Here is a 112,564-nt window from a genome sequence, read left to right on the forward strand (position 1 = left end):
TCAAGACTGCTCTGGACGGCGGTCTGGATGGCGCTATCAACTATTGGCATTTCATGGCCAAGATGGAAGCGGCCGGCATGCGCCGCCTGATCTCAGTAGCAGAGGCCGCGAAAACGCTGGGCCTGAATCCCGAAACGCCGTTGTTGGGATATGTGGTGAAGGGCGAGATGTTGCGCCGCCAGCCGGATCTGGTCAACGGCCTGGCCACGGCTTCCCGCAGTGCGAAGGACCTGCTGGCGCAGAACGACGCGGAGTGGGATCGCCTGCGGCCACGCATGAAAGCAAAATCGGCTGAACAGTTCAAAGCGCTAAAAGCCGGCTTTCGCGCCGGCATTCCGGCGCCTGGCCCGGTGGATGAGGATTCGGCTGCGGCGCTGCTGGCTTTGATGTCACGCCTGGGCGGCAGCGACCTGGTGGGCTTGGCGAACGATCTTCCCGAGGGACTCTTTGTCAAAACCGGAAGCTGACAGGCGCCAGCCTTGGATTCCCCTTCTATCGCTGGCCGGGCTGCTGGCAGGCTGGTCGGTTCTCGCGGTCCTCGGCAACGACGCCGAGGTGCTGCCGGCACCCTGGCAGGTCGCTCCGCTTATCGTCAGTGAAACTCTGTCCGGCGAATTGCCGCGTCACCTGGGCGCCACTCTGGTGCGGGTTGCGCTCGCCTTTGTCCTGGCGATGTCCATCGGCCTCGCCATCGGCCTCCTTATGGGGCGCAGCCGCCGCGCCGACCACTGGCTTGATCCTTGGCTGGTTGTATTCCTGAACCTGCCGGCTCTGGTGACCATCGTTCTTTGTTACCTCTGGATCGGCTTGACAGAAGCCGCCGCCATTCTGGCTGTCGCCATCAACAAGATCCCCACTGTCGTGGTCACCATCCGCGAAGGTGCACGGGCCCTCGACAACCAGTTGGAGGACATGGCCAAGATTTTTCGAATGGGCCGAGGCGCCCATCTGCGGCACGTGGTGGCACCGCAACTCGCGCCCTTTATCGCCTCCGCCGGGCGCTCCGGAATCTCATTGATCTGGAAGATCGTGCTGGTCGTGGAGTTTCTCGGCCGAGCCAATGGTATCGGCTTTCAGATACACCTCTACTTCCAGCTTTTCGACGTCGCCATGATCCTTGCTTATGCGATCAGCTTCATCGCCGTCATGCTGGCCATCGAGTCCTTCGTACTGCAGCCCTGGGAAGCGCGGGCAACACGCTGGCGGCGCGCATGATCGCCGTCGCCATCAACGGCAAGCACTACCACGGCATCAGCGTCCTGGGTTCTATCGCTTTTGAGCTTCAGGAGAATCAGACCCTCGCCGTCACCGGACCTTCGGGTATCGGCAAGACGACCCTGTTGCGCATCATCGCCGGGCTCGATCCGGACTTCGAAGGTACGGTCAGCCGGCCCGAGCGCATTGCAATGGTCTTTCAGGAACCGACCTTGCTGCCCTGGCGTACGGCCCGCGACAACATCTGCCTCACCACCGGTGCCAGCTCGGGACAAGCGGACGCCGCGCTTGCGGAGGTCGGCTTGGAAGGCCTCGGCGACCGCTTCCCGCCGCAGCTTTCCCTGGGCCAGCAACGCCGTCTGGGGCTTGCGCGCGCCTTTGCTGCCGGGCCCGACCTGCTGCTGATGGATGAACCCTTCGTTTCGCTGGATGCCGCACAGGCAGAGGAAATGCTGGCACTGACAGAGCGGCTTCTCGCCGCCCGCAGCGTCGCGACCGTCTTTGTCACCCATGCGTTGCCGGAGGCCGAACGCCTCGCGGACCGCATCGTGCGTTTGGAAGGAAGGCCGGCAGTCTTCGCGCCTGACGGTTAAAAAAGAAGCTGGTACTTCCAATTGTCGGCATCGGGTGTGACCTCGTCCAGGTCATAGTCCGAAGCCTGCAGCCGTCTGGCGACCTTCAGCCCGGCCGCCGCAGCCCGGTCCACATAGGCCCGGCCCAGCGCGATATCCTGATCGACGCCGCGCCCGCGCAGGAGGTCGAGGCCGTAGTTGAACTGCCCGACCGCATCACCGGCATCAGCCGCCCTACGATCCCATTCGGCGGCTGCTACCGGGTCTTCCGGCCCGCCAAGACCGTTATCGTCCAACTGAGACATCCAGGTCATGGCGCCGGTGTAGCCGGCCTCCGCACAGCGTTCGAAAAGCTGCCGCGCCAGCGCGTGACGGCCGGACTTGGTGATGAAGTAGCCCTGGGCACAGGTCATCATATCGACCTCTCCGCGAATGGCCTTCTGCATGACGCTGTTCAAGGATAGTTCTTCGGGATTAAGGGTGCCGCCGTCATCGGCTCCCGCAACGCCCGGCAAAACCAGAAGACATCCCAGAAAAAGCAGCTTTCGCATGGTTCCCGGCTCCATTTGGGTGGCGAACCATAGCAGACTGGACCGATCCTGGCGACTTCCGGGATCTAACCTTTTCGTCGCATGAAGCCGCGGGACGGGTCGTAGCCCCAGAGCGCCAGGGCCATGAAGACCGCCAGCGCCAGCGCAGTCCAGAAAAGTGCCATGAAATTCACCTGCCCGTAGAGGGCAAAGCGGATCAGTTCCACTGCGTGAGTAAAGGGGTTCACGGCGCAGATGTCATGGAGCAATTCCGAACTCTCAGCCATCCTCCAGAGCGGATAGAGGGCGGAGGAGAGAAAGAACATCGGGAAGATGACAAAGTTCATCACCCCGGCAAAGTTCTCAAGCTGGCGGATGATCGAGGAAAGCGCGAGGCCGAGCGCCCCGAGCGTCAGGCCGCTTATGACCAGCGCCGGCAGAACCAGCAGATAGCCCTCCCAAGGCAGCACGATGCCGAAGACTGCGGCAATTGCGAGAAAGGCATAGACCTGAAAGATCGAGATCGCCACACCGGCCATGAGCTTCGACAACAAGAGCCACCAGCGCGGCAGCGGGCTGGTCAAGATCAGGCGCATGGAACCCATCTCGCGGTCGTAGACCAGGCTGAGTGACGTCTGCATGCCGTTGAAGAGCTGGATCATGCCGCAAAGCCCCGGCACGATGTAGACCTCGTAGGTGATGTAAGTCTCGTAGGGCGGCGTAATCGAAAGGCCGAGGGCGGCGCGAAATCCGGCGGCGAACACCAGCAACCAGACCAGTGGGCGCACCAGAGCGGCGACGAAGCGGCCGCGCTGACCAATAAAGCGCAAGGTTTCGCGTTCCAGGATCGCGAGCAGGCTGATCAGGTAGGCGCTCATGCCGGTGTTGCCGCGGTCATGGCCAGGAACGCCTCGGCGAGCGGTCGGTCGCCTGCCACCTCGCCGGCGCCGGCATCCGCCAGTACCCGCCCCTGATGCAGCACGACAAGCTGGTCTCCCGCCTCCACTTCATCGACCAAATGGGTCGCCCAGAGCACGGTCAGCCCGTCGTCGCGGCACAGCCGGTGGACATGGTCGGTGATCGCCTTGCGGCTCGCCGCGTCGAGACCGACCGTCGGCTCGTCCAGAAGCACGACCTCCGGGTCGTGAATCAGCATCCGGGCAATTTCGGTGCGCCGCCGGTGGCCGCCATTCAGCTCCCGCACCCGTTCCTTAGCGCGTTCACCCATGTCAAGGCGCTGAAGCGCGGCGTCGATTCGCCGCGCGGCGTCCTGCCCGGTGAGGCCGTGCAGCGCGGCAAAGTAGGTAAGGTTGCGCTGCACCGTGAGTTCCAGGTCCAGCGTCGGCTGTTGAAACACCACACCGATCCGGGCCAGAGCAGACCGGGGATTTGCCGCTAGATCGATACCGGCGATCCTGATGCTGCCGCTGCGGCCGACGAAAAGCCGGGTCATGAGGGCAAAGAGCGTCGATTTGCCCGCCCCGTTTGGGCCTAACAGCGCACAGAAACGTCCCCGATCCACGCTGAAACTGACATCGTCGAGCGCGGTTTTGCTTCCATAGGCGTAACTGACCCCCGATAGCGCCAGCCCGCCGGCTGCGCTTTCGGTCACTGAATGACGATTTCCACCCTCTGGTTCTCGCCCGTTGAGCCGGGAATTTTCAGCTCGTAGCGGCCCGGCTTGATGGCGACAAAGCCGATCTCCATGGTGCCGGCTTCGTCGAACTCCACGCTGTCGAGACCGAGTGGGCGTATCTCCAGACCTTCGATAACGATTTCGTCGATCCAGATCGCCCGGAAGAACTCCGGTCCGGCCAAGGCCAGTTCGGCGGAGCCATCGGCTTCGATCTCAATCTCGTAGTAAGTGCCGGATTTCAGCATCAGCGGCGCTGCCGCGATGGGCTCGCCGGCGGCCAGTGTAAGGCTCGGCAGATCCGCCTTGTTGGAGCCGGACAGCAGGCCCGCGAGGCCGAAGCGGTTGCCTTCACCGCCATGCTGATCTGCCTGCGCGGCAAACGGCAAGGCAACCACCATGGCCAGCGCCACCAGAAATCCTCTCATATCACTTCCTCCCTCATGGTCTTGCGGCCGCGCCCCAGGGAAAGCGACCGACTTTTATGGTTTTTATGGCTTCCAGTGCCGCGACATCGATCACGGTAACATCGCCTGAAACGCCGTTGGTGGTGAAAAGTAGGGTCTTGTCCGGCGAGAAATCCATATGCCAGACCCTGCGGCCTACCAGAATGTAGTCTTCGACCTCGTAGGTCTCCGCATTGACCACGGCAACGTGGTTCGACGGTCCCAAGGCAATGAAAACCCGCTTTTCGTCTTCCGTGAATTCAAAGCCGACCGGCTGCACCCTGTCGGCATGCACGCCTTGCACTTCAAAGCGGATCTTGGCGACCTCGGCCTGGTCTTCCACCTTGAACACCGTAACCGTGCCGCCGATTTCCGAGCTGACCCAGAGTTCGCTGCCGCCCTTGGTGAACTCGGCATGACGCGGACGGGAGTCGACCAGGGAGTTGGCGAAGATCGACTGGCTCTCCGTGTCGATCCAGTGGGCCATGTTCGTTGTCTCAGAGGTCGTGATAACGATCTTGCCGTCCGGCGAGACGGCCATTCCCTCCGGCTCGATCCCGACATCAATCTGGGCGATCACCTTGCGGGTTTCTGTATCCACCACAGTCGTGATCGCATCATCCTCATTGGCGATGTAAAGGTGGCGGTCGTTGGGGTGCAGAACGAACTGCTCCGGATCCTCACCCGAGGGCAGATTGTGAAGGATCTCACCTGTCTCCGGGTCCATCACTTGCACCGTATCGCTGTCCGACGCGCAGATATAGAGCCGGCTGTAGTCCTTGGAAAAGGTTATTCCGCGCGGCCTTTCCCCTGTGGGAATGGTACGGACGACTTCCAGGGTCTCGACGTCGATGACACTGATCGTATCGTCCTTTTCGTTGCTGACCCAGATCTCTGCGGCGGAGACGGGCGCGACAAAAGCAAGCGACATCAGAACCAGGGCAAGACTTCTCATCAGCTTTACTCCTAAAAGGCCCGGCAAGCGGATTCCGGTTCATCAAGACCCAGGGTATCCAGTTCGCTGCGCTGATGGAGGAAACCCTCCAGCGGCGCCAAAGCAACCAGTGCCCGGGGGTGAACCAGCGGCACGGGCTGACGCAGTTGGCCGTTCCAACCGCGATAACTCATGGGGCGACCCTTGAATCCGGCCAGCTCGAAAGCATCGGAAAGGATGTAGGCACGCAGCACCGCCGGATCTGCCGAACCGGTGCGGGTCACCGCTTCACCGATGCTGCGCAGCGCCGCCCAGGCGGCATAGTCTTTCGACAACATCCTGCGCCCGGCCAGATCTGCAAAACGGCTTTGCAACTGCGCCGCCCCCCACTGCTCTACGACACCGGACCAGGCGCGCGGCGCCACCCCCTCGGAACCGGCGACAGGCCGTGGCTCCCAAGTGTTGTAAAGCAGATAGCGCCCAAAATCACCGAGCTCGTCTGCAACGACCAGGACGTCATAATCCTCCAGTGCCTGGGTAAAGAGCGGCACCTCCTGAGCCGCATTGCGGCGCATATCGGCGTCGAAGACCCAAGCCTTTTCATCGGCGATGCGCAGTCCAAACTTGCCCGCCGAAGCCCGCAGCGCCTCCGCGAAGGCCGCATCATCCGGATGCACGCCTTCGATCAACGCCCAGTCCGTCCAGCGCTTCTTGGACATGAACTGGGCCAGCGCATCGGCGCGCATGGCGTAGCTGGTGATGCTGTGAAGAAGGTTCGCGCGGCAGTCGGCCGCACGCAGCCGGGTCGCTTGTTCCGAGGTGTTGAAGATCAAGGCATCGGCCGCCTCCGGCAGATCAGCAAGCGCCAGTAGGGCCTCCGCCGGTGCTTTAACGACCAGCAGAGTGGTTTCACTCAATGCTTGCCGTGCCGCCACAAGAAAGTCTTCGCCGCTGCCAGCGCTGTGGACCGTCAGGGCATAGTTATGGCCGAGGAAGCGGCCGGTCGTGGCATTGTCTTCAAGACCGAGTTCGGCACCGGCCCGACCGAGGTCATCCGGCAGGGGGTCGAGGTTGGAGAGTGTCGGTGGCGGATCGATTTGCTGCTCAACGAAGGCAATGCGAACCTCGACCTGCGCCAGAGCTGTAGACGCTATGGTCACTGCCGCGACAAACATCAAAACCGCAGAGAGGCTTAACGCCCTTATCATTGATTTCCTCCCATGACACCGCGACGTTATCAGCAGCGCGCCCGCCATCGTATAGGACGATCGTACAACACACGAAACGGCATAAACCGAAAGTCCAATATGTCGCGCTGCGGCGGCTATGCTAGGAATCCGGAAAGACAAGAATGCTCAGGGAACAAAAAACATGCTTTCGACGCCTTCCAGGCACTGGTGCCGCGGCATATTTCTCGGGCTCGCGACCCTGGCCACCGCCACGCTGGTCCATGCTCATGGCGACGTGGCCCCTCAGCCGGTAAACACGGAGGCGCTGCCTGACGTCGGTGAGGAATGGCTGACCGAGAACCCCTATCGCGGTGTCGACGAGGCCGTCTGGCAGACAGCCGTCGACATCGGCGCTTCCGGTTATAACCAGAACTGCGCCCGCTGCCATGGCTTGGAAGCGATTTCCGGCGGCCTGGCGCCGGACCTGCGCTTCCTTGAGGCGGAGGAGTACGGCGACGAGTGGTATGTCGAGCGCTTTCGCAGCGGCTATACCCAGAACGGCATCACGAAGATGCCGGCCTTCGGCGATCTGCTCGGACAAAAGGCGGCCTGGGCAATTCGCACTTACCTGGAGACACGGCCGGACGAGGGTGCTCTCGATGACTTCAGTCCACGCCTGAAGGAAATCCGCGATGAACTGCAAGGCTGGGCGGCATCATCCGACCCGGACCCCGATGCTGTCGATGCGGTGCGCGAGGAGCTCTCGACGATCGCCGCTGAGGTTACCACCGGCTCCGGTGCGCCGATTGCCGACAGCGTTGCTTTTCGGGCCGCCCGGTTACTCGACGGGTCGGCGGAAAGCCTCAAGATCGCGGCAGATACACTGACCATCGGCCTGTCCGCCGCGCAGTAAATGCGCAGGACCGCCCTTCAAATCGGTGCCGCGGCGCTGATCTTTCTAACCTCGGCAGCAAGCGCCTACGCACGCTGCGAGAACTACACGCCGGGCCCGAAGCCGCAGAACACAGGCCGTGACATCGTCGGCAAGGATCTTGACCAGATCCTGGACCGTGGTTTCATTGAGTTTGCGGTGTATGAGGAATTCCCGCCCTATTCCTGGGAAGAGGGTGGAAAGGCACGCGGTGTTGATGTCGAACTGGGGCGGATGATCGCCGAGGACCTGGGCGTTGAAGCGCGTTTCAATTTCGTCGCCGCGTCAGAGACCGTCGATGCTGATCTGCGCAACTATGTCTGGAAAGGGCCGCTGATCGGCGGGCGGGTCAGCAATGTGATGCTGCATGTGCCGTACAACTCCGATCTCGCCTGCCGCAATGAACTGGTGGTCCTCAACGGCCAGTACTTCAACGAAAAGATCGCGATCGCCTATCGTCGGGATGCCTACCCGGAAGACCCGCCCGTCCCCGCCTACTTTCGCTTCGACACGGTTGGCGTCGAGAACGACACCATCGCCGACTTCTATCTTTCCAGCTTTGCCCAGGGCCAGATGCAGGCGAACATCCGGCGCTACAGCACGCCGCAGGAGGCCATGGCTGCGCTTGCGGCTGGCGAGGTGAAGGCGGTGATGGGGGCGAAATCGCAACTGGAGTACGGTCTGACGTCGGCGCTCGACCTTCACATGCCGCCTCTGCTGGGTTTCTCAACCAGCGAATGGACTCTGGGGGTGGCGGTGCACCATGCCTACCGTCCTTTGTCATACGCTGTGGATGACGCTATCCGGGCGGTAGTGGAAAACGGGCGCCTGCAACAGGTTTTCCAGGACTACGGCCTTTCATTCACACCGGCCAAGTGGTGAAGACTCCCCGCTTCACGTCATGTCGGTAACGGTGCCGTCGCGGCCAACAAGAACAATCCGCCGCAAGGCCGGCGTTGATTGAAAGACTGACCTTATCGCCGCTGCATCGAGCAGCGTGAAGGCGGTCGAATATCCATCGGCCTCTGCGGCGGTCTTCGCCTCGACGCTTACCGTGGACCAAGGCGCTGTCTGCCGCGGCCGGCGTGGATTTAGAATGTGGCCAGGCCCCTCTTCTCCGAAAAGCAATGCCGAAGGGCTGGAAGTGGCAAGAGCCCCGCGTTCCAGGCGCCGCTTGGCAACCAGACCAAAGGCAGGGTCGGCAACGCCAATCTGCCAGCCGCCGTCTCCGGCCCGGAACTCGCCGATGTTGACCAAGGTTTCGGAAAACCCAAAACCGCGGAGCAGGTTGCTCACCCGGTCCGTCGCAAAACCCTGGGCGATGCCATTGAAGGTCATGGCCATTCCGGGATGGCGAAAAGCGACGGAACGGTCGTCGAAGGTCAGGCCGGACCATCCGATGCGGGAGAGTGCCGCCGCTACCGCCGCCCCGCCCGCGCGATCGGCCAGCGCCCGCCACAACGGCTGAATCGTCGGGTCGAACAGGCCGTCGGTGGCGCTGTGGATCTCGTCGGCCAACCGCAGGAGAGCGACAAAATCGGCCGCCGGTGCGTCGAGCCTGCCGCTGCGGTTCAGGCGCACAAGATCCGACTCTGGGTCATAGAGGCTGAAGAGGCGTTCCAGGTCCCGCAGACTCTGCTTGGCGGCCCGAAGTGCCAAGCCGGCCGCCCGCTTCGGGCCTAACAGGGTTATCTCGGCCTCCGCCCCCAGGGCGAGACCGCGCCAACGTGTGGTCGGTTGAGCGGCTGCCGGCCCGGCCGCCAGTCCCAGTGTCGCGGTAATGGCCAGAAACCGCCGGCGCGAGAAACCCGATCCGGTCATGCCGCGCTCCGCTTACGGCTGGCCAGGACCAGCGGCACGCACTGAGTTTGATCGTCATAGATCTGCACGCAGTCGAGACACTGAAAGCATTCTGTGTAGTCGATCTTCCCGGTCTCGGCGATGGCGCCGTACTTGCAACGCACCTTGCAGAGCTGACAGGGGCTGCCGCATTCCTCACGCCTGGCGATCCAGTCGCGGCCCCGCAGCCAGCCCCCGATGGCCATTACTGCCCCAAGGGGGCAGACATATCGGCAGAAACCTTTGAACAGGAAGAGACCCAGCACCAGCCAAGCCGCAGCATAGGCGACATAGTACCACTCGCGCAGGAAATAGACGGTGATCGCGGTCTTGAAGGGTTCCACCTCAGCGAAGGTGTCGATCATCGAAGGTGCCAAGAAGACTGAGGCCACAAGTCCCGCCAAAAGAACATACTTCACACGCTTTAGGCGCTTGTCCCACTTCGCACTCGGCTCGATCTGACGCAGGCCGAGCCGGATGCCGATGTGGTGAGTGAATTCCTGCAAAGCCCCGAAGGGGCAGAGCCAACCGCAAAACAGGCCGCGGCCCCAAAGCACGAAACTGATGATCACCACTCCCCAGATGACCAGCGAGAAAGGATCGAAAAGCAGGAAGGCGAAGCTGCCGCCGTCGAAGAGCGTACGCAGAACGCCCAGCACGGTGACGATCGAGAGTTGACCTTGCCCCCACCATCCGATGAAGCCGGTGACAAAGGCCAGGATGGCGAGCCGAACGGCGGTGAAGCTTCTCATGCCCGCCAGGGTGTTCATCCTCAGGCCAAGCAGGGCGACCAGCGCCAGCAGGAAAACCGTGACGACCATCAGATCGGCGGCCCTGTTGCGCACCGCTTCCAGCCAGGGCGGTATCCGCTCGATCGCGCCCGGGCGCAGGAAAAAGCGCTCATCGGTGCTGTGGACTGCAGAAAGCGTCACCGTGCTCGTCTGCGGCTGAAACGAGCCGTGCTCGCGGACCGCCAGCACATTCAAGGTCCAATCCCGGGTCGGGTCGAAGCCGAGGCGACGGTCGGTGCGCAGGATCATGGCGACCCCCTCCGGAACGCCGGCCTGGAGTTCGACAAAGAGATCGGCATCACGCAGGGCCACCGGCAGGCCGTCCTGTTCGGCCGACAGCCAGTCCGGACTGGTGTTGCGCACAAAATCTTCCGATACAAGGCCGTGACGGCCGGCATCGATCACAAGAATGGGCTCGTCGTTTTCGGAGATCGTCAGGAATTCCTGCAGCTCGTCGAAAGTGTCTTCGGCGAGAACCGCCCGCGCGATGGCCTTGGGCCCCAAGTCGACAATCCAGAGATCGAGATAGGCTCCCTCCAGGTCTTCCAGGGCCTCCGGGTCGTCGTCTTCCCAGAGTGTGCCTTGGAAAGCCTGCTGAACTTCCGCATTGGTAACCAGGTGCCGTGTCGCCAGGCCTTGCTCGACCAGGTCGGTCCAAACGAGGTCTTCGTCATAGTCGCGGTTGGGATGCGCCGGCGGTCCACCGGCAAGGCCCTGCATCTTCTCGCGCGCGACCGCGAGGGTTGCTGCCAGGATGCTTTCATGTGCGATCCGCACGCTGGCCGTCGCCTTGGTGACGCCATCGAGATAGACCAGGGAAGATGCCCCGTCACCTTTGCCATAAGGCACACCCACCACGAGGGTCGAGGAGATCGAGTGGCCGCGGTACTGCTCAAAAAACTTGTGAAACGGTGCCTGACCGAGCCCCGAGACGAAAATCGGTTCGTTGTGTTCAATCAGACGCACATTCAAGAAGCGCCCTTCCAGATCAAGCATGACCAGCGCATTGATCGGCGCCCCCGAGAATCCGGGGAGAGGCGCAAGCGGTTGGGTCTCAAAGACGTAGCCAGCCGCCGCACCACCGGAATTCAGCAGTGTCCAGACTCCCTCTTCGTTCACCGCTTCGCCCAGAGAAAAAGGCGGCATGATAAGGGCCGCCAGCGCATCCTGCTCCAAGGCCCTGGCGCTCCCGCCCAGGGAAAGCGCCGCCGTCAGAACCGCTAGAGCAAGCCAGCAAAGGCCCAGTTGCCGTCGATAGAACCGTCCCATGCTGCAAGTCTAGGCGTAGCCTGGATCAGCGAATATCCTACGAAGGTCGCAGAACGGCGGCCATCGCCCGGTCAATGAGGAAACACAACTCCGGCCAATGCCCAATGCGGGCTAGACGTGAACCAGCTTGAAGGGTAATGAACAGAAAGCGCCTGTTTTCGGGTGTTTTGGAGTGATCACCCAACTACGGCGAGCGGGCTCAAAAACTGTTCTGTGAGACCGTCTTGAGCCGTTACCGGCACAGCCGGTCTACAGACAAATGACACCAGGACTGAAGCGGAACCTTATGGCAGTCGCCACGAAACTCAGTGCAAGAAGGCTGACTCTGGATCCGCTGACGGCCGACGATCTGGAAGATGTCTTTCAGATTGCCAGAGAACGCGAGAGCATCGAGGACTTTCAGCATGCAGCCGACAGCTCCGAAGAGGTTCGGGCCTGGCTTGCACCAAGCCTGGAAAACCCCCTGAATCTGGTCTGGGTGATAAGAAAAGGCGGCAAAGCGATTGGACTCTTCGATCTTTGTTTCGAAGCGGAGTATTCGGACGTGAAAGACCACGTTTGCCGCGTCGGGTATTTCGTCGATCACCGTGAGCAACGGCAGGGTTTTGCGACCGAGGCTTTGGCCGCCGTGACGGCGTGGGTTTTCGATGAAACCGACACGGTCAGGATCGAAGCCGGTGTCACCCTGCGCAATGAGGCTTCATCGCGAACGCTCGAGAAGGTCGGATTTGTCCGCGAGAAGGTGGTCGAGGCCAATTGGACCTGGCGCGGCGCGGTCTACGACAGCGCCTATTATTACTTGAGCAAAGATCTTTACCGGTCGTAAGGGCAAGAGCCCGATCTAGGTTCCTGCGATCCGTTTCATTTTCTTTCGCTGACTGGACGGCTTTAGCTCCCTTCGCGCCGGCGAAATGACGGTACCCTTGATTGCGCCCGAAGCAGCAGCCTTCAGCAGTCGGCGGAAGGTCGGGCATTCCATATGACTGGGGGCCGGACAGGCAGCCGCGTGGCGCAGACTGTCACGCAGGGCGCCGAGCTTGCGGATCGCCTGATCCAGTTCATCCGCTTTTTCCGTGAGCAGCTGCCGGTCGATCTGCGGCTGCCCGTCTGGCGCGAACATGGCGGCGATCTCCCCCAGCGAGAATCCGGAGGCGCGGCCCAGCGCAATCAATGCCAAGCGTTCCAGCACGTCCGGATCGAACAGGCGGCGCAGGCCGCGCCGGCCGACCGAGGTGATCAGGCCCCTCTCCTCATAATATCTGAGGGTCGAAGCCGGCACTGCGGCGCGCTTCGCCACTTCTGCAATATCAAGCTCTTTCATGCCCTTGACCTCAAGTCGACTTGAAGTGGCAGTCTGCGGTCAGCTCTTCTGAATTGCAAGCTGAAGGAGACTGTCATGGACGACAAGCAAGAGGTCGGTAGCCCGCAAGGCAGATTGTGGAACGGCCCCAAAGGCCAGGTCTGGGTCGAACTACAGAGCCTGCTCGATCAGGTGTTCAAGCCGCTTGAGGATCTGCTTATGGAGGGGGTGCAGGCAGGGATGCCTGACAGACTGCTGGACGTTGGCTGCGGGACCGGCAGCACGACGCTGGCTGCCGCGCAGATACTGGGCAGGCGGCAGCGCTGCATCGGGATCGATATCTCAGAGCCCATGATCGCGGCGGCGCAGTCCCGCGCCCGGCAACAGAACTCAAGCGCAGCCTTCGTCTGTGCGGATGCGCAGCGGCACATCTTTGATCCTGCCGGCTTCGACGCGATTATCTCGCGGATCGGCGTGATGTTCTTTGACGACCCGCCCGGCGCCTTTGCGAACCTGCGGCGGGCCGCCAGGGAAGATGCAACACTGTCCTTTGTCGCCTGGCGTTCTCCGGCGGAGAATCCCTTCATGACGGCGGCGGAGCGGGCGACAGCCGCGCTCTTGCCTGATCTCCCACCCCGTCAGCCTGGCGCGCCGGGGCAGTTTGCCTTCGCGGAAGAGCCCCATATCCGCAACGTCTTGGCGCCGAGCGGTTGGGACCGGGTCGAAGTGCGTTCGGTCGACCTGCCCTGCCGTCTGCCGGAAAAAGATCTGATTCTCTTGATAACGCGGATGGGTCCGCTTGGTGGCTTGCTGCAAGAGGCCGACATCGACGACCGCGCCCGGGTCATCGAGACGGCCCGGGCGGCTTTCGACTCTTACGTCAGGGGAACGGAGGTTCATTTCACATCGGCCTGCTGGCTGGTGACGGCGCGGGCGTCCGCGGGATCGGCCTCTGCGGCGGGTGGCAGCGATGCCTGACATACTGGGTTATCTGCTTTTCAGTGCTTTGGTGGGGGGCATTGCAACGGGGTTCATGGACCTCTGGGCATTTGCCAGGCTCAGGCTGCTGAACAGCCCCTCGCTTGACTACGGTCTGGTGGGTCGTTGGTTGGGATACGTCTTTCGAGGGCGGTTCTTCCACGACCCCATCAACGCTTCGCCTCCGTTGCCGGGTGAGCGCCTGATCGGCTGGACCGCCCACTATCTGATCGGTATCGCCTTCGCCGCGCTCCTCCTTGCGATTTGGGGCACCGATTGGCTTGATGAGCCGACACTTGGCCCCGCGCTGATGGTGGGCCTTGGCAGCGTGGCGGCGCCTTTCTTGGTGATGCAGCCCGGCATGGGCGCCGGTGTCGCCGCCTGCCGCACACCGGAGCCTGGTGTTGCGAGGCGACGCAGTCTGGTCACTCACGCCGTCTTTGGCCTTGGGCTCTACATCGGCGGCTGGATCACGCATTTGCTCGCTTGGTGATGGGTCAGCCTGGCGCTAGGCCGCCAGGACCGCCTTGAATGACCGTGCCGCTGCCTCACGGTCGCCCTGCAGCAACCCGGCCACCGTGGCAAGGGCGCTCCTCCGCGCGGCGGCGTTCCAGAGATACCACGCCAGCAGATAGATGATGACACCTGCGGGTATCAGGATCACAAGCTGTGTCGCCGCCGGCAGTATCCGGTTGAACCATGCCTGCAATGCGATCAGGAGGGCTGCCATTGCCAGCGCCGGCACAGCCGCGTGGAACAGAACAGACAACTGCCGAAGCGGCGGGAAGCCCGTCTGCCTGTGAACATAGAAAGCGGAGATCGGCCACTGAAGCCACTGGCGCAACGCCAGCGCCGCGGCGATACCGAACAGGCCAAACGGAAGGCCGATGAGGCAGGCTGTCACCCCGATGGCGATGGCCATGATATGCATGCGACTGATGTCGCCCAGGGCACCGAAGGCCGTGAGGATCGATGTCGAAAACCCGGTGACAGGCGCGCGCAGTGCCGCCAGGGCAAGAATCTGCATCACCACTGCGGTGGGTTCCCAACCCGCGCCGAGCATGATCGGGAACAGCAGAGGGGCAATGATGACGGCGCCGAGCAAGGCCGGCCAAAAGGTCCAGGTGGAAATGCGGATCACCGATGTGATCAGCTTCTCCAAGGCCTCGGGGTCGGACCGCAGGCGTGACGCAGCCGGGAAGCTGACAGCCGATACCGGTCCCGTCAGCAAGCCGTTCAGTTGTCCGAGAAAACGGCGCGCGACCGCGAAGTATCCCAGGGCTTCAGTGCCGAGGAAATATCCGATGAAGCCGCGCGGCAGTGCCTCGACGGAGAGGTAGCGCAATCCGCTGTTTTCAATGCGTCGAATGCCGAAGCGCGCCAGTTCAGCGAAGCCCTGGCGCGAGAAACGCCGGCCCGGCAGCCAGCCCGCGGCGACGTGACTTAGCACCAGCAGCGTTGTCCGACGGCTCACCTCCATCCAAAACAGGCTCCAGATTCCATAGCCGTTGAGGGCCAGGACAATCCCGACGCAGAGCGCGATTACACGGGCTGCGGCGGCATTCTTGGCGAGCGCAGAAAACCGCAGCGCGCGAACCAGAAGCTGATTGGGAACGCTGGTTGCGGCTGTCAGAACCGGCAGAACCGCCATGGCGGGAAGAATACTCGCAAGTCGCGGCGTTTCAAAAACGCCGGCCGCGAGACCGCCGACCACAAGAAGACAGAGCGCGGTAGCCAGACCGGCCGCTACAATCGCCAGATGGATGGCTGTCTTCTGTCCTTCGCCGAGGTCTTCCTTTTGCACGATTCCGTCGGCGGCATGGCTACCGACGAAGACTTCCATGAAGTTTGCGAAAAGGAGGCCGAGTGCAAAGACGCCATAGGTTTCCGGCCCCAGGATCCGTACAAGGATGACGAGACCGACCAGCCCAAAGACCAATTGAAAGAACTGGCCAAGGGAAGCCCAGAGAGTCTGGCCGATCAGCTTTCGGGCCCGGGCCATTTCTCAGCCTGTCAGTTCCGGGGCGCGGCAGTGGTCAGGCCGTTTGATTGCCGACGGGCGAGCCGTGCGCTCCAGAGATCGATCAACCGCGTCAGCAGATCGACGCCGATTTTCTGCGCGGTGTAGCTGTGCCGGATAAGGGGCATCTGGCGCAGCACCGGTTTGGCGATGCCCTCTGCATGACGCCAATGCAACATGCCCCGGCGCTTTTCAAAATAGGGGTCGGTGTAAAGCGACCACTTTCTCTGGAAATGATCCAGGCTTTCCTGTTGCCAGACCGGTGACCAGCGCAGAGCGAAATAGGGCCAATCCTCCCGCGTCAGCGGCCTGTCCCGGCTGGGGAAAAGATAGGTGACGACCGATGTCGGTTCGAACATCACGCGCCCTCCCCCCGTCCAGACCGTCATGCAGAAGTCGATGTGCTCTTTTGTGGCAAGGAGGTTTTCGTCGAGCGCCCCGAAGCGCGCAAAGGCGTCCCGGCGGACCAGCGCGCAATGGAACTCACAGCACTGCGTTTCGCCGCATTGGAGGCTGACATCGGCGACCTTCCGGCCCTGGAGGAGATGGACGTCGGTGATCCGCCGCTGATCGGGGGTACTCGCCAGAAAAGTCTGGAGGTTCTCGGCAAACTCGCCGCCGGCCTGATGAATCTCGTCGTGAAGAGGCAGGCGTTGACAGGTCAAGGGCGCTACGACATCTGCGCGGGTTTCATCGGCGCAGGCGATCAGGGCCTGCAGCCAACCCGGCGACACGATCACGTCATTGTCGACAAAGACCACGTAGTTGGTTTTCGCCTGGCGTTGACCCAGGTTCCGGGCCTGATTGGGGATCAGATAGTCTTCGTAGCGCCGGTAACGGAAGTGATTCTCCGCGCAGATTATCTCGACTTCGGCAGCGATGCTTTTTGGGCTGGCGCCATCTATGTAGATCAGCTCATAGGGCTCTTCAGTATGCTCCACGATGCTTCGCAATGACTCCACGGCGACACCGAAGCGTTCTCGTGGCGTCACCACGATGGTGGCTTTTGCACCTGGTGGTTGCTGGATGGATGACATCTCGGCGTTACTCCGCACTCTATGAGCTCAAACGGGTGGTGCCGCTGGGACGGCGGTATCCGGTCTTTGTCTCTCACCCGCGGCAAGCGCCTGGGCATAAACCGCGAGCAGTCTGTCCGTGACGACTTCGATGCCGTAGCTCTTTTCGACGCGCCGACGGGCGCGCTGAGTCAGCGCCGGCCACGCCACCTCGGCGGCCAGCAGGCGTTGTAGCGCGGCGGCGAGGTCGACGGGATTATCCTCACGGGCGAGAACGCCGGTGACCCCCTCTTCCACGAGCTCGGGGATTCCACCATGCCTGGTCGCGCAGGTCGGGACACCGATGGCCATGGCTTCCTTGATCGTATTGACGGGCGCGTCCGTGCCGCCGGTGGCACTGGTCATGGACGCGGCGATAAAGATGTGACTCTTTTCAAGCAGTGCCCGGATGTCACTGTGCGGCCTGGCGCCGAGGAAGCGCACCCGATCCTCCAGACCGTATTCTCGCACCTGGGACTCCAGTTCTTCCCGTTGTTCGCCCTCGCCCACGATATCGAGGCGCAGGTTCCGGCCTTCCGCAACGAGGTGGTGAAGGGCTTCGATCACCCTGTGGATGCCTTTTCGGGGTGTCAGGCGTCCAACGGTCAGGCAGCGCACCTGGCCGCCGCCCACCGTAAGCGGTAGACGATAAGGAAAGCCCTGAAGATCAATGCCGGAGCCGACGACATCAATCTTGTCCGCAGGACAACCAAGGCCAATGGCGCGCTCCTTGAAGAACGCACAATTGGCGACGAAACGGTCTGCCCTTGTCCAGAGATAGTCGTAAACCGTCGGCCCGAACGACTGAACCACTTCGGAGATATCGTAACCGCGAAAGTGAACCACGAGGCGGCCCTTCAGCAGGCCGGCATCGCGGTGTTTGAGAACGTACTCGGCAAGGGTCGCGAACTGGCAATGCAGAATGTCGTAACTACCGCGCCTTGCGAAGACCTGTGCCTGATAGAGTGCCGTCAAGTCCGACCACCCGCGGCGGTATGTCAAAGGCTTCCAAAGCGGCAATGAGGCAACGCCGCGTTGTTTGGCAAGCGCCGCTGCGGCCGCCGGCATCGCCTTTACTCTGTCACCGAGACTCTCTGGCCACGTGGCATTCTGAAACCGCTTCTGCAGGCGGGCTTGCACATTGGCGTCCGAGGAGAATCCCGTGGGCGTCACGTTCGACAACCCGAAGACATCGACGTCGTGGCCGCGCTCGATCAGCGATGCAGCGGAAAGGGCGATGAAAGGTTCCGAAAGCATCGGAAAAGCATTCGTGAAAAAAGCCACTTGCAAAGGCGCTTGGCTCCACTGCTTGAGTGCCTATGACTGAGCATCCGCTGGTTCTCATCCAGCGGCAGTTCAAGATATCACCCAGCCAATTCGACACCACCGCTCATCGCGGGCGACACATAGAGGTCACAACCTGAGGGACAGCGATTGGGTAGGAAGCGGTAGGTCTTTGCGAAGGTGATGGGGTTCCTTGTCGGGGAGTGTTTTGCTGCCATACCCCGGTGTGTGTTCTGCCCCTCCGCTTGGAGCAATGACCGCTGTCGACGTCTGCAAAATGTGCTTTCGAAGGAACCATAAGAGAAACCGCATGGAGACTCTTTTCTCAAGGCCAGCGCTTTCGTATCGGCATCGATGGCCACCGGGATTTGAATGACGCATGGAACGATCTAGCCGCGATCTTTCCACCACAGCAATCGTACCGACGTTCAACAGAGCCCCTCTTGTTGCTGAGTGCCTAAAGGCAATCCTCGGCCAGTCGCTGCCGCCGGCGCAGATTATCGTCGTCGACGACGGCTCTGAGGATCATACGGCGGAAACACTGCGTCGCTTTGAGAGCCGCATAGAAGTAATCAAAATGCCTAACCGAGGAAAATCGGCGGGCGTCAATCTCGCCCTTTCCAGGGCCAGCCATCCGCTGATCTGGATTGTCGACGATGACGATATCGTCCTGCCCGAGGCCCTGGCTATTTTGACGGGGCTGATCCGGTCCGAACCCGATGCCGGCTTCGCCTATGGTCGCTACCACCGATTTGCTGTGGATGAGGAAAGCCGTGATCGGCGCATTTTCGACACAGGCTATTGGCGGCGATGTTCGCCCGGGGATTTCCTAACCGCGACCCTCGAAGACATGTTCGTGCACCAACCCGGGATGTTGGTCTGGCGGGACTGCTACGACCGGGCCGGCCCCTACGACGAAAGCCTGCCGCGATCACAGGATTACGACATGCTTATCCGGCTCGCGAGGATCACAAGGCCGGTCTCGACCGAGGCCGCTGTCTTCCTTCAGCGGCAGCACGAAGGGGACCGCGGTCCGGCATCGCAGCGGTTCGGCGCCGATGAGCGGATGAGCCGTTGGATGGAAGCGGACAGAACGATCCTGCAGCGTTGTTATGCGGAGTTGGAGCTCTCCGAGTATCTGCCTGATGGGCATTGTAAAAATCCACAGCATCAACGGCAGGCGCTCCTGCAGCGCGGCACCATCATGGCCCGTAAGAAGCTCTGGAATCTTGCGCTGCAGGACTTCGAGGCTGCTTCGGATCTTGGCGGTGCAATGCTTTCCGAAGCGGAAGACCGCATTCTCAAGCGCGCTGTCCTCTCAAAATATGGCTGTGATGAATTGTTCCAGGATCAGCGGATTTCCCAAAGCATCATCGGCCTTGGCAAGCGTTCCGAAACCGGCCGCCAGATCGCCCGGGCCCTGTCGCGCGGCCTGATGCGGCGGACAAAGGAACAATTGAGGGCGGCGCGGCCGCTGAAGGCTGGGCGCTATGCGGGTTTGACACTTTCCTGGATGCTGGGAAGTCCGCGAACGATCCGCTCGACGACCTCTCCAAACCATGGCTCGGGCGTGCCCTGAAGGCGCCTCACCCCTCGCCCAGCAGAGCCCGGGCGGTATCGGAGTCGGTCACCAGATCGGTGAAATAGCCACGTTCGATCAGGGCGCGCAGGACCGGGACCTTGGTGGGGCCACCGGAAATCATGACCCGGCGCGGGATCTTGATGAAATCGCTGGGCGGAAAACCGAGAACCCGTCGATTGATCGGATGGTCGAGAATCTCGGCCTGGGCATCGAGATAGTAGCCGAGGAAGTTGCCGATGGCGCCGGCCTTCGAAACCTCTTCGAATTCGGCTTCGTTGACGAAACCCATAAGGCGGATGGTGCTGGAATCCAGGCCGCCGACGCTGGCGAGGCCGAGATCGGCGGACTGGGTTTTCAGGAAAACCTCACGCATCATCGGCTGCTGCAGAATGGTGTTCCGGCTTTCCTCGCTGTCGCAGACGATGGGCCCCGGCAGATAGTAGCACTCGGCGTGAAGCCGGGCCGCCAGGTCCGTGGTCGCCTCGTAGGCATCGACGGAGGAGCGCCGGGTCAATGAGCCGAGCATGGAGACGACGGCGGCATCCTGCAGCGGCTTCTCCTCGGTGGCCTGCGCCAGCGCTTTCAGCGTAATGCCCCAGGCGATCCCGATGGTCATGCCGTCTTCGTAGAGCGGCGAGACCGACCCAGCCGCCGCCCGCCCCAGAACCTCGGCCAGCTGCGACTCGTCGGCGGCATCGCCAATCACGACTTCGACGAGATTCAGACCAAAGGTTTCCGCCAGGCGTTGCTCCAGGGAAACGTTCTCAGCCAGCTTGGAGTGGATCGTGACCCGCACGATGCCGCGGCGGCGGGCCTCGGCCAGCAGCCGGTTGACGCGGACTCTGTTGATTCCCAGCGTCTCGGCGATTTCCTGCTGCGTGCGGCCCAGCATGTAGTAATGCCAGCAGATGCGAACCGCCAACTGTTCGGGCCAGCTCTCCCGCTGTGGGTCGTCGCCAAGTTTCAGGATGTCGGGGGTCGCCCGGGCCATGGGTCGTGCCTTGTGAATTCTCAGCTTGTGAGCATTAGCATGAACAAATGATATTGCACGAAAAAAAATGTTATGCGACCTTAAGAGCATAAGAACGAACAGGCTGGCCGCGAGACTAAAACCACAGTTATTCGCGGGACTCCGGCCGCTGGGGAGGATCGTGGTGCTTTCAGGGCTGCGGCCGTTTGACCGGCCGGCGTCTTCGATGATGAGACTTCAGGCGGCGACCGCCGGATGATGACCTCTGCGCTGAAACGCCTGCGTTTCACGATGACGCGCCTGCGTTTCATAGTCTCCGACCATCCGCTGCCCTGGCTGCTGCCGCTGATCGTCATCCTGGTCGTCTTCGCGCTCTATCCGTTTTTCTACAACATCTATTTGTCGTTTCACGAGTTTGCGCCGCGCAAACGGGCCTTGGTCCCCGTGGGTTTCGACAACTGGCAGCAGCTCTTCGCCGATCCGCGGATGTGGAGCGCCTTTTACGTCACGCTGTTCTACACCGGCGTCTGCCTGACGATCCAATTGGTGCTCGGCATGGCGATTGCCCTGCTGATCGATTCAGACGACCGCGGCTTCGGGTTCTTGCGCGCGGTGATGACGCTGACCCTGGTCATTCCTCCGGCGATCACCGGGATGATGTTTCTGCTGATGCAGGATTCGCAGTTCGGACTGATCAGTTGGACCTTGCAGTCTCTCGGTTTGCTCAGTCCAGCGACGCCGATCCTGGCGACCCCGTCACTGGCGATCTGGGGTGTAATCCTGGCCGATGTCTGGCAGTGGACACCTTTCATGGTGCTGATCTTCATTGCCGGGCTGCGGTCCCTGCCCCGCGATCCTTTTGAATCGGCCATGATCGACGGCGCGTCCGCGTGGCAGATCTTTTATCGCATCACCCTGCCGATGATGAGCAAGGTCATCGCTATTGCGGTGCTGATCCGCGGCATCGACCTGTTTCGCATGTTCGACTACGTCTACGTCATGACCTCGGGCGGGCCCGGCACCGCGACCTATACCCTCAGCCTCTATGCCTGGGAGCAGACCTTCAGCTTTCTGAAATGGGGCTATGGCGCCACTCTCAGCCTGCTGGCCCTCTTCGTCATTCTGATCGCGGCGAACATCTTCGTCGTCGTCTTCAAGGTCAGGTGGTAGGTCATGGTACTGACCCCGGCCCAACGTCTTCTCAGAGCGATTGCCGCTTGGGCGGTGGTTCTGCTCTTCGCCTTTCCGATCTACTACTGGATTACGGTTTCACTGAAGCTGGGGCGCGACATCTTCGCCATTCCGCCCAAGATCTTCAATTTCGAGGCTTCCGCGAAGTCTTATGAAGAGGTTTTCGGGATCTCATTGGGTTTCGAGCAAGGTATCGCCGTCCTGCCCGGCGGTGGCGACTTTTACATGGCGCCGAGCCTGATGGACTCGATCATCATCGCCGTCTGTTCGACAGCGCTTGCAGTCGTGATCGCAACCCTCGCCGCCTATGCTCTCTCGCGCATGCGTTTTCGCGGGCAACATCATTTCGTTTTCTGGATCCTTTCGACCCGGATGATGCCGCCGGTCGCCGTCGCCATTCCGATGTTCTTCATCTACAAGGACTTCGGTCTGCTCAATACCTATAGCGGCGTGGTCCTGGTGCACGCGCTGATGAACATGCCTTTGGCAGTGCTGCTGCTGAAGAGTTTCTTCGACGACATCCCGAAGGAGATTGATGAAGCCGCCCTAATCGACGGCGCTTCGCGCTTCCTGGTGTTTCGCAAGCTGGTGCTGCCCATGGCCATGGGCGGAATCGCGGCCACGGCGGTGCTCTGTTTCATCTTCTCCTGGACCGAGTTTCTCTTTGCTTTGACCCTGACACAGACGGGGTTGAAGACCGTACCGGTCGTCTCCTCGACCTTTGTCACTTCGACCGGGACCGCCTGGGGCAACATGGCTGCCCTCGGCACGGCGGCAATGCTGCCCGCCTTCGTTTTCATTCTGCTCGTGCAAAAGAACTTGGTGCGCGGCTTAACCCTTGGATCGGTGAAACAGTGAAGCAGAAAGCAGTACTTACGAGAACAGTATCGACGCCTGCAAAACAGAACGCGGTCCGTTCGGACCGGCAATAAGGGAGGAAATGCGATGAGAGATTCTGATCGAAAGTTGTATCTTGCCTCTGTCACGGACCGCTATGTCCGCGGCGAACTGTCCCGACGTAACTTCCTGCGCGACGCGAGTAAGCTAGGCCTTGGCGCCGGGGCCCTCGGCCTCACTGCCAGCATACCCTTCGGCGCCCGCGGAGGCCTCTTCAACACCGCAGCGGCGGCTGAGATCGTGCCGGATGCCGACATGATGGCCTGGCTGAAGGACGTCGCGAAACCCTTTGCCGGACAAACCATCCGGCTGGCGACGGAGTCCACCCCGCCGTCAAACGCGATCAATCAGCACTTGAAGCCGTTCTTCGAGGAAGCCACGGGGATCAACGTCGAGATCGAGGTTCTGCCCCTGGAGCAGGTGTTGCAGAAGCTGACACTGGACGTCGCCTCGGGCCTTGGTACCTATGATCTCTACTACCTCGACCAGAGCTGGATGGCGAGCTTCTCCGGTGACGTGATCGACCCGCGTGAGAAGTATGCTGCCAACAGCGCCCTGGCGATGCCGAACTACAACTTCGATGACTTCCTGGTGCCTTTGGTCGATGGTATCTCGATGTACGAGGACACCATGGTCGGCGTGCCCTATGACATCCCGATCTTCATCTACATGTACCGCAAGGATGTTTATGACGAGTTGGGCCTGAAGGTCGCAACGACCATGGACGAGTTCCTGGCCAATGCCCAGGCGATCCAGAAGGCCAAAGGCCCTGACATCTACGGCACCACCGGCCAAATGAAGTCGGGGCACTACAGTCTCGAATGCGACTGGACGGCGTGGCTCTGGGGACATGGCGGGTCCATCTTCGGGCCGGACAGCAAGTTCAGCGGCAATGATGATGCCGGCCTTGAGGCCATGGAGTACTGGGTGAAGCTGAAGGAGAACATGCCACCGGGCGTGACCTCCTGGACCTGGGACGGCCAGGGTCAGTCGGTCGGCCAGGGTATTGCCGGGCAGGTTCTGAGCTGGGGTGAGTTCTTCCCCTCCTGGGACAATCCGGAGTCATCCCGGGTGTCCGGGCTCATGGAAGCAGCGGTGCCGCCGGCGCCGAATGCGCTTCGCACGGTGGAGCAAACCGGCTTCGGCGAAATCCCCGGCGTTGGCCATCAGGGCGGCTCCTCCCTGGCGGTGTCGAAGTACTCGAAGAGTGAGGACGCCGCCTGGCTCTTCGCCCAGTGGGCCACTTCGGCGGACACCCAGGTCTTCATCACGACGCTTGGCGGCGGCACCGGCCCGACCCGCACCAGCGTCTACGATGATGCCCGGGTGAAAGCCAATGCCAAGCCGGGTATCCCGGGCACCACCCGGCATCTGGACGTGGTGCGCGACACCATCGACAACCACATGGGCTCTGAACCGGATCTGCCGGAATGGGCGGAGCTTGCCAATGACACTATCCCTGTTGAACTTGGCCGTTTCTTTGCCGGCGAATACGACAGTCCGAAGGCGGCAATGGATTCCATTGCCGACAAGGTCGACAAGATCGTAGCGGGCTAAGGCAGGGTGCGGCGGTGGGCTGCGGGGTTCCGCAGTCCACCTCCCTTTTTTTGCGGTTTAGCTAGGTAACTTATTTACAAGCTCATGGACTCTTCGCGCGATCTTGTTGTCGGGATCGATTCCTCGACCCAAAGCACGAAGGCCATCGCCTGGACCCGCGATGGCCGGGCCGAGGCGGAGGGCCGCGCGCCTTTAGATCTGTCCAATCCAAAGCTCTACCATTTCGAACAGGACCCCGAGAGCTGGTGGACCGCCTGTGTCGCCGCCTTGAAGGAATTGCTTTCGAAAGTCTCCCCGGATCGGATCGCCGGGATCGCGATCTCCAACCAGCGGGAAACCGTTGCCTTTCTCGATGAACATGGGCAGCCGCTGCGTCCGGGCATTCTCTGGCTCGATGAACGCGCGCGCCAGGAGGTCGAGGACCTCAGCGCCAAGTTGGGCGCCGAGACCATTCACCGGATTACCGGGCGGTATCCCGATATCACGCCCTGCGTCTACAGTTATCTCTGGATCAAGCGGCATGAGCCGGAGGTTTTTGCCAAGACCGCCTGCTTCGCCGACGTGCAAGCCTTCTTGGTGAATCGGCTCTGCGGCGCGTTCAAAACCGGTTGGATTTCCGCCGATCCCATGGGCCTCTTCGACCTGCAGGCCAAGCAGTGGTCGCCGGAGATCCTCGCGGCCCTCGGGCTCGAAGCATCGCAGATGCCTGCGGCGCATCCGCCGGGCACGCATCTCGGCGATATCAGCGATCAAGCCGCGACTGAAACCGGATTGCGGGCGGGCACGCCCCTCTTCGCCGCCGGCGGTGACGGACAATTGGCCGGGTTGGGCACCAACTGCACCAGCCCCGGGCGGGCTTACATCAACTTGGGGACCGCGGTGGTCTCCGGTGTTTGGTCACCGACCTATGCCTACGACAAGGCTTGGCGCACAGAGATCGCCGCCCAGGGCGACGGCTATATCCTCGAAAACTGTCTGCGGTCGGGCGCCTTTCTGATCAATTGGTTCGTTGACAGCTTTACGGCCGGCGGCCGCGAGGACCCGTCGATTTTTGCAAAGCTCGAGGAAGCGGCGGCGGCAATCCCCCGCGGCTGCGACGGCCTGATGGCCCTGCCCTATTGGTCGGGGGTGATGGACCCGCATTGGGACACGGCGGCCCGCGGTTGCCTGATCGGCTTCGGCGGTGGCCATGGCCAAGCCCATGTCTACCGCGCCCTGATCGAGGGCATGACCCTGGATCAGGTGATGCGCAGTGAACTGATGGAGCAAAACGCGGGCCTGGAAATCACCGAGTTCCTGGCCATCGGCGGCGGAGCGGCCAGTCCGCTCTGGCGGCAAATGCTGGCGGATGCTTCCGGGAAGGCGGTGCTGATCTCCGACACGGTCGAGGCCTCGGCCCTAGGTGCCGGCATGATCGCTGCCTTCGGGGCCGGATGGTATGCCTCCATCGTCGAGGCGGCCGGGGCGATGGCCGGGGCCACCAAGGTGATCGAACCAGACGAGGAAAGTGGAAAGGAATACCGGGAATTGCTTGAAATCTATACCGGACTTTATGGCGCAACGGCAGAGACCAATCGGAAACTCGTCGCCTTTGCTTCGCGGGGCGCTGAAGCATGACCGCTGCTGCTTCTCAACACGGAAAGTCCTATGGCGGCGTCATCGACGAACTGGTCGCCGGGGAATGGATCGATCCGCAAACCAAGGCGCCGGTCCAACTGCCGATCGAGAATATCGTCATCGAGGCCTCGCTGGACGGTGAGGAAGCGGACCTTATTGCGCCTCTGCATCGCGGCAAATCCCTGTTGGTGGTCTGTGATGAGATCACCCGCGATGTTTTGGGGGAGCGACTCTTCCGCGCCCTCAAGCCGCTTGGGCAGGTGGAGGAGTTCATCTGGAAGAAACCGCGCTGCAGCGATGAGGGCGTCGCCGAGCTCATGGCCGAAACCCGCGGGCATGAGGCGTTGATCGCCGTGGGTTCCGGCACCGTCAGCGACAGCGTCAAGTATGCGACCTTTCAGGACGGCCGAGAATACTCGGTGTTTCCCACCTCGCCGATGAACGCTTACACCACACCGACGGCCTCGGTCTCTTCCGCCGGCATGAAAAAATCCATCACCTGCCATTCGGCCAAGGGCGTTTTCTTCGATCTGGAAATCCTTGCCGGTTGCCCAAAGCGTTTGATCCGGGCCGCTTTCGCCGATGTGGTTTGCCGTACCACGGCACAGGTCGACTGGCTGATGTCCCACCTGCTTTTCGATACCGTTTACACACCCACGCCCTACACTCTTCTGGCCTATGACGAAGAGGGCCTCTTGGACCACGCCGGGCAACTGACCTCAGGCAGCATTGACTCCTTGGCCATGTTGACCCGTATCTCAACGATTATGGGCCTGGGGACGATCTTCACCGGCACCACCCATTCCGGCAGCATGGCCGAGCACATGATCTCCCACTGCATCGATATGTTTGCGGGCGCCGATCATCCGGGCACTTCCCACGGGGAGCAGGTCGGCGTTACCACCCTCACCCTCTCTGCGCTGCAGAACCAGATCCTGGGTGCTGCGTCGCCGCCGGAGATCAGACCCACCGAGATTCCGGAGACGCGGCTGAAGCAGCGCTACGGGTCCGACATGGCGGCCTTGATGGTCGAGCAGACTGGGAAGAAGGCCGTTGACGGCGCGGCGGCGGAGCGTCTTAACCGGCGGCTTGCCGACGATTGGGATGGCTTCGCCGCGCCGCTGCGCGAAGCGATGCTGCCGTTGGCGCGCCTGGAGGGACCCATGGCGGCTGCCGGCTGTCAGTTGAATGCGGCCGACTTGGGCCTGGATCCGGAGTTCTACCGGCAGATCATCAGTGACGGCCGCTTCACCCGCGACCGCTTCACCGCCCTCGACCTGGCTGACGACAGCGGCCTGCTTTCACCTTTCGTCTCGGCCCACTGCTGAAGAACAAGAACAACGGAACACGCATATGGCTTCGGTCGAATACGAAAAAGTCGGAAAGAGCTTCGGCGCGGTAAAGGTGATGGAGGATATCTCCTTCACCATCAGCGACCAGAAGTTCGTCGTGCTGCTGGGACCCTCCGGCTGCGGCAAAACCACTTTGCTGCGCATGACCGCTGGCCTGGAGACCATCTCCGACGGCGAAATCCGCATCGGCGGCAAGCTGATGAACAAGGTTCATCCCCGCGATCGCGACATCGCCATGGTGTTTCAGAACTATGCGCTCTATCCGACCCTGAAGGTCTTCGACAACATCGCCTTCAGTCTGCAGGTGCGTGGCCAGTCCAAGGATGAGATCAAGAAGCAGGTCGACTGGGCGGCGGACCTTTTGAACCTGACACCTTATCTCGGCCGCTATCCCAAGGAACTGTCCGGCGGGCAGCGCCAGCGTGTCGCCATGGGACGAGCCTTGGTACGCCATCCCCAGGTCTTTCTCTTCGACGAACCTCTTTCGAACCTCGACGCAAAGCTGCGCGGCCAGATGCGCTATGAGATCCGGCGTCTTCACAACCGCCTGCAGACGACGACCATCTATGTCACCCATGATCAGATCGAGGCCATGACCATGGCCGATGAAATCGTCGTCATGCGCGACGGCGAGATCGAGCAGATCGGCACGCCGGAAGAGATCTACGACCGCCCGGCCAACTGCTTCGTCGCCGATTTCATCGGCTCCCCCTCCATCAATTTCCTTCAGGGGGACATCCAGAACGTGGCCGGCACGCCGGCGTTTCATAGCGGCAGCATGGTCTTGCCGCTGCCGACAGAGACCGTCATACGGACGGGCCAAAAGGTCACCTGCGGCCTTCGTCCGGTCGACATTGCCGTTGGGCAGGAGGGCCCGGTAAAGGCCGAAGTCATTCTGGTAGAGAGTACCGGCGCCGAGTCCCACCTGCTCCTGGCGATTGACGGGCAGGAGATCCGGGCGGTGGCTCAAGGCCGTTTTCGCGCCAAGCCGGGGGATACCTGTGCACTCAGCATCGATCCGGCAACCCTCCATCTCTTTGACGCAAGCAGCGAGCAGCGGATCAACTGATGGCCAGACTCCTCATCCTGGGCGCCGGCGTGATGGGCAGCGCCATTGCCGTTCCCGCCGCCGACAACGGCCACGAAGTTGCCTTGGTGGGTACCCACCTGGACGCAGATATCATTGCTGCCTTAAAGGCGGACCGCGGTGGGCATCCCAGATTGAAAGCGCCAATACCGGAGACGATCAAGCCCCTGGAAATCGAGGCGCTTACCTCTGCCGAGTTCCAGTCCGCCGACCTGGTGATCATCGGCGTCTCCAGTCCGGGGATTGACTGGGCAATCGACAAGCTGCTTAGCCATATGCCCGAACCGCGGCCTATCGCATTGGTGACCAAGGGCTTGCAGCCATGGCACGGCGGTCTGCGCTCCTTCGCCGAAAGCGTTGCGGCGGCGCTGGCCGAGCGAGGCGTCACCCAGCAGATGGTCATGGGCATCGGCGGCCCCTGTATCGCCAAAGAACTGGCGGACCGGCAACCCACCGCCGTTGTCTTCGCCGGTCAGGACCAAGCCGTCCTGCGCCGCATCAGGGAGATGATGCAGACCGACTACTACCGCGTTGCGCTGAGCGACGATCTGGACGGTGTGGAGATCTGTGCGGCCTTGAAGAATTTCCTGGCGATTGCCGTCAGCGCCATGTGGACGCGGTATAAGGAGATCAATCCGCAACCGAACAAGCCCAAGGCGATGAACCCCGGCGCCGCGGCCTTCAGCCAGGCGGTGCGGGAAATGGCGGGCCTGGCGCGATGGTTCGGCGGCCGTCCGGACACCGCCTACGGATTGGCCGGGCTCGGCGATCTCAACGTCACCGTTGGCGGCGGGCGCAACAGCCGGCTCGGTTTCCTGCTTGGTGAGGACATGGCGCTGAAGGCGGCTCTTGAAGGGCCGTTGGCCGGTGAGACGGTCGAGGGCGCGGACACCTGTCTTGCCCTGGCAAGCCCCGTCGAGAAAGCCTTCTTCGCCGGCCAACTGGACCCGCAGGACTATCCCATTACCCGGGCGTTGATCGCCACCATACGGGACGGGAAACCGCTGTCCATCGACTTTCCGGCAATCGATTTCGCCTGAGCAATCATTTGAAAGGCCAAGATCATGACGAGCGAAGAGAGCCCAAAGATATCCGTCGGCCTGGGTTGCGACCACCTGGGTCTGGCCATGAAGAACGATCTGAAGGACCATCTTACGGCGCAGGGCTTCGCGGTTACCGATATCGGTGTCGATGACGAGGCACCGGTCGACTACCCGGACATCGGTGCTGAACTCGCGCGCCGTCTCGCTGACGGCGCCTTCGAGCGCGGCATTCTGGTCTGCGGCACGGGGGCCGGCATGGCGATTGCCGCCAACAAGGTGCCGGGCGTGCGCGCGGTCTGTGTCATGGACCCCTACACCGCCGAACGGGCGATCGCGTCGAACAATGCGCAGGTGATCACCTTCGGCGCCCAGATCATCGGCCCTTCCGTGGCGCGCATGCTGACCGACATCTATCTCAGCAACGACTTTCAGGGTGGCCGCTCGGCGCCGAAGGTGGCAAAACTGGAAGCGCTCGACCGCTAGGATCTGTCTTGCTCCCGCCCCCCTGCTATATCGGTATCGACCTCGGCACCTCCGGTGTGCGGGCGGTGATGACCCGTGGCGAGGATGAAATCGTTGCGCAGGTGCAAGCGCCTCTTCCTGCGCCTGAAGGAAAGGACGGCGAGCGGCGGCAGGATGCGGCCCTTTGGTGGGAAGCGGTTGACCGTGTTCTCTTGGCGCTTGGGCAACAGGCAGCCCTTGAGACGGTGATCGGCCTCTGCGTTGACGGTACCTCCGGTACGATTCTGCTCTGCGACTCAGGTTTCCGGGTTCTGGCGCCTGCCCGCATGTACAATGATCGCTCCGCCGTTGCCGCAGGCCGTCGGATCGATGCCGTTGCGCCTGAAGACAGTATGGCCCGCGGCACTGGTGGCTCCCTCGCCCGCTTAATGGCTCTGCTTGAGGAGGTCGGGCATGCCAACCCCGCTTTCGCTCTTCATCAAGCAGACTGGATCGCGGCACGGCTTACCGGCCATTTCGGTAGCAGTGATCACAACAACTGCCTGAAGCTCGGCTACGAGGTGGGCGCCGAGCGCTGGCCGGATTGGATGAGCGCGTTCGATTTCGATCTATCCCTTCTGCCCGAGGTAGCCGCACCCGGCAAACCGCTCGCGCCGCTGCTTCCGGAGATGGCGCAGCGCTACGGGCTGCCGCCGGATTGTCAGGTGCTGCATGGAACCACCGACGGCAATGCGGCTTTCCTCGCCGCCGGTGCCTTCGAGCCAGGTAACGCTGTCACCTCCCTCGGCACGACCCTCACTCTGAAGCTTGTCTCCGAGAATCCGGTTTTTGCGCCGGGTTACGGTGTTTACAGTCACAAGCTGCTCGGCCATTGGCTGGCCGGTGGGGCCAGCAACAGTGGTGGCGCAGCCATCGCCAGCCACTTCTCTTTGGCTGACCTAGAGCGCCTGACACCCAGCCTGAGGCCGGAGACACCGACCGGCCTGGACTATTACCCCCTGCCCGCGCCGGGCGAGCGTTTTCCGGTCGCCGATCCTGAACTGACACCGAAGGTCTCGCCACGGCCGGACGATGATGCCGCCTTTCTGCAGGGGCTCTTGGAAGGCATTGCCCATATTGAGCGGGACGCCTATGCGCGTCTGGCGGCGCTCGGCGCCACGCCGGTGCGCCAGGTGACGACAGTCGGCGGCGGCGCCGCAAACGATGCCTGGACCAGAATCCGCGAGCGGGTGCTCGGCGTGCCAGTTACGAGAGCGGCCAATCCCGAGGCAGCCTTCGGCACGGCACGTCTGGCGCGCCTCGGCCTGGAAAGAGGCTGAGCCGGGAGATACCCTGGCCCGGCGGTTCAGTCCAAGCCCATGCAGTTGGCATAATACGTCACGGTAGCAGGCCAGTCGGAGAAGATGCCTTCGATGCCAACGTCCTGCGCCAGAACGTGAAGCAGCTCGAACATGGCGCCATCAGAGTCCGTGACCTCTTTGATCGACTGATAGTACCAGCCGCCACCGGCACCGAGAGGGCCAGAGCGCTCCAAGGTCCAGGTGATGATGTTCAGACCCGCCTTCTTCGCTTCTTTTGTATAAGCTGATGGAACAATCCGGCCGTCCTTCACGGTCACAAGCATCCACATCGGCGGCGCGATGTAGTTGACGCCCATCCCCTTCAAGCTCTCCATGCTCGGCTCGAAGGTGGCCGGCTTCATGGGATCGAAACCATCGACGTTGTAACGACTGTCCAAAAAAACCGCCTGTTTGCCGAACTCCGGCTCGTTCTCGATCCAATAGAGCACATCGTCCAGATTGAAGGATTGCGCCCAGACGTCAGACGGCGGAATACCCGCTGCCTTGTATTCATCGATCAGCTTTTGGGCATAGTCTTCCTGGCTGAAACCCTCAAAGGGCATCTCAACAGACGGCGATTTCAATTCGGGCGTGAACTTCGCACCCAGATCACGAAACAGGGCGATGGATTCCGCATGGGTCATCAGCCTGCCGGCGCTCGCGGCATAGAGATCGGTGCGCCAGCTCGCGGTGCCGTTCACGTAATCATCGACGGTCCGGGCTTTCTTGTCGGCGGCATCCATCTTGCCGTCCAGGGTTCGGAACTCCGCCAAGGTGATATCGCTCGCTCGGCACTCCGCTGTCGCATTGTTGTCTCCGGATGCCGGCGAAAAGCCGGCGGTACACTTGGACGCCAGGGGCGATTTCAGGATGTTGGTCGTCGTGTGCAGGTCGTTTTGGGCGTGACGGCAAACCAGCTCCTTGTCCTTGGTAAAGGTAACGTCGCACTCCAGAATACCCGCCCCCATGCGTGCCGCTGCCGTATAGGACTCGACTGTGTGCTCCGGAAACATCAAAGGCGCGCCGCGGTGCCCGATCGAGAAGAGCTTGCGCTCCATCGGTTGCCCCGAACAAGCCAGCAGTTGTGATTTCAGGGCTCCCTCCTCCATCTGATCGACGAGGAAAAGTGGCCGCGGCCCCAGGTCTGCATCGGCGGCGATGACTGGAGCGGCTGTAACCATGCAGGCCAGTGCAAGGAATGCCGACTTAACGTACTTCATAATCCGGGCTCCGATTCACTACAGTCAGAAAAGAACAGTTGGGCAAGGAAGCGTGATCCCTATGTGACGTAAGCGTGACTCTGGGATGAAAAGGCCGGCCGCAAATTTCACTGGGAACGCAAGCACCGGTCTCTGGACTGTTGCCGCTTCTCAAGTACATTTTCTATACTGACGGCGAAGAGTGTCGAAAGCAAATTCAGCCGCCAGTGTGGGGCAGCGGCTGACCATGTTCGGGGGAATGAATGGAGGGCGACCAGACAATGGTTGTCAGCGATCAGCGGCTGGCAGCCTTGTTGCAGTACTGGCGAAACCTGAAAAGCAAGGGGCGGCTGCCGTCGCGCAAGGCGCTCGACCTGACAGCGATCTCCAGTGAGATTGTGCCTCACTTCTTTGTTTACGATGTCAGCCGCGATCCCCTGGACTATCGAATGCGCCTTGCCGGGTCGATGCTCTGCGCCACCGTCGGCTACGAAATGCGCGGCAGGACTTTCGATGAGATTCATCCGGCGGATCAGGCCGCGGCGATCCGGGAGGAGTTCGACGGAGTCGTTCACAGCGGCCGGCCACACTATGCCGAACGCTCGGCGCAGTGGTTGCCCGAGAGGGAACTCGCTTACCGCCGGTTGTTGCTGCCTTTCGCCGAGGATGGTGTTACGGTCGACAGCCTTGCTGGCGCTTCATTGTTTGAGCTGGAACAAGCACCGCTCTTCTAGCGCTATCCTTTGGAGCCGATGTTCCGGCGTTATTCCGCCGCGGCAATTTTGGCGTGCTTTTCCCTTGCCGCCGCTTCCTTCTGTGCCTTGGCAACCGCTGCCTGCGCCGCATCGGTGTGGGCGAACATCTCCAGAGACTCGTCTTCGCCGTGGTCGGTCACCGGCGTCAATGCCAGATCGGTGTAGTGTTTGTTGGCCGGATCGAGCTTGACCCGCTGGCATTTGATCCAGAGCGTGATGGCAAAGCCAGCGAAGGGAATGTAGGTGCTCAGAGCTTCCCAGACGCGGCGGGGATAAAACAGCAAGGGCGATTCCACCGGCAAGCCTGAACGCCGCTGGGTACGCACCTTGCGCCGGAAGTAACCACCCTGAAGAGGATGAACCTTTTCGTAACGGATTGAACCGGCGAACTGAAGCGCATGCGCCCAGATCCGCTCCGGCTTGTTGCCGCTGACCACCATCCGTTTCATCAGGGTTTCGAGATGATCGTCTGAATAATACAGGTCCCAGGCTTTGTTATAGATGCCCTGCCACTCGTCCTTTGTCATAAGGGAATGGCCAGTGCAGACATGCTCCAGATCATAGATGTTCATGTCGGGGTCCATGGGGACGCCGCGCTTGTGCAGATTCTGGTGATCTTCTGAGCCCGGCAGCGGTGTCAGGCAGAAGAACTCCAGGATATCGATGGGCAGCTCGCGCTTGATGACCTCGATGTCGTGAACGATCTTTTCCGGTGTGTCAGCGGGGAAGCCGAGGATGTAGCCCGCATAGGTAAGGATCTGATGGTTGCGCCATTCCTGCAGCATCAGCCGGTACTCGGTGATGCGGTTCTGGCGTTTCTTGGCTGCCATCAGGTTGTCGGGATTGATGTTTTCGAGGCCGATGAAGACCCGGGCCACCCCTGCCCGCTTGGCTTTCGCCACGAAGTTTTTGATCTTGTGGCAGAGGGTATCGACCTGAATGATGATCGAGAACGGCAGGCCGGTCTCCTCCTTCAGATCGCCGAGACGGTCGAAAATCGCTTCCCAGTTCTTGTTTCGGGCGAAGTTATCGTCGGTGATGAAGAACCTGTTTATCCCCTGCTCGATGTTGGCGCGCACGAGCCGCTCGACGTCATCGGCCTCGCGGAAGCGCGACTTGCGGCCTTGGACATTGATGATGGTGCAGAAGCTGCACTGGAACGGGCAGCCGCGGCCGGCGTCGAAACAGGCGACCGAGCCGCCATAGCGCCGGACCATGGACTCCGGCAGATAGGGGGTCGGCTGGTTGTCGATCCCCGGCAGGTCGTTCATGTAGTTGTAGATCGGCTTCAAGTCGCGGTTCAGCGCATCCTGATAGAAAAGGTGCAGGCGCCCCTCCCCCTCGCCCGCATAGAGCGAGATGCCGAGGTCCAGCGCTTCCTGAAGATCTGGCGGAAGTTCCGGCAACATGGAGAGACAGCCACTGGGATGAAATCCGCCGATGGCGACCTGCAGGCCGGCTGCGCGGAACTGACGGGCCATATCCATGGCGCGTGGAAACTGATTCGATTGAACGCCGACCAGGCAGACGATGCCTTTCACATCCGGCGCCGTCATGCGTTTGATAATGGCCTTGATCGGGATGATGGTGTTGGTTTCGTCGTAGGCGTTGAGTTCGATGTCAACGTCTTCGCCGAGCAACTTGCGGTCAATGACATCCAGGGTGATGCCGTAGAGGCTGGAGAGGGTATTTGAGGGGACCCAGGCTTTAGCCCACTGGATGACGTAACCGTCATCGTCGTAGTGCGATGGCTTGATCAGCTCGATACAAAAGCGCTGCTTGCGGCCATTGGCGGGCATTTTGACCCCTCCGAACCCCCATTTGCTCTATAACTACCGCATATTGACTAGAAAATATACCGGTAAGCGCCGAGCGAAGGAGGCGTCGGGGGTTAAAGCGTCACCCTGAAACGCAAAAAAGGGGTACGTGTAACCGTTTTGGCCTGATTCCATGCGTAGGCGAAGAAATGGGATGCTGCCGGACCCGGTCACCGGACCCGGCAGCGCCTGGTCGGCTTTACTTGACCGTGATGGTGATTCGCTCCGACATGACTGGCGGGTTATGGGGAATGTGGCTCCAGTCCGCCAAAACCAACTGGAGGACATGGGTGCCGGCCGGCAGCTCGATGGTGGTTTCTGTCTGGCCGCCGCCAAAGTGGATATGTTGATCGTCTGCAGGAATAGGCTCGTTGAGTTCCTCACCCTCGATCGCTTCGTTGATGATCAGGTGATGATGGCCGGTCTTCGGCTTGTCATCTACACCGGCAGGCGCCACGCCCATGCCGGAAAGCCCGAAGCGTATGGTGACGGGTGAAGCGACAGTCTGGCCGTCTTCCAGGCCGATGAAATAGACTTTGGCGCCCGGCGGAGACGGGGTTTCGCCGGCAAGGGCGGCACTGGCCGCCAAAATTACGCTCGCGGCGGCGATCACAGGAATGCGCATGGAACTCTCTCCCTTATCAATTTAGATTCCATGACCGGGTTGGCCATGAATTGACCTTTGAAACACCTTTGAGCCGGAATTTATTCGCTTGATCGGGAAAAAAGCTGCAAGAGCACGACTGGCGCAGGAGATTCAGCAACTCCACGCGCGGCTCTGGCGATACTGTCTCGCGCTCACGGGAGAGCGGGCATCGGCAGAAGATCTCTGTCAAAGTGCCTGCCTGCGTGCTCTTGAGAAGTCAGATCAGTTTCAAGCTGGAAGCACTTTTGATCGCTGGATATTCCGGATAGCCAGGAACCTTTGGTTCAACCAACTGCGCGCCGAGAAGGTACGCCGCGGTGGCGGTCTGGTGGCAAGCGAGGACATTGCCGCTCCGGAAAGTAATTCAGATGCAGAGACGAATATTTTTCATGCCGAAGTGTTAAGAGCGGTGATGGCTTTGCCGGAGGCGCAAAGGATTACCGTCTTCCTGGTGTATGTGGAAGGGTTCTCCTACAAGGAGGCTGCAGAGCACCTCCAGATTCCAATCGGTACGGTGATGAGCAGGCTTGCCGCGGCGCGGAGCAAACTGGCAGCGCTTGCCCCCCACAAGGATGCGGCCGCCCGGCGCAGCGTTTAGGCGAGAGATGGCATCGGACAGAACAGGCGCAATGGACGTCAGCAATGAAGAACTGGTCGGCTATCTTGACGGCGAACTCGCCGCCGAGCGAAGCGAGACCATACGCATCGCCTTGGAGGCCGACCCCGCGCTGCGCACGCGCCTGGATGCGCTGAAGATGGATACCCCAGCGGTTCGCGCAGCCTTTGATGACCTGTTGAATCATGCACCGGCCGGAACCTTTGGCGAGGCCACGCCGGCGCCGTCTCGCGCGATTGGCCGCCGCTCGGCTCTTATCGCAGCGAGTTTGCTGGGCGCCGTTGCACTGGGGTTTGCTGCCGGCCGATTCTCACCATCGACCGAAACCGAAGACTGGCGTATGGCGGTGGCGGAATACCAATTGCTCTACCGCAGCGACACACTCTCTCATCTGGTCAGGCAGCCGGGCGAACTGGAACGCGAGCGTGCCCGGGTCGTTGCCAAGCTGGGGCTCGACATTCCGGGCTCAACCTTAATGAACCTGGAGGGGTTGAGTTATCGCCGGGCTCAGCTGCTGGGTTTCGAAGACGTGCCCCTGGTGCAGTTCGCCTATCTCGACGACGATGAACAACCTCTCGCCTTCTGTGTGGTTCCGACCACAGCAGCGGATCGCCAGGTCGAAAGCCAGAATCTCAAGGGGCTTGCCGCGGCCTCCTGGGTCTCGCAGGGCTACGCATTCCTGGTCATCGGCGATATCGCACCGGACCACGTCCGCAGAACGGCGGACACACTTGCCGGTGCGATCGGCAAAGGGGCCTGACGGCGATCAGATCTCGGTAAGCGGTCCGTAGGCCTCCGGCCGGCGGTCGCGGAAGAACTGCCAGAGGTTTCGCACCTCCCGCACCATGTCCATGTCCATGTCGGCGGTGACCAATTCGTCGTCGTCTTCACTGGCCTCGACGAGGAACTCACCGCGTGGATTGACGACATAGCTGGAGCCGTAGAATTTGCCGATATCCCAGGGCGCTTCGGTGCCGACCCGGTTGATGGCCCCGATGTAGCAGCCGTTGGCGACGGCCGAGGCCGGCTGCTCCAGCTTCCAGAGATACTGGCTGAGCCCAGCTACGGTCGCCGAGGGATTGACGATGTATTCCGCCCCGCTGAGTGCCAGGGCCCGCCAGCCTTCTGGGAAATGCCGGTCGTAACAGATGTAGACCCCCAGCTTGCAATAGGCAGTCTGGAACATCGGCCAGCCGGAGTTGCCGGGCTTGAAAAAGAACTTCTCGTAGAACCCGGCGACCTGCGGAATGTGAGACTTGCGGTACTTGCCGAGATACTTGCCGTCGGCATCGATCACGGCGGCAGTATTGTAATAGACGCCCGTGATATCCTCCTCGTAGATCGGCACCACGATCACCATGGAGTGCTTCTTGGCGTACTCCTGCATCAGCCGCACCGTCGGCCCGTCGGGGATCTTCTCTGCTGCCGCATACCACTTGGCATCCTGACTGGGACAGAAATAGGGCTGGTTGAAGACTTCCTGCATGCAGAGGACCTGCACACCCTTTTTGCTAGCCTCGTCGATCAGCGGCAGATGCGCTTCGTTCATCTTGTCGCGGATCGCCTCCGGGCTGTCGCCGGTATCCGCTTTCAACGCCATTTGAATGAGGCCGGCACGCACGTTTGCCATCGATTTGAGCTCCCCTGTTTTCATGCTGCTTTTGACGACAGACGGCACTGCAACCGCAGATCATCAGGCTTGACCAATTGGTCAGGAAGTTTAACGCGCGGCGATTCACTGGCAAGGAGATTGTTCGTGCTAAGCCAGAGAAGAAAAGGGCTTGGCCGGCAAAAGCGGACTCGCATCGCAGGGCAACATGGTGCAAAATTGACCAAATGGACAGCTTTCTGTTCGCTCACGAAGCAGCCGGAATGCGGGTCCAACAGGGAAACAAGAAAGAGCCGCAGGCAGAGCAAAATGCCGCCGCGCGGCCCAATGTGGCAACAAGCCCGGCAAGGGAACAGCCCGCGGGGCAACAGGAGGACGATCCATTATGGCGATCTTGATCAAAGGCGGCACCGTGGTCACGGCAGACCATTCGTTCAGGGCTGATGTCTTGACCGAGGCGGACAAGATCGTGGCGGTCGGCGAAAATCTCGAAGCTTCCGGCGGCGCCGAGGTGATCGACGCCGGCGGGGCCTACGTCCTGCCGGGTGGTATCGATCCCCATACCCACATGGAACTGCCGTTCATGGGGACGGTGGCTTCGGAGGATTTCTTCTCCGGCACCACGGCGGGCATGGTGGGCGGCACCACCATGATCATCGATTTCGTGATCCCCAGCCCTCAGCAGGATGTGCTGGAAGCCTACCACACCTGGCGCGGCTGGGCGGAGAAAGCCGCTGGCGACTATTCCTTTCATGTGGCCATTACCTGGTGGGACGAGACGGTGAAGGAGGCCATGGGGACCCTGACCCGCGATCACGGCGTGAACTCCTTCAAGCACTTCATGGCCTACAAAGGCGCAATCATGTGCGATGACGAGGTTCTGGTGAATTCCTTCACCCGGGCGCGGGAACTGGGCGCCATCTGTACGGTTCATGCCGAAAACGGCGAGCTTGTGTTCCATCTGCAAAACGAAATCTTGAAGAGCGGCATCACCGGGCCGGAAGGGCATCCCCTCTCCCGCCCGCCGGAGGTTGAAGGCGAAGCGGCAAACCGCGCCATCCGCGTTGCCCAGGTGCTCGACGTACCGCTTTACATCGTTCACAACTCCTGCATCGAATCGCTCCAGGCGATCACCCGGGCGCGCAACGAGGGCCAAAGGGTTTTCGGCGAGGTGCTGGCCGGGCATCTGCTGGTGAACGACGAGGTCTACCGGGACCCGGACTGGGACACCGCTGCCGCCCATGTAATGAGCCCGCCGTTCCGGCCCAAAGAGCACCAAGAGGCCCTATGGCGCGGGCTGCAGGCCGGGATGCTGCAGACCACCGCAACCGACCATTGCTGCTTCTGTGCACCGCAAAAGCGCATGGGCCACAACAACTTCACCCAGATTCCCAACGGCACCGGCGGGGTCGAGGACCGGATGCACGTGCTCTGGCATCATGGCGTGAATTCCGGGCGCCTGACCATGAACGAGTTCGTGGCGATTACCTCCACCAACGCCGCCAAGATCTTCAATATCTATCCGCGTAAGGGTTCGATCTCCGTCGGCGCCGATGCCGATATCGCGATTTGGGACCCGGAGAAGGAACGCACCATCTCCAAGGATACGCACCACCAAAACGTGGACTTCAACATCTTCGAGGGGATGACCGTCAAAGGCATCAACACGGTCACCATCAGTCAAGGCAAGGTGGTCTATCAGGACGGCGACGTCCGCACCGAAAGAGGTGTGGGGCGCTACGTCGACCGACCGACCTTCGCGCCTTACTACGATGCGGTAAACCGTCAACGTGCGGCTCATGCGCCGACGGCGGTGAACCGTATGTAACCTTTCCGGTGGATCAGGCCGGATTGCAGTCAACACACTAAAAAGACAGGGGAGCTTGGGGTATGACGTCTCTGAAAAAGGGGAATGGGAAGCTATGGGAAAGTCTGGGTCGCCGGGGAGTCCTGCGGGCCGGGGCTTTCGCGATTGCGGCAATGACAGCTTTTGGTCTCTCAACGACCAATGCCCAGGCCGAAAAACTGAAGGTGGCGGGCATCTATACCGTGCCTATTCAGCAGAAGTGGGTCGGTACCCTTCACCGCGCCCTCACCGCCGCCAAGGAACGCGGTGATATCGAATACAACTTCTCAGAGAAGGTCGCCAACACCGACTATGTCCGGGTGATGCGCGAGTACGCCGAGAGCGATGTCGATCTTGTGGTCGGCGAAGCCTTTGGGATCAGCCGCGAGGCCCGCAAGGTCGCCGACGATTATCCGGAAATCGCCTTCCTGATGGGTGATCCCGGTGGTCCTCACGGCGAGAACTTCTCGGTCTTCGACAACTGGATCCACGAACCCTGCTATCTGATGGGCGTGGTCGCCGGCACCATGACCAATACCAACAAGATCGGCATGGTCGGCGGCTTCCCGATCGGTGAAGTCAATCGCCTGTTCCATGCTTTCATGGAAGGCGCGCGCTCGGTCAATCCGGACGTGGAATTCAAGGTCTCCTTCATTGGCTCCTGGTATGACCCGCCCAAGGCCAAGGAATTCGCCTTCGCCCAGGTCGAGTCCGGCGTTGACGTACTCTATGCCGAGCGCGCCGGTGTCGTGGATGCGGCGCGGGAGAAGGGCATCATTGCCTTCGGCAACGTCAACGACATGAACAAGGCTGAGAACGGCACCGACGTGGTCGTCGCCTCCGCCCTCTGGCACATGGAGCCGGCCATCGACTATGCCATCGGCCAGGTGAAGGCCGGGACCTTTACGGCGGAGAACTATAAGGAATGGACGATGATGAAGGCCGGCGGCGCTTCGCTCTCGCCCTTCTATGAGTTCGCGGACAAGATCCCGGCGGAAACCAAGGCTAAGGTCGAGACCCTGGCACAGCAGATCAAAGCCGGGGACTTCGTCGTTCAGACCAACGACGAAGAGCCGAAGTCGACGTTCTGATCTGACGCTCCCAGACGGCGGAGTGGCAGCCATATAGGCGCCGCTCCGCCGGGACTGGCTGTATTCTTGTTTTGGGGGACTTGGGAATGCCGGAGGCGCAACAGCCTGCCGCAGTCGAAGCCGCTGCTCAGCCGGTGCTGCGGCTGTCCGGCGTTACCAAGCGTTTCGGCGCGCTGACCGCAAACAACGCCATTTCCCTGGACTTGCAAGGCGGCGAGATTCTGGCCTTGCTGGGCGAGAACGGCGCCGGCAAGACCACCCTGATGAGCATCCTCTTCGGCCACTACGTCGCCGATGACGGCGAGATTGCGGCCTTCGGCGCCCCCCTGCCCGCCGGCTCGCCCAAGGCGGCCATCGCCGCCGGGATCGGCATGGTGCATCAGCATTTCACGCTGGGCGAGAATCTTTCGGTTCTGGACAACATCGTCCTCGGCACCGAGCCGCTCTGGGCCTTGGGCCAGAACAGAGATAACGCAAAGCAGAAAGTCAACGAACTGGCCGGACGTTTCGGACTCGATATCGACCCGCAGCGCCTGATCCGTGATCTCTCTGTCGGCGAACGCCAAAGGGTAGAGATCCTGAAAGCACTCTACCGCGGCGCCCGCATCCTGATCCTCGACGAACCGACGGCTGTCCTGACACCGCAGGAAGTCGAAAGCTTCTTTGCCACCCTGAAGGCGATGGTGGCCGACGGGCTGTCCATCATTTTCATCTCCCACAAGCTGAACGAGGTCATGGCCATTGCCGACCGGGTGGCGGTGTTGCGCCAAGGCAGTCTTGTGGCCGATTTCCCTATTGCAGAAGCAAGCCGGGAGAGTTTGGCGGAAGCCATGGTCGGCCGTGCCGTGGAACTGCCGGAACGCGAGACGCAACCGGCGGGCGACACGGTCCTCAATCTGCAGGACGTCAGCCTGCGCGACAGCGCCGGTAAAACCTTACTGGACAATGTCAGCCTGACCCTTAAGGCGGGCGAAGTGCTGGGTATCGCCGGCGTTTCGGGCAACGGACAAGGACCCTTGGCCGATCTGCTGTCGGGTTTGGCAGCACCTGACGCGGGCGCGCTTCAGGTTCTGGGGGATAGGGTCACGAAGGTATCGCCCGCCGCAATGCTGAACCGCGGGATCGGCCGGGTGCCGGAAGATCGCCACGCAACCGGCGTCATCGGCGACTTTTCGGTGGAGGAGAACCTCGTTCTCGAAGTCTACGGCGACAGCCGCTTTTCCCGCTTTGGCTTCCTGAAAGGCGCGGCGCTGCGGCGCAATGCCGAAACCCTGATCGAGGATTTCGATATCCGCGGCGCCGACCCGCAGACTACCACCAGCAGCCTTTCCGGCGGCAACATGCAGAAGGTCATCCTGGCCCGTGTTCTGACGGAAAAACCCCGTGTGATCCTGGCCAACCAGCCGACCCGCGGTCTGGACGTCGGAGCGGCGGCGACCGTGCAACGCCTGCTTTTCGCGGCCTGCGCCGAGGGGGCCGGTGTCATCCTGATTTCCGAGGATCTGGAAGAGCTTTTGCAGATGTCCGACCGTGTCGCCGTGCTCTACCAGGGAAGGCTGAGCGATTCCATGGCCGTCGAGGAGGCAGATCTGAGGACTCTCGGTCTGATGATGGCGGGGCATGGCCCGGGAGAGGTTGGCGATGCGCCTTGAGCCCCGCAGCCACGTGCCGCTCTGGCTGAACTTCGCCGCCCCGCTCTCGGCCATCGCCCTGGCGTTTCTGCTCTGCGCCCTGCTGATCGTTTGGGCCGGGGCACCGGTGCTCGCGGCTTACGGCGCGTTGCTGAACGGCGCCTTCGGATCGGTCTTTGCCCTCAGCGAGACCCTGACCCGCGCAGCACCTCTGATCTTCACCGGCCTTGCCGCCGCCGTCGCTTTCCGCGCAAAGCTCTGGAACATCGGTGGCGAAGGTCAACTCTATGCCGGGGCCCTGGCGGCAACCTACGTCGGCACCGGGCTTGTCGAGTTGCCGCCTTTCCTGATGATCCCCTTTCTGTTCCTGGTCGGCGCCCTTGCCGGTGGCCTGCTGCTGCTGCTGCCGGTGATCCTGAAACTGAAACTGCGGGTCGACGAGGTCGTCACCACGCTGCTCTTGAACTTCGTCGTTCTGCTCTTCGCCAACTATCTGCTTTTCGGCCCTTGGAAAGACCCTCTGGCCATGGGCTGGCCTCAGGCGGCGCCGATCATCGACGAAGGGGTCCTTTCGCCGCTCATTGCCCGCACCCGTCTCCATTCAGGGCTGATTTGGGCTGTTTTCTTTGCAGTTTGCGCCTGGGCTTTCATACGATACTCGAAGTGGGGATTCGAGATTCGCGCCGTCGGCAACAACCCCACCGCCGCCGGTTTCGCCGGAATCCCTCTGGGAGCAACCGTCCTGCGCACCGCGTTGCTGTCCGGCGGCCTGGCGGGGATGGCCGGGGTCTGCGAACTGGCCGGTCTGAAAGGCTACCTCACCCTCGATCTGTCGCCGGGCTTTGGATACACCGGCATCGCTGTGGCCATGCTGGCGGGGCTGCACCCCCTCGGCGTTATCGCCTCGGCGATCTTCATCGCCGCGATCTACAACGGCGCCGATGCCATGAGCCGGGCCATGTCGATCTCCAACTACCTCGCCGATGTGATGACCGCCACGGCGCTGCTGCTGGTCTTGGCGTCCGTGCTCTTCGTCCGCTACCAACCGAGATTGCGGTAGATGGATATCCTCGAGATCTTTGTTTCCCTTGGCTTCTGGGCCGCCCTGGTGCGCATGGCCACGCCGTTGATCTTCGGCACCCTGGGTGAGCTGATCTGCGAGCGCGCCGGGGTGCTGAACCTGGGGATCGAAGGCATCATGACCATGGGCGCCATGGTCGCCTGGATGTGGGTCTATCAGGGCGGTGATCTCTGGACGGCGGTGCTGGTAGCCGCCGTCTTTGGCGCCCTCTTCGGCCTGCTGCACTCGGGCTTCAGCGTCTATCTCGGCGTTTCCCAGCATGTGACCGGCATCGGCATCACCCTGCTGGCCTCGGCCCTCAGCTATTTCGCTTTCCGTATGCTGCTGCCCGATGTCACCACGCCGCCGAAGATCGATCCCTTCAAGCCCTATCCCATTCCCGGCCTCTCCGAGCTGCCGTTTCTGGGTGAGGTGCTGTTCACCCAGAGCCCTCTCACCTATCTGGCCTTCCTGCTGGTGCCGATGGTGGGCTACGGGCTCTACCGCACGCCCCTCGGCCTTGCGCTGCGTATGGTGGGCGAAAACCCCATGGCGGTGGAGGCCCAGGGCATCGATGTGCACCGCCTGCGTACTGCGGCGGTGATGCTGGGCAGCGCCTTTATGGCGGTCGGCGGCGCCTTCCTCACCATCTCGGTCTTTGACGCCTTCTACATCGGCATGATCAACGGCCGCGGCTGGATCTGTGTCGCCCTGGTGATCTTTGCCTCCTGGCGGCCGGGCAAAGCGCTGCTCGGCGCCCTGCTGTTCGCCGCCTTCGAGGCCCTGCAGATCCGGGTGCAGCAGTCCGCCTCGGCCTTCATCCCCTATCAATTCTTCCTCATGATGCCTTATGTTCTCAGCATCCTGGCGATGATCGTCATGTCGCGGCGGGCGGCCTATCCCAAGGCCCTGCTGGTGCCCTTCCGCAAGGGCGAGCGCTAGGGTGGATTCATCCTTCGAGACGCCGCTCCCGCGGCTCCTCAGGATGAGGTAAGAAAAGAGCCTCACCCTGAGGAGGACCGCAGGTCCGTCTCGAAGGGCGAGGCGAAGTCTGGAGGCAAGATGCTCGATCTCATTGTCCGCAACGCCAACCTGCCGACCGGTGACACCGGGCAGGATATTGCGGTGAAGGACGGCCTGATCGCCGAAGTCGCGCCCGGCATCGATGCCGAGGCGGCGGAAACCATCGACGCCGCCGGCCATCTCGTGACACCGCCCTTCGTCGACAGCCACTTCCACATGGATGCCACCCTCAGCCTCGGCCTGCCGCGCCTGAACGAGAGCGGCACGCTGCTGGAAGGCATCGCGCTTTGGGGTGAATTGAAACCGCATCTGACGGTGGACGCGCTGAAGGAACGGGCCCTGGCGCTCTGCCGCTGGTCCATCGCCAAGGGCACACTTGCGATCCGCAGCCATGTCGACATCTGCGACGATCGGCTGCTCGCCGTGGAGGCGCTGCTGGAAGTGCGCGAGACCGTCAAAGACCATATCGACCTGCAGCTCGTCGCCTTTCCACAAGACGGTTATCTGCGCTCGCCGACCGCCAGGGAGAACTTGAAGCGCGCGCTCGATAAGGGCGTCGATGTCGTCGGTGGAATCCCGCATTTCGAACGCACCATGGCCGAGGGGGCGGAATCCGTGCGCCTGCTCTGCGAGGTGGCGGCAGAGCGTGGCCTGATGGTCGATATGCACTGCGACGAGACAGACGACCCGCTTTCACGCCACATCGAGAGCCTGTCTTACCAGACCCAGCGCCTGGGGCTGCAGGGACGGGTCACGGGCTCTCACCTCACCTCCATGCACTCCATGGACAACTACTACGTCTCCAAGCTCTTACCGCTGATGGCCGAGGCTGGCGTCCACGCCGTCGCCAATCCGCTGATCAACATCACGATACAGGGGCGCCACGACAGCTATCCCAAGCGCCGCGGCATGACCCGGGTGAAGGAGCTGCTGGCCCAGGGCATCAACGTCTCTTTCGGCCACGACTGCGTCATGGACCCCTGGTATCCCTTGGGCAGCCACGACATGATGGAAGTTGCCCATATGGGCCTCCATGTCGCCCAGATGACGGGTGTCGAAGAACAGAAGGCCTGCTTCGCCGCCGTCACTGCAAATGGCGCCAAGACCCTGGCTTTGGAAGGTTATGGGCTGTCGCCGGGCTGCAAGGCCGACATGGTGATCCTGCAGGCCGGTGATGTGCTGGAGGCGCTGCGCCTGCGCCCGGCACGCCTCACCGTCATCCGCCGCGGCCGGATCATCGCTGAAACCCCGCCGGTGGAATCCCGGTTGAAGGTGCTGGGCAATGAGGCTATCGATTTCATGAAGAAATAACCTCCCGAGGAAATCCCTTGCCCCAACTCGATCTCGCCTTTGCCCGTTCGCACTTCCCTGCTTTTTCCGAACCCTCCCTGAAAGACTGGGCGTTCTTTGAGAATGCCGGGGGGTCCTATGCCTGCGGGCCGGTCATCGACCGCCTCACACGCTTCTATCGCGAGACCAAGGTGCAGCCCTATGGTCCCTTCCCCGCTTCGGAAAAGGCGGGAAAGGAAATGGATGAGGCCCGCACGCGATTGGCCGGCTATCTGAATGTGGCGGAGGACGAGTTGCACTTCGGGCCCTCGACGACGCAGAACACCTATGTCTTGGCCCAGGCCTTTCGCGGCAGTCTGCAGGAAGGTGACGAAATCATCGTCACCAACCAGGATCACGAGGCCAATTCCGGCGCCTGGCGGCGCCTTGCGGACAGCGGCATCGTTGTCCGCGAGTGGCAGGTCGACCCGGAAAGCGGGCAGCTCGACCCGGCGGACCTTGACGATCTGCTGAGCGAGAAAACCCGGCTCGTCGCCTTCCCGCACTGCTCCAACATCGTCGGGCATGTGAACCCGGTGGCCGAAATCGCCGCCAAGGCCCATGCCGCCGGGGCGGTGGTGGTGGTCGATGGTGTTTCCTATGCGCCCCATGGCTTCCCGGACATTCAGGCCCTGGATGCCGACATCTACCTCTTCTCGCTCTACAAAACCTATGGGCCGCATCAGGGGCTGATGACCGTAAAGCGGGCGCTGGCCGAGCACCTGGAAAACCAGGGCCATTTCTTCAACGCCGGCAACATCCTGAAGAAGCTCACGCCGGCGGGCCCGGACCATGCACAGATTGCCGCCTCCGCCGGTATCGCCGATTACTTTGACGCCCTCCACGATCACCATTTTGCTGATGGAGACGACATCGACCCGGCAGAGCGCGGCCGCCGGGTCCATGCTTTACTGGAAGGCCAGGAGAAAACGCTGCTCGCGCCATTGCTGGACTATCTCCGGCAGCGCAACGACATCCGCATCATGGGGCCGAGCGATCCCGCCGTGCGCGCACCGACCGTTGCAATCCACACGAAGAACAAGCCGGCCCCCGAAGTTGTTGAGGGCCTGCGCAAGCACCGCATTGCCGCCTGCGTCAGCAACTTCTACGCCTACCGTCTGGTGGAAGCCATGGGCGTCGCGCCGGACCCCGGCGTGCTGCGCCTCTCCTTCGTCCACTACACCAGCCCGGAGGAGATTGACCGGCTGATCAAGGCAATGGACGCTTCTCTCTAAGGTGATCTAACGCGATCTCTGGAAGCACGCGGGTGGCAGTCGGCATTTTTCCGTAGATTGATCACTGGCTTTCTCCATCGGTTGAATTGCGCCTGTGAACCAAAAACCGCGGCGCGGCGACCAATCGTTGGCGCTGACCAACTCTGGCGCCTCAACTTGTGGAGAATTCAAAGATGAATCTGTGGAATTTATTCGCCGCCGCCGTGGTTTGTGCGCTGCTTGCACTCTCTCATGGCGCTCATGCTGAGCGGCCTGACGCCGCAACCATTGTTCAACCGCAAGAAGCAGCCGCAGCTCTGCCCGAACAGGCGAGAGAGCCTGCCGCACTCACAGTCGCCCAGGTTCAGCAGCTCAAGAAGAGAATTCTTACCGACCCGCCGCCGCCCAGGGGACCTGGGTCCTTCAAGGCTACCCCAGGTGGCGAACAGGCCTTTGAGGCTTGTTGCGAGTCTTGTCCCGCAGGCGGTTGCACGGGCTGCAACTCCTATCCCAATACGCCTCACCTGAGCTGCGGCAGTGGTCTCATCAAGGCCAACTGCCAGGTCGTTGATGACACCGTCACCTGCGTCAAGGACGACGGCTAAAGGCATCCCGCTACCATCGATGAGGATCGTTCCATGACTTTTCGAATCTGTTTTTGCGTCGCTGCCCTTGGCATGGTGCTGATGGCGGCTGATGTAACCCAGGCACAACAGCGCGGCACGGACTTGAGAGTCGTGCCGCCGCCGGGGGAAGTGGAGTTTCCGGCTTGCTGCGATTCCTGTGGCGAGAACGGCTGCACCGGCTGCAATTCCGGACCGGAAGGGCTTACCTGCGGGTCGGGTCTGATCAAGGCTGAGTGCTCAATCAGCAACAATAAAGTCTCTTGCGAAGAAGACACCTCTTCGTCGCCTTTGCAATCACGGCCGAAAAAGCTCAAGGCTCTGCAGTGATGGGACTTCAATAAAAAAGGGGGAGCGTCGAAACGCTCCCTCCTCCACCCCCCGGAGTGAATGGCTTACATTCCCGAAGCTTTCTCCCAGACCGCGTGGGTCCAAGCTCCCTCCGGCTTTTTGGTGATGACCGGGGTCGACGCATTCGCGAGAAGCGTATCGACCGTGCGGTCATAGTCCGCTGGCTCCAGATAACCGAGGCCCTTGCTGGAGCCTTCCAGCAGCTTGGCGATCTCGCCCATCATCCGGCGCTGGTGCTTTTCGGTCTGCGCACCGGTTTCGTCGTTTTCGAGAACGATATCCGCCGCCTCGTTGACGTTGTTCTTGGCGTACTCCCAGCCCTTCAGGGAAGCGGCGACGAAGCGCGCCATCTTGTCGACGAAGGCCGCATCGTTCAGGTTCTCTTCCATGACGTAGAGACCATCTTCCAGTGTGGCAACGCCCTGATCTTCGTACTTGTAGACGATCAGATCATCCGCTGTCAGGCCCGCATCGATGATCTGCCAGTACTCGTTATAGGTCATGGTGGAGACGCAGTCGGCCTGCTTCTGCAGGATCGGATCGACATTGAACCCCTGCTTCAGGACCGTCACGCCATCATCCCCGCCTTCCGTCGGCAGGCCGAGCTTGGCCATCCAGGAAAGGAAGGGATACTCGTTGCCGAAGAACCAGACCCCCAGGGTGCGCCCCTTGAAGTCGGCCGGCGAGGTGATGCCGCTGTCCTTGCGGCAAGTCAGCATCATGCCGGACTTCTTGAAGACCTGGGCGATGTTGACCAGAGCTACGCCCTTTTCCCGTGATGCCAAAGCCGAGGGCATCCAGTCGATGACCACGTCGGCACCGCCGCCGGCGATCACCTGCGGCGGAGACACATCGGGGCCGCCCGGCTTGATGGTGACGTCGAGTCCGGCTTCCTCATAGAAACCCTTGTCCTGGGCCACGAAGTAGCCGGCGAACTGGGCCTGGGTCACCCACTTCAGTTGCAGCGTCACCTTGTCCGCGGCGCTGGCCGTGCCTGCGGAGAGCAGCAGTCCCGCCCCTGCCGCCAGCGAAATCAGTTTTCTCATCTTGCCTCTCCTCTTCATTGAGATTTGTATTTTTCTTGAGATTTCCTCACCAACTCGGCTTCCAGTCGTTTGTTTTTGTTTCCTTATCGATAGGACGGATGCCAGAAGGTCGTGGCCCGCTCCGCCAATGCCAACAGCCCGTAGAACAACGAACCAGCGACCGCGGCGACGGCGATGGTGGCCCAGACCATCTCCACGTTCATGCGGCCGATTTCGGTCGAGATGCGGAAACCCATGCCGACGATCGGTGTTCCGAAGAATTCGGCCACGATTGCCCCGATCAGCGCAAGCGTAGAGTTGATCTTCAAGGCGTTGAAAATGAACGGCAGGGCGTTGGGCAACCGCACCCGCACCAGGGTCTGCAGATAGCTGGCGCCGTAGGAGCGCATGAGATCGCGTTCCATCGCCTGGGTCGCGTGGAGCCCCGCGATGGTATTCACCAGCATGGGAAAGAAGGTCATGATGACAATGACGGCGGCCTTGGACTGCCAGTCGAAACCGAACCACATGACCATGATCGGCGCGACGCCGACGATGGGCAAGGCGGAGACGAAGTTGCCGAGCGGCAGCAGACCGCGTTGCAGGAACGGCACCCGGTCGACCAGCACGGCGACCAGGAAACCGCTGCCGCAACCCATGGCAAAACCGGTGAGCACCGATTTCACAAAAGTCTGATAGAAGTCCGCCTGTAGGGTGTCGGTCGAGGCCATGAAGACCTCGGCGATCCGTTCCGGCGACGGCAGCAGCACCGAAGGCACGCCAAAGCCGGTGACGCCGACCTGCCAGAGATAGATCAGCCAGGCGCCGAAGAGACCGGGCACGAGCAAGGCAGCAAACCCTTTGCTCTCTTCTTTCCCTGCGGCTTCGGACAGCATGGAAAGGGTTCGCCAGACAAGAAAACCGAGCCCGAAGACAAAGACCCAAAGACCAGGCCCGCCGGTGCCTACCGGAGCCTGCGGCCCCAAGTCGTTGAGTTGGCGATCGATCGCCACCAGCGGCAACCAGCCGCCTGCAAGGCAGGCCGACAGCAGAAAAACCCCGACCCAAAGGCCGCGCGGGGCGATGAAGGCCTGGACGGCGGCGGCCAAGGTCACGATCCCGAACACAAGCAGCAGGGTTGGAGCGGATACCCAGGAAACAGCGTTCCCGGCGCTGTCCTGGCCAATAGGAAAGACCAGGGCAATCACGAAGAACAGGAATGCCAGGAGACTTGACCGCTCCTGGGTCCAAGCGGTTCCGAATCTCGTCATGGCCGTGCTCCCGAGCGGCGCAGCACCAGCTTCTCGACCCCGCCCATGGCGGCGACCAGCATCCCCGCCATGGCGGCTGCAGTCAGGAGCGCCGCCCAGATCTGCACCGTCTGGCCGTAGTAGCTGCCGACCAGCAGGCGCGCGCCGATGCCGGCCTGGGCGCCGGTCGGCAGCTCGCCGACGATGGCGCCGACCAGGGAGATGGCGATGGCCACTTTCAGACTGGCGAAGAGGAAAGGCACCGACGAGGGCCAGCGCAGTTGCCAGAAGACCTGCGCCTTGCTGGCGCTGTAGGTGCGCATCAGATCCATCTGTAAGGGATCAGGGGAGCGCAGGCCTTTCACCATGCCGATGGCCACGGGGAAGAAGCAGAGATACATGGAGATCAGGGCCTTGGGTACCAGACCGGTAAAGCCGATGTTCCCCAGCACCACGATGATCATAGGCGCGATGGCCAGGATGGGAATGGTCTGAGAGGCGATGATCCAGGGCAGCAGCGACCGGTCGAGGGTGTTCACATGAACGATGCCGACGGCCAGGACGATGCCCAGCAGGGTACCCATCGCAAAGCCCAGGAGCGTCGAGGAGAGCGTCACCCAGCCGTGGTAGATCAGGCTGCGCTTTGAGGTGACCTTGCGCTGAAGGATCGACTTATTCAGTTCCTCGGCCACCTGATGGGGCGCCGGCAGGATCGGCCGCTCCATGGCCATGGCATCCCCGGCGAGGCGGGAGATCGACCAGTCCTCTCCCCCCCGTTCGTAGCGGTCGATCAGCAGGGGCGCGTTCAGCCAGACCGTGCCGAGATACCAGAGCAGAAATATCGCTACACAAACGACAGTCAGCGGACCCGTACGGCCGGCAAAAGCCCGGGAAAGCAACCCGGGTGTGGATTGGGAAGGCCCGGTGAGAGCCTCAGTCGTCATAGCTGTGCCCGGCTCTGAGGCCTTCGCGGACCCGGTGGGCGATCTCGGCGAATTCATTGCTTTCGCGGCTATCCAGACTGCGGTCGGGCGGCAGGTTGCAGTCGATGATGTCGATGATGCGCCCCGGACGCGGCGACATGACAACGATCTTCGAAGAGAGGAAGACCGCCTCGGGGATCGAGTGGGTGACGAAAACCACCGTTTTTCCGGTGCGCTCCCAAAGGCGCAGGAGCTGCTCGTTCAGATGGTCGCGGGTGATCTCGTCCAAGGCGCCGAAGGGCTCGTCCATCAGCAGCAGTTCGGGCTCGAAGGAGAGCGCCCGGGCGATGGAAACCCGCTGCTGCATGCCGCCGGAAAGCTGCCAGGGGAACTTCTTCTCAAACCCGCCAAGGTTCACCAGATCGAGGTAACGGGCCGCCCGCTCCTGCCGCTCGGCAGAACTCATGCCCATGATCTCCAGGGGCAGCATGACGTTGCGCTCCACCGTGCGCCAGGGGTAGAGCGCCGGGGCCTGGAAGACATAGCCGTAGGCCCGGTCCCGGCGCGCTTCTTCCGGTGAAACGCCGTTCACGCTGATGGCGCCGGCGGTCTGATGCTCCAGATCGGCGATGACGCGCAACAGCGTGGTTTTGCCGCAGCCCGACGGGCCGATGAAGGAAACGAAATCCCCGGCGTTTATGGTGAGATTGACCTCGGAAAGCGCGTAGACCGGGGCATCGGCGGTCTGAAAGGTGAGCGAGAGATTCTCGACCTTGATGACCGGCCTGGCCTCTTCAGCCGCCGTTTCCATTTCCCCCTGCTGCATCACCGCCTCTAACGCCATCCCCGCTATCCCCCGCTTTGCCGGAGCTTGGCGCCATTCCTGCCTGTCTGACCGGAAAGGTCAAGCACTAGCCCGCTCCAACATGGCATGGAGCAGCACATTGCAGCCGGCCGCCAGATCCGCCGGTGTTGCGCTTTCCGCCTCGTTGTGGCTGACACCGTCCTCGCAGGGCACGAAAATCATGGCGGTGGGCGCCACCCGGCTGATGTAGCAGGCGTCGTGGCCGGCGCCGGAGATGATGTCCATGTTGCCGTAGCCGGCGGCTCCGGCGGCGTTCTTCACCGCTGAGACACAGTCGGGATCGAACTTGATCGGCGGGGAGTACCAGATGTTCTCCAGTTCGGCTTCGATGCCCACGGGGTCGCAGATCTGCGCGCAGGCCTCCCGCAGTTCTTTCTCCATCTGGCTGAGCGTTTCGTCATCGGGATGGCGCAGATCGATGGTCATGAAGACCGAACCGGGAATCGTGTTTCGCGAGTTCGGGCTGACCTGCATCATGCCGACGGTCGTGACCGCGTGGGGCGCATGGGCCAGGGCAATGTCGTTGATCGCCGTCACCAGCTTGGAAGCCGCAACCAGGGCGTCTTTCCGGCGGTTCATCGGTGTCGTTCCGGCGTGGGACTCCGACCCCGTCAGGGTCGCCTCAAACCAGCGCTGCCCCTGGGCGCCGGTCACGACGCCAATAGTCTTCTCTTCCGCTTCCAGGATCGGGCCCTGTTCGATGTGGGCCTCGAAGAAGGCGCGGATCGGATGTTCGCCCGGCGTTTCGTCGCCCTTGTAGCCGATGCGCTCCAGTTCCTCGCCAATGGTCTTGCCCTCGACATCTGCCCGGGAATGCCCGTATTCCAGGTCGAAGACACCGGCGAAGACGCCGGAAGCCACCATGGCCGGGGCGAAACGCGACCCCTCTTCATTGGTCCAGACCGAAACCTCGACGGGCGCGGTGGTCTCGATATCGTTGTCGTTCAGGGTGCGGATCACTTCCAGGCCGGCCAAGACCCCGAAGACCCCGTCGAATTTGCCGCCGGTGGGCTGGGTGTCGAGGTGGCTGCCGGTGGTGACCGGGGCCATGGAGGGATCGGTTCCCGGACGCCGCGCAAAGATGTTTCCCATCTTGTCGACGGTGATCGAACAGCCGGCTTCCTGGCACCAGCGCACGAAAAGATCCCTGCCCTCGCGGTCGAAATCGCTGAGGGCAAGGCGGCAGTTACCACCGGCGACGCCCGGCCCGATCTTGGCCATTTCCATCAGAGTGTCCCAAAGACGGTCCTGATTGACTGTCAGATTCTTCAGCGTCATCGATGGTTCCCCTTATTCCGCAGCGTTCTTGTTCATCGGATTGCGCGGGTCCTGTGTCCAGTTCATGTAGTCCTTGCCGTTGTCGACCTCGACCATGGTGATGCAGTCCTCCACCGGGCAGACATGCATGCAGAGGTTACAGCCCACGCATTCAGCGTCGATCACCTCGTAACGCCGGTCGCCGCCGTATCTCTGGGCGGCGATCGCCTGATGGGAGGTGTCTTCGCAGGCAATATGGCATAACCCGCATTTGATGCAGAGATCCTGGTCGATCTTTGCGACGGTCTCGAAGTTCATGTCGAGATACTGCCAGTCGGTGACATTGGGCACGGCAGCCCCCCGAAAATCCTCCAGGGTCTTGTGGCCCTTGCCGTCCATCCAGTAGCCGAGGCCGTCGACCATATCTTCGACGATCTTGAAGCCCTTGTGCATGGCTGCCGTGCAGACCTGAACCGAACCCGCACCCAGGCTCATAAACTCGGCGGCGTCGCGCCAGTCGCTGATGCCGCCGATCCCGGAGATCGGCAACCCGGCGCACTCCGGGTCGCGCGCGATTTCCGCCACCATATGCATAGCAATGGGTTTTACCGCCGGACCGCAGTAACCGCCGTGGCTGCCCTTGCCGGCCACCGTCGGGGTCGGCGCCATAACATCCAGGTCGACGGACATGATGGAGTTGATGGTGTTGATCAGGGAAACGGCATCAGCGCCCCCGGCCTTGGCCGCGCGCGCCGGGCCCAGCACGTTCGTCACATTGGGCGTCAGCTTTACGAAGACCGGCATGCGGCTGTGCTTCTTGCACCAGCGGGTGACCATTTCGATGTATTCCGGAACCTGCCCGACGGCTGCGCCCATGCCGCGCTCCGACATGCCGTGGGGGCATCCGAAGTTCAACTCCACCGCATCGGCCTCGGTGTCTTCGACGGCCTTTAGGATGCTGCGCCAGTTTTCTTCCTCGCAGGGCACCATCAAGGAGACGACCATGGCACGGTCGGGCCAGTCGCGCTTCACCTGTTTGATTTCCCGCAGGTTCACCTCCAACGGCCGGTCGGTAATCAGCTCGATGTTGTTGAAGCCCGCCATGCGGGTGCCGTTATAGGTCATCGCCCCGTAGCGCGACGAGACGTTCACGATCGGCGGATCTTCGCCCAAGGTCTTCCAGACCACGCCGCCCCAGCCGGCCTTGAAGGCGCGGACGACGTTGTACTCCTTGTCGGTCGGCGGCGCCGAGGCCAGCCAGTAGGGATTGGGCGACTTCACACCGGCGATATCGCAACGAAGGTCAGCCATTTTGTCTCTCCCGTACCGAGTTCTTTCGCTCTGCGTCTTCTAGCCGCGCAGATAGCGGTTGATGGATTCTGCCGCCAGCTTGCCGTCCTGGACCGCGGCGACGGTCAGGTCCTCGCTGACGGACACACAGTCGCCGCCGGCCCAGACGTCAGGCAACGAAGACTGTCGTTCGTCGTTCACGGCAATGCAGGCGCAGTCCATCTCCAACAATTCCGATCCGCCATTCGCTTGCGGCAACGGCAGCATGGTCTGGCCGATGGCCTTGAAGACCATATCGGCAGCTATGCTGAAAGCATCCCCTGTGCCCGAGAGGCGTCCATTGCCGTCGAGTTGGGTGTATTCGAAGACGACATCTGTGATTCGGCCGCGCGCCCCCCGCAACTCCCGCGGCTGCGCCCAGTGCTTGATCTTCACGCCGTTGACCTGGGCGAACTCCTGTTCGTGACCGGTCGCCGACATGGCATCCGCGCCGCGCCGGTAGACCAGAGTGACATCCTCCGCGCCGAGACGTTTGGTCTGCACGGCGATATCTATGGCCGTGTTGCCGCCGCCGATAACCACCACCTTGCGCCCGACCGGCAGGGACTTCAGGTCGTCGCTCTGCCGCAGTTCGGCGATAAAGTCGACGGCGTTATAGACACCGTCCAGGTCTTCGCCTTCCAGCCCCAGGGCGCGCACACCGCCCTGCCCCATACCCAGAAAGACCGCATCATAGTCGCGGCGCAGATCGGCCAGAGAGAAGTTCTGGCCGAGTGCCTGATCGTTGCGGATCTCGATGCCGCCGATCTCCAGGATGAAGTCGACCTCCCGCCGGGCGAACTCGTCCGGCACCTTGTAAGCCGCGATGCCGTATTCGTTAAGGCCGCCGGCCTTGGGCTTGGCTTCCAGCACCACGACATCATGCCCATGCATGGCGAGACGATGGGCGCAGGAAAGCCCCGCCGGGCCCGCGCCGACGACAGCGATTTTCTTGCCGCTGGCTTCGGCACGGTTGAAGGGATGCACGCCCTCGTCCATCAGGGCGTCGGTTGCGTAGCGTTGCAGCAGGCCGATCTGCACCGGCTTGTGCTCTTGGGTGTTGCGCACACAGGCTTCCTGGCAGAGCACCTCGGTCGGGCAGACCCGCGCACAGGCGCCGCCCATGATGTTCTCATCCAGAATGTCCTGCGCCGCACCGCGCACATTGTCAGTGGAGATTTTGCGGATGAAGCTGGGAATGTCGATGCCCGTCGGGCAAGCCTCGATACAGGGCGCGTCGTAGCAGAAATAGCAGCGGCTCGCCTCGACCAGAGCCGCCTTGCGGTCCAGCGGCGGATGCACGTCGTCGAAATTTTCCGCATAGGCGGAATCGGGCAGACGCCCGGCCGCGATGTCCGGTTGGTTATCCATCCTGATCTCCCCGATCATATGACTGCTTACGCTCTTTCGGCGCCTTGCTTATTCGTCGTATAAGACTGTAGCCTTACCTTGACCAAGCGGTCAAATAATTTTGACCAACTGGTCAGGTTTTGCCAGTTGGTCAGGTTCCGAAAGACAGATGCCTCGGCGCAAAGACGAGCCGACAGAAGGTGATGCAGGTTCATGTCCGAAACCGCAGCAAAAGAAGGCCCCGCTAGAGAGGCCGAGAAAGAGGAAACGGGTCCGGGGCACATTCGCCAGCGCAACAGGACGCTCATCCTGACGGCGGCGGAGGAGATTTTCGCCGAGCAGGGGTATCGCGGTGCAACGACAGCCGCTATCGCCGAGCGTGCCGGTCTGCCGAAAGCCAACGTCCACTATTACTTCGGCACCAAGGAAGCGCTCTACCGGGCGGTGCTCGACGACATTCTGACTCTTTGGCTTGGCGAGCTCGACCGTCTCACCGAAGACAGCAATCCCGCGGATGCCCTGGCCGACTACATCCGCGCCAAGATCGTCCACTCCCGCGAGCGCCCCCTCGCCTCCCGCGTCTATGCCAACGAGATGATCCGCGGCGCCAAGCACACCCGCGATTTCCTGAAACAGGACCTGAAGAGCCTAGTGAAGACCAAGTCCCGAGTTCTGGAAAGCTGGGTGGCCCAGGGCAAGATGGAGCCGGTTGATCCTGTGCACCTGTTCTCTATCATCTGGGCGGCAACGCAGCACTATGCCGACTTTGAAGTCCAGGTCAGCGCCCTGGTCGGCCGCCGCCAGATGACGGCCAAGGACTATGACGAGGCGGCGGAGACCATAGTGCGTATGGTTCTGCGTGGCTGCGGCCTCAACTATGGGAAGGGCTGAAAATGACCGGTCGCTTGGTCGTTAAAGTCGGCGCCAGCCGGGCGGAATGGTGGCGTGAAACTCTGCAGAGTCTGCTCCCGGAATTCGAGTGCCGGGACTGGGACGATGCCGGCGACAAGGCCACGGTCGACTACGCCGTGGTCTGGAGACCGCCGGCCGGCGGCCTAAAGACCTTTCCGAACCTGAAGTGCATTGTCTCCATGGGTGCAGGCATCGATCATGTGCTGGTCGATCCGGAACTGCCCAAGCATCTGCCGATCATCCGCACCGTCGGCGACGACCTGCGCCAGCGCATGCGCGAGTACGTGGCGCTGCATGTGCTGCGTTTTCACCGTCGCCTGCCGGACATCATGGCGGCGCAGCAGCGCAAGGAATGGGATCAGGTCATCACGCCCCCGGCGCCGGAGCGCCGCGTTGCCGTGCTCGGCCTCGGCAACATGGGGGCCGAGGTGGCGCACACCCTGGCCGGTCTGGGGTTCGACGTGCACGGCTGGTCACGCAGCCCCAAGACGCTGGAGGGCATCACATGCCATCACGGCGATGCCGGTCTGTCTGAGCTGCTGCCTCTGTCCGAGATTCTGGTCTGCCTGCTTCCCCTTACCCCGGCGACGACAGGAATTCTTAGTAAGGATCTCTTCGCGCAATTGCCCGAGGGCGCCTGCGTGATCAATGTCGGGCGCGGCGGACACTTGGTCGAGGAAGACCTGATCCCGGCCCTGGACAGCGGCCATCTGGGCGGTGCGACGCTGGACGTGCTGCATGAAGAACCGGCGCCGGAGGGCCATCCCTTCTGGACCCATCCGAAAATCCTGCTCACGCCACACATCGCCAGCCTCATCGATCCGGAGGCCGGCGCCAAGGTGATCGCCGAGAACATCCGCCGCTTCGATGCCGGCGAAGAGGTTCCGGCCCTGGTCGATCTCGCCCAGGGCTACTAAGCGTCTCTGACAGCTGGACAAAATAGGTAAGTCCAAGGTGAACCTTCCCGTTGATCCGACGACGTACTATCTTAGTGACGTTGGAGACAGGGTCGGATCGGGGAAAGCGTGCGGGGATTCCGGGTATTTGCATTGACTGTTGCCGCCATGCCCTTGGTTTTGTTGACCTTGGGAATGCCGGCGGCTGCGCAGGCGGAAACGCCGAAAGGCGCTTCGCTGGTTATCGAGGCAGCAAGCGGTGAAGTGATTTCCGCTGAAAACGCCACCCATCCCTGGCATCCGGCCTCTCTCACCAAGATGATGACCGCCTATATGGTCTTCGACGCCCTGGCCGACGGGCGGCTCAAGCTCGACCAGAAGGTTCCGGTTTCCAGACATGCGGCAGCCCAACCGCCGACCAAGCTGGGCCTGGGGCGCGGCAAGGAAGTTCCGGTCAAGGTGTTACTGGAGGCCCTCATCGTGCGCTCGGCCAACGATGCCGCGGTGGTGCTGGCCGAAGCGGTCGCTGGGGACGAAACCGTCTTCGCCGCGGCAATGACCCGCAAGGCCCGGGCGCTGGGCATGTACGCCAGCCGCTTCATGAATGCATCGGGCCTGCCCGACCCCGACCAGGTGGTCACCGCGCGCGACATGGCGATCCTCGCCCGCGCCCTGATGAACGACTTCCCGGAGCGCTTCGCCCTCTTCGGTAAGACCCAGTTCGTCCTCGGTGGCCGTGTAAGGCCGACGACAAACGGCTGGATGGCCGGCTACAGCGGCGCGGATGGCATGAAAACCGGCTTCACCTGCGGGTCCGGCTACAACCTTGTCGGCACGGTAGAGCGTGATGGCCGCCGCCTCATCGCCGTCGTCCTCGGCGGCAAGACCAGCGGTGCCCGCAATGCGCGCATGACCAGGTTGATGAACGCGGCTTTTGCCGAACCCGTAACGCCCACGGAATCCAGCTTGCAGATGCGCGCTCTGCCGAAGGTCGCCAATGCGACCGCTCCCTATGTGCTGCCCGCCGGACAATGCGCCGTGGCCCCTGCGGTCGGCACCGCCGCAACCGACCGCAAGCTGCCGGGCTGGGGGCTCGTTCTCGGCTCCTTCGCCAGCAAGGCTGAGGCACAGGCGGTCATCAAGGGCCACCAGAAGTCCTTGACGGATGTCACCAAGCGGGGCCGAGCGGCGGTGGTGGCGAAGCTGCGCCATGACCCGCAACTCTACACCGCTCTGTTGGTCGACCTGGACCAGCAAGCCGCGGGCCAGGCCTGCAAGCATCTCTGGTCGCTCGGCAGCTACTGCCTCACCGTGCCGCCCAAGCTGCTGAACAATCCGGACACCCTTTGGCGTTAGCTGCCGCGCCAAACATTTCGTAACATTGCCAAAGTGATGGCACCTCTTTAGCATCCATGGCGAGGGCCTCAGGCGCACGGCGGAAAACACAAGAACCGTTCCTGTTCGGTCCCCCCTTGTTCCAAAAAAGTGTTCATCTCAGAACCCGAAACCCGAGGCAAAGCCTCGGCTCTTCATCTCAAGCGGGAGGAAAACCATGCGGATGTTTCGTACCAGCGGTGTGATTGCGGCAACGGCGGCGGCGGTCTTGCTTTCAACCGGCGCGGCCATGGCGGCCTGCGACTGGAAGCCCGAGCGGCCGGTCAGCTATGTCGTGCCCTGGGGCGCCGGCGGCGGCACCGACGCCAACTCGCGCATGCTAGCCAGCATGCTGGAGAAACACTTCGGCGTGCCCTTCAACGTCGTCAACCGCACCGGCGGTAACGGCGTGGTCGGCCACAGCGCCATCGCCAATGCGGAGCCCGACGGCTACACCATCGGCGCGGCGACGGTGGAGATCACCACCATGCATCACGCCGGCCTCACCGAACTGAACCACACGGACATCACGCCGATCGCCCTGGTCGACATCGTGCCGTCCAGCGTCCTGGTCGCCAAGGATTCCAAGTTCAACAGCCTCAACGACCTCATCACCTATGCCAAGGCCAATCCCGGAGAGTTGACCGGCTCCGGCACCGCCCAGGGCGGCATCTGGCACCTGGCCCTGGCCGGGATGCTGCAGTCCGAAGGCCTGGACCCTGCCGCCATCCGTTGGGTGCCCTCCAACGGCGCGGCAGCGGCCATGCAGGAACTAGTTGCCGGTGGCGTCGACGTCGCCACCCCTGCCCTTTCCGAGGGCAAGGCCCTGGTCGAGTCGGGCGAGTTGAAGGCGCTGGCCTACATGCATGACGAGCGTATGTCCGCCCTGCCCGACGTTCCGACGACCAAGGAACTCTTGCCGTCGAAGTGGACTCTTGCGGCCTTCATCACCGTTAGCGGCCCCAAGGGCCTGCCGGAGGAGATTGCCTGCAGCTATGAAAAGGCCGCCTTGGAGGCCTTCGGGCAGCAGGATTGGGCCGACTTCAAGGCCTCCCGCGGCGCAGAGGTCGTCATGATGGGCAGCGAGGATCTCGCCTCCATGATGCAGGTGACCTCGGACAACCTGGGCGCCACCATGAAGGCCATCGGCCTCGCTCAGTAACGCATAGCCTTGCACGGCGGTCCCGTTGTCGGCGGGGCCGCCGTTCTCTCCCCAGCGGCCGGACGCGAGCCGGCGGCGCGAGGAACTCTCAATGAAACTCGGCGATCTTCCGCTCGGGCTTCTGGCTTGCCTGTTCGGTTTGGCGGTCATCTTCGAAGCTGCACGTTTTCCGGTCATGGCGGGTATGGCCTACGGACCGGAGTTCTTTCCGACCATCATCGGTGCGGGCTTTTGCATTTGCGGGCTGTTTCTGGTCAGCGGTGATCTGCGCTCCCGCCTGACCGGCAATCGCCCGGCGCTGTTTGCTTTGGAACCCGCATTGCACAGCGGCAAGGCGCTTCTGCGGGCTTTTGCGGTACTCATCTCCGTGGTGCTCTTTGTCCTGCTGGTCAAGCCGCTTGGCTTCCTGCTGACCCTAAGCTTGTTAATGCTTTTCTTGTTGCGCAGTCTCGCCGCCGGCTGGCGTGTCAGTCTCGCTCTTGCCGTCTTGCTGCCTTTCGCGCTGCATCTTTGCTTCACCGGATTGCTGCGGGTGCCCCTGCCCCGCGGTGTCATCGAATCCCTGTTGTTTTAGACCGATACGATGCCGGAGACGCTTGCCACCGCCCTTGCTTCTGTCCTCACTCTTGAAGTCCTGCTGACCATCTTTCTGTCGGCGCTCTACGGGCTCTTTGTCGGCTCGATACCCGGCCTGACCGCGACCATGTCGGTGGCTCTGCTGGTGCCCATCACGTTTTTCCTGGACCCGGTACCCGCGGTGGCGGCGATCGTCACCACCACGGCCACTGCCATCTTTGCCGGTGACATACCCGGCGCCCTGCTGCGCATCCCAGGTACTCCGGCGTCTGCGGCCTACGTGGATGAGGCCTTTGCGCTGACGCAGAAGGGAGAAAGCGAAAAGGGCCTTGGCACCAGTTTGGTGACAGCCGTTATCGGCGGCGTCATCGGCGTGTTGCTGCTGACCCTGTTTGCCAGTCAGCTCGCCAGCATCGCCGTCCGGTTTTCATCCATGGAATACTTCTGGCTCGGGTGCCTGGGTCTCAGTGCTGCGGTCGCGGTGGCCGGCAAATCGGTCTTGCGTTCCGCCCTCTCCCTGCTGATCGGCCTGATGATCTCCACCGTCGGCATCGACATCGCCACCGGCCATCCGCGCTTTACCTTCGGCGCCATCGACCTGCTGGACGGGGTTTCCTTCATCCCGGCGATGATCGGCATGTTCGCGCTCAGCCAGGTACTGCGTACCGTGACCACGGATCTGCAGACGGAGACGGTCATCACCAAGATCGGCTCCTTGTCGCGTTTCATGGTCGCGACGGTGCGGCGTTTCTGGCTGAACATTCTGCGCTCCAGCCTGCTCGGCAACGTACTGGGCGCCCTCCCCGGCGCCGGCGCCGACATTGCCGCCTGGATCTGTTACAGCCTTTCCAAACGTTTCTCCAAGACACCGGAGAAGTTCGGTAAGGGTTATGAAGAAGGCGTTGCCGATGCCGGCGCAGCCAACAACTCAGCGGTGGCCGGCGCCTGGGTTCCGGCGCTGGTGTTCGGCATTCCCGGCGATTCCGTGACCGCCATCGGCATCGGCGTTCTGATGCTGAAAGGCATCACCCCCAGCCCCCGCGTGTTCCAGACCGATGGCGATCTGGTCTACGCCATCTTCTTCGCCTTCATCATCGCCAACCTCATCATGCTGCCCTTCGGCATGCTTGCGATCCGCTCGGCCCGTCGTGTGCTGGCAATCCCCAAGCGTGTTCTGATGCCTTTGATCCTGGCCTTCAGCATTCTCGGCGCCTATGCCGTCGACAATACGACCTTCTCCATCTGGATTATGTTGGTTCTTGGCCTGCTGGCCTATTTCATGGAGAGCAACGACATCCCCATCGCCCCGGCGATTCTCGGGATCGTCCTCGGCAAGGTGATCGAAAAGAATTTCCTGATCACCATGATCAAGACCCAGGGCGACCTTCTTGGGTTTTTTGAGCGCCCCATCGCCGCCGGTCTCGGCGTGGCGACGATTGCCCTTTGGCTCTATCTCTGTTTCAGTCCGCTGCTTCGGAAATGGCACGGAAAAGCATCATAAAAACAACGTTAAAGAGGGAATGTCTCATGAACAATCTGAAGAAGCGTGTGCTGGAGAAAGCCCCCACATATGGCGCCTGGTTGCAGTTTGCCTCGGCCAACGTCGCAGAGGCCGTGGCCGCCTCCGGCATACCCCTGGTCCTGATCGACAACGAACATGCCGGCGCCTCGCTTGAAACCACCCTGGCCATGATGCGCGCGGCGGAAGCAAACGGCGGTGAAGTCATCATCCGCGTTCCTTCCAGCGATCCGATCTATCTGAAACGAATCATGGAGCTTGGGCCCAGCGGCCTTCTTGTGCCGCAGGTCGACACGGCGGAGGAAGCTGCTGCCGCAGTTTCTGCCTGCCTCTATCCGCCGCACGGCCGCCGCGGCTTTGCCCGCTTGGTGCGCGCTTCGCGATACGGCCAGGTTGCCGACTACGCCAAGGAGACCCACAAGGATTTTACCCTCATGGTGCAGATCGAGACCGGAGAGGCGGTTGCCAATGCGGAAGCGATCGCCTCCGTCGACGGTGTCGATATGCTGTTCATCGGCCCCTATGACCTCTCCGGCGCCATCGACGAGTTGGGCGCGACCGGCAGCCCGGTGGTCCAGGACGCCATTGCCAGAGTCGAAGCGGTGGCAAAGGCGACAAACACGGCCCTGGGGACGGTCCCGAGGGCAAATGCCGACGCGAAGGCGCTCTTCGAGATGGGCTATACGCTGGTCATGGGCATATCCGATACCGGCGCGCTGCGTGCCGGACTTGCCGGAGAACTGGCATCAATTCCGGACTCTGCCCGTCTGATCAAAGCCGACTGAGCGAAGCGTCAGCGTTTACTGGCCTGTTCTTCAGGGCGCTGATAAGCCGGATGGCTTTGGCAGTTGCCCTTCGCGTCACACTCGATCCAGGAGCCGTTGGCTTTGGCACAGCCGTAGCCGCCGAACCCGTAAACCCCGTAAGAGGAATCGCCTTCGCCTTGACAGTTCACCTCGACCTGCACCCGCGTAACCGTTAGCTTTTTCGCTCCGGCGATAGGCACAAGCGACTCGGCTGCCATGGCAGGGGCAACGGTGCATACGGCCAAGGCGACAGAGGCGGCGAACAACAGATTTCGATGGACGCTCATTTTGGCATTCTCCGATTTGTCGCGGCTGCGAATCTGATCCCGGCGACCGCCAAGGCCCGAAGCACTACGGTAAATGTTTACAGGTCCGGCGTTTCAGCCTTTGCTCACGACACCGGGGTTCTGGTTTCATTTGTCCCGGAAAGGCGACTGTACGGTTTCAGGCTGCCTCAGGCCCAGGTCCGTCCGGTTAGGTGGCGGGCCGATTGGAAGGTTACGTTTGATGAGTATGACGGAAAGAGAGAAGGCCCTGGCGGGGCTGCCCTACAACATTCTCGATGAGGAACTGCTGGGTATCCGGGCAGGTGTCCGCCAGGCGCTTCATGTCCACAACCACTCTGTTCCCCTGGATGAGGAAGGTGTCACCCCGGCCTTGCGGGAGGCACTGGGCGCTGTCGGTAAGAACGTCTTCATCGAAACACCCTTCCACTGCGCTTACGGCGTGAATCTCTTCCTGGGCGACGATGTCTATATCAACAGCGGCTGCGCGATCCTGGACTGCGGCCGGGTGGAAATCGGCGACAAGACCATGCTGGGACCGGCAGTGCAGATCTACACGGCAATCCATCCGCTCGATCCGGTGGAACGCGCCAAGGGCACGGAATCCACGGCGGCGATCACCCTCGGCCACAATGTCTGGATAGGGGGCGCCGCGGTGCTCTGTCCTGGCGTGACTATCGGTGACAACGCCGTCGTTGGCGCAGGTGCAGTGGTGGTGAAGGACGTACCGCCGAGTGTCGTTGTCGTCGGCAACCCGGCGACGGTGATCAGGAGGATCGCGGTAGACGATGACACCTGACGAACTGGCAACACGCCATCCAAGACTGTACCACGTGAGCGAGCCGGGGGCGCATGAGAGCATTCGACAGCACGGATTGCTTTCCACAAATGCTATCCTGGATCTTTTTGAGGTCGAGACGCAGGAGCGTCAGCGGCTTACGACCGCCCGAAGGGCAACGGCGGTGCCTCTCAAGCATCCCCTCTATGGCACGATGATTCTGAATGACAACTTGCCTCTAAGTGAAAAGGCGCTTGAAAACTGTCTTGATGATGGCCTCACCCCTTCCGACTGGCTGCGGACCCTGAACAGCAGGGTTTTCTTCTGGGTAGACGAGGCCGGCCTTCAACGTTTGCTGGGCGCCAAAATGAACCGGGGCGACAAAGAGAGGTTTTGGTGTTCGACACGCTTCTCGTCGCTCAGGCTCACATGGACACGCTCTGCCTTAGCCCGATCAACTCGGGCGCCACAATTCGAAAACCCGCGCGGCGTGGGCTTACCACCTTCACACCTGCAAGAGACCACAGCTATGCGCAGTGGCGCCGGCTGCGCGGTAAGTCGGACAAGATTGTCGAAGTCACTGTCGATCACGCGATACCACGTGCCAGGGAGTTCCTGGTCGACGTCCAGCTCAGATCGTAGCCTGAAGCAGTCTGTCCAAAAATGCGGCTTTAATGGTTTGGAGGAATGCTGATGAACGAGAGACTCGAAACCGGCGCCTGCTTTTGCGGTGCGATTACCGCGGAACTGCGCGGTGAACCGCTTTCGGTGGTCTACGATCACGACGATGATTGCCGCCGCGCCGTCGGTAGCCCGCTCACGATCTGGATCGGTTATCCCTCCGGGCAGGTCAGCTTTACCGGCGGCGCTCCCAAGACCTTCTCAAAGACCCCAGGCGTGGAACGCAGCTTCTGCGGTGACTGTGGAACGACCATCGCTTATCGCGATGCGGGTATCCCCGGCGAGACACACATCTGCATCGGCTTCATGGACAACCCCGAACGGTTCCCGCCACAGGGCCACGCATTCTGGCGCCTGAAGCTGCCCTGGATCGAAATGACCGACAGCCTGCCACGGATTGAGGGGACATCGCGAGAGCGGGACCCCGCGATTGGCGATCCCGTCCTCCGGAAGTGCGGCTAGCGCGCTTGCGGCGCCCTAGAACGATACGCAGTTGGCGCTGTCGACACGCATGACGCTTTCCTGGTCGAAGCGGTCTTTGTAGGCGGCGCGGATATCTTCGATCTTCGCTTCTGATTCATCCGAGGGAAAGTAGAGGATGACCAGGACGATAGAGCCTTCCTTGGCAATTTCGCCCGTGCTGTTGCGCCATTGGCCGTAACCACGCAGCACCGTGAGGCCGTCGGGAAAGCGCGGCGTCACCTCCTCGTCCAGAAAGTTGCCCCAGGCATCGTCGCTTACCGTCGAGCCGTCCTTCTGGGTCGTGCCGAAATAAAGCTCTAACCGGGCCATGGAAAGATAGTCGGTCTGGCAGGTCGGCAGCGCAACCTGCGCGGCGGTCGGACCAGAGGCGCCAACCAGGCCGCCGGCAACAACAGCCGCCAGCAGCGCGGCGGCGAAAAGGCGCGAGAATGTCATCGAAGCTGTCTCCCAAGATACCCGGATAACCTAGATCGGATCATGTTTTGACGGAACCACTTTGTGGTTGCGCCAAAACATGTGAATCCGATCGACATCAAACAGGTAGAGCAGATTCACCGGGTTGATGGATCGCTTTCAGCGATTCATCAAACCCGGATCTGCTCTAAGAGCCAACTATAGACCGATCCCGCGCCGCGGGTCCAAGAACTACATCAGCCGCGCGGTGCCGGAGACCCGGATCGAGCTGCCCGGCTCGGCCGGGATCTCGGCGGTCAGGCGCGACTTCATGCCCATGTCCTCGCCCTGGACAATTTCAATGCGGCCCCCGTGCGGCCACCCGATATCGCGCAGATAACCGGCCAGAGCGGCCGCTGCGGCGCCGGTTGCCGGGTCTTCGAGAACCCCGCCGGACGCAAAGGGATTGCGGGCGTGGAAACGCTGTTCGGTCTCCGCATAGACCAGCGCAATGGTTACCAGTCCGGCGGCATTCATCAGGCCGCGCCCGGCGTCGAGGTCATAGAACATCGCCGCCAGTCTGGCGCGATCCTTCAGGGCCAGCACCAGGTGGGTCGCTCCCCCCTCGGCAAATCCCGGCGGGATGCGTGGATCCAGGTCCTTTACGGTAAGGCCAAAAAGCGCCAGTGTCTTCTCCACGAGTTCCGCCTTCGCAGGCGCGCTTCGGGTTGGCGGCGACTGCAGGGCGGCCGCAATGGTGTTTCCGTCGCGCCGGCCTTCGACCGTGATCTCTGCGGCGTTCAGCACCAGCGGATAGACCCCGTCCCCATTCTGCAGGGCAAGCGCAGCGCCGAGCGCAATTGTGGCGTGACCACAAAAAGGCACTTCGGACTCCGGCGAGAAATAGCGCACCCGCCAACCGTCGCCTTCTCTTGCGGCAAAAGCCGTTTCGGAAAACCCGACCTCTGCGGCGATACGCTGCACTTTGGCAACCTCCGGAAGGCTCTCGCCGATCACGACGCCGGCGGGATTACCGCCATTGTCACCATCCGAAAACGCCGCAATGCGAAGGATTTCCATAAGCCTTTTCCTCTTTCCGAAACGAGCCGCCCGCCGCCTGCGCGGGCGACGCTGCAGTCACCGGACTCTAACCCCGGTCAGCCCGGCTTTACAGAAAACGACAAAGGTGATTTGCTTTCTTGATCGATGTTTTAAAGGGAAAAAGCAGTGAAATCTTTAAAAAGCAAGTCATCTACCCTCGATGACATCGACAAGAAGCTGGTTGATGCTTTGGCTGAGAACGCCCGCAGTTCCATGCGCGACCTGGCCGCGCTGGTCGGTATGTCAGCGCCCAGTGTGACCGAGCGGGTCCGCCGCCTGGAGGACGTCGGCATCATCCGCGCTTTCACTCTGGATCTTGACGCTCAAGCGCTCGGTTATGCGCTGCAGGCCATCGTCCGGGTCAAGCCTCTGCCCGGGCAGCTCAAGAGAGTGGAACGCCTGATCCAGGCGATCCCCGAGTGCATCGAATGCGACAAGGTGACCGGCGAGGATTGTTTCATTGCCCGCTTCTGCGTGCCAGAGATTGCCAGTCTGGACGGCTTGCTGGAGGGGTTGGAGGAACGCGCCGAGACGAACACCGCCATCGTGAAAACATCACCCGTGCCGCGACGCTTGCCGCCGCTGGTCCGATAGTTTCAAAGGCCCCTATTCCCACCCAAACGATTGGATGTTGCTCTCTATGCAAGCCTTGCTGCTGGAAGACAGTCTAACACTGCGTCTTCGAGACTTTGATGACCCCGTTGCAGGTCCAGGAGAAGTGGTTATCGATGTTGCGGTCGCGGGCATCGGCGGTAGTGAGTATCTGGGGTATCGCAACCCCGGACTACGCCCTCTCCCGAACATTATGGGGCATGGTATTGCAGGGGTGGCGCCGGATGGCGGCCGTGTCGCCGTGAATCCCTTGCGCAGCTGTGGGGCCTGCGCCTTCTGCAGGAGGGGGCAAGCACAACTCTGTGACTCCTGGTCTCTGATCGGTGTCCAGTCGCCGGGGGGCTTCGCCCAAAAGCTCGCGGTACCCGAAGACTCTCTCGTGGCCTTGCCCGACAGCATTACGTGGGACCAGGCCTCCTTCATCGAACCCTTTGCCAACGCCGTTAACGCCTGGGATCTCGCGCAGGCGGATCCCTCCGCGGCCATCGCGGTCCTTGGAGCGGGAAGTCTTGGCCTGGGTGTAGTGGCGAGTGCGTCAGCGGCAGGCTGCAAGATCATCCAAGTCAGCGACAATTCTGCACCCCGTCTAGCCGCAGCGGCAACGCTGGGTGCGGAGGCGATATCAAAACAGATGACCGACACCTACGACATCGTCTTCGATACGGTAGGTTCGGCGGAGTCCCGCTAAGCTGCCGCTGCGCTGACCGCGAAGGGCGGCCGCTGCATTTTCATGGGCTTCGCCACACCAACAAGCGATATTGACTTTGCAGAACTGATCCGTGGCCAGAAGCAGTTCATCGGTGCTTTCGTCTACTCTGCCACGCAATTCGAGCGTGCTATTGCGCTCGCAGGCAAAACCCAGAGCATTTGGGTGCAGAACCTGTCATTTACAGACGTCGAGCCCCTGCTAAAGCAGTATCTCGAGAACGATTTCTCGACGGTCAAAGGCGCTTTGCGCCCCAACGGACATCAGTAACCATCCGGCCCAGCTATCAGTTAAGGCGGGGTGAAGCTGCGGCCAGAAATGCCGCGATACTGAGAAGGATCAGGGCCACACCACCCGCAATGAAAGACGCACCGATGGAATAGAGTTCGGCCACGGCCGCACCGATGAAGGGGGCGACCAGCATGACCGAGACCGTCACCGCTTCGCAGGTCGAGGCGACACGGCCGATGCGCGACGGGTCTGATTCCCGTTGGATAATCGTCTTGAAGGGGACCACCACCGCCGCCGTCGCCGCGCCGAGCAGGGCAAACAGGAAAACATAGACCGTCCAAGGCAGTGACTGACCCGCCGTCGGCGCCAAACCCAGAAAAACGGCGATCGGACCGGATATCAGGTAGCCCGCCCCCATCAGGACAAAAGGCCTGCGTTCGCCGGACCATGCCCCCAGCACTAGCGAAGCTAACACGCCGCCACCGCCTGCCGCAGCTATGGCAAGGCCGAAGACGGCCTGATCATAATCCAGCGCCCGGGTCAGAAGCGGAATCAGGGAGTCGTAGAGAAACAGAAAGAAATACCCCATCGCCATGAGCAGGAGGCCGATCAGCAAAGCGGGCTTGCGGCGGAATTCGGCCAAACCCTCCCTGACGTCTGTGAAGAGTGATTTTTCGGCGGAGCGTGGCGTTGTAGAGCGCAGGCGATTCCCAAGGCCGAGCAGGATACCGGCAGCCAGGAGGGAGACGCCGGCGTTGGCCAGAAAGATATTCTGCGGCGACAGAAACAAAAGCAGCAGCCCGCCGAGTGCCGGCCCCGCCACCTTTGAGGCCTGGTTGATCGCATGACTGATGCCATTGACCGCCATAAGGTCATGGGTCGGCACCAGGATCTGAATTGCCGCCTGTTTGGCGGGGGCAAAGAAGGCATCGGCCGTGCTGCGCAGAAACACGATCACCAGCAGGATGGCGGCATCGGGGGCGAATGCGGCAGTAAAGGTCGCGAGGGCACGCCCGAGATTGCTCAACACCATCACCCGTTTCAGGTCGGTCCGGTCGATGATCGCGCCGGCCAAAGGACCGATGAGTACATAAGGCAGTGCCATGGCGGCGGCCAGCAAGGCGAAGGCCGTCGGACCCACATTCCAGGTGAAGGCCAGTAGAGCGCCGACGGCGACGAAGTCCAGCCAGTCGGCGAAGTCGGCCGGAAGCTGCGCGCCCAGCAAGCGGGATACCCCGGGATGAGCAACTGCCGATGAGAGACTTCCCGACTTCGCCATAGAGGGTTACACCTGGGTTTGTCGTCTAGGCACGTACGCCGATAGTCTCACCGCCCCCTGTGCCAATCTCGAAGGGATTTGATGTCGCCGCGCCTGCCACCGGTGAAGACTTGTCGGCCATGCCCCAGCAGTTGCCTTTGCCGTCCCGCAACACACCGGAAGGGCAGGAATAGAGTTTGGGAAAGACCATGTACTGGGCAACTTCCAGATCGAAAGTCTTTGCCAGTTCGGCCAGTGCCGCCTCCCCCATTGCCGGATCAGCCCGCACGGAGCCCCGCGCCGAGGCGTCGATGCGCGGCGTGTGGAAGGCTTCCTCAAGGCTCATCCCATAATCCAACAGCAGGGCCGTAATCTGTGCCGTACAGGGCACGATGTGGTTGGCGCCGGAGGCCCCGACGGCGAACAGCGCGTCGCCGTCGCGGGTCGCAATCGTCGGGCACATGTTGGACGAATTGATGCGCTTGCCGCCCGCCATGGAAACCGGGTTGCCGGGTCTGGGGTCGAAGTAGGCGATCGAATTGTTCATCAGGATACCGGTCTCCGGCAGGACCACGCCACTGCCGAAGCGGTTCAGCAATGTATAGGTCAAGGCCACCATGTTCCCCTCGCCGTCCACCGCCGACATGTGAGAAGTGCAGCCCGCCTGTTGATCCAAGCCGACCTTCTTCTTGTGGGTGGCAAAGGCTTCGTCGAGTCCGCGGGCATAGGCGGTCCAGGTTTCTGGTCCGACCTTTGCCCCCGGCGTCAGGTTTGCCTCGACATAGGACAGCATGTCGAGTAACCGCGGGCCGCCTGAGGCTTCGCCGGCCGTATGGATATCGGCGCCGCGGTGCCGGCCGCTGAGGGGTTCATGCTCCTCGACGGTGTAGGCCGCCAGATCCCCGGCCGTGATGCGTGAACCGCCGGCCTGCAGATCCGCAGCGATCTTCCTGGCCAAATCGCCGCGATAGAAGCTTGCCGGTCCCTCTTCCGCCAAGGTCTTCAAAGTGGCCGTCAGCGCCGGCAGAGGCCGATAGGTCTCCGGCAGCGGCGGTATGCCCTCCGGCAGATAGATGGCCGAGGCCGCCGGATCGCGGCGGATCAGATCCATGGCCAGGCCGATCTGCAAGGTCGTGTGCCAGTCGACCGACAGGCCGCGTTCGGCCAAGGCAATCGTCGGTGCGAGCACTTCAGCCCAAGTCAGTTTGCCGCAGTCGTCGAGCGCTTTGGAAAGCCCGGCCACGGCCCCAGGCAGGGTGATCGCGCCATAACCGCGCACATTCGCCTGATCTTTCACCCCGGGATAGCCCATCAGAGAATCAGGTTCCTCGGGATCGAGCGGATAATCGTTCTGATCAATTCCCTGCGGCAGAACGCCCTGGAAGTTGTAGACGCGGGCCTTCTTTTCCCGCGCCGACCAGAACAGCAGAAAGCCGCTGCCGCCCAGACCGCACATCCAGGGCTCCACCACGTTCAGCGCCATAGCGCAGGCAACCGCCGCGTCCACTGCATTGCCGCCCTTGGCCAGCATCGCCGCACCGGCTTGGGCGGCCTGCCAGTGCTGCGCCGCCACTGTGCCGTCTGTTGAGGATACCGCAGCCTTGCGGACCTGCCATTGTTCGACGTTTTCGTTCACGCGCGCTACTCTCCTGTGCTTGAGGTCGGCCCTGTACTTGAGGTGGGCGGTGCCGGGGAACCGAGGGAGATAGAGGGTGAGCTATATCATCAAAGACATGCCGCGTCAGGTCGATCCGGCGCTCGTGGAGAAGGCAGGGCGCGCCGAGACAGCCACCATCGGGCATCGCCGCCACATGGGCTTCGCCGACAAGGCCATCCAATGCGTGCTTCCCGGACGGCGTATTGCAGGCACGGCGGTGACCCTTGCGTTGCCGGGCCAGGATTCCACCTTGCTGCATCACATCATCGCGTCCCTCCGTCCCGGCGACGTGCTTGTGATCGACCGGCTCGGCGATCACAAACATGCATGCCTCGGCGGCGGCGTGGCAGCGGCGATCAAGGCCAGTGGTTGTCTGGCCGTGATCATCGACGGGCCCTGCACAGACCTGCCGGAAATCGAAGACCTGGACCTGCCGGTCTGGTGCCGCGGCGTCGCGCCGATCACAACCCGGCTCTATGACATCGGCGGCAGCTTCAACGTTCCGGTCTGCTGCGGCGGTGCAGTGGTCAATCCTGGCGATCTGATACTGGCGGATTTCAGCGGCGCCCTGGTCATGCCGACGCCGGAGGCCGAAGCCGACATAGACTGGGCGCTCGGCAAGCAGGAAGCCGAGCCCGAAGGACACAAGCGCCTCTTGGCCGGCGAGAAACTGGGCGAGCGAACCGGCGCCAGCGCCATGGTCCGTGCCAAACTCTGACTGTCTATGTGGCCTTCAGTTCGACGCGTCTAGCGAAGCAAGCCCTCTTTTTCTGCCGGAGCGCTGGATTACCATGAAGCCGGCAGCAACGATCATGATCATGCCGACGAGGGTAGGACCGTCGGGCAGATCCGAAAACAAGGCAGCCCCCCAGAAGATGGCAAACAACAGATAACTGTAGTCGAAGGTTGCGACAGTCGCCGGCGGGGCGGATTGATAGGCTTTTGCGGCCGCCGCGCTGGCCGCTACCAGCAAGATCGCGAGGGCGGCAAGAACAGCCCAGTCCCAAGTGGCCATGGACACCCAAGGCCCCAGCAGAAAAGGATTGGCTACGACGCGCCATGACGCAAGTTCCAGCCAGCTAATCCCCACGCTTCCGGCGATGCCGAACAGCATCAGCAGGCCGCAAAGCCAGAGCGAAAGAACGAAGGGGTTCTCGTCCGAGCACTTGCCGCGTGTAATGATCATGGCGAGTGCGTAGAAGGCCGCAGAGAGGATGGGAAACAGCGTCGCGTAGGAGAAAGCGTCGCTTCCCGGGCGCACGATCACAAGGACCCCGAAGAAACCGAGGCCGATGGCTGCGCCGCGCCATCGCCCGACCGCCTCCCCAAGGAGCAGCGCGGAAAACAGCGTGACAAACAGGGGCGCAGTGTAAAGCGCCGCTGCGGCAACCGGCAGACTGAGATTGGGCAGTGCGAAGTAAAACAAAATCCACATCAAAACCAGAAGCAGAGAACGCAGAAAGACCCAACCGGCGTTTTCCGCCATCACGGTCAGCGGCTGCCCTAAAATGCGCAGAACCAACAGGCAGAGCGGGATCGCGAACAAAGAGCGGACAATGAAGACCTGCCAAAGGGATAACTCGGCACTGATCCATTTAACCAGTGCATCGCCAAACGACAGCATGAATACCGAAGCAACGATCATGCTGATTCCAATCAGCACGGAATCCGGACGGTCCGCATTCGATGGGTTCATGGTTTGTCGCCTTGTTCTGAAATTCGCCGTTCCAGTAAAGAATGAAGGCTGCTAAACTATTATTTCAAATGAGTTCTCCTCTTTTTTGCATTACGCAAGATTATGAATAAACTCGGCAAATCCCTCCCGCCCCTGGCCAGCCTTCTGCCTTTCGAGGCGGCCGCCAGGCTGAGGAGTTTCACGCTGGCGGCCGAAGAACTGCATGTGACCCAGGCGGCGGTCAGCCGCCAGATACGGGCGCTGGAAGACGACCTTGGGGTTCGGTTGTTCGAGCGCCGGCAAAGGGCCGTGTTTTTGACTCCGGCAGGTGAAGATTTCAGCCGCAGCGTCTCCGCCGGCCTTCAGGGCATCGCGGCCGGTGCCGGCGAAATCCGTGGTAACCGGCGCAGCGGTGAAGTGATTCTTTTTGCGGAGCTTTGCTATGCCTTCTACTGGCTGATGCCGCGCCTTTCTGACTTCAACCGGCAACACCCGGGTATCGACGTCCGCATCACGGCCTCTATCCGGCCGCTGGGCCTGTCGGATGAAGACTTCGACATCGCCTTTCAGACTTCAGGGCGGGACAGTGCTTCGCACGCATTGGTCTTTTCCGTGCCCGACGAAGTGTTCCCGGTCTGCAGTCCCGGTTATCTCGCCGACCGTCAAATTCCTCTTGCCTTGGACGATCTGCCCGCGCATCGCCTGCTGCATCACAAGGTCGATGCACAAGACTGGCTTGAATGGGACGAGTGGCTCGCCAAAGCCGGCCACAACGTTCGCGTTGGCCACAGAGGCAGTGTCTTCGACAGCTATCCGGTCATGATTCAGGCAGCCGTGGGCGGCCACGGGATCGGCCTGGGTTGGAAGCGCGCGGCCGAGGAGCTCCTGAGTACCGGACAGCTTGTCAGGCCGTTTGAAGAAAGCGTCCTTCTGGAATCGGAACTTTCAATCTACCGCCACCGCAAGTGTCAGATGCGCCCGGAGGTGAAAGCACTGTTAGCCTGGCTTAAAGCCGAACTCGATTGACCGGACCGCGCCTGCTTGACAGTCTCCACCTGCGCCTAGCCTGGTGGAGAAGGGCGCTCTTCCTGGGATTGAAGCAACGATGACGAAGGCATTGATTACGGGCAGCGCCGGCCATCTGGGTGAGGCGCTCATGCGCCGCCTACGCGATGAAAGACATGACGTGCACGGCCTCGATATCCTCGGATCTTCTTTTACCGATGATATCGGCTCCATCGTCGACCGCGCATTCGTGCGGCGTTGCATGGCGGATGTGGATGTCGTTATTCATGCGGCAACGCTGCATAAACCCCATGTTGCAACCCACAGCCGTCAGGATTTCATCGACACCAACATCACCGGTACCCTCAACCTTTTGGAAGAAGCCGTTGCGACGGGGGTCAAAGCTTTCATCTTCACCAGCACCACCAGCGTCTTCGGCGACGCCCTGGTTCCGCCCGCCGGGGCGCCCGCGGCCTGGGTGACGGAAGACACCGTGCCGGTCCCCAAGAATATCTACGGGGCGACAAAAGCGGCTGCGGAAGACCTCTGCCAGCTCTTCCACCGCAACCAGGGCCTTTCCTGCATCATCCTGCGAACTTCCCGTTTCTTTCCTGAGGAAGATGACAACCGGGCTGTGCGTGAAACCTATCCGGATGCCAACCTCAAAACCAATGAACTGCTGTTCCGCCGGGCGGATCTGGAAGACATCGTCTCCGCGCACCTTCTGGCGGTGGAGAGCGCCGCATCGATCGGCTTTGCCCGCTATATCATCTCCGCCACGACACCCTTCACGAAACAGGATCTTGCGGCGCTGCGCAGCGACGCACCCGCTGTCGTACGTCGAGAATTTCCGGACTTCGAGGCCCTCTACAGCCAACGCGGTTGGCGGATGTTTCCCGGCATCGACCGCGTCTATGACAATACCCGCGCCCGCCGGGCGCTCAACTGGCAGCCACGCTTCAACTTCGGCTATGCCCTGGAGCGTTTGAGAAACGGCGACGATCCGCGGAGCGGACTCGCCCGACAGATCGGCGCCAAGGGTTATCATGCCGAGACCTTCGCAGAGGGCCCCTACCCGGTCCAGTGAGGCTTGAACCAAAGGCAGCGTTGCTATATTCGTTTATGTCATAAACAATAAACCTGCATGCTTAAAGAAGAGAACCCGGCTGATCAACAGCCGCGCAAACTGGGAGGAAGCCATGAAGCATCTGTTGAAGCTGCTCTTTGCCGTCGCCCTGGGCTTTGGGGTCAGCGGCCTCGCCTCGGCACAGGAAGTCACCCTAAGGGTCCATCATTTCCTGCCGGCACCCGCGCCGGTGCCGAAGAATTTCATCACGCCCTGGGCGCAGAAGGTCGAAGCGGAATCGAACGGCCGTATCAAGGTCGAGGTCTATCCGGCCATGCAGCTCGGCGGAAAACCGCCGGCGCTCTTTGATCAGACGAAGGACGGGGTGGTCGACATCGCCTGGACCCTGCCGGGCTATACCCCCGGCCGTTTCCCCGGCACCGAAGCCTTCGAACTGCCCTTCATGCCCGCCTCAGCAGAGGCGACCAGCCAGGCCGCCTGGGACTTCTACGACAAGTATCTGCGCAAGGAATTCGGTGCTGTCCATGTGATCGCGACCCATGTCCACAGCCCCGGCCTGCTGCATGTCAAAGGCGACGGCGTTACCAAGCTTGAGGATATGCGGGGCTTGAAGTTGCGCGGGCCGACGCGCCAGGTGAACAACCTGCTCTCCGCCATGGGCGCGACGCCGGTCGGCATGCCGGTGCCTGCGATGCCGGAGGCGCTGTCGAAAGGCGTCATCGACGGCACGGTCATTCCCTGGGAAGTTGCCAAGCCGTTGAAGGTGGCGGAGTTGGTGAACAGCCATACCGACTTTGACAGTTCGCGCGGGTTCTATACGGCCTTCTTCGTCTTTGTGATGAACAAAGCGCGCTACGATGCTCTGCCGGAAGACCTGAAAGCCGTCATCGACGCCAATTCCGGGCGCGAGACCTCGCAGTGGGTCGGTCGGGTGATGGATGAAGGCGACGCGCCGGGGATTCAGGCTGCTGAGGCCGCGGGGAATGCAATCCGCAAGCTGCCGCCAGCGGAAGTGGAGCGCTGGAAAGCCGCTGCGGCCCCTCTGGTCGATGCCTGGGTCGCTGAAATGGACGGCAAGGGTTATGACGGCACAGCCATGGTCGCCGAAGCCAAGGCCCTGATCGCCCGCTATGCCGGTGCCGAGTAGTCCAAAGCGGGTAAGCAGCTCATGACAGTCCTTGTTGCCGGCGCCGGGATTGGTGGTCTGACCCTGGCGCTCAGCCTGCACCAGGCCGGCATCCCGGTCCGGGTCTTCGAAGCGGTGCGCGAACTGAAACCGCTGGGTGTCGGCATCAACCTGCAACCCCATGCGGTGCGTGAGCTCACCGAGCTCGGATTGCTCGACCGTCTGGACGCGATCGGCCTTAGAACCGAGGAAGTCGCCTATTTCTCTACGGGCGGCAGACCGATCTGGCGGGAACCGCGGGGCCTGGATGCCGGTTACAACTGGCCGCAGTTTTCGATCCACCGCGGTCATCTGCAGATTATGCTGCTGGAGGCGGCCCGCGAGAGACTGGGCGACGGCGCAATCCGCAGCGGCGTGGCCGTGGAGGCCTGGCGGGAAACGGCAGAAGGGGCCGAGATCGACCTGATGGACAGGGAAACCGGCGCGAGTCTCGGCAACGAAAAAGGCGCCGTCTTCATCGCCGCAGACGGCATCCATTCCAAGGCGCGGGCGGCCCTCTATCCCGACGAAGGGCCGCCTGTCTGGGGCGGTATTATGATGTGGCGGGGAACCACGCGGGGGCCGCGCTTTCTCGGCGGCCGTTCCATGGCCATGGCCGGCTGCAAGGCCCGTAAGTTTGTCTGCTATCCCCTCGCCGACGACGGTGATGACGGCTCGCTGATCAACTGGATTGCCGATCTCGCCTTACCGCCGGAAACCCTTTGGAACCGGGAGGATTGGAACCGCCCCGGACGCCTGGAAGACTTCCTGCCACGCTTCACGGATTGGACCTTCGACTGGCTCGATGTGCCTTGGGTGATCCGCAATGCTGAGCGCGTTTTCGAGTATCCCATGGTCGACCGTGACCCCCTGCCCCGCTGGACTTTCGGGCCGATGACCTTGCTGGGCGACGCCGCCCACGCCATGTATCCCATCGGCTCCAACGGTGCCTCTCAGGCAATCCTTGACGCCCGGGTACTGACGCGGGAGATACTGGCCAGAGGTCCCGGCGCGGAAGCCTTGCAAGCTTATGAAGAAGAGCGCCGTCCGGCGACTGCCAAGATCGTCCTCGCCAACCGCGGTGATGGACCGGATAAGGTGTTGGATATCGTGGAACAGCGTGCGCCCCAAGGCTTCGACAAGGTCGAAGAGGTGCTCAGCAGGGAAGAGCTCAAAGAGACGGCCGCTGCATACAAGAGGCTGGCCGGCTTTGACGTCGAATCCCTGAATGCTCGCGCATCGATCGTTGCGGCCTAGACCGTGAACGACAGCGCGATAGGCGGGATCGCACCCGCTTTGGAGGCCCGGGCCGGCCGTGTCATCGGCCAGGTGGCCCGGGGCCTAGCGCTGGCGGGCGGGGTGGTGTTGACGGGCATCGCCCTGATGACGGTCATTTCGATTGTTGGCCGGGGTTTCAGCTTTGCCGGGCTTGGACCCATTCCCGGCGACTTCGAACTGGTCGAAGCCGGCTGCGCCGTCGTGGTCTTCGCCTTCCTTCCCTGGTGCCAGTACCGCCGGGGCCATGTCACGGTCGATATCTTTGTTTCCCGTCTTTCGCCCCGTATTCAGGCCGTCCTGACTGTCCTTGGAAACAGCCTGCTCTCGCTTGCCGCCTGCCTCATCGCCTGGCGGCTCTGGTACGGCATGCTTGACAAGTTTTCCTATCAGGAAACCACCATGATCCTGGGGATGAAACTCGGCTATGCCTATGCGGCGGCTTTCCCGGGGGCGGCCTTCTTCGCCGTGGTCTGTCTCTACACGGTTTGGCGCAGCCTCAACGAAGCGATCAGGGGCCGCGAGGAACGATGAGCGGGCTGGCGCTCTCAGGGCTGGCCTTTGCCGTCATGCTGGGCCTCATCTTCCTGCGCATGCCCATCGGCGCGGCCATGCTGCTGACCGGGCTGACCGGCACCTGGATCGTCACCGGCAGCCTCACCCCCGTGCTGGCCCAGATGAAGTCGCTGACCTACGACACCTTTTCCAGCTATTCGCTGTCCATCGTGCCGCTGTTTCTGCTGATGGGCCAGTTCGCCGCCAAATCCGGCATGTCGGAGAGCCTGTTTCGCGCCACCGCCGACTGGCTCGGCCACCGCAGGGGCGGCGTCGCCATGGCGGCCGTCGGCGCCTGCGCCGGCTTCGGGGCGGTCTGCGGTTCCTCGCTCGCCACGGCCGCCACCATGGGCCAGGTAGCCTTGCCGGAGATGCGCCGACTGCGTTACTCCCCGGCGCTCTCCACAGGGGTGCTTGCCGCTGGCGGGACCCTCGGCATCCTGATCCCGCCCTCGGTGATCCTGGTGATCTACGCCATCCTCACCGAGCAGAACATCATCAAGATGTTTGCCGCCGCCCTGGTGCCCGGCCTGCTGGCCGCTGCCGGCTACATGATCACCGTGGCGGTCTACGTGCGCCTCTGGCCGGACGCCGCCAGTACGGCCCGGCGCGTCCCTTACACCCAGCGCCTGCGCACCCTGGTCGGCGTCTGGCCGGTAGTTGCGATTTTCGCCCTGGTCATCGGCGGCATCTATCTCGGCTGGTTCACCCCGACCGAGGCCGCCGCCATCGGCGCAGCGGCGACCGGCATCTATGCCTTGGCGGTGGGGCGCTTGAGCCGCCGGGACTTTGTCGACTGCGTGCTGGCGGCCGCTTCGGCAACGGCGATGATTTTCTTTATCGTGCTCGGCGCCCAGACGCTCAACACCTTCCTTGCCCTGACCCAGACGCCTCAGGCCGCCGCGGACTGGGTGATCCAGTCCGGTCTCTCCCCCTGGATGGTGCTGACCCTGATCCTCGCCTGTTATCTCGCCTTCGGCTGCGTCATGGATTCCCTTTCCATGATCCTGCTGACCATCCCGATCTTCTTTCCCATCGTCATGGCGCTCGACTTCGGCCTCTCGCCGGAAGAAACCGCCATCTGGTTCGGCGTTCTGGCGCTGATGGTTGTCGAAATCGGCCTCATCACGCCGCCGGTGGGCCTGAACCTATTCATCATCCACTCCTTGGCCGGCGACATACCCATGGGGCAGACCTATCGGGGCGTGGCTCCCTTCATCGTCAGCGATGTGATCCGCATCGTTATCCTGGTCGCCTTCCCATTCATCACTCTCGGCCTGATGCGGGCGATGTTCTGAAATGAGCACGGCGCCAAAACACCTCGACTATGGCCTTTTGAACAGCCTCGGCGGTCACCTCTTCCGCCACGCTTTCCTGCGCGGCCAGCAGGTCTTCGCCGAGGTCTTCGCTGAAGAGGCCATTACGCCGCTGCAATTCATGACCTTGGAACTGGTATCACGAAACCCCGGTGTGACTCACAAGGATGTCTGTGCCGCCATGGTCTCGGCTCCCTCGGTACTGACGACCACTCTAAAGCCGCTGATCAAAGAAGGGGTTTTGCTGCGTGAGCGTAAGGACGGCGATGCCCGGCGTATCGGCTACCGGCTTTCGCCCAAGGGAGCGGTCTGGTTCGCGAAGATCCGAACCCGGATTGATGAAGCGGAAAACAGGCTCTTCGAGGGATTGGACAAGACCCAAAGGAACAGTCTGCTGGCTGCCCTCAGGCATCTCACCGGACGCTCCGGCGACATTCTTCCGCCGGCGGACTAAAAGCGTTCAGCGTTCCTGTAATGCGAGGCGAATGCCGAGCGCACAATAAATGCCGCCGACCACCTTGCCCTGCCACCGCAGAACGGTCGGGTTCCGGCGCAGGAAGTTGCCCAGGCTGCCGGCACCAAGCGCGCAGACGACGGTGCTGAGAAGCCCCATCAGCACGAACAGCACGCCGAGGATCGCCAGTTGCAGGGCCACGGCGCCGTTTTCCGGCTGCACGAACTGCGGCAGGAAAGCCAGGAAAAAGAGCGCGGATTTCGGGTTCAGCACCTCGGCCAGGGTCGCCTGCCGGAAGGCCTGTCCCGCCGTCAACCGGCTTGTCTGCAAACCGTTGGCCAGCGGCGCCTTCTCAAGGATGGCGCGGATGCCGAGGTAAACCAGATAGGCCGCCCCCAGATACTTGATCAGGCTGAACAGAAAGGCCGAAGCCAGGATCACCGCCGAGATGCCGACGATGGCCAAAGCCGTATGGATCAGGTCGCCCACGGCAATGCCCAGGCCTGTCGCCAGACCCACACGCGTTCCGGAGCTGCTGGCCCGCGCAATCGTCAGCAGGACCGCCGGCCCGGGAATGAAGACAAAGCCGAAAAGAACGGCGAGATAGGTGATGAGGGTCGTTTGATCGATCACGTTGCGGTTCCTGTCAAACACTGCGGCTCTGCGCCGTGCCGTCAGTTCAACACAGAAAAAGTGTCAATTCAATCGCCCTGTGTGTTTGCGCTTTTAGTTGAAGATGACAGCGGTATCCGGCCCCAGCACCAGGTTCGGCAGCCAGAGGGTCAGCGCCGGCAGGTAGGTGATGAGAATCAGGACCACGATGAGCGGCACCAGGAAAGGCAGCACCGCCATGGTCACCTTCTCGAAGGGCACCTTGCCCACCTCCACCATGATGTAGAGGCCGATGCCCATGGGCGGTGTAGCGATTCCGATCAGCAGCGCCAACTGCAGGACGATCCCGAAATGCACGCGGTCGACCCCGAAGCTGTCGATCACCGGCAACAGCATGGGGACGAGCATGAGTTTCGCCGGGACGCCCTCGACCACGCAGCCGATCAGGAGGACGAAAATCAGCATCAGGCCCAGGAAGACGGCGCGGCTCTCGGTCAGCGCGAAGATCGCGTCGCCGAGCTGCTGAGGGACCTGTTCGATGGCCAGCAGCCAGCCCATGGCGATGGAAAACCCGATGATGATCATGATGACTGACGTCATCATCATGGTGTCGGTGAGTGCGCGCCACAGCTTCTCGAAGGTCAGGCTGCGGTAGCAGGCGCCCAGCACCAGAGAATAGAGGCAGGCCAGCACGCCGGCCTCTGTCGCGGTGACGAAACCGCCAAGGATCGAGCCCAGGATGATGCCCGGCGCAACCAAGGCCAGAATACCGTCGATGCCGCTGCTGACGACCTCGCTGCCCGAGGCTTTCGGCTGGGTCGGGAAGTTGTGGCGGATCGCCAGGAGGCGATTGAAGGTCATCAGGGACATCCCGACGATGAGGCCCGGCACCACACCGGCCAGGAACATGCGTTCGATCGACTGCTGGGCCAGGAAAGCATAGACCACAAGGCCGATGGAGGGCGGGATGATCGGCCCGACCACCGCCGAACAGACGGTCACCGCCGCAGCGAACTCAGCCTTGTAGCCGCGTTCCTTCATCGCCTTGATCTCTATGGTGCCGAGCCCGGCGCAGTCCGCCACCGCGGCGCCGGAAACCCCGGCAAAGATCATGGATGAAAGCACATTGACCTGTGCCAGCCCGGCCTTGAAATGGCCCACCAAGGCATTGGCGAAATTGAAGATGCGGTCGGTCATGCCGACCACGTTCATCAGATTGCCGGCCATGATGAAGAACGGCACAGCCGCCAGAGAGGGCTTGTTCACGCCCTCCAGGATCTGCTGCGGGACGATGTAGAGTGCGTCCGAAAAATCAGAGGTCGCAAAGGCCAGCAGCACCGCCGCACCGATGGCCATAGAGACCGGGACCCTGAGCAGGATCAGCGCGATAAAGCCGATGAAGAGAACGAAAGCCATGGTTCAGCGGTCCCCTAGCTGTCCACGGCCGGCAGCGTGTGCGGTTCCGGCCAGCCCAGCCAGGTCTTCAGAAGGTCCAGCACGGCATTCGCGAAAATCAGCAGGCAGGAGATGCCGAGGGGAATGGAAAGGGTGTAGCGTTCCAATTCTCCCCAGGGCGTGACCACCGCATCGATGACGCCGACCTGGGATTCAATGATGGTCGGCATCTGCCAGAGGATGACCCCGGTCACCGTCATCACCACCAGGGCCACGAAGTAGCGGGTCCCGGTCATGGCCCCCTGCCCCAGCCGCAGGACGACAAAGTCTACGGCGATATCTTTGCGGAAGCGATAGACCGCATAGAAACCGAAAAACGACATCCAGACGAAGAATTGCATCGTCCAGGGCCAGATCCAGTAGAAAGAAAGATCAAGCGGGCGCAGCAAGATGGTCGCCGCCGTGCCGATCAACATCAGCAGCAGGCAAAGGTTGGCGATCACGAGAAAAAGCCGACCGAGCCCTTCCAGCCACAAGTCCAACTGAAAGGCGAACCGCGCCAGCGGTCCGCCTTCACGGTGTTGTCCCCCCGACACGCCCCTTACTGCGGCGTCCGGGTGGCCTCGACCATCGCCAGGAAGCCTTTGGGTAGTTCGCCCTGGGCTTCCAGATCCTGATAGAACTGCGCCATGGAGTCGACAAAGGGTTTGCGATCCACACTCACGAAAGTGACGCCCTGCTCCTTCATGCGGGCAATCGACTCTTCGGCTGCCGTGCCCATGATGTCGTGGCTGTAGACGCCGGCATCGGTGTAAGCGCGGTTGAGAGCATCCTGCAGTTCCGAGTCCAATTTGTCGTAGGCTGCCTGATTGGTCATGAAACCGATCGACTGATAATACTCGTCGTGACGGACCACATGCGGCGCCACTTCATAGAACCGCATGGATTCCACCAGGGCGATGGGGCTGTTCACCGCACCGACGATCTTTTTATCGATGGCCTGATAGACGTCGGTCCAGGCCAGGGTCTTCACCTCGGCCCCCAGATGGGTCCAGGTGGCAATCGCCGTCTTGTTGGGATGCATGCGCAGCTTTATGCCTTTCATGTCGTCATAGCTGCGCACATCTTCGTTGGTGACCATCACCCGGTAGGGGCCGCGGATGATTGCCGTGGGATCGCCCAGCACGCCGACACCGGCCTGTTTCGAGGCCTCGCCGAACCAGTCCTTGGCCATGTCGCTGTTCATGAAGCGCACCCAGTGGTCACGGTCGTCGAACAGGAAGGCGGCGCTAATCCAGGTAATTTCCGGCACCCACTTTTTCATGTAGGTGGAGCCTTCGGCATAGAGGTGCACGGTGCCGAGCTTCAGTTGCTCCATCACCGCATTGGTCTTGCCGAGCTGTTCGTTGGGGTACATTTTGATCTTCAGCTTGCCGTTGCTGTACTGCTCCGTGAGATCGGCAAACTTCTGGAAGACCTTCCCCTCCGGGCTGTCGGGCGGCATCTTGTGAGCCATGCGCCATTCTTCGGCGGCCTGGCTGGCCGAGACGCTCAGACCGACCGCCAGGGCGGCCGCCAGGACGGCTGAAACACTGCCTTTCATGCTAAACATCGCTTCCCCTCTATTGCAGGCGACGCTCTTTTCAGCATCGCGTGGTGCTGCGGCGCATGGGCCGTGGCAGGGGCCGGTCTTGACCGCCGGGCTGCAGGATCGGATTGCGCCGTCGTTCGCTTTTGCAGAAGTTGAGCGATCATTAGATCGTAACCTATGATCGCCGGTCAATAGTGCCCGGACCCAGCCAGGAACCCTGAGTGGAAGCTCTTGCGGGACTTTCGGCCCATCCTTGCGTATTCTCCAGGCTTGACTTGACGGTTACATCTGGGGAAAGAAGCCTGCGCACAAACAAGCGGCAGAATTGGAGAGGGAGACGCAATGGCCGAGAAAGTCTTCGCCTCACAGGGCGATCTTGAAGAAAAGACCATCACCTTCGAGGCACTGGACGACGGTCTCTACGCCTATACGGCCGAAGGTGACCCCAACTCCGGCATCATTATCGGCGACGAGTCGGTCATGGTTGTCGACACGCAAGCGACGCCGGTCATGGCGCAGGGCGTCATCGACCGTATCCGTGAAGTCACCGATAAGCCGATCGACTATGTGGTGCTGAGCCACTATCACGCGGTGCGCGTGCTCGGCGCTTCTGCCTATGGGGCCAAACACATCATTTCCAGCCGTGACACCCACGATCTGATCGTCGAACGCGGTCAGCAGGACTATGAGTCCGAAGTCGGTCGCTTCCCCCGGCTCTTCCAATCGGTCGAGACGGTCCCCGGCCTGACCTGGCCGAACATGATCTTTGAGAAATCCCTGACCCTGCATCTCGGCAAGCGGGAGGTGCAGATTTTGCAACTGGGGCGTGGTCACACAAAGGGCGACACGGTGGTCTGGCTGCCGAAGGAAAAGGTGCTCTTTGCCGGCGACCTCGTTGAATTTGGCGCTACACCCTATACCGGCGACGCCTACCTCAAGGACTGGCCGGAGACCTTGGGACGACTGCGCGAGCTGGGTGCGGAGAAGCTGGTGCCTGGACGCGGCGCGGCCCTGAAGAATACGAAAGAGGTGGAAGAAGGCATCGGCGGTACCCAGGCTTTCCTCACGGAGATGTATCAGTCGGTCGCGGCGGGTGTCGCCGCCGGGAAACCCCTGAAGGACATCTACGGTGAAACCTTCGCCCGCCTTGAGCCGCGCTTCGGCTCCTGGGTGATCTTCGAACACTGCATGCCTTTCGACGTCAGCCGCGCTTACGACGAAGCATCAGGCCTTGAAGATCCACGCATCTGGACCGCGGAGCGAGATGTCGACATGTGGCAGGCGCTTGAGCGCGACTGACTATCAGTTTTTATGCCCAAAACTTACGAAAACCCGCGCTATCCCTACCGGCGAAGCAGTGATCAGGACGGCGCCCGGGCGCATCACCGGGTCATCATCGTCGGCGCCGGTCTGGTCGGCCTCGCTGCCGCTGTGGACCTTGCTGGTCATGGCATCGCCACGGTCTTACTCGATGACGATGACACGGTCAGCTTCGGGTCCCGGGCGATCTGTTTTGCCAAGCGCAGCCTGGAAATCCTGGACCGCCTGGGCATCGGCGAAGAGTTGCTGGAAAAAGGCGTTACCTGGAACCGCGGCAAGGTCTTCTTTCGCGACCGTATGATTTACGACTTCGACCTGCTGCCGGAGGGCGGGCACCGCTGGCCAGCCTTTATCAATCTTCAGCAGTACTATGCCGAAGAGTGGCTGGTCGAAAAAGCCGAAGCTTCGGGCCTTGTCGACCTGCGCTGGAAAAACCGGGTGATCGGCGTCTCAGAGGACGGTGACGGCGCAGCCCTTGAGGTCGAAACGCCGGACGGACCCTACCAACTGAGTTGCGATTATCTCTTGGCGGCCGACGGCGCGCGCAGCAGCGTGAGAAAGCTCCTTGATCTCTCCTTTGATGGTCAGATCTTTCACGACCGTTTCCTGATCGCCGATGTGGTTATGAAGGCGGATTTTCCAAGCGAGCGCTGGTTCTGGTTCGACCCGCCCTTCCACCCGGGTCAATCCGCCCTGCTCCACCGTCAACCGGATAACGTTTGGCGTATCGACCTTCAGCTCGGCTGGGACGCCGATCCCGAAGAGGAGAAACGTCCGGAGAAAGTCGTTCCCCGCCTACGCGCCATGCTTGGCGAAGGCATCGATTTCGACCTCGAGTGGGTCTCCGTCTACACCTTCCAGTGTCGGCGCCTGGAAAAATTTCGCCACGGCCCGGTTTTCTTTATCGGCGATTCCGCCCATCAGGTTTCGCCCTTTGGTGCCAGGGGCGGCAATGGCGGCCTGCAGGACAGCGACAACCTCTGCTGGAAGTTAGCGGCGGTGCTGAACGGTCAGGCGCCCGACCGACTGCTGGACAGTTACGACCTGGAACGAGTCCCGGCCGCCGACGAGAACATTCTGAATTCGACCCGCAGCACCGATTTCATCACTCCGAAGAAAGATATCAGCCGCGTATTCCGGGACGCGACTCTGGAGTTGGCCGAGAATCACCCCTTCGCGCGCAGCCTGGTGAATTCCGGACGCCTCTCACAGCCCGCTATGCTTTCATCATCGCCACTCGTGACAGCCGCCAAACCAGACCCCTCCGTTGCCTTAAGCGCCGGATCACCCTGTCCCGATGCTCCACTGTCTCGCGGAGGCGAAAAAGTATGGCTACTTCAGTTGCTTACGGGTGATTTCGCCGGCATCAGTTATCAGACCTCAGCGACTCGGCCATCCCATGGCGATGAACTGGCAAAGCTGTGGTCTTCCTCAGTGGCGCTGCCAGTCCTGACGGTCACGGACAAGGAGTTGGGCCCGGACACGCAAGCGGATACCTTTTGGGATGCCGAAGGTGTTTTTGCGAAGCGCTTCGGCGCCTGCCCCGGAAGCTTCTATTTGATCCGTCCTGACCAACACCTGGCCGCGCACTGGCCAGCGCTCTCCGCTGAGGCTGTTGCAGCAGCCTTGAAAAAGTCTCTGGCACTGGAGGACCCATGCCTCAACACCTGAGGGACGATCCACGGATCGCTGCACCTGATGAATTTTATGAAGCCTTGACGGCATTGCACCGCGATCTCGCATTTGAGGAGAGCGCCAAGGTCAATGCGAAACTGGTGTTGCTGCTCGCCAACCACATCGGTGACATGAATGTGCTGCGGGAGGCCATTTCGGCTGCGCGCTAGCGCTTGATCAAGAGCCCCTGACCAGTGGGAAGCTCCACAATCTGGTGGCCACGGTCACCTGCAAAGATGTCTTCCGCGCGCTTTTGCTCCTGATATCCAACCCATCCATAATCATCGAAAATGACGAATCCCCCCGGAGTAACCTTGTCGAACAAGACCTCCAAAGCCGCGATCTCCGACTTCGACGAATTAAGATCGACGTGCAACAGGGCAATCTGCTCCGGGCAAGCCTCCGCGAAAGAGTCGGGAATTATTCCCCGCACTACCTTGATGTTGGGATAGGCGGCGAAAGTTCGGACGACATGACTGTAGATTGCGTCCGGGTCCTCGGCAGTCTCTTCTTCATAACGCGCGTTTGAGCGGTTTTCCGAGTTGAGCGCCTCAGGGATTCCCGCAAAAGTGTCGTAGAGAAACAGGTTTTTCTGAACCGACGCAAAGTCCACATAGTCAGCGACAACGGCGAACGAAAACCCTCGGTAGACCCCACACTCGACAAAGTCCCCCGGAACCGAGAGGCAGTGTTCGGCCGCCCAAGTCAGGATATGCAGCCGCCACCCCAGGGACTTCTCCTGGTCCGATTGGGCATGGCGATCAAAGGCGGCCCGGAACCTCTTATCCGTCAGGAAGCCCGCGGTTCTTTGGAGGGCGATAAGGTTGTCCTGAGCGTAAACGCTTCCGAACATGCGCCGTAGCGCCTTCAAGGAGTCCTGAAAGATCGACTTATCGTTACCTTCAAACTTGCCATAGAACATACAGCACCTCGATTGAACTGGGTCGCAACGGGTTCTGCGAAACAAAAGGCCCTGCATTACGGGCCCCGGCGCAAAGAACCCATCGATCAGGCCCCTGCCTTATGCACGAGGGATCAAGGTACTGCAACCTGGAGAAACAATAGGCCTGCAGATCGTTCAATCGAGACCGGTCTCAGGCTTGGAGAATTCCTGAGCCTTGCAAGGAGGTCAGAAGCGGGTGCGCAAACCCAATGTGACAAGGTTGCGGGTAAAGTCCCTGTCCTCCTCGTCCGACCAACGCTGCTCGAACTGGTAATCCGCAGCCAGCGAGACATAGCGGTTAATCAGGTATTCGCCGCCGATGCCGAAGATTGCCCGGTCGTCGATGCGGTCGGTCTCCCGAAAGTCATCCTGAACGTAACGCGCCTGGGCATTGACGAGGATGTTGTGTTGCAGTTCGTGTTGGACCTCTCCGCCGACAGTCGTCCGCGTTCGTGAAGACGAGCCCGGCTGATTGGACGCGATGTCTTCTCTCGCCAGGCGGCCCTTCACCGTGGTCAGGGCGGTCACGTACCAGGTTGCGTCGCCATCGACGATGAGATCCAGGCTGTCATCGAAATCCGGATCTTCGAAGTCGTTGGCGATGAAACCGACATCCAGACCGACATGAAACAGTCGCGTGACCTCGGTATCGAAGCCGAGCGTCGCCCCGACCGCTTGGGAGTCACGATTGTCACCGTCGTCGTCCAGATCGTCGAAATCCCGTACACGGTAAAAGGGTTCGAACTTCAGATCGGTGATGGCGGAGAGCTCGTACCCGCTTGGCAATCCGAAGCGATACTGAATACGGTCTCTGTCGGCATCACCGGAAGAGATGTAGTCATCGCGCCGAACCGAAACCTCACTGCCGATGAATACGCGGTTGAAGCGGTGGGTGTACCGCAGCTCCGCAAAGTAGCGGTCGAATTCGGTTGGTTCGTCATCGCCGCCGTCATCTTCCGGATCATCTCGGCCGACCACACGTCGACTTTGTTCCGCGGTCGCCACCAGTTCGTTCCGCTCCGCCAGATCCAGGCGCAGGCGAGGCCGAACGACGTACTCCGTCCTGTCCTGGTCCCCGTTGTCGAGGAAAACCTGGTTGCGAACCTGGCCCAACACTCTGAGGTCGTGCCGCGACCATTCGCTTTGGAGACGCAGGGAGGCCGCTGTGGAGGTAATCAAATCGTCTTGGGTATTGCTCTCGTCGGCAAAGATATTGTCGTCGTAGGTCTCGCTGACGGACAGCCGTGGAAACAGGCGAAACCCGCCGAGGTCCAATCCCTTGGCGTCATACCCGGCACGTGGCCGGTCTAGCACAGCAACAGGCTCGCTACCCTCCTGCGCATAGCTATCTAAGTCCCATAGTAGACACGTGGCAGCGCACAGCAGGTATAGACTGCCGCGTCTCAATGCCGCCGGCTTTCGCGAAGCCGCGGCCAAGCGTAATGAATTTAAGATCTCTGCCGCCTAGAAAAGTCGTTCGTAGACAGTAATGACATCGCCCGGCTGGACGTAGGTAAGAGGGTCGGCGCTGAACTCCGCCAAGTCCCCGTCAACCGTGCGCGTGATCGAAACGACATCCCGGTCGGCCCGGAAAGTGAAACCGCCACTTATGGACACTGCCGTCAGAACCGTCATGCGCGGCACGTAGGCATACTGACCCGGCGACTTGGTCTCACCGAGAATATAAAACGGCCGGTAGGTGACGATCTCAGCGGTGGTGTTCGGGTCGACCAGGATGCCCTTGCGGAGCTCAGTTGAGATCTGTTCTTCCATCTCGCGCACGGTCATGTCCTCGGCATGGACGGCGCCGATAAGGGGCACCGTGATATAACCCGAATCGCTGACCAAGTACTCTCCGGTCAGCTCCTCCTGACCGAAGATCACAAGGCGAACCCGGTCGCCGGCACCCAAACGATAGGGTCCCTCCTCTGCCTGTGGAAGAACGGGTAAAGACCCAGGTCCAGCGGAACAGGCCACGACAAAAAACGACAGCGCTGCAGCCGCCAGCACCCTGGCGGCAGCGCTTCCCCCGATTTGCATCATTTCCTCCTCTAAACTCTCAAACCAACAAACCCGGCCCAAGCCCCGATCAGGCCGGTCAAATTAAATCAGTCGCCGGATTGCCAGGCGTTGGCGGCACGGGATATCCCCGTACCCGTATTGCGGCCGTTTCCGTAGCGCGCCAGGACATCGTCCATGTGTCCCGCGAGGTCGCCACGATCCAGCGCAAAGGCGATCTGGGCTTCCAGCAAGCCCTCCGGACTGCGGCAATCAAAGTGCCGTCCGGCAAAGGCCAGCGCCCGTGACGGCCAGACCTCTGTCATCGACAGGATTGCCTGCCTGATGTCCAAACCCTGCTGGCGCTCCAATGCCGGAAAGATATCGGGTTGCAGGATGTAGCGGCCGGCGGATCCAGCGGCGATGGCGGCAAAACTGCCTTCACGCTCACAAAGGCCGTTGTCTGCCACGGCAACTACATTGCCTGTCAGCGTTCGATAGTGATCGATCAACTGAGACATGGCGGGTTTTTCGCCAAGCAGCATGTCGGAGGGGACCAGCACCGCGAAGGCTTCTTCGCCGATCAGGTTTCTGGCCGTCCAAAGTGCGTGGCCGAGCCCCTGTGAATCACCCTGGCGGCAGATCACCACCTGTCTTGGGCGGCCTGCCGGACCCCAGGCGCTGGGACGGCCAATTACCCGGGCCGCAGCGGCGCCCTCTTCTTCGGTTCCTCGGGCAAAGTGATCTTCAACGATCGCCAGGCCCTGTTGGGTGACGAAAATCAATTCGTCAAAGCCGCAGGCTAAGGCTTCTTCGACGGCATACTGGACCAGAGGTTTGTCGACGACCGGCAACATCTCGAGGGGAACGGCGTGAGAGGCGGGTTGCAGGCTGTCGTCGCCGAGCCCGACAGGAATGACCGCCTTACGCAGGCCTACTGCCGCTGCCGTCACCGCTCCCGTACTTGCCGCTATACCTGGCCCAGTGTCACGCATTGCAACCCTTTCCTTGTTCAGTAAACGTCGCGATGTCCGAGAAAGACAAAGGCCGTGCGAAGCAGAATGAAAAGGTCGAAACTCAGCGACCAGTTCTCGATGTAGAAAAGGTCATGCTCGACACGGCGCTCGATCTTTTCGACCGTATCGGTTTCACCGCGCCAACCGTTCACCTGGGCCCAACCGGTAATGCCCGGCTTAACCCTGTGCCGGGCGGCGTAGGCATCGACGGCGTCTTCATAAAGGTGTCCACCTGCCTTTGCCGAAGTGGCATGAGGACGGGGGCCGACCAACGACATGTCGCCTCTGAGAACGTTGATGAGCTGAGGCAGCTCGTCGATGCTCGTCTTGCGCAAGAAGCGGCCGACGCGGGTGACGCGGCCGTCGTTACGGCTGGTCAGAACCTCGGCATTCGCATCAGACAAATGGTGATGCATCGTGCGGAACTTCCAACAATCGAAGAGATTGTTGTTGAAACCGTAACGCTTCTGACGAAAGAAGACCGGACCCGGCGAATCGAACTTGATCGCCAGGGCGACGACTGCAAAAAGCGGCAGCAAGGCAATAAGCAGAAGCCCGGCAAGCACGCGATCCTCGATGGTCTTGAGGACAAATGACCACCCCGATATCGGCCTGTCGAACAACCGCATCATCGATAACCTGCCCACTCGGGTAAAGCCGCGGTCGGGGAAACTGAAAGCGGCGAGGTCCGGTGCGAGACGAATGGGGACGGGCGTCGGCTCCAACCTGCGCACCACTGCCCGCAGCCGCTGATCCGCCGTTCCCGGCAAGGCGACGATCACCTGGTCCACCTGATCCTGCCGGATCATACCGATTAGCGTGTCGACGTTGCCAAGCAGGGGAATTCCCTCGCTTTCCGGCGGAACCCGGGAGGCACGATCATCGGCAAACCCGATGATCTTCGTGTTCGCATCACCATGGCGCTGAAGATAGCTCGCCAGCCTGCGGCCCTGTTCGCCGGCGCCCAGAATCACGGTGCGGTTGGCAAAGCGGCCTGCCACCGCAAGGCCGCTGACCCAGCGGCGCAGGGCGACGCGGCCGAGAACCAAACCCACCCCGGAACCGACAAACCACGAGAGCGCCCAGGCACGGGAATAGGTATCAGAGATCTTGATCAGAAAGGCGGCGGCCAGAAGCACACAGAATGTGACGGCCCAGGCTGTGGTCAGGTTGCCGTAGGGAATGCGTTTGGCGAAAAGAAAGTCATCCCGGTAGACATCGAACCGGTGAAGAAGATAGGTCGCCACGACCATGGCGACGACGATGGCGCCCAGATACTTCGGATAGTAGAAGCCGGGGTCACCCGGCTGACGGACAAAGAAAAGCACCAGCCCGACCAAACCGATAATCAACAGGTCGCTGGTTCGAAAGACCAAGTCGACGGCAACCCGCGAGATCGGCCTGACGACCCGCCTTGTCTGCCTACCCGTCAACGCCGACAGCACAGCGTCCATTACACAATCCCCCTGTTCATATCAGCGGCACTGCGTTCCTTAGGTCATCCTCTGCACACATGATCGCTCTTCCAGGCAACCTTGTCGGCGACACAGGCCTCGAACACCGGAACCGGTCGAGACATCCCTCACTACTGCACCGCAAAATTCTTACCACCTCCGCATTCTTCAATTTGTGATTTCGCTTGGGCTAAGTTGTGACCTTTTCAGGTGTCCGCGCAAAGACACTGGCACTCGAGAATAAATTGTGCGACCGCGAAGATGCTTTACGGCAGCAATCGACATCGCACTACATGGATGTGGCTGCCGGCTGGCATCGCAAGGGAGGAGGCCGCGCCTTGAAAGCGGAATCTGGGTGCGCGTCAGTGGGCATGCGGGAGAGACCGGCAACGTCCCACTTCATCATCATCGGCGCGATGAAGTGCGGGACGACCAGCCTCTACCGTTACCTCGGCGCTCATCCGGATGTCGGTCTGTCGCGCGAAAAAGAGACTGACTTTTTCCTCGCGGAACGCAACTTCGCCAGGGGGGTCGACTGGTACTTTTCCCAGTTCAGCGCCGGCGCTCAGGTCTGCGGAGAAGCCTCGCCCAACTACACCAAGTATTCAGAGTTTCCCGGCGTTCCCGAGCGGATCTTCAAGACGTCGCCGAATGCGAAGCTTGTCTACATCGTCCGGGATCCCGTGGATCGCTTTCTCTCCCAATACCTTCATCACCTGACCACCGGCGAGGTGCGCATTCCGCAGCACGAGATCCTGAAGTCCGAGGCGGGCCGCAACTATCTTGCCTGCAGCCGCTACTACCAACAGATGGTGCAGTACCTGCGCTTTTACCCGCAGGACAGGATCTTCGTCGCTTCCTTTGATGAACTCTGCGACGCGCCGCAAGCACTGCTGCGGCGCCTCTTCGCCTTTCTCGGCGTCGACAGTGAGGTGACGATCGAGGATCTGGGCCGGGTGTACAACCAGCGCAGCGAGCTTGAGGGTTTGCCGGCCTGGTATTTTCAGGCGCGGCGCTCGCCTTTCTTGCGCGCCATGAAACACCGTCTTCCCCCGTCGGTTCAAAGTGGCTTGAAAGAACAGCTCCGCCGTTGGCCACAGCGCCAGATTCCGGTTATCGACGAGGAGCTTCGCGCAAGTCTGCGGGGCCTTCTTCGCGAGGATGTCTCCCGCTTCCGGCAAGTGACCGGCATTCCCTTCGACAGCTGGTCGCTGTAGGGCGTCATGGCCGGACTAACGCATCCGCAAGCGACCGCAGTGTCCGCCCCTGTCCCGGGAGAGACGGCCTGGGAGCAGTTGCTGCGCAAGCTCGAATGGGCACTGCTCTTCTTCGTGCTGCTGGTGGCGGCCTATGCATTTTCGCAGTACCGGCCGCTTGAGACCCTTTCCTGGTACGTCATCTACCTGGCAGCCCTGGGGCTCTTTGTGTTGCGCTATGGCAGTTTCCTGTCGGCTGTCTTGCTGACCGGCCCTCTGTTGCTTTGGCCCCTGTTGGCCGGCCTGTCGTACTTCTGGTCAGACAATCCGTCCCAGACTCTGCGCTCGACCATTCAACTTTCCATGACCGTGTTCATCGGCGCCTATATCGGCAGCCGGTTCTCGCTTCACGATCTTTGCAAAACGCTGTTCTGGGTCCTCCTTATCTGCGGACTTGTTTCGCTTGCCGCCCTTCTCGGCCAAGCGGCGTTTTCCTATGATCACAACGGCATCGCCCGCGGTATATTTCCGCACAAGAACGTGCTGGGCGGCCGGATGGTGCTGCTGCTGATCTGCTCGACCCTCCTCTTCGCGGTCGCCTGGCGACGTCTCATGACGCCCTTTGCGGCCATTGTGGCACTTTTCCTGATCGCCGCCAGCCAATCGGGTACGGCAATCCTGATGGCGCTGGGTCTCTGCACGGTTATGCCGGTTTTCCTGACCTGGCGCGCGCCGGCACCTCTCCGTCTCATGAGCTATCTGATCGGCATGCTGGCCGCCGCAGTCATTGTCTGGATCATCTTCGCCTACGATATCGACCCGGCCGGCGTTGCGCTTGACGCCCTGGGCAAAGAGCGCACGCTTACCGGCCGCTCCGTGCTTTGGGACTTCGCCATGGGCCTGATCGATCAGCGTCCGCTGCTGGGCACCGGCTTTGATGGTTTCTGGGACGGCAGAGACGGATCACACAGCAGCTACATTCAGCACGTCTTTGGACAGGACATCAAAAACTTCCACAACTCCTACCTCGACATTGCGGTCCAGCTGGGCCTTGTCGGACTTGGCGTGACGCTGTTTACCGGCCTGTGGTACGGCCTGCGCGCGCTGTGGGGCCTCCACCATGGTTTGGATGCCGTTGCGGCGCTGCCCGCCTTTATCTTCGTCTTCGTGACAGTCTACTCACTCAGCGAATACGCGCTGTTCCGTCAGCATTCGCTGATCCAGATCCTGCTGGGGGCCACCTTCGTGATGGCGGCACGCTTCTTGGAAGAGAGCAGCCTTTCTAGGCAGGGGTCGAACCCAGGCGTCCCTGCCACAGCCGCCGCCAGGTTTCCGCCAGAAGCTGGGTCGAGACATAGCTGAAGACATGCCAACCCTTCAGGCTCGCAAGCAGCGCCCGAAGCCAACTCCCGCTCTTGATCTCTTCTATGAAGACACGCCACTGAAGCCTTTGATCAATAGATCTTTTGTGCTCGCGAAGTGCCGGCAGAAAATCATCGCTTCGACCTGTCCCGGCGTGCTCCAAAAAGCGTTGGTCGACCGACTGCAGACGGCGAAGGTCATCAATGCTGTGTGCGGCCGTCAGTGAGTCGGACCGCAGGCGGTACCGGTACAACGGCTCCTGGCAGAGGAAGAACCTCCCCTTTGCGGCGAAGCAGTCGAGATAGAAGGCAAAGTCTTCAGCGAAACGAAGGTCTTCGTCATAGCAAAGGCTGTTCTCCTCCAAGAACTGCTGCGCGATAAGCGGCTTCAAAAACCCATAGCTCTTCCGGGGCCGCTTCGGGTCCGGCAGGTTGCCACGCAGGAAGTCCGCCGAGGTTATCGGTGCGCAGCTTGCCGCTTCGCTGAGCGGAAGCATGGCTTCGCTGTGCCCCGTTTCATCTTCGAGAAGGAGGTTGTCGGCCAACAGGTCAGCCCCGGCATCCTGAGCCATCCCGACCAGCCGGCTCAAGCGATCCGGCTCAAAGGCGTCATCGGCATCCAGCAGCGCGATCCAGACCCCACGGGCTTCAGACAGGCCGCGATTGCGCGCCGCGGCCGGGCCACCGTTCTTCGGACTGGCAATAGCGCGGATGCGCGGATCGGCCGCGGCAAGTCTTTCAGCAAGAGTCAGGGTTCCGTCCAATGAACAGTCATCGACGATGATAACTTCCCAATCTGTCAGGCTTTGCGCCACTACGGACTGAACAGCCTGAGCGAGGAAGGCTTCGGCATTGAAAGCCGGTAGGATCACGGAGACCAGAGGGCGCTGGAAAGCAGCCTCCGCCCCGCCCCCAAAGCTCGCCTCTGGCGCTGAAACTCCTCGACTGGGCATTCCTGCGGCAGCTCCTTCGAATGGCCGGGAGACCTGAGATTTCGAGCCGCATCCTACAGCCTCGAGGACGCCTCTCAACTGGAACATATTTGTGGCATGCTTGCCTTCGTGAACCGCCTCATATTATTGAGATTAAAGAGAAAGCCGAGATGGTGCAGCCTGTCTCGCCGACCGGCAAAAAACCCGGGAACAGCCGTGAAAGACGGTCGAACGGAGAGGCTGTAAAAGAACAGGTGACCATGTGAGGGACATGTCCGTCCTGACCGGGATGATGAGGGTCAGGAGGTCTTGGCGCCATCGTTCGGGTTCGCATCCCCGCACGGACCATGCCGCTTGAGACGCTTCGTTCGTGATCAGAAGACAAGCGGGAATCATTCGATGACATCTGAAAGTTCGAACAAGCTTATCGTTCTCGAGTTCAACGAACTCTGTCCGCCGCTGCTGGACAAGCTGATGGCCAAGGGCGTTCTGCCGAACTTCCAACGGCTCTATGAGCAGTCAGAGATCTATGTCTCGACGACGAGCGACGAAAGCCTTGAGCCCTGGGTTCAGTGGGTCAGCTACCACACGGCCCGGCCGCAAAGCGTGCATGGTGTTAACGAGCTCGATCAGGGGCACTGCATCACCCTGCCCCAGCTCTGGGATCATTTTGCCGAAGCCGGCAACGACACGCTTGTCTTCGGCGCCATGAACGCCGGTCCATCCCGGAACGAGCGCCTGACCATCGTGCCGGATCCCTGGTCCCGGCAGGTTGCGCCTTCCGACAAGGAGTTCGCGGTTTTTCACGACTTCGTCTCACACAACGTCGCCGAGCACACAAATCCCGATGCCCAATCCGGCGCCCGCCAGGCCCTCGCCTTCGGGCGTTTCCTGATGAGCCACGGCCTGTCGCTGGGTACGCTGGGGCGAGCTGTCGCCCAGGTGCTGCTCGAAAAGATCGGCAGGCGGGATCGCCGTTGGCACCGGGCCACCATTCTCGACCTGCTTTCCTGGGATGTTTTCAAATACACCCTGCGAAAGCGCCAACCGCAGGTCGCCTTCTTTTTTGCCAATTCGGTCGCCTTCTACCAGCACCGCTTCTGGCGCCACATGGCCGCAGAGGACTATGTCAACAGACCCGCTCCGGCAGAAATGGCCGCCTATGGCAAAGCGATTGAAACCGGCTATCGGGCTCTCGACTCGTTGGTGGGTGAAGCGCTGGACATCGTCGGTGAAAGCGGCTCGGTCGTGCTCGTTACGGCACTGAGCCAGGAAGCAAACCTGAAGTACGAGGACATCGGCGGCAAATTCGTGCATCGCCCGCGCGACTTCCAGAAGCTCTTTGCCTGGCTCGGTGCGGCAAGCGGCGCTACCGCGGAGCCGGTCATGACCCATCAAGCCTGGGCGAGCTTCAAGAGTGATGCCGATGCGGCCGCCTTCGGTGAACTGTTGGATGGTGTGACCGCGGGCGGCGCAGCGGTCTTTTCCTGGCGGCGCGACGGCGCGAGAGTCATGTTCTGGTGCGCGTTCATCAGGCCCGTCGCGGATGACATGAAGATGCAGGATCGGAGCGGGCGCAGTACCGCCTTTACCGAGTTCTTCGCACCGGTCGGCTATGTAAACAACAGCCAGCATCATCCAGAGGGGGCATTCTGGGTCAAGAGCCCTGGCCGCCCTCATCGCGTTGAGATCACCAGATTACCGCTGGAAACCGCCGCGACGCTGACCATGGGGCTGCTTGACGAACGCCCGCCGGCCCGCGATGCGGCCTAGAGTGTGCTCCTCGTGGAACATATTTGTGGCATGCTTGCATTCAGTAAGCCGCACATACTATTGATATCAAAGCGAAAAAAGCTGCCGACATAAAGTGCCACCGCCGGGCTCCGCCCGGCAGGCCAAAGCAGCGCCGCTTCGAGGAAATGCCGTGCTTGGCAGGGCCCCGTTCGCCGGACGCCCCAGCAGATTGAGGTACGCGCTTGGCAAGCATCAGGCGATCATTGGTTCTTTCCTTTGCGCAGCGCTATTCGGCTCTGGCGATTCAGTTCGCCAGTATGGTGCTGCTCGCCAGACTGCTGAGCCCGGAAGAGTTCGGTACCTTCGCGGTCGCTGCGGCCCTGGTGACCTTGGCTAACGTCCTCCAAGATTTTGGCGCCGGGAACTACTTGGTCAAAGAAACCGAGCTGACCCGCCCAAAAATCGAGACGGCGTTCAGTCTGGCACTGGTGATCGCCTGGCCTTTGGGACTCCTGTTGTTTCTTTCTGCGCCCTTTCTCGCTGAATGGTATGCGAACCCTGCCGTCAACGAGGTGCTGCGGCTACTTAGCCTGACCTTCATTCTTGTGCCCTTCAGCACCCCGGTGCTGGCGCTGATGCGGCGGGATATGCAGTTTGGCCGCCTTTACGGAGTCGGTGTGGCTTCGGCCGCAGCCACGGCCTCCGTTTCCATCAGCCTTGCGCTTCATGGGACCGGCGTTACCAGCCTGGCTTGGGGGCTCCTGGCCGGCAGTGTCGCCTCGACGGTACTCGCCCACTGCCTGAGGCCGGGATACCTGTTTCTAAAACCCGGCGTATCGCACTGGGCCGAAGTCCTTGGCTTTGGTGGCCAGTCGGCGGCGATCGCCGCTCTGAGTGAGCTCGGCAACCAGGCGCCGAGCTTGGTCGCCGGGCGCCTATTGGGTTTCGAGGCCACAGGCCTGCTTCACCGCGCGACGGCGACCATTCATATCTACCGCAAAGGCGTTCTTGACGGGCTGATGCCCGTGCTGCTTCCTGCCTTTGCCGGTAAAGTACGCAGCGGCATATCGTTGAAGCCGCTTTATCTGCGCGGCATTTCCTACCTCACGGTTGTCGGGTGGCCCTTCTCCCTGGTTCTGGCCCTTCTCGCCCACCCTCTGGTAAGGGTGCTTTTCGGCGATCAGTGGGATGCGGCAGTTCCGGTGATCCAGGTGCTCTGCCTGCTTGGCGTCGTAACCCCCTTTATCCATCTCAATCGCTCGCTCTTCATCGCGGTTGGCCGGATCGATATCAGCTTGAAGATCCAGCTTATCGTTCAGCCTCTCAAGATCGTTCTGGTCGTTGTCGCTGCGACACAAGGGCTGCTCCCTCTCGCATTTGCCCTCTGCCTGCCACCTCTTTTGAATGCCATCATCTCGCACGGTTACCTGACCAAGCTGCTCGACTACGGCATAGCGGACCTTCTGCAGGCCGGGCGCCAGAGCCTGGCTGTCACTTTGCTCGCGTCAGCTGTTCCGTTGGCGGTCATAGCCGCTTTGGGCGCTGAACCGGAAAACAGCCTGCTAGCTTTGGCTCTGGGTGGGCTCGGCGCTTTCGCCGGCTGGCTTACCGGCCTGATGGTTTTTGCCCACCCCGCCAAAACCGAAATCGGCATCGCGGTCTCCCGGGTTCTGCCCGGTTTCGTCAGGGCATCCTAGGAGTATCGCCATGACGGCAACCCAGCACACAACTTCTGCAAAGACGCCCAACCTGTTTCTGGTCGGCGCGGCCAAATGCGGCACCACGGCCATGGCGAGCTACCTGGGTCAACATCCGGATATCTTCTTCTCCAACCCCAAGGAGCCGATCTTCTTCGGCCGGGATCTCGAACACGGCTGGCGTATGCGCGATCTGGAGGCCTATCTAGATCTCTTCCGCGCCGCGCGGAGTGAACGCTACATCGGCGAAGGTACGGTCTGGTACCTCTACTCCCGCACCGCCGCCCAGGAGATCAAGGAGTTCAGCCCAAGCGCCAAGATCATCATCATGCTGCGCAACCCAGTCGATGTGATCTATTCACTGCACGGGCAATTTCTGTTCAGCGGCAACGAAAGTCATGGCGATTTTGACAAGGCCCTGCGCGCGGAGGAAAAGCGCAGACGCGGCAACGCGATTCCACGCGCCGCCCACTTTCCGGCAGGCCTGCTTTACTCCGAGGTGGTCCGCTATCGCCAGCAGATCGAGCGCTTTCAGAAGGCTTTCGGCCGAGAGAACGTGGAAATCGTCATCTATGACGACTTCGCGAAGTCTTCGCAGGAAAGCTATCAGCGGGTGCTTTCCTTTCTCGACCTTCCCACCGATCACGACCCGGAATTCGAAGTGGTCAACAGCGCCAGGGTCATTCGCAACATCGCGCTGCACCGATGGCTGATCAAGCCGCCGCTTGATCTCTGGAATCCGGAACGCTGGCTGCCGCGGGGCCGCCTCGCCCACGGGCTGCAGTGGCGCGCGCAAACCCTGCGCGGCCGCCTCTACGACATGAACCTGCAACAACGCCGCCGTCCGGCCATGCGCCAGGAAACGCGCGCCCGCCTGAACCGAAACCTCGCCCCGGAGGTAGAGTCCCTCAGCCGCTTGCTGGACCGCGATCTGACCGCCTGGGTAACGCCATAGCCGAACCAGGAAAACGCTGTCCTCGGTAACAGCCGATACGAAGGAGAGTCGCGTCATGTCCCGCAGCTACCGCATAGCCTATATCGTCGGCCTGCAACACTGCGGCTCAACGCTCCTGGACTTGCTGCTGAATGCGCATTCAGAAGCCGTCAGCGTTGGTGAACTCTTCGAACTTCATGAGTATGCGCATGAACTGAAGCCGAAAACCGAGCAGACGCGCTTTGGTTCTTCCTGTACCTGCGGGGCCGACAGTATCTGGGACTGCGCTTTCTGGCAGGCCATCAACGACCAAGTGGAGCGCCGCTCCGGGCTGACCTTGCGGGAACTCGACCTGCGGGCCCAGGACCCGGTGCGCTTTGCGGATCACAACCGCCTGTTCTTCGATTCTCTGGCCGATGTTACCGGGTCCAAGCTGATTATCGATTCCAGTAAACGATTCCACCGCCTTGCCGGACTGCTGAAGTACACCGATTTGCCGGTGACTCCGATTCATCTGCTCCGTGACCCCAAGGGCCAGATCTACTCCTTGGTGAAACGCGGTAAGGCCTCTGTCCTGAGGCCCGCCGCCTACTATCGCCAGACAACACTCAAGACCTTGAAGCTGCTACGCGATGTCGAGTCGATCCGACTGCGCTACGAGAATCTCGTGGCCGACCCAGAACCCAATCTGAATGAGGTCATGCTGTCTCTGGGGCTGGACTACCAGCGCAGTCAATTGAATTGGGCCGAGGCTGAACGCCATAACCTCGCCGGGAACCGAATGCGCCGGACCAGCAGCAGCGCCATCACGGTGAAAGATGAATGGCGCGAAAAGTTAGGACTTTCCCGCCAGGCGATGATCACGATGCTGACCTTGCCAGCGACCTATGCCACCCGCCACTACTGATCAGGCCAGAAGCTGTATCAGCCGCCCCCTGCCTGGCGGGCCGGCTTCAGGGCGCGGGCAATGCCATTGCTCCAGCGCGCCGGCATAACGAACTGGGTCAGCAATCGCAGGGCATAGCGGGTGGAGATATAGCCTTCCCGCCGGCAGCGCCAGATCCCTCTTAGAACCACACCCGGGTCGCTCCAGATGAATGCGGGCATGCGCGAGGCAAGCTGGGTCGCAAACTTCTGTCGGCTGTGAAAAGGCATCAGTTCCCCTGTGGTGGCAAGCCAGTTCAGGGACAACAGAAACTTCGGACGATAGCTCATGCGGTCCGCGCGCGCCTCGGCATGCCAACGGCTGAGCGGCTCGGGATGAAACCGGAAACGCGCGCCCTGCTGCTGCAGGCGCAAACAGAAATCGACATCCTGATGAATACGCAGATCGTCGGTGAAACGGACGGCCCGGGCGAGTGATGCCGACATCAGCAAAGAAGAGGTATGGATCAGGTTACCGCGCCAGGGAAAGAGATAGTCCCCCACGCCTTCATCAGGCGCCATGGGGCGTTCCGGCAGCAGAAGACGCTCCTCGCCACGATCCATCACCACCTGACTGTAGTAGACGCAGTCCGCCGGCCGTCCATCCGCCAAGTAGTTGGCGACCTGCCGGGTCAACTTGTCCGATGTCCAGACATCATCCGAGTCGAGAAAAGCGACAAGTTCACCCCGCGCTGCATCTATCCCCGCGTTGCGCGCTGTCGCGCCACCCCGGTTTTCCGGCAAGGTGATCCAGCGCAGCTTTTCGGGTTCAAGTGGTGGGAATGAAAGGGAGACATCGACGGTCGAGGCATCATCGACAACGATGATTTCCAGTTCCTCGTAGTCCTGAGACAAGACGCTGTCGACAGCGCGCTGCAACTCGGCCTTCCGATTGAAGTTCGGGATGATCACACTGACCAGGGGGAAATCCGTCATGCTCTAGACCTTGAGGCCGAGATAGCTTGTTTTCAAGTGGCGAAACGCTCGGCGCGTCGGATAATAGGCACCGGGCAGTTGGTCGCGAAAGGCCACCTGAGGCCAGCGCAGTGCCCGACCGACAACGCTGGCCATCGACACGTCCGCCGGTTTGTAGTCGCGGTAGGGTGTCTTCATGAGATAATGATAATAAATACCCTTGTGCGGATGTGTGTTACCGAAGTGCCAGGGCTTCGATGGCGTTGTGTAATGAATGATGGCCGGATCGTCGACCAGATGCCGGAACTCCTCATAGCGCAGCGACAGCGCTTCCGGTTCGCACCACAGCATGGAAGTCTGAAAGTTCCACTGAGGCGCCAACTCGGCGAACTCGCCCAGGAAAACTGCGTTCAAGGCATCCTGATCATGGGCATAGAGATGCGCATGATGCGCCTCAATAAAGCGGATCAGGCACGCCGTCCCGTCGGCCTCACGCCAGCGCCGCAGATTGATCAAAAGCACCCCTGCATTGAAGTAGTCAGCGTCCGGCGGCAGATCGAGATCGTCATGGCGTACAAAGAAGGGATTGGGCGCAGCCGCAATCACCTTGTCGCCGATATCGAAATCCCACAAAGGCTTGATGTCTTCCTGAACGACGAGATCGCAGTCGAGATAGAGAACCCGCTCCTCGCTCTCCGCCAGGATTTCCGGAATGAAGATCCGCAGATAGGATGCGTGGGAAATGTGGCCGTCTGTGCGGAAATGGCTGTAACGACTGATATCGAAGTCTTTAAAACGCAGCCGCACATTGGCGAAGCCGTCGACCACACTGCGCAGGCGGGCTTTGTCCTGCACCGTCATATTCAGGGTCACGACAAGGATGTCGAAAGTGTTGCCGCGGTTGTTTTCGAGCAGGGAAACCAGGGTGACGGCAAGGTGCTGGCTATAGCTGCCGTCGACCCCGAAAATAAGCTTGATCGGAGATACCGCCATCCCAGTCAGTCCCCGCTGCCGCGCAAGGCTGCGGACGGTTGCGTATAGGCGAATTCCCCGTCCTCGTTCATCTCCCGCAGTTTGCCGGCGTGGCCGCCGCCAATGAAGGTGTTCAAAGTCATGATGAGGTTCTCAATCTGGCGCTTCGGATCGATTTCAGGCCGCCTTGCATAAACCAGGGCGGCCGCCGAGGCTTCGTCATAAGCACCGTCGTCGCTCCAGAAGCTGCGTACCGCCTCCGCCCAGGTCTCGGCGGGCGCATCATGCGCCAGAACAAGCCCGCCCGGCCCCACCGCTTCCGGCAGTCCCCCGCGGTTGCTGGCAATCGCGGGAATGCCGCTGAAGTGCGCCTCCGTCGCCACGCGGCCCCAAGCCTCCTCCCACTGGCTGGGAATCAGCAGGCAACGCGTCGCGGCATAGATCTCCCGCATGTCGTGGGTCCGGTCCTGCAGACGAACGTTGGGATGGGCGGCCACCCGCTGTTCCAGATCCCGGCGCTCCTGTCCATTCATCGGCCAGCCTTCGACAAAACAGAACGGGATCTCGGGGCAAAGCCGGGCGATGGCAAATGCCAGATCCGCACCCTTGACGGCATGGGGATTGATGAAGGTCACCTGCCGCGGCTGAACCGCTGTCGTGTAGCGCGCCGCCCGGAACAGTGGCCGGATGACCGTCGGGCTCAGGCCGAAGGCCGCCTGAAAACGCTGCGCAACGAAGCGGGAATTGGCCAGGTAGCCGAGGGCCGGAAAGTCCGCCGGGTCGCCGCCCAGTTCATGGAATTCAACGTCCCGCAGGTAGACCATGGTAGGCAGCCCCGCTTCGACGAACCCTCTGGCCATACGCAGCGGTTCGCCCGACTGCACCAAGGCCACGTCCGGGCGCGACCGCCTCAACAGGCGGTCAACGTGAAGATGGGGAAACCAGGCCCGGGAAACCTGATAGCCCGGCATCCGGTCGGACAAAAGCGGACGGCGCATCAGCTTCATGACGACTCGATTGCGCAAGGCCAGCCATCCGTTGCCCTGAAGCTGCGCCAGAACGCTGCAGTCATGCCCCGCTTCCTGAAGCGCGAGGATGAGCTCGTGGCTACTCGATTCCGATCCGCCCACACGCTGCGGCAAGTAGCCATGCCCGGTCGCGAAAAGAATCTTCATGGGCCGACGTCCCGCAGCAAGGCATATCTGCTTATCCACTGGCATTCTTGCCACAATCTGCCCAAAATTCGGGCGCAGTCTCGGCAAGCTGGCGCGAGGAGAGATCCGGCGGCTGCCGCAGGTGCACTAGCGACTTGAGACATCATCGAACCAAGCATCTTTGAGGGAAGAGCATGAGCGTCACGTCGATGGTTTGGGATGAAACCACCCAGGAACGCATTCGGCAGGCAATGCGCGGCGAAGAGGATGCGGGCCTTGCCTTCGCCCTCGGCGCGCGCACCCTTGCGCTCCTGGTCGTCGGCACCTGGCTTGCCATCGAGTTGCCGATGCCCAGAGTCGGGTATTATCTCGGACTGATCGGGTTGTTTTTCGTCCTCGGCGCGGCGCATTATATGACCCGGCGCAGGAGCGACAATCCAACAGCCTGGACCGCGCTCTTTATCGCCATCGATTCCTCCCTGCTGGCGATCGCGCTGATCTTTCCCAATCCCTTGGCCGAGTCCAACGCTTGGCCGATCCAGGGCAATCTGCGCATTCATAACGACCTCTACCTCTATATCTGGCTGGCGCTGGCGGCCATCAGCTATTCGCCCTTCCTGGTGGTCTGGACGGGCATCACCACCATGGCGGCCTGGAGCCTGGCGACCTGGTGGGTCACCACGCTGCCCAACACCATCACCGAATTGAACCAGCACCTGGCGACGCCGGCCGATCCGACCTGGACGGACGAGACTTTCGGGATGTTCTTCGACCCCTACTTCGTCAGCCTGACGGCTTGGCAAAATCAGGTTGTTCTCTACCTCATTGCCACGGCTCTGGTGGCCGCCGCCGTGTGGCGGTCGCGCAATCTTCTGGTGCGCCAAGCACGGACCGAGCGAGCCCGAGGCAACCTTGCCCGCTTTTTCTCCCCGAACATGGTGGAACAGCTTGCCGAGAGTGACGACGCTCTTTCGGAGGTCAGGTCCCAGGAGGTCGCGGTACTGTTCATCGATCTCGTCGGCTTCACCCGCTATTCCGAAAGCCTGGCGCCGACCGAAGTGATCGAGCTGCTGCGTAGTTTTCACCAACGCAGCGCCAAGGTGATTTTCGAGCACGGCGGGACGATCGACAAGTACATGGGCGACGGCATCATGGCGACCTTCGGAACCCCGGAACCCGGCGCCAAAGACGCCCTCTCGGCTCTCCATTGCGCTCTCGCCCTCAGCGATACACTGGCGGCCTGGAACCGTGAACGTCAAGCGACGGGGGACGCACCGATCCAGACGGGCATTGGCTTGCACTTCGGCGCCGCCGTCGTCGGGGCGGTCGGCGATCCCCGCTGCCTGGAGTTCACGGTTGTCGGCGATACAGTGAATGTCGCCAGCCGGCTGGAGCGGCTGACCCGGCAGCGCAACCACCCGATCATTGTCAGCGGCGACACGATCGGGGTGGCGCAGGCTCAGGCCGAAACCGACGGCGAAAAAGCGTTGCTGGATCGTTTCGAACAGATCGAAGATGCTGAACTGCGCGGACGCAGTGCGCGTCTTCCCGTATGGTCCGCAAAACATCAGGCAGATTCGTTGATCACCCCGGTGACGGCGGAGACTTAGCTTCCGGTTGCAGCGTTCGGCAGCGGTTTGCGCCTCGTAGAAATCAGACAAGGCGCCGCTCTCCGGACAGGCGCTTACGCAGGCTTTCCAAGCCATAAAAAGCGAGATAGGGCGTGAGGTTCGGGTTGCGGGCAAAAATGGAGCCCGCATCCCAGACACGGCGGCGTTTGACGGCCTCCTGAAATTCCATCAGCCGGATGTTCAGATCGACAGACCACTGGCGCTTGTTCAAAGCGGCGCGAAGATCGGCGCCACCCTGCGGTGAGGCGCGCAGCAGGTCCAGGCGGTTGGCGGTACTCAACTGATCCAGGTCTTCCAGGGTGAGCCCACGGGACAGCGAACCCGGGCGTTGGGCGTAGAAGTAGCCCGCTTCCGGTACCACCAGAAAACGCCCTCCGCAGAGCAAGGCGTCGAGAAGAAAATGATAATCCTCGGCAATTCGCAGGGCTTCGTTTTGCTGCAACCGGTGTTGCTCGACAAAGCGGCGGCGAAACAAGGGCTTCAAGTACCCAAGTTTGAAACCGCGGTAGAGGAAAAGATTGCCTCTGACGAAGCGCGCCGCAGAGACGGGCCCGGCAAAAATCGAGTCTTCTGCCTTCAAGGCTGTTCCGGTTGCCGCTCCGCCCGGCATGGAGACAAAACGAAGGTTGTCGGCAATGATATGCGCTTCATCCTTCTCCGCACGGGCAACGAGGGACCGCAGACGGTCGGGCGCAAAGGTGTCGTCGGCATCAAGCAGCGCCAGCCACTTGCCCTTTGCTGACCGGAATCCGAGGTTCCTGGCCGCCGCGGCACCGCCGTTTCGATCCCGCTGCAGCAACTTTACTCGGCTGTCGTTCCGCAGGTAGCTTGCCGCGACATCGAGGGTACCGTCTTTGGAGTGGTCATCGATGACAAGAATCTCAAAGTCAGTCAGGCTTTGCACCAGAAGCGAATCGAGTGCATTGGCCAGGGTCTCTTCCGCATTGAAGGCTGGTAGGACTATGGAAACGCGGGGCGTCATGCTGCTGCCGCCTTGTGGCTAATAGTACTTGCGAAAGCTGCGGTCGGCATAGCCGACCGTATAGGGGTTCAGCTTGGCGCTGCGCGTGATCTTGGCCTGGGTCATCACCGTACCGGCGATGTGTGCCCGCCCCTTGCGGAGCCGGTCTATCGAGGCTTGCACGAAGTTCTTCGGCGTTTTGTACCAGCGCACGATCATCACGACCTGGTCGGCCAGTTCTGCCAGGGTCGCTGCATCGGAGACGGCCAGCACCGGCGGTGCGTCGATGCAGACCAGGTCGTATTGCTCCGCCGCGGCCCGTACGAACTTGGAAAGTTTGGGGGATCGCAGAACCATGAGGGGGTCCTCCACCCGGGTGCCCGGTGCGATCACGGACAGCGACGAGCCTTCGTCCATCTGTACCGCCTGCTCCAACGGACAGTCCGCCAGAACGAAATCAGAGAGACCGAGGCGGGGTTCCTGCTCAGAAGCGCGAAGGTCGCAGTCGATCAACAACACGTTCATGCCGGCACGCGCGAGCGAATGGCAGAGCGAACGCGAGAAGACGGACTTGCCTTCATTGGGCACCGAAGACGTCGCCAAAAGGACATTGCCCAGGTTCAGCGCCCTTCGGTCGACCCTGAGCGCCGCGAAAACGCTCTTGTGCGCTTCCGCGAAGGCCGAGTTGGGCTCCTCCCCCAGGAAGCGGTCGAGCCCGAACCCGGTCAGGTTACGCGCCGCAACCTTTGGGATAACCGCCAGAACCGGCAGCCCCAGCGTCGATTGCAGCTCCTCGGGGCCGCGATAGCCGCGTACCGAGAGTTCCAGCAACAATATGATCAAAGCACCCAGCCCGCTGCCGGCCACCAGGGCCATGGCATAGTTCAGCCTCGTCTTCGGGAAAGACGGACTGGTCGGAATACTGGCAAGCGCCAGGATTCGCGACTGGGCCTGTTCAAAATCGATCTGCTCCGTCTGCTTGTACCGGTTGAGGAAAGAGGCAAAAACTTCCCGGGTCGCTTCGGCTTCCCGGTCCAGCGCCCGCAGTTCGATCTGCGCGGCGTTCAAGGTGTCGGAGTCCTGTTGAAGCGCATCGAGCGACGCCTGAATCGAACTGACCCGTTGTTGAGCGATATCCTTTTCGTTCTGCAGACTTGCCAACAGGCTTTGAGCCTCTTCCAGCATCTGCTGGCGCCGTTTGTCGAGTTCGGAGCGCACGGCGACGACCGAAGGATGCCGGTCGCCCAGGGTTGTCAGCAGCTGGGACTCCTGCTGGCGGAGGCGCATTTCCTCGAGTCTGAGGGAGTCGATCACCGTCGACTGGACCCCCTCGAAGGCTGCGGTCTGGCCCCGGCTGCGCATGGCGGCCTGCACCCGGGCCAGACGCTCATTCACCGTGTCCAGCTCCAGCTTTGCGTCGAGGTGCTTTCGACTGAGGGCAAAGGTCTGTTCGGCCAGCAATTCACCATCCCGCTCGGAAATGATCGTCGTGGAGGCGCGAAACTCTTCCACCGCCCTCTCCGCCGCCTCGACGTCTGCCCGCAAATCGGCGATGCGGCCGCTCAAAAAAGTATTGGCGCCGGCCAGGGCATCGGTCTTTAGACGGACCTGGTCGCGGATGTATTCCTGTGCCACCGCATTGACGACCTGCTGCGAAAGAAGCGGATCTTCGGTCGTATAGGAAACGGCAATTACCCGCGAAGAGCCCTGAATGCCAACGTCCAGATTCCGCAAGAAGCGGTTTACGATCCTAGTCTGTCCCCGGCTCTGCTGTGCCTCTTCGCCGTTCAGGTCCCAGGTGCCCGGCGTTTCCGCCAGTTCAACGCTTCTTTCCTCTGCCGGCTCGTCTTTCAGCAAGGCAATGACCGGTCTGAAGACACCCTTGATGGCCGACCTCAACTCACGCGCCAGACTCCGTTCGCGTGGTGCAAGGGAAGGATTGAACTCGACGAGCGCTGCAAGCCCGAGGCCATCAACGACCTGGCGCGCCAGGGTCGGTGACTGGATGATCTGTACCTCACTCTGCATGGTCTCCAAGCTGACCGGCAGGCTGGAGACCACCGACTCGATCTCGATCACGTTCTTCTGACGCGGCTCGACGATAATCGTCGCCGAAGCCGTGTAGCGCGGTGTGATGACCCCGTTCGCGACGATGGCAATGCAGAACGCAATAGCCAGCGTCGCGATAACGATCGCCTTGCGTCTCCAGAAAATAGCGAAGAGCTGGGGAATGGACAGGCTCATAAGGTCGCCCCCCGGCCGCCCCGGCAGATGTCGGAAGGTCGTCATTGGTTCTTCCTGCCTTGTGTCCTGCATGGCCCGTACCCGACATCACGCGCGCAATTGCCCGCTTCCGCCCCTGCTGGAAGCGCATCATGGGATTCTCCACCACCCGGCGGCACCCATGATTTTGAGAACTTTATCAGAGACATGGAGTAGATCTTTCGCTTTGCGGGCGATGTTCGACAAAAGTCACAGAGCCCGGCATCTGTTCGCTCTGATGGATGGCTTTCATGTGCCGTGCACTTCTTGATATTCGCGATAGTCGCGGCCCAGGGTGCTGGCCAGGATGCCAAAACCGCGGCAAAGGGTGTAAAGCGGGCGAACCATGCGCTCTCGGCGGCCGAAGCCGAGCACCAGCAGATTGGCCAGAAAAAGGCTGCTGCCCGCCCCGACTCGCAGCAGGCCGCGCAGAAGATTGCCAGTTCTCAGCCGCAGCGAACCTTCGTCGCCTCTTATGAAAAGCGCCGCCTCGATGTTGCCGGTGCGGTACCAGCGTTTCATCAACCACCCCAGGCTGGCGCGGCTGCGCGGCACCGTTTCAAAGACCACCGCGTCAGCGGCATAGACAATGCGTTCTCCGGCGTCCAGAAGGCCGCGAAACAGCATCGTGTCCTCGCCACCGGTCAGCGCGTAGCGATGATCAAAGACGAGGTCGTGCTGCCGCAGCACCTTAAGATCGATCAGAACATTGGCGGTGTGGGCATCATCAAGTGAGGCACCATCCTCAAAGCTATGGCTTTCAAAGAACCGGCCGGAGACGATCCAGTCAGGTGTCCCGGCAGGAAAGACCGGCTGCACCGCACCCAGAACAGCGGCGGCCCCACTCTCGTGCCAGCGGCGCAGCAACGCTTCCAGCCACCTGCTGTCCGGATACTCGTCATCGTCGATGAAGACGACGGCATCCGATACCATGGCGCCGGCTTTTGCCAGGGCGGCATTACGGGCAAAGGTGATGCCGCGCCGCTTCTCATTCAGGTAGTGAAGCGGCCAGGGATAGTTCTCGGCGAAATGCTGAACGATCTCTGCCGCATCACCGCCTGAAGTGTTGTCGACAATGACCACGGCCACGTCGACAGCGCCGCAGTCTTCCAGCCGAAGCTCCGCCACCGCCTTGAGGAGCTGGCGCAGACCTTCGGGCCTTTGATAAGTCGCCGCGCAGAGCGTTACACGCATGACACAGCAGTCCCTGTTTCGGCCCGATAAGCTGTCAGCCGAGGTTTCCCGGCAACGGCATAAAGCTGACGATGTTTGATCAGATGATCTCGACGAAATCCGGATTGATTGACAGGCGCCGCATTCTCGGTGTCACGCTGCTGACGTTTTGCGCAGGCGCCCTTCTCGTTACCACGGCGCTTGCCGCGCGCAAGCAGGCGCCCACCGCCTTTCTTGATAACCTTGTGAGCCATGAAAAGGTTCTTTGGCGCAAATCGCACAACTGGGCCAACGATTGGGCCAAGAACAACACCGGATGGCGCAAGGAGAACGTCCGATTTTCCGACGGTGTCCTGCACCTTGACCTGACCCGGCGGCCTGTTGCCGGAAGGCCCTTCGCCGGCGGCGAGTACCAGTCCCGCGCTTTTTTCCACTACGGCCGCTACGAGGCGCGAATCAAGTCGGTTGCGCGCGAAGGCCTCGTTACCAGTTTCTTCACCTACACCGGCCCGACCTTCAATGGCGATCCGCATCACGAGATTGATTTCGAATTCCTCGGCAGGTCGCCCCGTCAGGTTCAGTTGAATTACTACACGGACGGCGTCGGCAACCATGAAACCCATATCGATCTGGGTTTCGACGCCTCCGAGGATTTTCACACCTACGCCTTTGAATGGCGCCCGGACTCGATCCGCTGGTTTGTCGACGGCAAGCTGGTTCACGAAGAAAAGGGTGAACGCGGCCCCCTGCCCTCGCGCCCCGGAAAGATCTACTTGAACCTCTGGGCCGGACAGGGACTGACGGGCTGGCTCGGCGACTTCGTCTATCCGGGTCAACCTTTGACGGCGGAGTTTGCCTGCGTATCGTTTCGCAGCCTGGACAGCGACGAACCTGGCTGCGACGGCTGAACAGGGCTGTCCCTCGAAGTCGTCCATCATCCGGTCTTTCGGCTGCTCTGTGGCAGCTCCCAGGTCTGGAACCTCTCGCCCCAGACAGATTTCACCAAACCGACACCTGTTGCCGCCATCGCCCTCAGGATCTCCAGGACTTTTGCCGCCGGACCCAAAGGCAAGCGGCGTGCGGCCCAGTAGGCGCAAGCGAGGGCCGGTGGCAGCAGCAAGGCCCCGACTGCAAGCCCCATCGTCCAAAGCGCCGCCATGGCCGCACCGATGCCCAGCACCACGAAATAGATGCCGAACCAACGCACCAGCTTGTGGGAGGAATATTTGAAGAGGTTCAGTGGAGAGAGCCGGCGAAGCCGCGGCCAGAGCAGGCGATGACAGTTGAAAGCCTGGCAGGCAATCCGAACCTTGCGCCGGAATTCATCCGCGCTGTCGGTCGCCGAGCGCTCCCATGCCAGCACCTCGGGCACCCGAACAACACGATAGCCGTCGCAGAGAATGGAAAGGGAGACGAACATGTCGTCGATGATGTCCGGCGGCACCACCGGATAGAGACTGCGCCGTACCGCAAAGAGCGATCCGTCGGCTCCCATCGTCGATCCGCTCCGGCTCTCAAGGGCCTTGATCTTCTCCTCGATACGCCAGTAGAGCGCGCCCGTCGCCGCCGTCGCGCTTTCATTCGAGTTGGTATAGACAAGCCGACCGCAGACGCAGCCAACCATGGGGTCCCGGAAAGCTTTGCGCACTGCGGCCAGGGCTTCCGGCTCGACCATGACGTTGGCATCGGTGAAGAGAATGAAATCGCCCGTGGCTGCCTGAACAAGGGTATTCATGCCATGGCTTTTCCCCAGGCGTTGTTCAGAAGCAAAAACCCGGATCCAACTCTCTTCAGCTTTGAGCAACGCCGCGGTCTCATCGGCACTACCGTCGGAATAGGCGAGAATCTCAAGATCGGGGTCGGCCCCGCGCAGGCGCCTGAGGTTCTCGATCTTCTCGGGTAACGTGATCGCTTCGTTATAGGCGCAGAAGGCCAGCGACAGCTTGGATGACACCTGATCCGGGGCGATAGGGCGATCGTCCTTCAGCGGCCGTCTTGGCGCCAAAGTCAGCAAAATTGGGTAAATCACATAGGGATAGATCACCGCCAGAACCGAGAGTCCGAGCAGGATCAGAGCGAAGACCGGCAGCCCAGCTTCCATCCCCTAATCCCCCGCGCCGTCTTCGGTACGCGCCCTAAGGGCAGTGCTGTGTTGATGAGATGCCCGGCCGGCACCCTTCCTCGCCGCCAGTTCAAGGATCGACTCACAAAGGTCCCGCGTGTCGTAGAGATCGCAGAATTCCTGCGCCGGAAGCGCAAGAATATGACTACGCCGGGCGCTGTGCTCATCCCAGGAGTACCACTTCAGGAATGCGGTCAGATTATCGAGCAGCGGGCCATCGAAATTATACCCCAAGCCCAACTCGCGAACCTTCTCGCCGGTTTGCGTATCCTTCGCGGCCAGAGCGACTGAACCAAAGAATCCGCCTTCATAAACCCGATTGGGTAACAGCCACTTGGAGTTGGTTCCCTCATCCAGGAAATCGAAAGCCCAGGTCAGATGGACTCTCTCGTAAATCGCAGAGAGATCATCCGGGTTTCGATATTCGCCGTCGTAGATCATGTTCGGGTGCTCGGCGATGGCCTCCTGAAAATACTCCATGCCGGTCTCCGTCGGATAGCCGCGCATGTAGATCTCCACCGTTTCCGGCAGGCGCTCGGCCAGGCTGCAGAGGATGTCGAGGCTCTTCGGACAACGCAGAGTCCCGAACCAGCCAATGGTCCATTTGCGGCTTTGGTCGGCAGGCCGGCATTGCCCTGGCGCAAGGTCGGCGGGCCGGCCAACAGCCTCGGCCTGGGCGAAGCTGATCTTGTTCTCCAACAGGAAGATACGCCCACGATAGTTTTGAACCGGCTTGAAGTACTGGGTGACGAAACCCGG

General features: G+C 61.4%; 107 protein-coding genes and 1 pseudogene (2 of these 108 only partly in view). 60 read left to right on the forward strand and 48 right to left on the reverse strand.

The window, feature by feature from the left end; genetic code table 11:
* The 3 genes in view from ACP146_RS11300 to ACP146_RS11310 are tightly spaced (each overlapping or abutting the next) and all read left to right on the forward strand, a layout consistent with a single transcriptional unit that may run on beyond the window.
* A protein-coding gene (locus ACP146_RS11300; RefSeq protein ID WP_422366858.1) for an ABC transporter substrate-binding protein crosses the window boundary here: on the forward strand, positions 1-467 show its end. It extends 508 nt beyond the left edge of the window; the window shows 467 of its 975 coding nt (coding positions 509-975); its start codon lies beyond the left edge, outside the window; the stop codon is at positions 465-467.
* Positions 448-1,215 (forward strand): ABC transporter permease, encoded by a 768-nt coding sequence (locus ACP146_RS11305; protein WP_422366859.1) that lies wholly within the window; start codon positions 448-450, stop codon positions 1,213-1,215. The genes ACP146_RS11300 and ACP146_RS11305 overlap by 20 nt, the downstream gene beginning before the upstream one ends.
* Positions 1,212-1,808 carry an ABC transporter ATP-binding protein gene (locus tag ACP146_RS11310; protein WP_422366860.1) on the forward strand — a complete coding sequence of 199 codons (597 nt, stop codon included), beginning with the start codon at positions 1,212-1,214 and terminating at the stop codon, positions 1,806-1,808. The genes ACP146_RS11305 and ACP146_RS11310 overlap by 4 nt, the downstream gene beginning before the upstream one ends.
* Here the strand turns inward: ACP146_RS11310 and ACP146_RS11315 are convergent.
* From ACP146_RS11315 to ACP146_RS11340, 6 genes are all read right to left on the reverse strand, one after another.
* Positions 1,805-2,338: a tetratricopeptide repeat protein gene (locus ACP146_RS11315; protein ID WP_422366861.1), complete on the reverse strand. Its 534-nt coding sequence runs from the start codon at positions 2,336-2,338 to the stop codon at positions 1,805-1,807. The two genes, ACP146_RS11310 and ACP146_RS11315, sit on opposite strands and share 4 nt — an antisense overlap.
* A gap of 65 nt (positions 2,339-2,403) precedes the next feature.
* Positions 2,404-3,195 carry an ABC transporter permease gene (locus ACP146_RS11320; RefSeq protein ID WP_422366862.1) on the reverse strand — a complete coding sequence of 264 codons (792 nt, stop codon included), beginning with the start codon at positions 3,193-3,195 and terminating at the stop codon, positions 2,404-2,406.
* On the reverse strand, positions 3,192-3,929 hold the full coding sequence (locus ACP146_RS11325) for an ABC transporter ATP-binding protein (protein WP_422366863.1): 738 nt from the start codon (positions 3,927-3,929) through the stop codon (positions 3,192-3,194). The genes ACP146_RS11320 and ACP146_RS11325 overlap by 4 nt, the downstream gene beginning before the upstream one ends.
* The gene (locus ACP146_RS11330; RefSeq protein ID WP_422366864.1) at positions 3,926-4,378 is read right to left on the reverse strand and encodes a hypothetical protein; all 453 of its coding nucleotides are present in this window, start codon (positions 4,376-4,378) and stop codon (positions 3,926-3,928) included. The genes ACP146_RS11325 and ACP146_RS11330 overlap by 4 nt, the downstream gene beginning before the upstream one ends.
* Before the next feature lie 13 nt (positions 4,379-4,391).
* The gene (locus ACP146_RS11335; RefSeq protein WP_422366865.1) at positions 4,392-5,351 is read right to left on the reverse strand and encodes a YVTN family beta-propeller repeat protein; all 960 of its coding nucleotides are present in this window, start codon (positions 5,349-5,351) and stop codon (positions 4,392-4,394) included.
* A gap of 11 nt (positions 5,352-5,362) precedes the next feature.
* Positions 5,363-6,538, reverse strand: coding sequence for an ABC transporter substrate-binding protein (locus ACP146_RS11340; protein WP_422366866.1), 1,176 nt, complete (start codon positions 6,536-6,538; stop codon positions 5,363-5,365).
* Positions 6,539-6,701: 163 nt separating this feature from the next.
* Between ACP146_RS11340 and pedF the strand changes: the two genes are divergently transcribed.
* Together pedF and ACP146_RS11350 are read left to right on the forward strand one after the other, a co-directional pair.
* Positions 6,702-7,412 (forward strand): cytochrome c-550 PedF, encoded by a 711-nt coding sequence (gene pedF / locus ACP146_RS11345; protein ID WP_422366867.1) that lies wholly within the window; start codon positions 6,702-6,704, stop codon positions 7,410-7,412.
* Positions 7,413-8,312 (forward strand): substrate-binding periplasmic protein, encoded by a 900-nt coding sequence (locus ACP146_RS11350; protein WP_422366868.1) that lies wholly within the window; start codon positions 7,413-7,415, stop codon positions 8,310-8,312.
* A gap of 12 nt (positions 8,313-8,324) precedes the next feature.
* Here ACP146_RS11350 and ACP146_RS11355 read toward each other — a convergent pair whose 3' ends face one another.
* Positions 8,325-9,251 (reverse strand): FAD:protein FMN transferase, encoded by a 927-nt coding sequence (locus tag ACP146_RS11355; protein WP_422366869.1) that lies wholly within the window; start codon positions 9,249-9,251, stop codon positions 8,325-8,327.
* Positions 9,248-11,329 (reverse strand): 4Fe-4S binding protein, encoded by a 2,082-nt coding sequence (locus ACP146_RS11360; RefSeq protein ID WP_422366870.1) that lies wholly within the window; start codon positions 11,327-11,329, stop codon positions 9,248-9,250. The genes ACP146_RS11355 and ACP146_RS11360 overlap by 4 nt, the downstream gene beginning before the upstream one ends.
* A 286-nt stretch (positions 11,330-11,615) precedes the next feature.
* Between ACP146_RS11360 and ACP146_RS11365 the strand changes: the two genes are divergently transcribed.
* On the forward strand, positions 11,616-12,155 hold the full coding sequence (locus ACP146_RS11365) for a GNAT family N-acetyltransferase (protein ID WP_422366871.1): 540 nt from the start codon (positions 11,616-11,618) through the stop codon (positions 12,153-12,155).
* A gap of 15 nt (positions 12,156-12,170) precedes the next feature.
* Here ACP146_RS11365 and ACP146_RS11370 read toward each other — a convergent pair whose 3' ends face one another.
* A complete protein-coding gene (locus ACP146_RS11370) occupies positions 12,171-12,650 on the reverse strand; it encodes a helix-turn-helix domain-containing protein (RefSeq protein ID WP_422366872.1) in 480 nt (159 codons plus the stop codon).
* 75 nt (positions 12,651-12,725) lie between these two features.
* Between ACP146_RS11370 and ACP146_RS11375 the strand changes: the two genes are divergently transcribed.
* Positions 12,726-13,607 carry a class I SAM-dependent methyltransferase gene (locus ACP146_RS11375; protein WP_422366873.1) on the forward strand — a complete coding sequence of 294 codons (882 nt, stop codon included), beginning with the start codon at positions 12,726-12,728 and terminating at the stop codon, positions 13,605-13,607.
* On the forward strand, positions 13,600-14,100 hold the full coding sequence (locus ACP146_RS11380; protein ID WP_422366874.1) for a DUF2938 domain-containing protein: 501 nt from the start codon (positions 13,600-13,602) through the stop codon (positions 14,098-14,100). Before ACP146_RS11375 ends, ACP146_RS11380 begins: the two co-directional genes overlap by 8 nt.
* Before the next feature lie 15 nt (positions 14,101-14,115).
* Here ACP146_RS11380 and ACP146_RS11385 read toward each other — a convergent pair whose 3' ends face one another.
* The 3 genes from ACP146_RS11385 to ACP146_RS11395 are packed head-to-tail and all read right to left on the reverse strand — an operon-like array spanning position 14,116 to position 17,939.
* The gene (locus ACP146_RS11385) at positions 14,116-15,609 is read right to left on the reverse strand and encodes an oligosaccharide flippase family protein (protein WP_422366875.1); all 1,494 of its coding nucleotides are present in this window, start codon (positions 15,607-15,609) and stop codon (positions 14,116-14,118) included.
* Between the two features lie 11 nt (positions 15,610-15,620).
* Positions 15,621-16,664, reverse strand: a complete 1,044-nt coding sequence (locus ACP146_RS11390) for a glycosyltransferase family 2 protein (RefSeq protein WP_422366876.1) — start codon at positions 16,662-16,664, stop codon at positions 15,621-15,623.
* A gap of 27 nt (positions 16,665-16,691) precedes the next feature.
* Positions 16,692-17,939: a glycosyltransferase gene (locus ACP146_RS11395; RefSeq protein ID WP_422366877.1), complete on the reverse strand. Its 1,248-nt coding sequence runs from the start codon at positions 17,937-17,939 to the stop codon at positions 16,692-16,694.
* 406 nt (positions 17,940-18,345) lie between these two features.
* Here ACP146_RS11395 and ACP146_RS11400 point away from each other — a divergent pair, with 406 nt between their 5' ends.
* A complete protein-coding gene (locus ACP146_RS11400) occupies positions 18,346-19,545 on the forward strand; it encodes a glycosyltransferase family 2 protein (RefSeq protein WP_422366878.1) in 1,200 nt (399 codons plus the stop codon).
* Positions 19,546-19,552: 7 nt separating this feature from the next.
* Here ACP146_RS11400 and ACP146_RS11405 read toward each other — a convergent pair whose 3' ends face one another.
* Positions 19,553-20,539 (reverse strand): sugar-binding transcriptional regulator, encoded by a 987-nt coding sequence (locus ACP146_RS11405; RefSeq protein ID WP_422366879.1) that lies wholly within the window; start codon positions 20,537-20,539, stop codon positions 19,553-19,555.
* A gap of 234 nt (positions 20,540-20,773) precedes the next feature.
* On the opposite strand from ACP146_RS11405, the gene ACP146_RS11410 reads away from it, so the two are divergent.
* The 9 genes from ACP146_RS11410 (at position 20,774) to ACP146_RS11450 (ending at position 31,043) form a co-directional block, all read left to right on the forward strand.
* Positions 20,774-21,688 (forward strand): carbohydrate ABC transporter permease, encoded by a 915-nt coding sequence (locus ACP146_RS11410; protein WP_422366880.1) that lies wholly within the window; start codon positions 20,774-20,776, stop codon positions 21,686-21,688.
* Between the two features lie 3 nt (positions 21,689-21,691).
* Positions 21,692-22,567, forward strand: coding sequence for a carbohydrate ABC transporter permease (locus ACP146_RS11415; protein WP_422366881.1), 876 nt, complete (start codon positions 21,692-21,694; stop codon positions 22,565-22,567).
* Between the two features lie 87 nt (positions 22,568-22,654).
* Positions 22,655-24,163, forward strand: coding sequence for an ABC transporter substrate-binding protein (locus tag ACP146_RS11420; protein WP_422366882.1), 1,509 nt, complete (start codon positions 22,655-22,657; stop codon positions 24,161-24,163).
* A gap of 84 nt (positions 24,164-24,247) precedes the next feature.
* Positions 24,248-25,780, forward strand: coding sequence for a xylulokinase (locus ACP146_RS11425; protein WP_422366883.1), 1,533 nt, complete (start codon positions 24,248-24,250; stop codon positions 25,778-25,780).
* Positions 25,777-27,108 carry an iron-containing alcohol dehydrogenase gene (locus tag ACP146_RS11430; protein WP_422366884.1) on the forward strand — a complete coding sequence of 444 codons (1,332 nt, stop codon included), beginning with the start codon at positions 25,777-25,779 and terminating at the stop codon, positions 27,106-27,108. Before ACP146_RS11425 ends, ACP146_RS11430 begins: the two co-directional genes overlap by 4 nt.
* A gap of 25 nt (positions 27,109-27,133) precedes the next feature.
* Entirely contained in the window at positions 27,134-28,201 is a 1,068-nt protein-coding gene (locus tag ACP146_RS11435) for an ABC transporter ATP-binding protein (RefSeq protein WP_422366885.1), read from the forward strand.
* On the forward strand, positions 28,201-29,259 hold the full coding sequence (locus ACP146_RS11440; protein WP_422366886.1) for an NAD(P)H-dependent glycerol-3-phosphate dehydrogenase: 1,059 nt from the start codon (positions 28,201-28,203) through the stop codon (positions 29,257-29,259). The genes ACP146_RS11435 and ACP146_RS11440 overlap by 1 nt, the downstream gene beginning before the upstream one ends.
* A gap of 24 nt (positions 29,260-29,283) precedes the next feature.
* Positions 29,284-29,745, forward strand: coding sequence for an RpiB/LacA/LacB family sugar-phosphate isomerase (locus ACP146_RS11445; RefSeq protein WP_422366887.1), 462 nt, complete (start codon positions 29,284-29,286; stop codon positions 29,743-29,745).
* Positions 29,746-29,753: 8 nt separating this feature from the next.
* Positions 29,754-31,043 (forward strand): FGGY-family carbohydrate kinase, encoded by a 1,290-nt coding sequence (locus ACP146_RS11450; protein ID WP_422366888.1) that lies wholly within the window; start codon positions 29,754-29,756, stop codon positions 31,041-31,043.
* 26 nt (positions 31,044-31,069) lie between these two features.
* Here the strand turns inward: ACP146_RS11450 and ACP146_RS11455 are convergent, their stop codons facing one another.
* Entirely contained in the window at positions 31,070-32,284 is a 1,215-nt protein-coding gene (locus ACP146_RS11455; RefSeq protein ID WP_422366889.1) for a glycerophosphodiester phosphodiesterase family protein, read from the reverse strand.
* Between the two features lie 260 nt (positions 32,285-32,544).
* Between ACP146_RS11455 and ACP146_RS11460 the strand changes: the two genes are divergently transcribed.
* Positions 32,545-32,997, forward strand: coding sequence for a PAS domain-containing protein (locus tag ACP146_RS11460; RefSeq protein WP_422366890.1), 453 nt, complete (start codon positions 32,545-32,547; stop codon positions 32,995-32,997).
* A 29-nt stretch (positions 32,998-33,026) separates the two neighbouring features.
* On the opposite strand, the gene ACP146_RS11465 is transcribed toward ACP146_RS11460, so the two are convergent.
* Complete coding sequence (locus ACP146_RS11465; protein WP_422366891.1) at positions 33,027-34,817, reverse strand: B12-binding domain-containing radical SAM protein; 1,791 nt, start codon at positions 34,815-34,817, stop codon at positions 33,027-33,029.
* A 217-nt stretch (positions 34,818-35,034) separates the two neighbouring features.
* Entirely contained in the window at positions 35,035-35,460 is a 426-nt protein-coding gene (locus tag ACP146_RS11470) for a DUF4399 domain-containing protein (RefSeq protein ID WP_422366892.1), read from the reverse strand.
* A gap of 88 nt (positions 35,461-35,548) precedes the next feature.
* Between ACP146_RS11470 and ACP146_RS11475 the strand changes: the two genes are divergently transcribed.
* Both ACP146_RS11475 and ACP146_RS11480 read left to right on the forward strand, forming a co-directional pair.
* Positions 35,549-36,079, forward strand: a complete 531-nt coding sequence (locus ACP146_RS11475) for an RNA polymerase sigma factor (RefSeq protein WP_422366893.1) — start codon at positions 35,549-35,551, stop codon at positions 36,077-36,079.
* Positions 36,080-36,110: 31 nt separating this feature from the next.
* Positions 36,111-36,857 (forward strand): anti-sigma factor family protein, encoded by a 747-nt coding sequence (locus ACP146_RS11480; RefSeq protein ID WP_422366894.1) that lies wholly within the window; start codon positions 36,111-36,113, stop codon positions 36,855-36,857.
* Positions 36,858-36,863: 6 nt separating this feature from the next.
* On the opposite strand, the gene ACP146_RS11485 is transcribed toward ACP146_RS11480, so the two are convergent.
* Entirely contained in the window at positions 36,864-37,727 is an 864-nt protein-coding gene (locus ACP146_RS11485; protein ID WP_422366895.1) for a nitrilase-related carbon-nitrogen hydrolase, read from the reverse strand.
* Between the two features lie 364 nt (positions 37,728-38,091).
* Between ACP146_RS11485 and hydA the strand changes: the two genes are divergently transcribed.
* The 7 genes from hydA (at position 38,092) to ACP146_RS11520 (ending at position 46,921) form a co-directional block, all read left to right on the forward strand.
* Positions 38,092-39,534, forward strand: coding sequence for a dihydropyrimidinase (gene hydA, locus ACP146_RS11490; protein WP_422366896.1), 1,443 nt, complete (start codon positions 38,092-38,094; stop codon positions 39,532-39,534).
* Between the two features lie 152 nt (positions 39,535-39,686).
* On the forward strand, positions 39,687-40,643 hold the full coding sequence (locus ACP146_RS11495) for a BMP family protein (protein WP_422366897.1): 957 nt from the start codon (positions 39,687-39,689) through the stop codon (positions 40,641-40,643).
* An 86-nt stretch (positions 40,644-40,729) separates the two neighbouring features.
* Positions 40,730-42,295, forward strand: coding sequence for an ABC transporter ATP-binding protein (locus ACP146_RS11500; RefSeq protein ID WP_422366898.1), 1,566 nt, complete (start codon positions 40,730-40,732; stop codon positions 42,293-42,295).
* Positions 42,285-43,334 (forward strand): ABC transporter permease, encoded by a 1,050-nt coding sequence (locus tag ACP146_RS11505; protein ID WP_422366899.1) that lies wholly within the window; start codon positions 42,285-42,287, stop codon positions 43,332-43,334. The genes ACP146_RS11500 and ACP146_RS11505 overlap by 11 nt, the downstream gene beginning before the upstream one ends.
* A complete protein-coding gene (locus tag ACP146_RS11510) occupies positions 43,335-44,276 on the forward strand; it encodes an ABC transporter permease (RefSeq protein ID WP_422366900.1) in 942 nt (313 codons plus the stop codon).
* A gap of 120 nt (positions 44,277-44,396) precedes the next feature.
* Positions 44,397-45,668, forward strand: a complete 1,272-nt coding sequence (locus ACP146_RS11515) for an amidohydrolase family protein (protein WP_422366901.1) — start codon at positions 44,397-44,399, stop codon at positions 45,666-45,668.
* 17 nt (positions 45,669-45,685) lie between these two features.
* Complete coding sequence (locus tag ACP146_RS11520; protein WP_422366902.1) at positions 45,686-46,921, forward strand: aminotransferase class V-fold PLP-dependent enzyme; 1,236 nt, start codon at positions 45,686-45,688, stop codon at positions 46,919-46,921.
* Positions 46,922-47,918: 997 nt separating this feature from the next.
* On the opposite strand, the gene ACP146_RS11525 is transcribed toward ACP146_RS11520, so the two are convergent.
* From ACP146_RS11525 to ACP146_RS11555, 7 genes are all read right to left on the reverse strand, one after another.
* Positions 47,919-48,920 (reverse strand): ABC transporter substrate-binding protein, encoded by a 1,002-nt coding sequence (locus tag ACP146_RS11525; RefSeq protein ID WP_422366903.1) that lies wholly within the window; start codon positions 48,918-48,920, stop codon positions 47,919-47,921.
* A gap of 83 nt (positions 48,921-49,003) precedes the next feature.
* A complete protein-coding gene (locus ACP146_RS11530) occupies positions 49,004-50,170 on the reverse strand; it encodes an ABC transporter permease (RefSeq protein WP_422366904.1) in 1,167 nt (388 codons plus the stop codon).
* Complete coding sequence (locus ACP146_RS11535; protein ID WP_422366905.1) at positions 50,167-51,093, reverse strand: ABC transporter permease; 927 nt, start codon at positions 51,091-51,093, stop codon at positions 50,167-50,169. The genes ACP146_RS11530 and ACP146_RS11535 overlap by 4 nt, the downstream gene beginning before the upstream one ends.
* On the reverse strand, positions 51,083-51,883 hold the full coding sequence (locus ACP146_RS11540) for an ABC transporter ATP-binding protein (RefSeq protein WP_422369644.1): 801 nt from the start codon (positions 51,881-51,883) through the stop codon (positions 51,083-51,085). The genes ACP146_RS11535 and ACP146_RS11540 overlap by 11 nt, the downstream gene beginning before the upstream one ends.
* Positions 51,884-51,976: 93 nt before the next feature.
* Positions 51,977-53,215: a Zn-dependent hydrolase gene (locus ACP146_RS11545; protein WP_422366906.1), complete on the reverse strand. Its 1,239-nt coding sequence runs from the start codon at positions 53,213-53,215 to the stop codon at positions 51,977-51,979.
* A 12-nt stretch (positions 53,216-53,227) separates the two neighbouring features.
* Entirely contained in the window at positions 53,228-54,505 is a 1,278-nt protein-coding gene (preA, locus tag ACP146_RS11550; RefSeq protein WP_422366907.1) for an NAD-dependent dihydropyrimidine dehydrogenase subunit PreA, read from the reverse strand.
* Positions 54,506-54,544: 39 nt separating this feature from the next.
* Positions 54,545-55,894, reverse strand: coding sequence for an NAD(P)-dependent oxidoreductase (locus ACP146_RS11555; protein WP_422366908.1), 1,350 nt, complete (start codon positions 55,892-55,894; stop codon positions 54,545-54,547).
* A gap of 192 nt (positions 55,895-56,086) precedes the next feature.
* Here ACP146_RS11555 and ACP146_RS11560 point away from each other — a divergent pair, with 192 nt between their 5' ends.
* From ACP146_RS11560 to ACP146_RS11590, 7 genes are all read left to right on the forward strand, one after another.
* A complete protein-coding gene (locus tag ACP146_RS11560; RefSeq protein WP_422366909.1) occupies positions 56,087-56,764 on the forward strand; it encodes a TetR/AcrR family transcriptional regulator in 678 nt (225 codons plus the stop codon).
* Positions 56,765-56,766: 2 nt separating this feature from the next.
* On the forward strand, positions 56,767-57,702 hold the full coding sequence (locus ACP146_RS11565; protein WP_422366910.1) for a 2-hydroxyacid dehydrogenase: 936 nt from the start codon (positions 56,767-56,769) through the stop codon (positions 57,700-57,702).
* Positions 57,703-57,876: 174 nt separating this feature from the next.
* A complete protein-coding gene (locus ACP146_RS11570; protein WP_422366911.1) occupies positions 57,877-59,037 on the forward strand; it encodes a D-alanyl-D-alanine carboxypeptidase family protein in 1,161 nt (386 codons plus the stop codon).
* A 196-nt stretch (positions 59,038-59,233) separates the two neighbouring features.
* The gene (locus ACP146_RS11575) at positions 59,234-60,217 is read left to right on the forward strand and encodes a Bug family tripartite tricarboxylate transporter substrate binding protein (RefSeq protein ID WP_422366912.1); all 984 of its coding nucleotides are present in this window, start codon (positions 59,234-59,236) and stop codon (positions 60,215-60,217) included.
* A 91-nt stretch (positions 60,218-60,308) separates the two neighbouring features.
* Positions 60,309-60,791 carry a tripartite tricarboxylate transporter TctB family protein gene (locus ACP146_RS11580; RefSeq protein ID WP_422366913.1) on the forward strand — a complete coding sequence of 161 codons (483 nt, stop codon included), beginning with the start codon at positions 60,309-60,311 and terminating at the stop codon, positions 60,789-60,791.
* Between the two features lie 9 nt (positions 60,792-60,800).
* Entirely contained in the window at positions 60,801-62,294 is a 1,494-nt protein-coding gene (locus ACP146_RS11585; RefSeq protein ID WP_422366914.1) for a tripartite tricarboxylate transporter permease, read from the forward strand.
* A gap of 26 nt (positions 62,295-62,320) precedes the next feature.
* Complete coding sequence (locus tag ACP146_RS11590; RefSeq protein WP_422366915.1) at positions 62,321-63,097, forward strand: HpcH/HpaI aldolase family protein; 777 nt, start codon at positions 62,321-62,323, stop codon at positions 63,095-63,097.
* Positions 63,098-63,105: 8 nt separating this feature from the next.
* Here ACP146_RS11590 and ACP146_RS11595 read toward each other — a convergent pair whose 3' ends face one another.
* Positions 63,106-63,405 carry a hypothetical protein gene (locus ACP146_RS11595; protein ID WP_422366916.1) on the reverse strand — a complete coding sequence of 100 codons (300 nt, stop codon included), beginning with the start codon at positions 63,403-63,405 and terminating at the stop codon, positions 63,106-63,108.
* A gap of 220 nt (positions 63,406-63,625) precedes the next feature.
* Between ACP146_RS11595 and ACP146_RS11600 the strand changes: the two genes are divergently transcribed.
* From ACP146_RS11600 to ACP146_RS11610, 3 genes and pseudogenes are all read left to right on the forward strand, one after another.
* Positions 63,626-64,201: a sugar O-acetyltransferase gene (locus tag ACP146_RS11600; RefSeq protein WP_422366917.1), complete on the forward strand. Its 576-nt coding sequence runs from the start codon at positions 63,626-63,628 to the stop codon at positions 64,199-64,201.
* Positions 64,191-64,822 (forward strand): annotated as a pseudogene (locus ACP146_RS11605) (DUF7002 family protein). Before ACP146_RS11600 ends, ACP146_RS11605 begins: the two are co-directional and overlap by 11 nt.
* Positions 64,823-64,873: 51 nt before the next feature.
* Positions 64,874-65,323: a GFA family protein gene (locus tag ACP146_RS11610; RefSeq protein ID WP_422366918.1), complete on the forward strand. Its 450-nt coding sequence runs from the start codon at positions 64,874-64,876 to the stop codon at positions 65,321-65,323.
* A gap of 15 nt (positions 65,324-65,338) precedes the next feature.
* On the opposite strand, the gene ACP146_RS11615 is transcribed toward ACP146_RS11610, so the two are convergent.
* Both ACP146_RS11615 and ACP146_RS11620 read right to left on the reverse strand, forming a co-directional pair.
* Positions 65,339-65,779 (reverse strand): DUF3574 domain-containing protein, encoded by a 441-nt coding sequence (locus ACP146_RS11615; protein ID WP_422366919.1) that lies wholly within the window; start codon positions 65,777-65,779, stop codon positions 65,339-65,341.
* A gap of 210 nt (positions 65,780-65,989) precedes the next feature.
* A complete protein-coding gene (locus ACP146_RS11620; protein ID WP_422366920.1) occupies positions 65,990-66,817 on the reverse strand; it encodes a PhzF family phenazine biosynthesis protein in 828 nt (275 codons plus the stop codon).
* A gap of 147 nt (positions 66,818-66,964) precedes the next feature.
* Between ACP146_RS11620 and ACP146_RS11625 the strand changes: the two genes are divergently transcribed.
* The 3 genes from ACP146_RS11625 to ACP146_RS11635 all read left to right on the forward strand — a co-directional run bounded on the left by ACP146_RS11625 (position 66,965) and on the right by ACP146_RS11635 (position 68,426).
* Positions 66,965-67,432, forward strand: coding sequence for an Lrp/AsnC family transcriptional regulator (locus ACP146_RS11625; RefSeq protein ID WP_422366921.1), 468 nt, complete (start codon positions 66,965-66,967; stop codon positions 67,430-67,432).
* 124 nt (positions 67,433-67,556) lie between these two features.
* Positions 67,557-68,138 (forward strand): alcohol dehydrogenase catalytic domain-containing protein, encoded by a 582-nt coding sequence (locus tag ACP146_RS11630; protein ID WP_422366922.1) that lies wholly within the window; start codon positions 67,557-67,559, stop codon positions 68,136-68,138.
* Positions 68,139-68,180: 42 nt separating this feature from the next.
* Positions 68,181-68,426 (forward strand): hypothetical protein, encoded by a 246-nt coding sequence (locus ACP146_RS11635; protein WP_422366923.1) that lies wholly within the window; start codon positions 68,181-68,183, stop codon positions 68,424-68,426.
* A gap of 16 nt (positions 68,427-68,442) precedes the next feature.
* Here ACP146_RS11635 and ACP146_RS11640 read toward each other — a convergent pair whose 3' ends face one another.
* The gene (locus ACP146_RS11640; RefSeq protein WP_422366924.1) at positions 68,443-69,612 is read right to left on the reverse strand and encodes an MFS transporter; all 1,170 of its coding nucleotides are present in this window, start codon (positions 69,610-69,612) and stop codon (positions 68,443-68,445) included.
* A gap of 79 nt (positions 69,613-69,691) precedes the next feature.
* Positions 69,692-71,281 carry a gamma-glutamyltransferase family protein gene (locus tag ACP146_RS11645; RefSeq protein WP_422366925.1) on the reverse strand — a complete coding sequence of 530 codons (1,590 nt, stop codon included), beginning with the start codon at positions 71,279-71,281 and terminating at the stop codon, positions 69,692-69,694.
* Positions 71,282-71,357: 76 nt separating this feature from the next.
* Between ACP146_RS11645 and ACP146_RS11650 the strand changes: the two genes are divergently transcribed.
* A complete protein-coding gene (locus ACP146_RS11650; RefSeq protein ID WP_422366926.1) occupies positions 71,358-72,020 on the forward strand; it encodes an RraA family protein in 663 nt (220 codons plus the stop codon).
* 15 nt (positions 72,021-72,035) lie between these two features.
* On the opposite strand, the gene ACP146_RS11655 is transcribed toward ACP146_RS11650, so the two are convergent.
* On the reverse strand, positions 72,036-72,998 hold the full coding sequence (locus tag ACP146_RS11655) for a DMT family transporter (RefSeq protein ID WP_422366927.1): 963 nt from the start codon (positions 72,996-72,998) through the stop codon (positions 72,036-72,038).
* Between the two features lie 102 nt (positions 72,999-73,100).
* Here ACP146_RS11655 and ACP146_RS11660 point away from each other — a divergent pair, with 102 nt between their 5' ends.
* The 7 genes from ACP146_RS11660 (at position 73,101) to ACP146_RS11690 (ending at position 79,834) form a co-directional block, all read left to right on the forward strand.
* Complete coding sequence (locus ACP146_RS11660) at positions 73,101-74,003, forward strand: LysR substrate-binding domain-containing protein (protein WP_422366928.1); 903 nt, start codon at positions 73,101-73,103, stop codon at positions 74,001-74,003.
* 79 nt (positions 74,004-74,082) lie between these two features.
* Complete coding sequence (locus tag ACP146_RS11665; RefSeq protein WP_422366929.1) at positions 74,083-75,069, forward strand: NAD-dependent epimerase/dehydratase family protein; 987 nt, start codon at positions 74,083-74,085, stop codon at positions 75,067-75,069.
* 112 nt (positions 75,070-75,181) lie between these two features.
* Positions 75,182-76,216 carry a TRAP transporter substrate-binding protein gene (locus ACP146_RS11670; RefSeq protein WP_422366930.1) on the forward strand — a complete coding sequence of 345 codons (1,035 nt, stop codon included), beginning with the start codon at positions 75,182-75,184 and terminating at the stop codon, positions 76,214-76,216.
* Positions 76,217-76,237: 21 nt separating this feature from the next.
* On the forward strand, positions 76,238-77,491 hold the full coding sequence (locus ACP146_RS11675; protein ID WP_422366931.1) for a flavin-dependent oxidoreductase: 1,254 nt from the start codon (positions 76,238-76,240) through the stop codon (positions 77,489-77,491).
* Positions 77,492-77,494: 3 nt separating this feature from the next.
* The gene (locus ACP146_RS11680) at positions 77,495-78,043 is read left to right on the forward strand and encodes a TRAP transporter small permease (protein WP_422366932.1); all 549 of its coding nucleotides are present in this window, start codon (positions 77,495-77,497) and stop codon (positions 78,041-78,043) included.
* Positions 78,040-79,362: a TRAP transporter large permease gene (locus ACP146_RS11685; protein WP_422366933.1), complete on the forward strand. Its 1,323-nt coding sequence runs from the start codon at positions 78,040-78,042 to the stop codon at positions 79,360-79,362. The genes ACP146_RS11680 and ACP146_RS11685 overlap by 4 nt, the downstream gene beginning before the upstream one ends.
* Position 79,363: 1 nt before the next feature.
* A complete protein-coding gene (locus ACP146_RS11690; protein WP_422366934.1) occupies positions 79,364-79,834 on the forward strand; it encodes a MarR family winged helix-turn-helix transcriptional regulator in 471 nt (156 codons plus the stop codon).
* 6 nt (positions 79,835-79,840) lie between these two features.
* Here the strand turns inward: ACP146_RS11690 and ACP146_RS11695 are convergent, their stop codons facing one another.
* The 4 genes from ACP146_RS11695 to ACP146_RS11710 all read right to left on the reverse strand — a co-directional run bounded on the left by ACP146_RS11695 (position 79,841) and on the right by ACP146_RS11710 (position 83,453).
* Positions 79,841-80,467: a LysE family translocator gene (locus tag ACP146_RS11695; protein WP_422366935.1), complete on the reverse strand. Its 627-nt coding sequence runs from the start codon at positions 80,465-80,467 to the stop codon at positions 79,841-79,843.
* A 93-nt stretch (positions 80,468-80,560) separates the two neighbouring features.
* A complete protein-coding gene (locus ACP146_RS11700; protein ID WP_422366936.1) occupies positions 80,561-81,862 on the reverse strand; it encodes a TRAP transporter large permease in 1,302 nt (433 codons plus the stop codon).
* Positions 81,863-81,876: 14 nt separating this feature from the next.
* Positions 81,877-82,437, reverse strand: a complete 561-nt coding sequence (locus ACP146_RS11705; RefSeq protein ID WP_422366937.1) for a TRAP transporter small permease — start codon at positions 82,435-82,437, stop codon at positions 81,877-81,879.
* 5 nt (positions 82,438-82,442) lie between these two features.
* Positions 82,443-83,453 (reverse strand): TRAP transporter substrate-binding protein, encoded by a 1,011-nt coding sequence (locus ACP146_RS11710; RefSeq protein ID WP_422366938.1) that lies wholly within the window; start codon positions 83,451-83,453, stop codon positions 82,443-82,445.
* A gap of 321 nt (positions 83,454-83,774) precedes the next feature.
* Here ACP146_RS11710 and ACP146_RS11715 point away from each other — a divergent pair, with 321 nt between their 5' ends.
* Genes ACP146_RS11715 through ACP146_RS11725 form a run of 3 tightly spaced genes read left to right on the forward strand, consistent with a single transcriptional unit; the run spans position 83,775 to position 86,596 of the window.
* Positions 83,775-84,731 carry an MBL fold metallo-hydrolase gene (locus tag ACP146_RS11715; RefSeq protein ID WP_422366939.1) on the forward strand — a complete coding sequence of 319 codons (957 nt, stop codon included), beginning with the start codon at positions 83,775-83,777 and terminating at the stop codon, positions 84,729-84,731.
* 12 nt (positions 84,732-84,743) lie between these two features.
* Entirely contained in the window at positions 84,744-86,423 is a 1,680-nt protein-coding gene (locus ACP146_RS11720; RefSeq protein WP_422366940.1) for an FAD-dependent oxidoreductase, read from the forward strand.
* A complete protein-coding gene (locus tag ACP146_RS11725) occupies positions 86,408-86,596 on the forward strand; it encodes a DUF2783 domain-containing protein (protein WP_422366941.1) in 189 nt (62 codons plus the stop codon). The genes ACP146_RS11720 and ACP146_RS11725 overlap by 16 nt, the downstream gene beginning before the upstream one ends.
* Here the strand turns inward: ACP146_RS11725 and ACP146_RS11730 are convergent.
* The 5 genes from ACP146_RS11730 to ACP146_RS11750 all read right to left on the reverse strand — a co-directional run bounded on the left by ACP146_RS11730 (position 86,593) and on the right by ACP146_RS11750 (position 91,837).
* Positions 86,593-87,405, reverse strand: coding sequence for a TylF/MycF/NovP-related O-methyltransferase (locus tag ACP146_RS11730; RefSeq protein ID WP_422366942.1), 813 nt, complete (start codon positions 87,403-87,405; stop codon positions 86,593-86,595). The genes ACP146_RS11725 and ACP146_RS11730 overlap by 4 nt on opposite strands.
* A 150-nt stretch (positions 87,406-87,555) precedes the next feature.
* Positions 87,556-88,683, reverse strand: coding sequence for an outer membrane beta-barrel protein (locus ACP146_RS11735; protein WP_422366943.1), 1,128 nt, complete (start codon positions 88,681-88,683; stop codon positions 87,556-87,558).
* Positions 88,684-88,833: 150 nt separating this feature from the next.
* On the reverse strand, positions 88,834-89,409 hold the full coding sequence (locus ACP146_RS11740; RefSeq protein ID WP_422366944.1) for a polysaccharide biosynthesis/export family protein: 576 nt from the start codon (positions 89,407-89,409) through the stop codon (positions 88,834-88,836).
* A gap of 68 nt (positions 89,410-89,477) precedes the next feature.
* The gene (locus ACP146_RS11745; protein WP_422366945.1) at positions 89,478-90,362 is read right to left on the reverse strand and encodes a sugar phosphate nucleotidyltransferase; all 885 of its coding nucleotides are present in this window, start codon (positions 90,360-90,362) and stop codon (positions 89,478-89,480) included.
* Positions 90,363-90,379: 17 nt separating this feature from the next.
* Positions 90,380-91,837 carry an undecaprenyl-phosphate glucose phosphotransferase gene (locus ACP146_RS11750; RefSeq protein WP_422366946.1) on the reverse strand — a complete coding sequence of 486 codons (1,458 nt, stop codon included), beginning with the start codon at positions 91,835-91,837 and terminating at the stop codon, positions 90,380-90,382.
* Between the two features lie 338 nt (positions 91,838-92,175).
* Between ACP146_RS11750 and ACP146_RS11755 the strand changes: the two genes are divergently transcribed.
* Together ACP146_RS11755 and ACP146_RS11760 are read left to right on the forward strand one after the other, a co-directional pair.
* Positions 92,176-93,054, forward strand: coding sequence for a sulfotransferase family protein (locus ACP146_RS11755; RefSeq protein WP_422366947.1), 879 nt, complete (start codon positions 92,176-92,178; stop codon positions 93,052-93,054).
* Between the two features lie 39 nt (positions 93,055-93,093).
* A complete protein-coding gene (locus ACP146_RS11760; RefSeq protein WP_422366948.1) occupies positions 93,094-94,395 on the forward strand; it encodes an O-antigen ligase family protein in 1,302 nt (433 codons plus the stop codon).
* Here ACP146_RS11760 and ACP146_RS11765 read toward each other — a convergent pair.
* The gene (locus ACP146_RS11765) at positions 94,316-95,347 is read right to left on the reverse strand and encodes a glycosyltransferase family 2 protein (RefSeq protein WP_422366949.1); all 1,032 of its coding nucleotides are present in this window, start codon (positions 95,345-95,347) and stop codon (positions 94,316-94,318) included. The two genes, ACP146_RS11760 and ACP146_RS11765, sit on opposite strands and share 80 nt — an antisense overlap.
* A 378-nt stretch (positions 95,348-95,725) precedes the next feature.
* On the opposite strand from ACP146_RS11765, the gene ACP146_RS11770 reads away from it, so the two are divergent.
* The 4 genes from ACP146_RS11770 to ACP146_RS11785 all read left to right on the forward strand — a co-directional run bounded on the left by ACP146_RS11770 (position 95,726) and on the right by ACP146_RS11785 (position 100,598).
* Positions 95,726-97,099: a hypothetical protein gene (locus ACP146_RS11770; RefSeq protein ID WP_422366950.1), complete on the forward strand. Its 1,374-nt coding sequence runs from the start codon at positions 95,726-95,728 to the stop codon at positions 97,097-97,099.
* A gap of 203 nt (positions 97,100-97,302) precedes the next feature.
* Positions 97,303-98,757: an oligosaccharide flippase family protein gene (locus ACP146_RS11775; protein ID WP_422366951.1), complete on the forward strand. Its 1,455-nt coding sequence runs from the start codon at positions 97,303-97,305 to the stop codon at positions 98,755-98,757.
* 10 nt (positions 98,758-98,767) lie between these two features.
* Entirely contained in the window at positions 98,768-99,712 is a 945-nt protein-coding gene (locus ACP146_RS11780) for a sulfotransferase family protein (RefSeq protein ID WP_422366952.1), read from the forward strand.
* 55 nt (positions 99,713-99,767) lie between these two features.
* Positions 99,768-100,598, forward strand: coding sequence for a sulfotransferase (locus ACP146_RS11785; protein ID WP_422366953.1), 831 nt, complete (start codon positions 99,768-99,770; stop codon positions 100,596-100,598).
* Positions 100,599-100,615: 17 nt separating this feature from the next.
* Here ACP146_RS11785 and ACP146_RS11790 read toward each other — a convergent pair whose 3' ends face one another.
* From ACP146_RS11790 to ACP146_RS11800, 3 genes are read right to left on the reverse strand one after another with little or no spacing between them, the layout of a single operon-like run.
* Complete coding sequence (locus tag ACP146_RS11790; protein WP_422366954.1) at positions 100,616-101,551, reverse strand: glycosyltransferase family 2 protein; 936 nt, start codon at positions 101,549-101,551, stop codon at positions 100,616-100,618.
* Positions 101,552-101,554: 3 nt separating this feature from the next.
* Positions 101,555-102,523 (reverse strand): glycosyltransferase family 8 protein, encoded by a 969-nt coding sequence (locus ACP146_RS11795; RefSeq protein WP_422366955.1) that lies wholly within the window; start codon positions 102,521-102,523, stop codon positions 101,555-101,557.
* A gap of 5 nt (positions 102,524-102,528) precedes the next feature.
* Entirely contained in the window at positions 102,529-103,677 is a 1,149-nt protein-coding gene (locus ACP146_RS11800; protein WP_422366956.1) for a glycosyltransferase, read from the reverse strand.
* A gap of 173 nt (positions 103,678-103,850) precedes the next feature.
* Between ACP146_RS11800 and ACP146_RS11805 the strand changes: the two genes are divergently transcribed.
* Entirely contained in the window at positions 103,851-105,266 is a 1,416-nt protein-coding gene (locus ACP146_RS11805; protein WP_422366957.1) for an adenylate/guanylate cyclase domain-containing protein, read from the forward strand.
* A gap of 43 nt (positions 105,267-105,309) precedes the next feature.
* On the opposite strand, the gene ACP146_RS11810 is transcribed toward ACP146_RS11805, so the two are convergent.
* The 3 genes from ACP146_RS11810 to ACP146_RS11820 all read right to left on the reverse strand — a co-directional run bounded on the left by ACP146_RS11810 (position 105,310) and on the right by ACP146_RS11820 (position 109,704).
* Entirely contained in the window at positions 105,310-106,269 is a 960-nt protein-coding gene (locus ACP146_RS11810) for a glycosyltransferase family 2 protein (protein WP_422366958.1), read from the reverse strand.
* A gap of 18 nt (positions 106,270-106,287) precedes the next feature.
* Positions 106,288-108,537 (reverse strand): GumC family protein, encoded by a 2,250-nt coding sequence (locus ACP146_RS11815; protein WP_422366959.1) that lies wholly within the window; start codon positions 108,535-108,537, stop codon positions 106,288-106,290.
* Between the two features lie 222 nt (positions 108,538-108,759).
* Positions 108,760-109,704 (reverse strand): glycosyltransferase family 2 protein, encoded by a 945-nt coding sequence (locus tag ACP146_RS11820; RefSeq protein ID WP_422366960.1) that lies wholly within the window; start codon positions 109,702-109,704, stop codon positions 108,760-108,762.
* A gap of 104 nt (positions 109,705-109,808) precedes the next feature.
* Between ACP146_RS11820 and ACP146_RS11825 the strand changes: the two genes are divergently transcribed.
* A complete protein-coding gene (locus ACP146_RS11825; RefSeq protein WP_422366961.1) occupies positions 109,809-110,591 on the forward strand; it encodes a glycoside hydrolase family 16 protein in 783 nt (260 codons plus the stop codon).
* 26 nt (positions 110,592-110,617) lie between these two features.
* Here ACP146_RS11825 and ACP146_RS11830 read toward each other — a convergent pair whose 3' ends face one another.
* Together ACP146_RS11830 and ACP146_RS11835 are read right to left on the reverse strand one after the other, a co-directional pair.
* Positions 110,618-111,784: a glycosyltransferase gene (locus ACP146_RS11830; protein ID WP_422366962.1), complete on the reverse strand. Its 1,167-nt coding sequence runs from the start codon at positions 111,782-111,784 to the stop codon at positions 110,618-110,620.
* A gap of 3 nt (positions 111,785-111,787) precedes the next feature.
* A protein-coding gene (locus ACP146_RS11835; protein WP_422366963.1) for a hypothetical protein crosses the window boundary here: on the reverse strand, positions 111,788-112,564 show its 3' portion. The gene runs 486 nt beyond the window's last position; only the last 777 of its 1,263 coding nucleotides appear in the window; its start codon lies beyond the right edge, outside the window; its stop codon occupies positions 111,788-111,790.

This window comes from Pelagibius sp. (assembly GCF_965249265.1).
Lineage (GTDB): Bacteria > Pseudomonadota > Alphaproteobacteria > Kiloniellales > Kiloniellaceae > Pelagibius.

What these genes read in the sequence shown, in the direction of transcription:
- ACP146_RS11795 (WP_422366955.1), bottom strand. Translation starts at nt 102,523, where the DNA reads ATGGCGGTATCTCCGATCAAGCTTATTTTCGGGGTCGACGGCAGCTAT.
- ACP146_RS11390 (WP_422366876.1), bottom strand. Translation starts at nt 16,664, where the DNA reads ATGTCATCCATCCAGCAACCACCAGGTGCAAAAGCCACCATCGTGGTG.
- ACP146_RS11435 (WP_422366885.1), top strand. Translation starts at nt 27,134, where the DNA reads ATGGCTTCGGTCGAATACGAAAAAGTCGGAAAGAGCTTCGGCGCGGTA.
- hydA (WP_422366896.1), top strand. Translation starts at nt 38,092, where the DNA reads ATGGCGATCTTGATCAAAGGCGGCACCGTGGTCACGGCAGACCATTCG.
- ACP146_RS11320 (WP_422366862.1), bottom strand. Translation starts at nt 3,195, where the DNA reads ATGAGCGCCTACCTGATCAGCCTGCTCGCGATCCTGGAACGCGAAACC.
- ACP146_RS11470 (WP_422366892.1), bottom strand. Translation starts at nt 35,460, where the DNA reads ATGCGCATTCCTGTGATCGCCGCCGCGAGCGTAATTTTGGCGGCCAGT.
- ACP146_RS11410 (WP_422366880.1), top strand. Translation starts at nt 20,774, where the DNA reads ATGATGACCTCTGCGCTGAAACGCCTGCGTTTCACGATGACGCGCCTG.
- ACP146_RS11535 (WP_422366905.1), bottom strand. Translation starts at nt 51,093, where the DNA reads ATGACGACTGAGGCTCTCACCGGGCCTTCCCAATCCACACCCGGGTTG.
- ACP146_RS11815 (WP_422366959.1), bottom strand. Translation starts at nt 108,537, where the DNA reads ATGACGACCTTCCGACATCTGCCGGGGCGGCCGGGGGGCGACCTTATG.
- ACP146_RS11525 (WP_422366903.1), bottom strand. Translation starts at nt 48,920, where the DNA reads ATGAGAAAACTGATTTCGCTGGCGGCAGGGGCGGGACTGCTGCTCTCC.
- pedF (WP_422366867.1), top strand. Translation starts at nt 6,702, where the DNA reads ATGCTTTCGACGCCTTCCAGGCACTGGTGCCGCGGCATATTTCTCGGG.
- ACP146_RS11610 (WP_422366918.1), top strand. Translation starts at nt 64,874, where the DNA reads ATGAACGAGAGACTCGAAACCGGCGCCTGCTTTTGCGGTGCGATTACC.
- ACP146_RS11365 (WP_422366871.1), top strand. Translation starts at nt 11,616, where the DNA reads ATGGCAGTCGCCACGAAACTCAGTGCAAGAAGGCTGACTCTGGATCCG.
- ACP146_RS11335 (WP_422366865.1), bottom strand. Translation starts at nt 5,351, where the DNA reads ATGAGAAGTCTTGCCCTGGTTCTGATGTCGCTTGCTTTTGTCGCGCCC.
- ACP146_RS11595 (WP_422366916.1), bottom strand. Translation starts at nt 63,405, where the DNA reads ATGAGCGTCCATCGAAATCTGTTGTTCGCCGCCTCTGTCGCCTTGGCC.
- ACP146_RS11460 (WP_422366890.1), top strand. Translation starts at nt 32,545, where the DNA reads ATGGTTGTCAGCGATCAGCGGCTGGCAGCCTTGTTGCAGTACTGGCGA.
- ACP146_RS11515 (WP_422366901.1), top strand. Translation starts at nt 44,397, where the DNA reads ATGCTCGATCTCATTGTCCGCAACGCCAACCTGCCGACCGGTGACACC.
- ACP146_RS11465 (WP_422366891.1), bottom strand. Translation starts at nt 34,817, where the DNA reads ATGCCCGCCAATGGCCGCAAGCAGCGCTTTTGTATCGAGCTGATCAAG.
- ACP146_RS11675 (WP_422366931.1), top strand. Translation starts at nt 76,238, where the DNA reads ATGACAGTCCTTGTTGCCGGCGCCGGGATTGGTGGTCTGACCCTGGCG.
- preA (WP_422366907.1), bottom strand. Translation starts at nt 54,505, where the DNA reads ATGGCTGACCTTCGTTGCGATATCGCCGGTGTGAAGTCGCCCAATCCC.
- ACP146_RS11430 (WP_422366884.1), top strand. Translation starts at nt 25,777, where the DNA reads ATGACCGCTGCTGCTTCTCAACACGGAAAGTCCTATGGCGGCGTCATC.
- ACP146_RS11720 (WP_422366940.1), top strand. Translation starts at nt 84,744, where the DNA reads ATGCCCAAAACTTACGAAAACCCGCGCTATCCCTACCGGCGAAGCAGT.
- ACP146_RS11540 (WP_422369644.1), bottom strand. Translation starts at nt 51,883, where the DNA reads ATGGAAACGGCGGCTGAAGAGGCCAGGCCGGTCATCAAGGTCGAGAAT.
- ACP146_RS11660 (WP_422366928.1), top strand. Translation starts at nt 73,101, where the DNA reads ATGAATAAACTCGGCAAATCCCTCCCGCCCCTGGCCAGCCTTCTGCCT.
- ACP146_RS11700 (WP_422366936.1), bottom strand. Translation starts at nt 81,862, where the DNA reads ATGGCTTTCGTTCTCTTCATCGGCTTTATCGCGCTGATCCTGCTCAGG.
- ACP146_RS11590 (WP_422366915.1), top strand. Translation starts at nt 62,321, where the DNA reads ATGAACAATCTGAAGAAGCGTGTGCTGGAGAAAGCCCCCACATATGGC.
- ACP146_RS11485 (WP_422366895.1), bottom strand. Translation starts at nt 37,727, where the DNA reads ATGGCAAACGTGCGTGCCGGCCTCATTCAAATGGCGTTGAAAGCGGAT.
- ACP146_RS11770 (WP_422366950.1), top strand. Translation starts at nt 95,726, where the DNA reads ATGACATCTGAAAGTTCGAACAAGCTTATCGTTCTCGAGTTCAACGAA.
- ACP146_RS11375 (WP_422366873.1), top strand. Translation starts at nt 12,726, where the DNA reads ATGGACGACAAGCAAGAGGTCGGTAGCCCGCAAGGCAGATTGTGGAAC.
- ACP146_RS11565 (WP_422366910.1), top strand. Translation starts at nt 56,767, where the DNA reads ATGACCGGTCGCTTGGTCGTTAAAGTCGGCGCCAGCCGGGCGGAATGG.
- ACP146_RS11750 (WP_422366946.1), bottom strand. Translation starts at nt 91,837, where the DNA reads ATGGACGCTGTGCTGTCGGCGTTGACGGGTAGGCAGACAAGGCGGGTC.
- ACP146_RS11395 (WP_422366877.1), bottom strand. Translation starts at nt 17,939, where the DNA reads ATGCTTTCGGAACCTTTCATCGCCCTTTCCGCTGCATCGCTGATCGAG.
- ACP146_RS11415 (WP_422366881.1), top strand. Translation starts at nt 21,692, where the DNA reads ATGGTACTGACCCCGGCCCAACGTCTTCTCAGAGCGATTGCCGCTTGG.
- ACP146_RS11585 (WP_422366914.1), top strand. Translation starts at nt 60,801, where the DNA reads ATGCCGGAGACGCTTGCCACCGCCCTTGCTTCTGTCCTCACTCTTGAA.
- ACP146_RS11725 (WP_422366941.1), top strand. Translation starts at nt 86,408, where the DNA reads ATGCCTCAACACCTGAGGGACGATCCACGGATCGCTGCACCTGATGAA.
- ACP146_RS11385 (WP_422366875.1), bottom strand. Translation starts at nt 15,609, where the DNA reads ATGGCCCGGGCCCGAAAGCTGATCGGCCAGACTCTCTGGGCTTCCCTT.
- ACP146_RS11355 (WP_422366869.1), bottom strand. Translation starts at nt 9,251, where the DNA reads ATGACCGGATCGGGTTTCTCGCGCCGGCGGTTTCTGGCCATTACCGCG.
- ACP146_RS11480 (WP_422366894.1), top strand. Translation starts at nt 36,111, where the DNA reads ATGGACGTCAGCAATGAAGAACTGGTCGGCTATCTTGACGGCGAACTC.
- ACP146_RS11315 (WP_422366861.1), bottom strand. Translation starts at nt 2,338, where the DNA reads ATGCGAAAGCTGCTTTTTCTGGGATGTCTTCTGGTTTTGCCGGGCGTT.
- ACP146_RS11785 (WP_422366953.1), top strand. Translation starts at nt 99,768, where the DNA reads ATGTCCCGCAGCTACCGCATAGCCTATATCGTCGGCCTGCAACACTGC.
- ACP146_RS11440 (WP_422366886.1), top strand. Translation starts at nt 28,201, where the DNA reads ATGGCCAGACTCCTCATCCTGGGCGCCGGCGTGATGGGCAGCGCCATT.
- ACP146_RS11420 (WP_422366882.1), top strand. Translation starts at nt 22,655, where the DNA reads ATGAGAGATTCTGATCGAAAGTTGTATCTTGCCTCTGTCACGGACCGC.
- ACP146_RS11820 (WP_422366960.1), bottom strand. Translation starts at nt 109,704, where the DNA reads ATGCGTGTAACGCTCTGCGCGGCGACTTATCAAAGGCCCGAAGGTCTG.
- ACP146_RS11350 (WP_422366868.1), top strand. Translation starts at nt 7,413, where the DNA reads ATGCGCAGGACCGCCCTTCAAATCGGTGCCGCGGCGCTGATCTTTCTA.
- ACP146_RS11380 (WP_422366874.1), top strand. Translation starts at nt 13,600, where the DNA reads ATGCCTGACATACTGGGTTATCTGCTTTTCAGTGCTTTGGTGGGGGGC.
- ACP146_RS11765 (WP_422366949.1), bottom strand. Translation starts at nt 95,347, where the DNA reads ATGCCCAGTCGAGGAGTTTCAGCGCCAGAGGCGAGCTTTGGGGGCGGG.
- ACP146_RS11635 (WP_422366923.1), top strand. Translation starts at nt 68,181, where the DNA reads ATGGGCTTCGCCACACCAACAAGCGATATTGACTTTGCAGAACTGATC.
- ACP146_RS11455 (WP_422366889.1), bottom strand. Translation starts at nt 32,284, where the DNA reads ATGAAGTACGTTAAGTCGGCATTCCTTGCACTGGCCTGCATGGTTACA.
- ACP146_RS11620 (WP_422366920.1), bottom strand. Translation starts at nt 66,817, where the DNA reads ATGGAAATCCTTCGCATTGCGGCGTTTTCGGATGGTGACAATGGCGGT.
- ACP146_RS11330 (WP_422366864.1), bottom strand. Translation starts at nt 4,378, where the DNA reads ATGAGAGGATTTCTGGTGGCGCTGGCCATGGTGGTTGCCTTGCCGTTT.
- ACP146_RS11740 (WP_422366944.1), bottom strand. Translation starts at nt 89,409, where the DNA reads ATGCAAATCGGGGGAAGCGCTGCCGCCAGGGTGCTGGCGGCTGCAGCG.
- ACP146_RS11510 (WP_422366900.1), top strand. Translation starts at nt 43,335, where the DNA reads ATGGATATCCTCGAGATCTTTGTTTCCCTTGGCTTCTGGGCCGCCCTG.
- ACP146_RS11830 (WP_422366962.1), bottom strand. Translation starts at nt 111,784, where the DNA reads ATGGAAGCTGGGCTGCCGGTCTTCGCTCTGATCCTGCTCGGACTCTCG.
- ACP146_RS11805 (WP_422366957.1), top strand. Translation starts at nt 103,851, where the DNA reads ATGAGCGTCACGTCGATGGTTTGGGATGAAACCACCCAGGAACGCATT.
- ACP146_RS11575 (WP_422366912.1), top strand. Translation starts at nt 59,234, where the DNA reads ATGCGGATGTTTCGTACCAGCGGTGTGATTGCGGCAACGGCGGCGGCG.
- ACP146_RS11780 (WP_422366952.1), top strand. Translation starts at nt 98,768, where the DNA reads ATGACGGCAACCCAGCACACAACTTCTGCAAAGACGCCCAACCTGTTT.
- ACP146_RS11310 (WP_422366860.1), top strand. Translation starts at nt 1,212, where the DNA reads ATGATCGCCGTCGCCATCAACGGCAAGCACTACCACGGCATCAGCGTC.
- ACP146_RS11400 (WP_422366878.1), top strand. Translation starts at nt 18,346, where the DNA reads ATGGAACGATCTAGCCGCGATCTTTCCACCACAGCAATCGTACCGACG.
- ACP146_RS11545 (WP_422366906.1), bottom strand. Translation starts at nt 53,215, where the DNA reads ATGACGCTGAAGAATCTGACAGTCAATCAGGACCGTCTTTGGGACACT.
- ACP146_RS11665 (WP_422366929.1), top strand. Translation starts at nt 74,083, where the DNA reads ATGACGAAGGCATTGATTACGGGCAGCGCCGGCCATCTGGGTGAGGCG.
- ACP146_RS11710 (WP_422366938.1), bottom strand. Translation starts at nt 83,453, where the DNA reads ATGTTTAGCATGAAAGGCAGTGTTTCAGCCGTCCTGGCGGCCGCCCTG.
- ACP146_RS11445 (WP_422366887.1), top strand. Translation starts at nt 29,284, where the DNA reads ATGACGAGCGAAGAGAGCCCAAAGATATCCGTCGGCCTGGGTTGCGAC.
- ACP146_RS11745 (WP_422366945.1), bottom strand. Translation starts at nt 90,362, where the DNA reads ATGCGTGACACTGGGCCAGGTATAGCGGCAAGTACGGGAGCGGTGACG.
- ACP146_RS11615 (WP_422366919.1), bottom strand. Translation starts at nt 65,779, where the DNA reads ATGACATTCTCGCGCCTTTTCGCCGCCGCGCTGCTGGCGGCTGTTGTT.
- ACP146_RS11670 (WP_422366930.1), top strand. Translation starts at nt 75,182, where the DNA reads ATGAAGCATCTGTTGAAGCTGCTCTTTGCCGTCGCCCTGGGCTTTGGG.
- ACP146_RS11715 (WP_422366939.1), top strand. Translation starts at nt 83,775, where the DNA reads ATGGCCGAGAAAGTCTTCGCCTCACAGGGCGATCTTGAAGAAAAGACC.
- ACP146_RS11360 (WP_422366870.1), bottom strand. Translation starts at nt 11,329, where the DNA reads ATGGGACGGTTCTATCGACGGCAACTGGGCCTTTGCTGGCTTGCTCTA.
- ACP146_RS11690 (WP_422366934.1), top strand. Translation starts at nt 79,364, where the DNA reads ATGAGCACGGCGCCAAAACACCTCGACTATGGCCTTTTGAACAGCCTC.
- ACP146_RS11810 (WP_422366958.1), bottom strand. Translation starts at nt 106,269, where the DNA reads ATGACGCCCCGCGTTTCCATAGTCCTACCAGCCTTCAATGCGGAAGAG.
- ACP146_RS11800 (WP_422366956.1), bottom strand. Translation starts at nt 103,677, where the DNA reads ATGAAGATTCTTTTCGCGACCGGGCATGGCTACTTGCCGCAGCGTGTG.
- ACP146_RS11555 (WP_422366908.1), bottom strand. Translation starts at nt 55,894, where the DNA reads ATGGATAACCAACCGGACATCGCGGCCGGGCGTCTGCCCGATTCCGCC.
- ACP146_RS11570 (WP_422366911.1), top strand. Translation starts at nt 57,877, where the DNA reads ATGCCGGCGGCTGCGCAGGCGGAAACGCCGAAAGGCGCTTCGCTGGTT.
- ACP146_RS11730 (WP_422366942.1), bottom strand. Translation starts at nt 87,405, where the DNA reads ATGCAGGGCCTTTTGTTTCGCAGAACCCGTTGCGACCCAGTTCAATCG.
- ACP146_RS11505 (WP_422366899.1), top strand. Translation starts at nt 42,285, where the DNA reads ATGCGCCTTGAGCCCCGCAGCCACGTGCCGCTCTGGCTGAACTTCGCC.
- ACP146_RS11530 (WP_422366904.1), bottom strand. Translation starts at nt 50,170, where the DNA reads ATGACGAGATTCGGAACCGCTTGGACCCAGGAGCGGTCAAGTCTCCTG.
- ACP146_RS11495 (WP_422366897.1), top strand. Translation starts at nt 39,687, where the DNA reads ATGACAGCTTTTGGTCTCTCAACGACCAATGCCCAGGCCGAAAAACTG.
- ACP146_RS11370 (WP_422366872.1), bottom strand. Translation starts at nt 12,650, where the DNA reads ATGAAAGAGCTTGATATTGCAGAAGTGGCGAAGCGCGCCGCAGTGCCG.
- ACP146_RS11405 (WP_422366879.1), bottom strand. Translation starts at nt 20,539, where the DNA reads ATGGCCCGGGCGACCCCCGACATCCTGAAACTTGGCGACGACCCACAG.
- ACP146_RS11600 (WP_422366917.1), top strand. Translation starts at nt 63,626, where the DNA reads ATGAGTATGACGGAAAGAGAGAAGGCCCTGGCGGGGCTGCCCTACAAC.
- ACP146_RS11790 (WP_422366954.1), bottom strand. Translation starts at nt 101,551, where the DNA reads ATGACGGATTTCCCCCTGGTCAGTGTGATCATCCCGAACTTCAATCGG.
- ACP146_RS11500 (WP_422366898.1), top strand. Translation starts at nt 40,730, where the DNA reads ATGCCGGAGGCGCAACAGCCTGCCGCAGTCGAAGCCGCTGCTCAGCCG.
- ACP146_RS11655 (WP_422366927.1), bottom strand. Translation starts at nt 72,998, where the DNA reads ATGAACCCATCGAATGCGGACCGTCCGGATTCCGTGCTGATTGGAATC.
- ACP146_RS11340 (WP_422366866.1), bottom strand. Translation starts at nt 6,538, where the DNA reads ATGATAAGGGCGTTAAGCCTCTCTGCGGTTTTGATGTTTGTCGCGGCA.
- ACP146_RS11580 (WP_422366913.1), top strand. Translation starts at nt 60,309, where the DNA reads ATGAAACTCGGCGATCTTCCGCTCGGGCTTCTGGCTTGCCTGTTCGGT.
- ACP146_RS11685 (WP_422366933.1), top strand. Translation starts at nt 78,040, where the DNA reads ATGAGCGGGCTGGCGCTCTCAGGGCTGGCCTTTGCCGTCATGCTGGGC.
- ACP146_RS11560 (WP_422366909.1), top strand. Translation starts at nt 56,087, where the DNA reads ATGTCCGAAACCGCAGCAAAAGAAGGCCCCGCTAGAGAGGCCGAGAAA.
- ACP146_RS11425 (WP_422366883.1), top strand. Translation starts at nt 24,248, where the DNA reads ATGGACTCTTCGCGCGATCTTGTTGTCGGGATCGATTCCTCGACCCAA.